General features: G+C 59.2%; 79 protein-coding genes and 3 pseudogenes (1 of these 82 running past the window's edge). 34 read left to right on the top strand and 48 right to left on the bottom strand.

Annotated features, from left to right (window positions below; genetic code table 11):
- From ASG35_RS18920 to ASG35_RS32755, 9 genes and pseudogenes are all read right to left on the bottom strand, one after another.
- A partial coding sequence (locus tag ASG35_RS18920; RefSeq protein ID WP_056360694.1) for an ImcF-related family protein occupies nucleotides 1–2,734 on the bottom strand: 2,734 nt, incomplete at its 3' end.
- A 90-nt stretch (nucleotides 2,735–2,824) separates the two neighbouring features.
- Nucleotides 2,825–3,094, bottom strand: a complete 270-nt coding sequence (locus tag ASG35_RS30850; protein WP_235527608.1) for a PAAR domain-containing protein — start codon at nucleotides 3,092–3,094, stop codon at nucleotides 2,825–2,827.
- 1,491 nt (nucleotides 3,095–4,585) lie between these two features.
- Nucleotides 4,586–5,668 carry a T6SS immunity protein Tli4 family protein gene (locus ASG35_RS18910; protein WP_156393239.1) on the bottom strand — a complete coding sequence of 361 codons (1,083 nt, stop codon included), beginning with the start codon at nucleotides 5,666–5,668 and terminating at the stop codon, nucleotides 4,586–4,588.
- Nucleotides 5,662–7,122 carry a lipase family alpha/beta hydrolase gene (locus tag ASG35_RS18905; protein ID WP_235527594.1) on the bottom strand — a complete coding sequence of 487 codons (1,461 nt, stop codon included), beginning with the start codon at nucleotides 7,120–7,122 and terminating at the stop codon, nucleotides 5,662–5,664. Before ASG35_RS18905 ends, ASG35_RS18910 begins: the two co-directional genes overlap by 7 nt.
- Nucleotides 7,123–7,329: 207 nt before the next feature.
- Nucleotides 7,330–7,791 (bottom strand): DUF2345 domain-containing protein, encoded by a 462-nt coding sequence (locus ASG35_RS32170; RefSeq protein ID WP_268761131.1) that lies wholly within the window; start codon nucleotides 7,789–7,791, stop codon nucleotides 7,330–7,332.
- 12 nt (nucleotides 7,792–7,803) lie between these two features.
- A partial coding sequence (locus tag ASG35_RS32165) for a DUF2345 domain-containing protein (protein ID WP_235527606.1) occupies nucleotides 7,804–8,170 on the bottom strand: 367 nt, incomplete at its 3' end.
- Between the two features lie 73 nt (nucleotides 8,171–8,243).
- Nucleotides 8,244–8,956 (bottom strand): annotated as a pseudogene (locus ASG35_RS32765) (type VI secretion system Vgr family protein); the annotation flags it as partial.
- A 26-nt stretch (nucleotides 8,957–8,982) separates the two neighbouring features.
- Nucleotides 8,983–9,806, bottom strand: a pseudogene (locus ASG35_RS32760) (type VI secretion system Vgr family protein); the annotation flags it as partial.
- Between the two features lie 85 nt (nucleotides 9,807–9,891).
- Nucleotides 9,892–10,227 (bottom strand): contractile injection system protein, VgrG/Pvc8 family, encoded by a 336-nt coding sequence (locus ASG35_RS32755; protein WP_442854849.1) that lies wholly within the window; start codon nucleotides 10,225–10,227, stop codon nucleotides 9,892–9,894.
- Nucleotides 10,228–10,839: 612 nt separating this feature from the next.
- Here ASG35_RS32755 and tssB point away from each other — a divergent pair.
- From tssB to tssE, 8 genes are all read left to right on the top strand, one after another.
- Nucleotides 10,840–11,343, top strand: coding sequence for a type VI secretion system contractile sheath small subunit (gene tssB, locus ASG35_RS18880; RefSeq protein ID WP_056360670.1), 504 nt, complete (start codon nucleotides 10,840–10,842; stop codon nucleotides 11,341–11,343).
- Nucleotides 11,344–11,402: 59 nt separating this feature from the next.
- Entirely contained in the window at nucleotides 11,403–12,971 is a 1,569-nt protein-coding gene (gene tssC, locus ASG35_RS18875; RefSeq protein ID WP_056360666.1) for a type VI secretion system contractile sheath large subunit, read from the top strand.
- Between the two features lie 90 nt (nucleotides 12,972–13,061).
- Nucleotides 13,062–14,408, top strand: a complete 1,347-nt coding sequence (gene tssK, locus ASG35_RS18870; protein ID WP_082508447.1) for a type VI secretion system baseplate subunit TssK — start codon at nucleotides 13,062–13,064, stop codon at nucleotides 14,406–14,408.
- Nucleotides 14,405–15,052, top strand: coding sequence for a DotU/TssL family secretion system protein (locus ASG35_RS18865; RefSeq protein ID WP_056360661.1), 648 nt, complete (start codon nucleotides 14,405–14,407; stop codon nucleotides 15,050–15,052). Before tssK ends, ASG35_RS18865 begins: the two co-directional genes overlap by 4 nt.
- An 11-nt stretch (nucleotides 15,053–15,063) precedes the next feature.
- Nucleotides 15,064–16,809: an OmpA family protein gene (locus tag ASG35_RS18860; protein ID WP_056360658.1), complete on the top strand. Its 1,746-nt coding sequence runs from the start codon at nucleotides 15,064–15,066 to the stop codon at nucleotides 16,807–16,809.
- A gap of 15 nt (nucleotides 16,810–16,824) precedes the next feature.
- A complete protein-coding gene (locus tag ASG35_RS18855) occupies nucleotides 16,825–17,310 on the top strand; it encodes an Hcp family type VI secretion system effector (protein WP_056360655.1) in 486 nt (161 codons plus the stop codon).
- Between the two features lie 116 nt (nucleotides 17,311–17,426).
- The gene (tssH, locus tag ASG35_RS18850) at nucleotides 17,427–20,135 is read left to right on the top strand and encodes a type VI secretion system ATPase TssH (RefSeq protein ID WP_056360652.1); all 2,709 of its coding nucleotides are present in this window, start codon (nucleotides 17,427–17,429) and stop codon (nucleotides 20,133–20,135) included.
- Nucleotides 20,136–20,155: 20 nt separating this feature from the next.
- On the top strand, nucleotides 20,156–20,557 hold the full coding sequence (gene tssE, locus ASG35_RS18845; protein ID WP_235527593.1) for a type VI secretion system baseplate subunit TssE: 402 nt from the start codon (nucleotides 20,156–20,158) through the stop codon (nucleotides 20,555–20,557).
- Here tssE and ASG35_RS18840 read toward each other — a convergent pair.
- From ASG35_RS18840 to ASG35_RS18815, 6 genes and pseudogenes are all read right to left on the bottom strand, one after another.
- Nucleotides 20,554–21,387, bottom strand: a complete 834-nt coding sequence (locus tag ASG35_RS18840; RefSeq protein WP_056360647.1) for a phosphodiesterase — start codon at nucleotides 21,385–21,387, stop codon at nucleotides 20,554–20,556. The genes tssE and ASG35_RS18840 overlap by 4 nt on opposite strands.
- A gap of 21 nt (nucleotides 21,388–21,408) precedes the next feature.
- Nucleotides 21,409–22,467 (bottom strand): ABC transporter ATP-binding protein, encoded by a 1,059-nt coding sequence (locus ASG35_RS18835; RefSeq protein ID WP_056360644.1) that lies wholly within the window; start codon nucleotides 22,465–22,467, stop codon nucleotides 21,409–21,411.
- A pseudogene (locus tag ASG35_RS18830) lies at nucleotides 22,464–23,324 on the bottom strand (ABC transporter permease); the annotation flags it as partial. The pseudogene ASG35_RS18830 and the gene ASG35_RS18835, both read right to left, overlap by 4 nt.
- A 51-nt stretch (nucleotides 23,325–23,375) precedes the next feature.
- On the bottom strand, nucleotides 23,376–24,200 hold the full coding sequence (locus tag ASG35_RS18825; protein WP_056360641.1) for an ABC transporter permease: 825 nt from the start codon (nucleotides 24,198–24,200) through the stop codon (nucleotides 23,376–23,378).
- Between the two features lie 9 nt (nucleotides 24,201–24,209).
- Nucleotides 24,210–25,223, bottom strand: coding sequence for an ABC transporter substrate-binding protein (locus tag ASG35_RS18820; RefSeq protein ID WP_056360637.1), 1,014 nt, complete (start codon nucleotides 25,221–25,223; stop codon nucleotides 24,210–24,212).
- Entirely contained in the window at nucleotides 25,220–26,299 is a 1,080-nt protein-coding gene (locus ASG35_RS18815) for a substrate-binding domain-containing protein (RefSeq protein WP_056360635.1), read from the bottom strand. Before ASG35_RS18815 ends, ASG35_RS18820 begins: the two co-directional genes overlap by 4 nt.
- A 298-nt stretch (nucleotides 26,300–26,597) precedes the next feature.
- On the opposite strand from ASG35_RS18815, the gene ASG35_RS18810 reads away from it, so the two are divergent.
- A complete protein-coding gene (locus ASG35_RS18810) occupies nucleotides 26,598–28,283 on the top strand; it encodes a phospholipase C (protein ID WP_056360632.1) in 1,686 nt (561 codons plus the stop codon).
- Nucleotides 28,284–28,407: 124 nt separating this feature from the next.
- Nucleotides 28,408–29,838: a cytochrome-c peroxidase gene (locus tag ASG35_RS18805; protein ID WP_056360631.1), complete on the top strand. Its 1,431-nt coding sequence runs from the start codon at nucleotides 28,408–28,410 to the stop codon at nucleotides 29,836–29,838.
- Here the strand turns inward: ASG35_RS18805 and ASG35_RS18800 are convergent.
- On the bottom strand, nucleotides 29,835–31,799 hold the full coding sequence (locus ASG35_RS18800) for a PhoX family protein (protein ID WP_056360630.1): 1,965 nt from the start codon (nucleotides 31,797–31,799) through the stop codon (nucleotides 29,835–29,837). The two genes, ASG35_RS18805 and ASG35_RS18800, sit on opposite strands and share 4 nt — an antisense overlap.
- Nucleotides 31,800–32,002: 203 nt before the next feature.
- On the opposite strand from ASG35_RS18800, the gene ASG35_RS18795 reads away from it, so the two are divergent.
- Both ASG35_RS18795 and ASG35_RS18790 read left to right on the top strand, forming a co-directional pair.
- Nucleotides 32,003–33,802, top strand: coding sequence for a RecQ family ATP-dependent DNA helicase (locus tag ASG35_RS18795; RefSeq protein WP_235527592.1), 1,800 nt, complete (start codon nucleotides 32,003–32,005; stop codon nucleotides 33,800–33,802).
- Nucleotides 33,799–34,335, top strand: coding sequence for a cupin domain-containing protein (locus ASG35_RS18790; protein ID WP_056360627.1), 537 nt, complete (start codon nucleotides 33,799–33,801; stop codon nucleotides 34,333–34,335). The genes ASG35_RS18795 and ASG35_RS18790 overlap by 4 nt, the downstream gene beginning before the upstream one ends.
- An 11-nt stretch (nucleotides 34,336–34,346) precedes the next feature.
- Here ASG35_RS18790 and ASG35_RS18785 read toward each other — a convergent pair whose 3' ends face one another.
- The 6 genes from ASG35_RS18785 to ASG35_RS18760 form a co-directional block, all read right to left on the bottom strand.
- On the bottom strand, nucleotides 34,347–35,381 hold the full coding sequence (locus tag ASG35_RS18785) for an NAD(P)-dependent alcohol dehydrogenase (protein ID WP_056360624.1): 1,035 nt from the start codon (nucleotides 35,379–35,381) through the stop codon (nucleotides 34,347–34,349).
- A gap of 36 nt (nucleotides 35,382–35,417) precedes the next feature.
- The gene (locus ASG35_RS18780; protein ID WP_056360984.1) at nucleotides 35,418–36,155 is read right to left on the bottom strand and encodes an SDR family oxidoreductase; all 738 of its coding nucleotides are present in this window, start codon (nucleotides 36,153–36,155) and stop codon (nucleotides 35,418–35,420) included.
- A gap of 13 nt (nucleotides 36,156–36,168) precedes the next feature.
- Nucleotides 36,169–37,149, bottom strand: coding sequence for a sugar-binding transcriptional regulator (locus ASG35_RS18775; protein WP_056360621.1), 981 nt, complete (start codon nucleotides 37,147–37,149; stop codon nucleotides 36,169–36,171).
- 61 nt (nucleotides 37,150–37,210) lie between these two features.
- The gene (locus tag ASG35_RS18770; protein ID WP_056360616.1) at nucleotides 37,211–38,095 is read right to left on the bottom strand and encodes a carbohydrate ABC transporter permease; all 885 of its coding nucleotides are present in this window, start codon (nucleotides 38,093–38,095) and stop codon (nucleotides 37,211–37,213) included.
- Nucleotides 38,092–39,030: a carbohydrate ABC transporter permease gene (locus ASG35_RS18765; RefSeq protein WP_056360613.1), complete on the bottom strand. Its 939-nt coding sequence runs from the start codon at nucleotides 39,028–39,030 to the stop codon at nucleotides 38,092–38,094. The genes ASG35_RS18770 and ASG35_RS18765 overlap by 4 nt, the downstream gene beginning before the upstream one ends.
- A 66-nt stretch (nucleotides 39,031–39,096) precedes the next feature.
- Nucleotides 39,097–40,449, bottom strand: a complete 1,353-nt coding sequence (locus ASG35_RS18760) for an ABC transporter substrate-binding protein (RefSeq protein ID WP_056360610.1) — start codon at nucleotides 40,447–40,449, stop codon at nucleotides 39,097–39,099.
- A 306-nt stretch (nucleotides 40,450–40,755) separates the two neighbouring features.
- On the opposite strand from ASG35_RS18760, the gene ASG35_RS18755 reads away from it, so the two are divergent.
- On the top strand, nucleotides 40,756–41,880 hold the full coding sequence (locus ASG35_RS18755; protein WP_056360607.1) for an ABC transporter ATP-binding protein: 1,125 nt from the start codon (nucleotides 40,756–40,758) through the stop codon (nucleotides 41,878–41,880).
- A gap of 101 nt (nucleotides 41,881–41,981) precedes the next feature.
- Here ASG35_RS18755 and ASG35_RS18750 read toward each other — a convergent pair whose 3' ends face one another.
- Nucleotides 41,982–43,997 carry a hypothetical protein gene (locus ASG35_RS18750; protein ID WP_156393237.1) on the bottom strand — a complete coding sequence of 672 codons (2,016 nt, stop codon included), beginning with the start codon at nucleotides 43,995–43,997 and terminating at the stop codon, nucleotides 41,982–41,984.
- Between ASG35_RS18750 and ASG35_RS31470 the strand changes: the two genes are divergently transcribed.
- Nucleotides 43,996–44,394 (top strand): hypothetical protein, encoded by a 399-nt coding sequence (locus ASG35_RS31470; protein WP_156393236.1) that lies wholly within the window; start codon nucleotides 43,996–43,998, stop codon nucleotides 44,392–44,394. The genes ASG35_RS18750 and ASG35_RS31470 overlap by 2 nt on opposite strands.
- 2,130 nt (nucleotides 44,395–46,524) lie before the next feature.
- Here ASG35_RS31470 and ASG35_RS18740 read toward each other — a convergent pair.
- Nucleotides 46,525–47,832 (bottom strand): MFS transporter, encoded by a 1,308-nt coding sequence (locus ASG35_RS18740; RefSeq protein ID WP_056360981.1) that lies wholly within the window; start codon nucleotides 47,830–47,832, stop codon nucleotides 46,525–46,527.
- A gap of 167 nt (nucleotides 47,833–47,999) precedes the next feature.
- Here ASG35_RS18740 and ASG35_RS18735 point away from each other — a divergent pair, with 167 nt between their 5' ends.
- The 9 genes from ASG35_RS18735 (at nucleotide 48,000) to ASG35_RS18695 (ending at nucleotide 55,664) form a co-directional block, all read left to right on the top strand.
- The gene (locus ASG35_RS18735; RefSeq protein WP_056360596.1) at nucleotides 48,000–48,743 is read left to right on the top strand and encodes a GntR family transcriptional regulator; all 744 of its coding nucleotides are present in this window, start codon (nucleotides 48,000–48,002) and stop codon (nucleotides 48,741–48,743) included.
- A 37-nt stretch (nucleotides 48,744–48,780) separates the two neighbouring features.
- A complete protein-coding gene (mdcA, locus tag ASG35_RS18730; RefSeq protein WP_056360593.1) occupies nucleotides 48,781–50,457 on the top strand; it encodes a malonate decarboxylase subunit alpha in 1,677 nt (558 codons plus the stop codon).
- 5 nt (nucleotides 50,458–50,462) lie between these two features.
- Nucleotides 50,463–51,320, top strand: coding sequence for a triphosphoribosyl-dephospho-CoA synthase (locus ASG35_RS18725; protein WP_082508443.1), 858 nt, complete (start codon nucleotides 50,463–50,465; stop codon nucleotides 51,318–51,320).
- Nucleotides 51,321–51,336: 16 nt separating this feature from the next.
- Nucleotides 51,337–51,639, top strand: a complete 303-nt coding sequence (locus tag ASG35_RS18720) for a malonate decarboxylase subunit delta (protein WP_056360974.1) — start codon at nucleotides 51,337–51,339, stop codon at nucleotides 51,637–51,639.
- Entirely contained in the window at nucleotides 51,636–52,481 is an 846-nt protein-coding gene (locus tag ASG35_RS18715) for a biotin-independent malonate decarboxylase subunit beta (protein WP_056360589.1), read from the top strand. The genes ASG35_RS18720 and ASG35_RS18715 overlap by 4 nt, the downstream gene beginning before the upstream one ends.
- Nucleotides 52,478–53,290 (top strand): biotin-independent malonate decarboxylase subunit gamma, encoded by an 813-nt coding sequence (mdcE, locus tag ASG35_RS18710; protein ID WP_235527591.1) that lies wholly within the window; start codon nucleotides 52,478–52,480, stop codon nucleotides 53,288–53,290. Before ASG35_RS18715 ends, mdcE begins: the two co-directional genes overlap by 4 nt.
- Entirely contained in the window at nucleotides 53,275–53,913 is a 639-nt protein-coding gene (locus ASG35_RS18705) for a malonate decarboxylase holo-ACP synthase (protein ID WP_056360587.1), read from the top strand. Before mdcE ends, ASG35_RS18705 begins: the two co-directional genes overlap by 16 nt.
- Nucleotides 53,910–54,839 (top strand): malonate decarboxylase subunit epsilon, encoded by a 930-nt coding sequence (gene mdcH / locus ASG35_RS18700; RefSeq protein WP_056360584.1) that lies wholly within the window; start codon nucleotides 53,910–53,912, stop codon nucleotides 54,837–54,839. Before ASG35_RS18705 ends, mdcH begins: the two co-directional genes overlap by 4 nt.
- 90 nt (nucleotides 54,840–54,929) lie before the next feature.
- Nucleotides 54,930–55,664, top strand: coding sequence for a DeoR family transcriptional regulator (locus ASG35_RS18695; protein WP_056360581.1), 735 nt, complete (start codon nucleotides 54,930–54,932; stop codon nucleotides 55,662–55,664).
- Here the strand turns inward: ASG35_RS18695 and ASG35_RS18690 are convergent.
- Nucleotides 55,647–56,537 carry a LysR family transcriptional regulator gene (locus ASG35_RS18690; RefSeq protein WP_056360576.1) on the bottom strand — a complete coding sequence of 297 codons (891 nt, stop codon included), beginning with the start codon at nucleotides 56,535–56,537 and terminating at the stop codon, nucleotides 55,647–55,649. The genes ASG35_RS18695 and ASG35_RS18690 overlap by 18 nt on opposite strands.
- Nucleotides 56,538–56,663: 126 nt before the next feature.
- Here ASG35_RS18690 and ASG35_RS18685 point away from each other — a divergent pair, with 126 nt between their 5' ends.
- Nucleotides 56,664–57,413, top strand: a complete 750-nt coding sequence (locus ASG35_RS18685; protein ID WP_056360572.1) for an SDR family NAD(P)-dependent oxidoreductase — start codon at nucleotides 56,664–56,666, stop codon at nucleotides 57,411–57,413.
- 28 nt (nucleotides 57,414–57,441) lie between these two features.
- Complete coding sequence (locus ASG35_RS18680) at nucleotides 57,442–58,035, top strand: NADPH-dependent F420 reductase (RefSeq protein ID WP_056360569.1); 594 nt, start codon at nucleotides 57,442–57,444, stop codon at nucleotides 58,033–58,035.
- Nucleotides 58,036–58,062: 27 nt separating this feature from the next.
- On the opposite strand, the gene ASG35_RS18675 is transcribed toward ASG35_RS18680, so the two are convergent.
- From ASG35_RS18675 to deoC, 8 genes are all read right to left on the bottom strand, one after another.
- Nucleotides 58,063–59,124 carry an ABC transporter permease gene (locus ASG35_RS18675; RefSeq protein ID WP_056360566.1) on the bottom strand — a complete coding sequence of 354 codons (1,062 nt, stop codon included), beginning with the start codon at nucleotides 59,122–59,124 and terminating at the stop codon, nucleotides 58,063–58,065.
- Nucleotides 59,121–60,647 carry a sugar ABC transporter ATP-binding protein gene (locus ASG35_RS18670; protein ID WP_056360563.1) on the bottom strand — a complete coding sequence of 509 codons (1,527 nt, stop codon included), beginning with the start codon at nucleotides 60,645–60,647 and terminating at the stop codon, nucleotides 59,121–59,123. The genes ASG35_RS18675 and ASG35_RS18670 overlap by 4 nt, the downstream gene beginning before the upstream one ends.
- Before the next feature lie 92 nt (nucleotides 60,648–60,739).
- On the bottom strand, nucleotides 60,740–61,744 hold the full coding sequence (locus ASG35_RS18665) for an autoinducer 2 ABC transporter substrate-binding protein (protein ID WP_056360560.1): 1,005 nt from the start codon (nucleotides 61,742–61,744) through the stop codon (nucleotides 60,740–60,742).
- Between the two features lie 54 nt (nucleotides 61,745–61,798).
- Nucleotides 61,799–62,833, bottom strand: a complete 1,035-nt coding sequence (locus ASG35_RS18660; RefSeq protein WP_056360557.1) for an ABC transporter permease — start codon at nucleotides 62,831–62,833, stop codon at nucleotides 61,799–61,801.
- A gap of 16 nt (nucleotides 62,834–62,849) precedes the next feature.
- On the bottom strand, nucleotides 62,850–63,785 hold the full coding sequence (gene rbsK / locus ASG35_RS18655) for a ribokinase (protein WP_056360554.1): 936 nt from the start codon (nucleotides 63,783–63,785) through the stop codon (nucleotides 62,850–62,852).
- Nucleotides 63,782–64,255: an RbsD/FucU family protein gene (locus ASG35_RS18650; RefSeq protein WP_056360551.1), complete on the bottom strand. Its 474-nt coding sequence runs from the start codon at nucleotides 64,253–64,255 to the stop codon at nucleotides 63,782–63,784. Before ASG35_RS18650 ends, rbsK begins: the two co-directional genes overlap by 4 nt.
- Nucleotides 64,256–64,334: 79 nt before the next feature.
- Nucleotides 64,335–66,725: an aldehyde dehydrogenase family protein gene (locus ASG35_RS18645; protein ID WP_056360547.1), complete on the bottom strand. Its 2,391-nt coding sequence runs from the start codon at nucleotides 66,723–66,725 to the stop codon at nucleotides 64,335–64,337.
- 33 nt (nucleotides 66,726–66,758) lie between these two features.
- Nucleotides 66,759–67,766 carry a deoxyribose-phosphate aldolase gene (gene deoC / locus ASG35_RS18640; protein ID WP_056360542.1) on the bottom strand — a complete coding sequence of 336 codons (1,008 nt, stop codon included), beginning with the start codon at nucleotides 67,764–67,766 and terminating at the stop codon, nucleotides 66,759–66,761.
- A gap of 266 nt (nucleotides 67,767–68,032) precedes the next feature.
- Between deoC and ASG35_RS18635 the strand changes: the two genes are divergently transcribed.
- Together ASG35_RS18635 and ASG35_RS18630 are read left to right on the top strand one after the other, a co-directional pair.
- Complete coding sequence (locus tag ASG35_RS18635) at nucleotides 68,033–69,586, top strand: sensor histidine kinase (protein WP_056360968.1); 1,554 nt, start codon at nucleotides 68,033–68,035, stop codon at nucleotides 69,584–69,586.
- Nucleotides 69,587–69,838: 252 nt separating this feature from the next.
- Complete coding sequence (locus tag ASG35_RS18630; RefSeq protein ID WP_056360538.1) at nucleotides 69,839–70,936, top strand: glycosyltransferase; 1,098 nt, start codon at nucleotides 69,839–69,841, stop codon at nucleotides 70,934–70,936.
- Between the two features lie 17 nt (nucleotides 70,937–70,953).
- Here ASG35_RS18630 and ASG35_RS18625 read toward each other — a convergent pair whose 3' ends face one another.
- Entirely contained in the window at nucleotides 70,954–72,102 is a 1,149-nt protein-coding gene (locus ASG35_RS18625) for a CaiB/BaiF CoA transferase family protein (protein ID WP_056360535.1), read from the bottom strand.
- 218 nt (nucleotides 72,103–72,320) lie between these two features.
- Here ASG35_RS18625 and ASG35_RS18620 point away from each other — a divergent pair, with 218 nt between their 5' ends.
- The gene (locus ASG35_RS18620; RefSeq protein ID WP_056360532.1) at nucleotides 72,321–73,121 is read left to right on the top strand and encodes a hypothetical protein; all 801 of its coding nucleotides are present in this window, start codon (nucleotides 72,321–72,323) and stop codon (nucleotides 73,119–73,121) included.
- On the opposite strand, the gene ASG35_RS18615 is transcribed toward ASG35_RS18620, so the two are convergent.
- Nucleotides 73,069–74,019: a LysR substrate-binding domain-containing protein gene (locus ASG35_RS18615; protein WP_056360528.1), complete on the bottom strand. Its 951-nt coding sequence runs from the start codon at nucleotides 74,017–74,019 to the stop codon at nucleotides 73,069–73,071. The two genes, ASG35_RS18620 and ASG35_RS18615, sit on opposite strands and share 53 nt — an antisense overlap.
- A gap of 142 nt (nucleotides 74,020–74,161) precedes the next feature.
- On the opposite strand from ASG35_RS18615, the gene ASG35_RS18610 reads away from it, so the two are divergent.
- The 3 genes from ASG35_RS18610 (at nucleotide 74,162) to ASG35_RS18600 (ending at nucleotide 77,427) form a co-directional block, all read left to right on the top strand.
- Nucleotides 74,162–75,343, top strand: a complete 1,182-nt coding sequence (locus ASG35_RS18610) for a M20 aminoacylase family protein (RefSeq protein WP_056360525.1) — start codon at nucleotides 74,162–74,164, stop codon at nucleotides 75,341–75,343.
- Between the two features lie 68 nt (nucleotides 75,344–75,411).
- Nucleotides 75,412–76,725, top strand: coding sequence for an MFS transporter (locus ASG35_RS18605; protein WP_056360522.1), 1,314 nt, complete (start codon nucleotides 75,412–75,414; stop codon nucleotides 76,723–76,725).
- A 96-nt stretch (nucleotides 76,726–76,821) separates the two neighbouring features.
- Nucleotides 76,822–77,427 carry a pyridoxamine 5'-phosphate oxidase family protein gene (locus ASG35_RS18600; RefSeq protein WP_056360519.1) on the top strand — a complete coding sequence of 202 codons (606 nt, stop codon included), beginning with the start codon at nucleotides 76,822–76,824 and terminating at the stop codon, nucleotides 77,425–77,427.
- Here the strand turns inward: ASG35_RS18600 and ASG35_RS18595 are convergent.
- Entirely contained in the window at nucleotides 77,421–78,488 is a 1,068-nt protein-coding gene (locus ASG35_RS18595; RefSeq protein ID WP_056360516.1) for an LLM class flavin-dependent oxidoreductase, read from the bottom strand. The two genes, ASG35_RS18600 and ASG35_RS18595, sit on opposite strands and share 7 nt — an antisense overlap.
- Before the next feature lie 215 nt (nucleotides 78,489–78,703).
- Here ASG35_RS18595 and ASG35_RS18590 point away from each other — a divergent pair, with 215 nt between their 5' ends.
- Together ASG35_RS18590 and ASG35_RS18585 are read left to right on the top strand one after the other, a co-directional pair.
- Nucleotides 78,704–79,357, top strand: a complete 654-nt coding sequence (locus ASG35_RS18590) for a 2OG-Fe(II) oxygenase (protein WP_235527590.1) — start codon at nucleotides 78,704–78,706, stop codon at nucleotides 79,355–79,357.
- Nucleotides 79,358–79,498: 141 nt separating this feature from the next.
- Complete coding sequence (locus ASG35_RS18585; RefSeq protein WP_056360514.1) at nucleotides 79,499–80,590, top strand: porin; 1,092 nt, start codon at nucleotides 79,499–79,501, stop codon at nucleotides 80,588–80,590.
- 30 nt (nucleotides 80,591–80,620) lie between these two features.
- On the opposite strand, the gene ASG35_RS18580 is transcribed toward ASG35_RS18585, so the two are convergent.
- The 10 genes from ASG35_RS18580 to ASG35_RS18540 form a co-directional block, all read right to left on the bottom strand.
- Nucleotides 80,621–82,150 carry a class I adenylate-forming enzyme family protein gene (locus ASG35_RS18580; protein ID WP_056360511.1) on the bottom strand — a complete coding sequence of 510 codons (1,530 nt, stop codon included), beginning with the start codon at nucleotides 82,148–82,150 and terminating at the stop codon, nucleotides 80,621–80,623.
- Nucleotides 82,147–82,911 (bottom strand): VOC family protein, encoded by a 765-nt coding sequence (locus tag ASG35_RS18575; RefSeq protein ID WP_056360508.1) that lies wholly within the window; start codon nucleotides 82,909–82,911, stop codon nucleotides 82,147–82,149. The genes ASG35_RS18580 and ASG35_RS18575 overlap by 4 nt, the downstream gene beginning before the upstream one ends.
- The gene (locus tag ASG35_RS18570; protein ID WP_056360505.1) at nucleotides 82,911–83,342 is read right to left on the bottom strand and encodes a PaaI family thioesterase; all 432 of its coding nucleotides are present in this window, start codon (nucleotides 83,340–83,342) and stop codon (nucleotides 82,911–82,913) included. The genes ASG35_RS18575 and ASG35_RS18570 overlap by 1 nt, the downstream gene beginning before the upstream one ends.
- Before the next feature lie 21 nt (nucleotides 83,343–83,363).
- Nucleotides 83,364–84,368: a quinone oxidoreductase family protein gene (locus ASG35_RS18565; RefSeq protein ID WP_200945754.1), complete on the bottom strand. Its 1,005-nt coding sequence runs from the start codon at nucleotides 84,366–84,368 to the stop codon at nucleotides 83,364–83,366.
- 39 nt (nucleotides 84,369–84,407) lie between these two features.
- Complete coding sequence (locus ASG35_RS18560; protein ID WP_235527588.1) at nucleotides 84,408–85,313, bottom strand: ABC transporter substrate-binding protein; 906 nt, start codon at nucleotides 85,311–85,313, stop codon at nucleotides 84,408–84,410.
- A 115-nt stretch (nucleotides 85,314–85,428) separates the two neighbouring features.
- Nucleotides 85,429–86,202: an ABC transporter permease gene (locus ASG35_RS18555; RefSeq protein ID WP_056360499.1), complete on the bottom strand. Its 774-nt coding sequence runs from the start codon at nucleotides 86,200–86,202 to the stop codon at nucleotides 85,429–85,431.
- Nucleotides 86,203–86,205: 3 nt separating this feature from the next.
- Complete coding sequence (locus tag ASG35_RS18550) at nucleotides 86,206–86,946, bottom strand: ABC transporter ATP-binding protein (protein WP_056360496.1); 741 nt, start codon at nucleotides 86,944–86,946, stop codon at nucleotides 86,206–86,208.
- Complete coding sequence (locus ASG35_RS18545; protein WP_268761128.1) at nucleotides 86,943–87,701, bottom strand: GntR family transcriptional regulator; 759 nt, start codon at nucleotides 87,699–87,701, stop codon at nucleotides 86,943–86,945. The genes ASG35_RS18550 and ASG35_RS18545 overlap by 4 nt, the downstream gene beginning before the upstream one ends.
- Nucleotides 87,702–88,048: 347 nt before the next feature.
- The gene (locus ASG35_RS31465; protein WP_156393235.1) at nucleotides 88,049–88,558 is read right to left on the bottom strand and encodes a hypothetical protein; all 510 of its coding nucleotides are present in this window, start codon (nucleotides 88,556–88,558) and stop codon (nucleotides 88,049–88,051) included.
- 180 nt (nucleotides 88,559–88,738) lie between these two features.
- A complete protein-coding gene (locus ASG35_RS18540; protein ID WP_056360493.1) occupies nucleotides 88,739–90,028 on the bottom strand; it encodes a hypothetical protein in 1,290 nt (429 codons plus the stop codon).
- Between the two features lie 38 nt (nucleotides 90,029–90,066).
- On the opposite strand from ASG35_RS18540, the gene ASG35_RS18535 reads away from it, so the two are divergent.
- On the top strand, nucleotides 90,067–90,246 hold the full coding sequence (locus ASG35_RS18535; protein ID WP_156393234.1) for a hypothetical protein: 180 nt from the start codon (nucleotides 90,067–90,069) through the stop codon (nucleotides 90,244–90,246).
- A 121-nt stretch (nucleotides 90,247–90,367) separates the two neighbouring features.
- Here the strand turns inward: ASG35_RS18535 and ASG35_RS18530 are convergent, their stop codons facing one another.
- The gene (locus ASG35_RS18530) at nucleotides 90,368–91,330 is read right to left on the bottom strand and encodes a ParB/RepB/Spo0J family partition protein (protein ID WP_056360484.1); all 963 of its coding nucleotides are present in this window, start codon (nucleotides 91,328–91,330) and stop codon (nucleotides 90,368–90,370) included.
- A 2-nt stretch (nucleotides 91,331–91,332) separates the two neighbouring features.
- Nucleotides 91,333–92,486, bottom strand: the 3' portion of a protein-coding gene (locus tag ASG35_RS18525; protein ID WP_056360481.1) for a ParA family protein. 43 nt of this gene lie beyond the right edge of the window; the window shows 1,154 of its 1,197 coding nt (coding positions 44–1,197); its start codon lies beyond the right edge, outside the window; the stop codon is at nucleotides 91,333–91,335.

Genomic DNA, 92,486 nt, shown 5'->3' with positions numbered 1-92,486 from the left:
CCGCGAAMGACTTGTTCCAGGTCGCGACGATGGTCTGGCGCCAAGCATCGTTCAGACTCGCCTGCGCGGGTTGCAGAACGATTTGCGTGGCCTGCGCGACGGGCCGCACGAAGAGCGCATCGCCCATGCCGGACCACTGCGCGCCGAGGCTTGCAGACACGAGCTGCGCGTAGGCTTGGGTATCGGCGAGTTCGGAGCCTTTGCCTTGAAATAACGCTTGAGCGAGTTGACGCGCTTGGGCGTCGGCATCGGTGCCGTTGCTGATTTGCTGGAGCTTTAAACGCAGCGCGGTGACGCGTTCGAGATAGCGTTGCAGGCTGACATCGCTGGTGGCGCTCGGCTTGCCCGCGGTCGCTTCTCCGACCTCTCCAATGAGCCGAAGCACCGGCCCAAACGATGCCGATAATGGTCCCGCATCTTTGGCGATTGCCGCGCCTTGCGGATCGTCTTTCTTGCCGAACATGTTCTGCGCCTTGGCGACCAATGTGTCGGAGAGCGACGCCTGATGCACGCCCGCGTTGCCCTGGTAATCAAGCGATTTCATCAACGCGATGATCGGCGATTGGCGTGCATCGGCAAGCAGTTTCATTTGCTCGATAGCGGCGGGAATGTTCGGCGCGGGTTGCCATTGCAGCGCGTTCATGAACGACTGCCAGTGTTCGGCGTAGTCGTTGAAATATTGCGTGGTCAGCGCGGCTTCGAGCGTATTGGTCGACGACGCTTGCGTTGAGTCGACAGGAGATGCGGACGAGTCGTTATTGGCGAGCACCCAATCACGCGTGACGTCGCGGCTTTTAGCGGCTTCGGTGATGGCTGCAGCCACGTAACCTTCGTACGCTTGACGCGTGTAGACGCCGGGTACGGTCCCGTTGCTTCGGACCAGCCCATGTGTGTCGGTGCCAGTCGTCAACGATGCCAGCGTTTGGTCAGGATACTTGTTGCCCACGCCCGCGAGCACGCTTTGATAGACCGTGTCTTCGGAGTTACGCACACCGATCACCGAGAGCAACGTCTGACGCGACGCGTTGACCAATTCCTCACGCGGCTGAATGCGCCATGCATCGTGTGCTTTGAGATGTTGAGCGTAAAACCCCAGCAGCTGTTCAGCGAGATCAAGCTTTGCGCCAGCGGAAACGTTTGCGCTCGTCGTCCAGTAGCGCACGAGTTGCGGCGTAAGGAAACTGGTATCGACGCGGCTTGGATTCGCAAGCATCAGATACGTTTTAAGCGCTTTGTGACCTTCGAGCGCGGCACTGTTCGCGTGGTCATCGAGTGAGCCCGTGGGCATCTGACTCAGATCGATCAACGTTGCTTCGAGGCTGTTCTGGATTGGCGTTACTAAAACCGATTTGCCGGCGGCGGAATAGGATGGCCACAAGGCGGAGAGGATCGCTTTGTCCTGGTTGAGACCGAAGCGGGTCCATAGTGGAGACTGGTGCGCGACACGCTGTTCATAGCCGCCGATTTGCTGCTGCAAGGCGAGTAACGCGTTCAGACGTGTTGCCGCGTCAGGCGATGAGTCGAGCGCCTGGACGGTTGCACGCGCGTTGAACAGGTTGCGTGCGTTGGTCATGCCGGAGATCAACATGCCCGCGGTCCAGATACCGATCACCGTAAGCGCGACGGTTGAAAACACAGTGACAGGATGCAAGCCCATGCGCTTGCCGTGCGCTTTGCGCGAGATCGTGGCGAGGTGAGCCCATAGCGGCAGATCAATTATGCTCGGCAATACCAACGCGGCTTTAGCTTCACGTGATACATAAGCGCGAGGGAATGGCGCAAAGAACGCGCCGGATACACCTTGGTGCCGATCTTTCCGGTTCATTAGCACTGCAATCAGCTGCGCAAGCAGCGCGCTACGGTCATCGAGTCGCTTCGACAACTCCGCCGAGTAGCGGTCTTTAACGCTTCGAATCAGTTGTTCGATGCTCGCATGTCCAATGCGGTTACGTAGCGCCAGTAGCGTCGATTCGATCGTTCGCGCGTTTGCGTCAGGCGCGAAGTCGCAGCCGATTAACGCCGTCCGGCCGTCGTTCCACTCGTCCGTTTTAGCGATGTCGAGGACATAGACGGGTGCGGACCAACGCAGTGCGGCTGCGATGCGCGCCAGACTCACGCTGTGAGAAGCAATGCCTTGGTGCTGAGGCAAGGCATCCACGGTTTCGCCGAGGGTGAGGATCACCGCGTCGATTGGACGACTGCGACGAAGCGAGCGGAGTTCGCGAAGCCAGCCTTCATCCGGTCGTCCGTCAGGCTGGGGCTTGTTCCATAACAACACCGCATCTTGAGTGACGAGCCAACCGTTTTGAGCCAGATCCGGAAGAGCGCGGGTAAAGGTTGCCTCGTTGCCAGTCAGCAAAAGCCAAGATTGGCGGTAGCGCCAATGCACGCCATTCTCCGCGCGCAAGTATTCGCGAAGCGCGCTCAGACCGGTTCCAGTCTGCTTTGTCGCGCTTGGCGACGTGGCCAGTGAACCTTGGGTTGTACCAACCATTTCGGGAGCACGGATATGCAACCATCTTGCGAGGTTACGCGCGGCACTACCTATTCTCGCTCGGTTGTCGAATGCGAATAAAAAAGCGAAAGCGAGCGCGCACAACGCAATCCCGGCGATCCAGTTGCTCCGCGCTTCGGGCGTCGTGATGCCAATCTCTTTGCCCCATACAAGGACAAAAAGAGCGACGACCAAAGCCAGCGCTGTGATACCGAGTACGTCTAGGGACAGCTTTTTCATAGCAATGCTTTCTTTAATGTTTGCGCGAACCTCCTGTGGGTAGGTGGTGCGGCGACCCAGATATCTGTGGATCACAAGTACACTTACCTGTCACACTTCCATGTACGAGGTGTACTGGGAGGGAAGGAAGTACGAGCTCGGGTTGCACAGACACAGGCAAATGTCATCACTGAGCGCGGCTTCGCGTCCATCCGGAGCAGTCATTGAATGACGAGGTCCGACGCATACGATTCGGCCGATCGTTTTACACACGGGACATGCCACAGGATCGCCTTCATAAGCTTGCTCCCGGTCGCCCAACATGTCTGTTGAATCGCCGTTCAATATCGTCGCCCCTGTCGTGGTCTTATCGCCCTGCATGAGGTCATAACGCTTTGCCATGGTGATGCGTTTCCTAAGGTTGCTAGATTTGGGTATCGACAATGCAGCCAGGTTTGTCGAGCGAGCCTCAAATTGACGTTTCGACCAAAGCCGATGATGACGGCGCATTCACGGTCGCAGATCGGACGAGCACGGCACAGTCGAACGTATGTTCCGAACCGGCAAATACCATCTGCCTCGGTGCAGTGTCAGACAAAGACTTCGCGGCGCACGCGAGCGCCAGCCAAGGTGCAGCAACGCCTGCAAAACCGATCGACTGGTCGATCTTGATTACGTTGTTCGGTAAACCGAGCAAGCTGCCTTCGGAAACGACTGGTCCCCACTGCGTCGCCGCGAAGCCTGTCTCCCAAACGCCGGCGATGTCTCGCGCTGCCGATTTGCCCCATTTCAACGCGGTCAGTAAAGCCTCATGTGCTTGTTCGAATCCTCCACGAACTGGTCGATGAAGATTTGCTTCAGACTTCATTGCGCGCCGTGTTGCCTCAACCTCCGGCAGCAAAAGTAGCGAAGCCGCTGCCTCCGCTGAACCGGGTGACGGCGAAGCGCTTTGTAAGACATTGAGTTGTATGGCTACGATTAACCGAGCTTTGGTGTCATCCATTTCTATTGTTCGATCCAACCATTGGTCAAGCATCGTGAAATCGACACCGGAATCCTTGATCGCAATGTCTGCTCGAGGTAATTCGAGCTTCCCCCATTGATCGTTCCAAATTTCGTTCCGCTCCGCGGCGGAAAGTAGACTGGACGTAACAAAATGAATTTCAAGCGCTGTCCTTTGATGCAGCGCTTTGATGGCCGGTGCAAGCTCGACAAGCAAACCTTCGAAAAGCCACTTCGCGACTTCAATGTGCCGCTTCTTGTCAGCCGTGAGTGAGCCGGGTGCAAGCTTGACCGACGGCACGACCAGCCACCGTGCGTGGACTGGAGGTGCATTCGCCGCGATTCCGATCTGCGAGACAAGCTTCATCGACTTATCACAAACTTTATCCAATGCGTTTTCTTTCGGGTCGCACGAGAAGCGGTACGCCGTAGCGAGTATGGCGAAGGGCTGACTAGCAGCGTCAAAAACGCGTTGGTTGTACGCGCGAACCACTTCATTTCCAGCCTGGATGTCTAACCTTRCTGCCTCGTATGCGCTAAACCGGCGCGAGACGACAAAACCAGCTAGCGCAGTCGGAAGAACGACRASCGTTGTCCAGAACCGCCAATCATTGGTCGGCATGTGTTTGGGCCATAGCAGCACCGTCGCCGCACTGCCTGCCACTAGCAGTATGACGAAGACAATGCTCCAAACGGGTTTCGACGGCGGAGTAGACGGTTCCGGTTNGGGCCATAGCAGCACCGTCGCCGCACTGCCTGCCACTAGCAGTATGACGAAGACAATGCTCCAAACGGGTTTCGACGGCGGAGTAGACGGTTCCGGTTGTTCCTTAGGTAATTGCCGAAAATCAACGGGCATAAGTGTTCACTTTAGAAGCCATTCGGTCGCGGACGTAATGTCCGCGAAACTGCGTCCCAGAGTGCGATGGCTTCGCTTTCGGATAGTGAAGAGTGACTTGGTCTTGCTTCTGGCGTTGCGTCCGGAGACGTTCCCCCGTTATGCAGATTCAACGTAATTAGTGGATTGAGAGCGCTTCCCGTCAGCGAGTTGCCCTCCAAATGGAAGATGTTTCCTAGAACACCGCTTGGCATAGTGCCCGAAATCAGCCATTCTTCTGCGATTAACTCATCTGGAAGTTCAACAACTCCTTTGCGCAGGGTTCGACCGCCAGGCGTTGCTTTAATCATCTGCTCGATCTCTTTAGCTCTCTGTAAAAGGGAGTCTGCCTCCTTAATTCCTGAATCAGTTGTGACGTTAATAGTGACGTCCGGGTGATCTTGTAGAACGAAGAAATTTTGTATGCGTTCCGAATTGGTAGCACTGCCCGGCAAAAATCCGCCTAAAAAACACACGCCTGGCCCAGATGGAACGTTGTTGTGGGCGCGACCTTGAACACGTGCCAATAAGGCGCCTACAACTCTAGTCTTTTCTTGTAGGTTGCTTTTTATTGGGTTATTTTTATACAAAGGGTGTTCTTTATAGACAGAGTCGGTCCAATCAAAAGCGTTGCTCCAAAGCTTAATCAAATACCCGCGATCCCATTTATACGCTTCTATGAGTCGAGTACCGTCGCTTAAAGAATTCGGATCTCCGAGGGTAATAAAATATCTTGTCCCTTTAGATCCTGCCTCACCGTCCGCGTATGAATACTTGTATTTGCTTTTAGTTTGCCTAATCGAGTTTGCTCGCTCGTCCAGAAATATTTCGAACCGCTCCTCTGGCATCAACTGAGCATCAAATTCAACACCCTGGATGCTCGCTCGCCCTGACATAGCTGCCATTGTGGGGAGCGAAAGCATAAATCGCCCAACACAACGCGGCGTCAGTTCGAAATTAATTGGATCGCTTATTTTCATTTCGGTTTGTACATTTGATTTGGGAAAACTCGTGCCGACCATAACGACGCTAAGGGCAAGACTTGGAAACCAGCGCTTTACTATTGTGTCTAACACTCTTGATACTCTAATGATGTGCCCCTGACACGATCTACCAATTTAGTAATTGCCCAAAGCGCGAACAGTTTCTGCGTTTCTTTTTTATAGGCACTTTCGTGGTCGACACCGGAAAAAGCGAGACACATTTGAACACCCGGCTTACCAAAAGGGGATCGCCCCGATCGGACTGGAACTGTTCCATCGCCGTTTTCGTTAGGCGCTTGCAAAACAAACTTTGCCGTCGAGGAGCTTTTGTTATACGGGTCAACGATAGTGTACGTACCGGTCCCCTTTCCCTTGCCCGGTGGCTGCTGCAAGAGGTCAGGGAACGTATTCTCCGAAGCTTTAGATTCAAAAAAACGACGCGCTTTTCGTTTCCAGATAACATCACCCCAAGTTGCGTGCTTCGGATCATCTCCGAAGAAGGCGAACGTCTGGTTGTGGTAGGCATTAGCGATCGAATTGTGAAATGGATATACTTCCTCTCTAATTAATTCAACAATTTTTCCCCAGTCTTTCGTAATAAAAACTTTCTCTGGGTCAAGTGGGTTAATTAAGGATTCGTCTACCAACGCCCACCATTTCTTTTCTTGTATATAAATTTCAGTGTACGGCTCGGAATGTGGGAGCGCTTGAATGGATTCTCCGTCTTGTATCTTTAACCATCCAGATCCGTATTCTGTACTTGGCAATAATTGCAGCGCGCCGGGTGCTTGAGCAAAAACGGCAGTTATCTCAGCAGCATCCGCTCCGAGTACATACCCCGCTATGCCTTCGGTCCCGGCCTTGACTCGTTTGTACGCGGTCGCAGATCCGGTTGCCGGCATTACGCCGTGCACGATCCCCAAAACATTATCGCGACACCCAGCAATCACTTGGTCTTCTTGATTATTGGATTTGTTATTCGGCAAAACCTCGGAATAGTAACGTGCTACGAGGCCACCCATCGAATGGGTAACTAGGATGACCTTTTCGCATACTTTCCCTTGAGCGCAATATTTCGCGACAAACTCGTCTATCTTTGATGCCAACCGTTCCGACGAAGCTTTGTTAGATTGGAGCCAGTTGTAACCGACAACATGAACAGGCAACTGATACATGTACGATAGCTCCACCTCTTCGATTTTAAGTAGCGTCGGGCCGTTCTCGTCTGAAATGAGTTTCTCAAGTAGTTGGGCGCGCAGTCCAGTTTTACAACTATCGACATCGTTAAGTGCGTTTTCAAGCCAAACTAGCCACTTACCGTAACTGCTTCTTGCAACCTCGCCCCATCCACGCCAACGCAGCTCGCTCTCGGTCTGGCCCGTTCCGCTGTATATTTTGCCCTCCGGAAAAACCTCTGTTAAGCGAGGATCCAGCAGAGTCTTGCGGGTCGCAGCACCGGCGAAAGCCCAATCCGTCGCTAGACCCAGCGCACTATCGATTAACCAAACGGGATCGCCCGACTCAGAAGATTTGAGGTTTGTTCCCATTATTCCGGGGACAAAAATCACGGGGATAACGCGATCTGGCACCATATGGCACACTGCAATGCTGTTATCAGATAGCGATGTGGTCGACGCGTAATGAACCGAACCATCGTCGAGTACTTGGGGCTTAAGAATTCGTTCTGTAGTGCACATATGCTATTCACTTGAGAATGTTAGTTGTAGAGTCCCGTTGAAGATTTTTAGTAGTTGCTACTTTGGGCCTATACGCAACTTAACGCCCTCCACGAATATGCTTTTTTGCAATCCGGTTGTTCCTGCTTTGTCGGTCATCCCTTTGATTACACTCCCATCTCCCATGATTATTGAGAATGCACGATTGGCTACAGGCTTATTGCTAAAAGGCCATTTCAAAGCAAACTGCTCGTCGAACTTTGCATGCGTCCACGTGTTCATTGATTCGCCAAGCGAGGCAGGCCCTTGCCTGCCAAATGAAGCGGACTTAAACGACCTATCCCCACGAGTACCATCTTCGATGCCCGTTGACGACATGCGGAAGTAGGAACCGCCGCACTTAAGAAGAAGCTCTTCTTTAGCTTCGATCGTCACCCGCCCATTTACGCTGATGATCGTCATGTTCTGGTCGGCCAGCAATCGCATCTCATCGCTTTGCGCTTGAATCTCAACTTTTCCTTTGGCTGCAAACAGCTTCATGCCAAGTCGCTNTGATCGTCATGTTCTGGTCGGCCAGCAATCGCATCTCATCGCTTTGCGCTTGAATCTCAACTTTTCCTTTGGCTGCAAACAGCTTCATGCCAAGTCGCTGCGCATAGAGGGAAATGGCCTCACCTGCTGCCACCGTGAACCGTTTAATGGTGCCGATATCCGCGTTACCGCCCGCCGTCGCAATCAAATTGSCCGCCGCACTGAGTTGCAAATGCTCGCCCGATGCGAGTGCAATACCCGCAGGCGCGCTAACYAAAATTCCGGCTTTTTTGAGGTCCTTCAACGTGCCTTCGAGCAACGCTTTTTGCTTTTCGTAATCGGCAGCAACGGCCTGTGCGGCATTCGCCGCTTCGGCAAGCGCTTGCATCTGTTGGAGCGCCTGCTCCAGCAGTCCTTGCGCGGCATTCATTTCAAGCTGCTGACCGCTAGCCGCAGGCTGNTTCGCCGCTTCGGCAAGCGCTTGCATCTGTTGGAGCGCCTGCTCCAGCAGTCCTTGCGCGGCATTCATTTCAAGCTGCTGACCGCTAGCCGCAGGCTGRTCGTCCGCCGAGATAAACATGCCCTTGCCAGCGCGAATCGCGCCATACCCGGACGTCCTCAGCTCATACCCCTCACCACGCTTTTGCCGCTTGCTATCGACCAAATGCCCGAGATTGAGCTGACTCTTGCCCGAATGCTCGGTGCTGATCTTGATGTGCTGTTCGTCCTCCCAGTCCTCCATCCGGATCTTGTTATTCGACTGCGTGCGAATAACGTTGCGCGACATCCATCGTTCCTGGTTGTGAACCAGGTCGGACTGAATGCTGTTGTGATGGAACTGCGAGATGAAGAGTTTGTTCGGATCACCATCGCGGGCCATGATGACCGCTTCGGTGCCATCGAGCACCGGGAAATGAAAGCCGGTTTGCAACGCGCCGGCGAACGGCTTGGCCATGCGCAAGGGCACACTTTCGCCACCCGGATTCCACTTATCGAAGTCGATATCCAATCGCACCGGATAGTGGCCCGCTTTCGTTAAATACGCATACGGGTATTTATTCGGCGACGTCACGCGTGCGCTTAGCGCTCCATGGATTTTCGGCCATTTGCTTTCGTCGATTTTCAGCCTGAAGCGGCGATCGGACGGAATCGCTTTATACGAGTTGCTGTAAGCCACTCATTCCGTTCGATGTAATCACNGGCGACGTCACGCGTGCGCTTAGCGCTCCATGGATTTTCGGCCATTTGCTTTCGTCGATTTTCAGCCTGAAGCGGCGATCGGACGGAATCGCTTTATACGAATTGCTGTAAGCCACGCCCCGGCCGCCCGAGTGCGTTACTTCGATAATCACCTGTCCACTAGGCGCATCGGGTAACGGTTCATCGATACGCAGAATGCGGCCCGGTCGGAACTCGAGCACATTGCTTGGTCCGTGATACACGACTTGCCATGCGATCGCCGCCTCGTGACGCAACTGCGCTTCCCAGCGCGCGCCGTCCTGGCTCAAATGATTCGTGCCGTAGATATAAGGCTGACCATACGTGGTCGTATCGTTAATCGCGACATTCGCTTCGTCCTTAAAGCGCTCCCATGCCACAAGCGGATTGTAGTCGGCGACCAGAACCGATTGCGGCACCACTTCGGTGTGCGTCTCGAGCGCGAACACGGCTTCAGTTCCAGCTTCAAGCCCCGCATTCTCGCGATACGGCACCTTCAATTCAGGCGTGTAGACGTAGTGATCGATATCGTCACCGAATACGACTACGTCGCCATGTTTTCCTTGTTCGGTATAAAAATAAATCCCTTCTTGCTCGCACAAAAGGCGGATGTAATCGAGATCCGATATCTGATACTGCAGGCGAAAATCGTGCACCGGGTATTCCCGGCGCAGTTTGAACTCGAACTGGTGATCCATGAACTTGTCGTTCAGCAGAATCGATTCAATGATTTGCTTCGCACTTTGCTGCTGAAACACGCGGCATCGGTGCAAAAGCGCAAGACGCGCCATCTGCGATGCAACGACNAGTTCAGCTCGACCAGAACGCCCACGCCGTCGGCTCTTTCGGCCACCGCTCGCGCACCGCGCAAATGGGCTATCACCCGTCCGACTACATGGGCAAACCCGTCATCGCCGTCGTGAACACGTGGAGCGAAATGTTCAGCAGAATCGATTCAATGATTTGCTTCGCACTTTGCTGCTGAAACACGCGGCATCGGTGCAAAAGCGCAAGACGCGCCATCTGCGATGCAACGACGATTGTGTATCGATAAAAATCTTTGGTCTTTTTAATCCGCTTGAACTGAGTCACGATGCCACGATAAACACGCGGCTCTATGCTGTCTTCGGCAGTGATCGTGAAGTGTCCGTCGCGTCCGAGATAATCGGCGCGCGAAAGCTGATCCGGATGCGTGAACTCAATCGTGATTTCGTAAGGCGATGCCATGCCCTCGCGCGCGTGATACGAAATCACCGAAATGTCTTTGGAATTCGACGCGCTGGGTACATCNGTGAACTCAATCGTGATTTCGTAAGGCGATGCCATGCCCTCGCGCGCGTGATACGAAATCACCGAAATGTCTTTGGAATTCGACGCGCTGGGTACATCGAGGTGATAGGCCTGTTGGCCGGTTACGCGTAACGCACGACCAATCGAATCCGCCATGTTTCGTCATCCTATTTTTTTCACATTTTGTGCGCGTGTGTGTCGAACGCCAAGATAAGGCTTCGCGCATCCGCTGGCGTCGGACGATAACCAGTTTTTCTCGGAATGTGAATAGCGCAGACGCAAACTAAAAATTTTATTTTGAACGCGTCTGTCTTTAGGAATTTACTGAGAAAAAACGAGGTATGAGCGTGCTAATGTTTAAAAAGAATTTTGGCGCTTGTGTGTGAACCTTCAACCGCAAATGGGGTTGGCAATCCACCGGCGTCAGCAAACTTATGATCCGGGCGTGGATGTTTTTTCTTTAGCGCACGCCCTGTCGCACGATGCTTTGAACCCATCTGGCGACCGCTGTGGTCGTCTGGACTACTGTCAAAAACAAGGAAAAATGAAATGGCGGAAAGTTTTCAGAATGAAGTGCCCAAGGCACGCGTCAATATCAAGCTGGACCTCCACACAGGCGGAGCTTCAAAGAAAGTTGAACTGCCCCTGAAGCTGCTGGTAATGGGCGACTACAGCAACGGACAGAACACTGACGCGCTGGGCGATCGCACCAAGGTATCGGTCAACAAGAACAACTTCAATTCCGTCCTATCGGAACTGAATCCCAAGGCTAAGATCGCGGTGACGAACACGCTTGTGGGCGATGGCTCGGAACTGCCTGTAGATCTCGACTTCAAGACCATGGAAGATTTCTCGCCGGAACGGGTGGCCGCGCGCGTGCCTGAACTTCGCGCACTGATGTCGGCGCGCAACCTCTTGCGCGATCTGAAATCGAACCTGCTGGACAACGCCACGTTCCGCCGCGAACTCGAAAAGATTCTCGTGGACCCGGCCATGTCGGCGAGCTTGCGCTCTGAACTTCAGGGCATCGCGCAAGCCGCACCATCGGCGTAGAGAACGCGCCCTAGCTGAATCGCTTTCAGTCCAAAACCCGCTTATCGAGACTCAACACCATGGCAAAGAATGAATCACGCGTCCACGAGGCTGCGGCGGAAACGCTCGTCCTGGATAAACCCTCTGCGACCGCGCCCGCTGCTAAGAAAGATGGCGTCTACGCGAATCTCTTCGACAAAATCTCGCTCGCTCCGGTGGCCTCGGCCCGCCCGGTCGACGCCTTTCATAATCCGGATTCGCTCTCGGAGTCGTCGACCGATGAACGCGTAACTCAAGCCTTACGCGTTTTCCTGGACATGATCGCTGATTCGTCGCAAAACGTTGAGCGTCTGGACAAGACGCTGATCGATCATCATATGGCGAGCATCGATCAGCGTATCAGTGCACAGCTCGACGCAATCATGCACAACGAGACGTTCCAGCAAATCGAGTCGGCATGGCGCGGTTTGAAGTTTCTCGTCGATGGCACGGACTTCCGGAAAAACGTCAAGATTGAAGTGCTCGATATTTCGAAGGATGCGCTTCGTCAGGACTTCGAGGACACGCCCGAGATTATCCAGAGCGGCTTGTATCTGCACACCTACGTCCAGGAATACGACACGCCTGGCGGCGAGCCGATTGGCTCGGTGATTTCGAACTACGAGTTCGACCGGAGCCCCCAGGACATCGCGCTTCTTCGCAATATATCGAAGGTTTCCGCAGCCGCGCATATGCCGTTCATTGGCTCCGTCGCACCAAAGTTCTTCGGCAAGGAATCCATGGAAGAAGTCGCGAGCATTCGCGACATCGGCAACTATTTTGATCGCGCCGAATACCTGAAGTGGAAGAGTTTTCGCGATTCCGATGACGCTCGTTATATTGGTTTGACCCTGCCACGCTTTCTCGCTCGCCTGCCATATGGTCCCGAAACGGTGCCGGTGCGCGCGTTCAACTACACGGAAGCGGTTAAAGGACCCGATCATGACCGGTATCTGTGGGCCAACGCTTCGTTCGCATTTGCCGCGAACATGGTGAAGAGTTTCATCAAGAACGGCTGGTGCGTGCAAATCCGTGGGCCGCAAGCAGGCGGTCTCGTTGCTGATTTGCCAATTCATCTTTATGACCTCGGTACGGGCAATCAGGCAAAAATTCCAACTGAAGTTCTTATTCCGGAAACGCGCGAATTCGAGTTTGCGAATCTGGGATTTATTCCGTTGTCGTATTACAAGAATCACGACCACGCGTGTTTCTTCTCCGCGCACTCAGCACAGAAACCCGCGATCTACGACACCAAAGATGCAACCGCGAACAGTCGCGTGAACGCGCGTCTACCGTACATCTTCCTGCTGTCGCGCATTGCGCATTATCTGAAACTCATCCAGCGTGAAAACATCGGTACGACCAAAGATCGGCGCGTGCTGGAACTCGAACTGAATACGTGGATCAAGACGCTCGTGACCGAGATGACCGATCCGGGCGATTCGCTGCAAGCGTCGCATCCGCTACGTGAAGCGCAAGTCACGGTCGAGGATATTGAAGACAACCCGGGATTTTTCCGCGTAAAGCTTTTTATCGTGCCGCACTTTCAGATTGAAGGAATGGATCTGAATTTGTCACTCGTCTCACAGATGCCGAAGGCCAAGAGCTAAATTAATCAAGGCTGCATCACGGTAAGAGGCCACTACCTCTGCACGGCGTAACAGCCGTGCAGCCTTCCCCTTTGCGCACAAAACAAACGAATGAAAATAACAAGACCGCTGTGGGCCAAGGGTATTTTTATGACGCCGCAGCATTTCCAGCAACAGGCGATGTGGAATCAGTTCGCCGACGAACGCCTCGCGCGCATGACAAGCCCCGATCCGTGGGGCTTGAGCCGCGTCGTGTTCGATCAGCAAGCGCTCGGCATCAACCGTTTGCAACTCAACGCAATCGACGTGCGTTTGCCGGACGGTACGTTTATCGATTCGGAAACTGCCGACCGTTTGCCAGCTCCGCGGCAACTCAGCGATATCCCGCTGCACGTCGCGGGCACGGTTGTATCCATTGGACTGGCATTGGTCGATGCGCAAGGTGGCAATTGCATAGAAGAAGGCGAACGTCATGCGCGCCCGCGCCGCTTCGTGCGCGAATATATGAATGTCGCCGATATCAACGGCGAAGGCGTTGAAGAAATCAGCGTCGAGCGCCATGCGCTCGCCTTGTTGTTCGACTTCGAGGAACCCGGCAGTTATGTTACTTGCGCGATCGGGCGCCTCATCCGCAATACGCAAGGTCTCTTCGAGCTGGATTCGGCATTTGTGCCGCCGTGCCTTTTTTTATCGGCTAACGCGCGGCTTGTTGAGCGGATGCAACGGCTTTCAGAAATTCTCGGCGCCAAAAGCGAGAGCCTTGCGGTACGTCGGCGCGAACGCTCCGATCAGATTGCGGATTACGCAGTGTCCGACGTGTCTCTGTTCTGGTTGCTGCATAGCGTGAACAGCACGTGGCCGGATCTTTCGCGCTTATGCGCGGCGCCTCAACAACATCCCGAACGACTTTATGGTGTGTTGGCCCGGCTGGCTGGATCGCTGCTTACTTTCTCCACGACCGAAACGCTGCACGCCATCCCTGCGTACGATCATCACGCGCCCGAACCGGTATTCGCCGAGCTCGAATCGCTGATTCGCGTGCTGCTCGATACCGTCATTCCATCGCGCGTTGTTCCAATTGCGCTAGATCGGGTGAAACAGACTGTGTGGGCGGGAAAGATCAACGACGAGCGTCTCGTGGACGGTGCCGAATACTACCTTTCGGTGCAGTCGTCGCTACCTGCGCACGCGTTGCTCGAGCAATTACCACGCTTGTGCAAAGCGGGCGCGCCCGATGACGTCGAGCAGATCGTGAATTCCGCGCTTCCGGGCATCCCGTTGCGAGCAATGTCGCGGCTGCCTGCGGCCATACCTATTCGTATCGAGAGCCAGTATTTTGCGCTCGACAGCGTGCATCCGGCGTTCAAGCGAATGATCGATGCACGTGCCTGCCAGTTCTATATCCCGTCATCCATTCCCGAGGTTGCACTCGAACTCTACGCGGTGCTGCCAGCATGACCGACAAACCGATCGTGCTTCTGCCGAATGCGTTCCGCGACACCGCCCTCACGGTGGCGACGCTCGCTGACAACGCAACGTCCACCACGTTCGCTGACTTCCGGAAGGATTGTTTGGAGCAAGTCGACGCCCTGCGCCGCGAGCTCACGGCGGCAGGCCATCCTTCTGACGTGGTAGCGGACGCAACCTACGCGCAGTGCGCGTTGCTCGACGAAACCGCGCTGATCCGCCTGAAAGACCATGAGCGCGATGCGTGGGAGCGCGAGCCGCTTCCGGTCCAGGAATTCAATACAAACGATGCCGGCGACGAGTTGATCGCAAGGATTCATCGGCGGCTGCAAGAACCTGCGCCCAAGCTCGTATTGCTGAGCATTTTCAACGCGGTGCTCGGCCTCGGTTTCACCGGCAAGTTCGCGCTCAACGGCGCGGACGCCCGGATCGATTTGATGCGCGCGCTTGATCAGCGTACGGGCCAGTCCCAAGATACGTCGGGCACGGTGCTGTTATCGAGCAGCGCGAACGCGCGCTGGCGCATGAGCATCTCGCCGCTTGGCTATGTTGTCGGCGGGATCATCGTCGCCGCGCTCGTGTACCTGGCGCTTGACCGGTGGCTCGCGGCATCCATCGCGCGCCTACCGGGTTGAGCGCACAAGTCATGACCTCCCCGACCGGATACCCGTATCGATCGATCTTCGCCTGGATCGCGGCGCTTGTCGTCGTGTGGCTCGCACTGTGCTCGCCGTGGACTATCGGGTGGAATATCTTCGCTGGCTTGCTGGCTGTGATCGGCGCGGCAGCGGCGATCTTTATTGCTACGCGGCGCGCGGTCGCCCGCACGCAGGCGACACAACAGGTACTGCGGAAAATCGATACCGCGCTCAGCGGTCTGCCCTCCGAAATCAGGCGCAATACGCCGCTTGTGATTGTCATCGCGTCAACGGATACGCTGCTTGCAGGCGTCTTTTCGGCCGATGCCGTGCGCGTGACCGATACCGCAATCTGGGTGCGCGTGAACGACCCGACGCGCCTGGCGCACTTCGCGGATGCGCTAAAGCGCTGGCGGGACGGACAGGGTCCGGACGCTGTCGCTTATTTGATCGATGCAGACGCGGCCACCGATCACGCAACGTTGGTCGGAGGTCTGCGACGCTGGCGCGCGGCTATTGGGGAGGCGAATCGCGCGGTCGGATATGCGCTGCCGGTGTGTGTCGCCATGTACGCGAACGAATCGGCGTCGACCGCGGATGAGTGTCCCTGGTTCGGCGTGTCCGGCGTAGACCAGATCGACGTTTCAACGCTTCACGATGCAATCGCGACGCGGCTCGGCCTCTATGCTGGAATGGCGATTCCGCAAGACCGCGAAGCGCGCGCTCATCGTGCGGCACGGCTCGACGTCCTCACGCAATGGACTGCCGCGGCCATATTGCCGGTCTTGCTCGACAGTCAGCGCACATCGCGCTCGCTCCAGATCCACGCATTCGGAGTCGTGGCCGTCGAAGGACATCCGGCGAAAGCGTCCCTGCTTGCGCGTTATGCGACGGATCGGACGAAGCTTGTGCTACCGGACCGCGGCACGAATCTCACTGGAACACCCGCACGGTACACGCTGCCTGCGCCGTTGATCCGCGGCATTGCAACTCAACACGCACATCGGCCAATGCCACGCGCCCTTGCTCACGGCTTTATCGCGCTGGTTGCGCTTTTCTGTGCGGCGGCCGCGTCGTCGGCGTGGCAAAACCGCAATCTGGTTGAACGCGTGCGGGCCGACATGGCGCAATACGCCGCCCTCGCGCCGGGCATGGACGAAGCACGGATCGACGCGCTGAGCATAGTCAAGCGTGATCGGGACCAACTCGCCGCGTATGCAAGCAATGGCTTGCCACCGCGACTCGGCCTTGGTTTCTATCGTGCGTCGGCTTTGCTGCCGGGCATCAACACATTGATCGCGAGCTATCAACCGCCCGCGCCGCCGCCATCGATGATCGAACTCGATAGCCTCTCGCTCTTCAAAAGCGGCTCGGCCGTGCTCAATCCCGGCTCGAATCGCGTACTCGTTGGCGCGGTTGAATTGATCAAGGCAAACGCGGCGAAGCGGGTGCTGATCGCAGGTCACACCGATAACGTCGGCAACGCGGCGAGCAACCGGACGCTCTCCGAAGCGCGCGCGGCGTCCGTGCGCGACTGGCTTGCCGATGCATCCGGCATCTCGCCAACACGATTTGCCATTCAGGGCTATGGCGATACACGTCCCAAAGCCAGCAACGAAACCGAGGCGGGGCGCGCTGCGAACCGCCGCGTGGAAATTACGCTCGTTCCCGACTGTCGTGACGATCGTAAAAACGGGGCATCTCCCGAGGGCCATGAGGAACATCGGGGCAATGTGGCCTGCTCATTCAATTAAAGAGAGGAAATAAAAATGGCAATTCCGTCATACATGTGGATCAAGGACGATGGCGGCGCAGACGTCAAGGGTTCCGTCACCGTCGCGGGCCGTGAAGGCAGCGTTGAAGTGGTTGCGTTCAATCACGGCATTCACATTCCGACCGATGGCAACACCGGCAAGCTGACCGGTACGCGCGTGCACAGCGCGGTCACGTTCACGAAGGAAACGGACGCGTCGACGCCGTATTTGTACAAGGCCGTGACGAGCGGCCAGACGCTCAAGTCGGTTGAAATCAAGTGGTACAAGATTGACGATGCAGGCAAGGAAAAAGAGTACTTCAACACTCAGCTCGATAACGTCAAGGTTGTAAGCGTCAAGCCGGAAATGCTCGACATCAAGAATCCGGCGTTTGAAAAGCACAACCATCTGGAAAAGATCGAGTTGCGCTACGAGAAGATCACGTGGGCGTACAAGGACGGCAACATCATCCACGCCGATAGCTGGAACGAGCGCTCATAACACAGTGCGCGTTTGAACGGCCGATCACCGGTTATTCGCCGGCGCCTGGCCTTGAGCGCACGAATTTGCAGACACGCAGGTTCGTGCGCTTTTTACATCTTATTCCTGGATCATCCATGACTGCTCGCGACCTCTCGCCCTTTCTGCGCCGCCTGAACGAACACTGCGCCCGCGCACTTTCCGACGCTGCAAGCCTGTGTGAAACGCGCGCGCATCGCGAGATCGAAATCGAGCATTGGCTGATCAAATTGCTTGAACTCGGCGACGGCGATCTGGTGGCAATCGCCAGGCGATACGAACTCGAGATGGACGGGATCTGGAACGGATTGCTGAAGAGCATCGAACGGTTACCGCACGATTTGCGAGGCAAGCCGGGTTTGTCGCAGCGTTTGGGGCAAATACTGGAAGCGGCATGGTTGCGCGCTTCGCTGGAAGAAGGGCAACCTGCGATTCGCTCCGCGCATTTGCTGGCGGTCCTGGCCGACACGCCGCATTTTTTGCGCGCGCCCGACGCGTGGCAGTTGCTGAGTGTATCGGCGGTGCAGATCGAGCGATTGATGCCTGAATTGGATCGGGTGTCGGTTGAAGCGCCGAAAGATGCATCGGTTAAAGACACGGCAGCGGCTGTCGGTCCGACTGAAGATCTAACGCCGAAGCTTCAGGCAAATTCTGATGCGCTCGACCGTTTCACCATCGATATCACGCAAAAAGCGCGTGACGGCAAGATCGATCCCGTGTTCGGGCGCGACATCGAAATTCGGCAAATGGTCGATATCCTCGCGCGTCGTCGAAAGAACAATCCAATTCTCGTGGGCGAACCGGGTGTTGGTAAAACGGCGCTCGTTGAGGGCCTCGCGCTGAAAATCGTTGAAGGCGACGTGCCCGCCATCATCCGCAACGTGTCTATCCTGACGCTCGACCTCGGTCTGCTTCAAGCGGGCGCCGGCGTTAAAGGCGAGTTCGAGCAACGGCTGAAGAACGTGATCGAAGCCGTTCAGGCGTCCGCAACGCCGATACTTTTGTTCATCGACGAAGCGCATACGTTGATTGGCGCAGGCAACACGGCTGGCGGCGCCGATGCAGCGAACCTGCTGAAACCCGCGCTCGCACGCGGCGAATTGCGCACGATCGCTGCAACCACGTGGTCGGAATACAAGCAATACTTTGAACGCGATGCAGCGTTGGAACGACGCTTCCAGATGGTCAAGGTGGACGAACCCGACGACGACAACGCCTGCCTCATGCTGCGCGGTTTGAAGGAACGCTACGCGCAACATCACGGCGTGCACATCACAGACGCGGCCGTGGGCGCGGCAGTGCGTTTATCGCGCAGATATCTCACCGGCCGCCAGTTGCCGGACAAAGCCGTCGATCTGCTCGATACCGCAGCCGCGCGCGTTCGCATGAGCATCGACGCTACGCCCGTCGCCATCTCGACACGTCGCGCGGAACATGCGGCGCTTGAAGTCGAGCGCACTGCGTTGACGCACGATCAAGGCGCGACATCGCAGGAATATGGCGACCGGCTTGCGGCTATCGAAACGCGGCTCGAAACGCTCACCCGCGAACTGGTGCAGCTTGAAGTCGAGTTGGCGCAGCAAAAGGATGCCATCCACACGTTGTTTGATTTGCGAACCCAGTGGCACGCTGCAACCGATGAAAGCGAGCGTCGCGACGTTCAAGCTGCGATCAGGCACGCGCACGATCAACTTTCGCAGCACGGCAGCGACGCGTTGGTCTACGCCGAAGTCGATGAAGCGGCGATTGCACGCGTGATCGCGGACTGGACGGGCGTCCCGGTTGGCAGCCTTCTCTCCGATGAACTCGCGACGCTGCTCGAACTCGAAAGCCGGCTCGGACAAGTCGTTGTCGGTCAGGACGACGCGCTCGACGCGCTGGGAAAAAGTCTTCGCGCCGCCAAAGCGGGACTGAAGTCTGAAGAGGCACCGCTGGGTGTGTTTCTGCTCGCGGGACCATCGGGCGTCGGGAAAACGGAAACGGCCCGGGCGTTGGCGGATCTGATGTTCGGCGGTGAACGTGCACTCGTCACCATCAATCTTTCGGAGTATCAAGAGGCGCATACGGTGTCTCAGCTCAAGGGCTCGCCACCGGGATACGTCGGTTATGGACAAGGTGGTGTGCTCACCGAAGCCGTGCGTCGCCGGCCCTACAGCGTGATCCTTCTGGACGAAGTCGAGAAGGCGCATCGCGATGTGCTGAACGTGTTCTATCAGGTCTTTGATCGCGGTTTCATGCGCGACGGCGAAGGACGCATCATCGACTTTCGCAACACCGTGATTGTGATGACATCGAATCTGGGCAGCGAACAGATCATGGCCGCGCACGATGCCGTGACGGAAGCCGTTGGCGATGTCACTGAGGTCACCGAGATCACCGAGATCACCACGAGCATGTTGATGGAAGCAATCCGGCCCGAGTTGATCGCGCATTTCCAACCCGCGCTCCTCGCGCGCTTCCAGACGGTTGTCTATCGGCCGTTGTCCGCTGAAGCGATGACCACAATCGTACGCATGAAACTCGCCAAAGTGGCACAGCGCATCGAACGCAAATTCGGCTTGCCGCTGCTTTGCGACGACGCACTCATTGCAGAACTCGTGCGCGCATGCCATTTGCCGGATTCCGGCGCGCGCAATATCGACAGCTTGCTCGATCAGCAGATACTGCCCGTGCTCTCGCGCGAACTGCTTTTACGGGCTGCGCAGGAAGCCAAGCCTGACGCGGTCAGACTTTCGTATTCGGATGGAGACGGAATTGGCGTCGAGTTTGAAATGCCCACGCAAAGCATGGTCGAGGCCGCCAAGTGACGACCCGCGGCAGCCCCGGATTGTTCGAAGTTTTAACGGGTCATTTTGCTAACGGCGATCCCATTCACCTGCACAAACCCAACGACCAAACCTTCCTGTCAGTGCGTGACAACATCCAGCGAATCTTGAACAGCCGCCGCGATTCCATCGCGCATTTGCCGGACTATGGGCTGGGTGATCTGTCGACGATTTATCGGCACATGCCCGCGTCAGCGCATACGCTGCAGCGCGAGATCGAAAATACTCTGCTGAAATACGAGCCGCGTTTGAAGGCCATCGAAATTGAAGCGGCCGAAAAACAGGACGACATGCTGCTCAGTTTCACGATGACCTGTCACTTGCATAAATCGGGGCTCGTGCGTTTCGGCACGCATTTCGCGCCCGATGGCAGAGCGCGGCTCACCACGCATGAAGAAGGCTAGTCCACCAACGCGCCGTCGTCATCGAAGAACGGATACGGCCCATCAAACTGCTCGACATACGCGTGATGTGAAACCAGCCCGACCTCCGCGTTCCAGTAATGCAGCGCGAACGCGCCGGGCTCCAGCACGAATCGCGATGGCGCATGGGCGTGCAGATCGAGCACGACCTGATGCGCGGTTGATGGCGCAATAGACGCAATCGTTCCGCCAAAGCGTCGATGCACCGGCCGATGCACATGACCGCACACCATACGCTCCACGTTCGGATGCTTTGCAATCAGCGCTTCGAGTTTCGCGGCAGCTTCGGCGTCGAGCGCCATATCGTCCATATGTCCGATCCCTGTCGCAAACGGCGGATGATGCAACGCGACAATAACCGGTCGCCCGCGCGCCTCGTCCAGTTGCCGTTCGAGCCATTGCAGCCGGGCGTCGCACAAGGTGCCAGGACTCGAATGGGGAATCTGCGAATCCAGTGCGATGACACGCAACTCGCCGAGGTCGAAGGCAAACTGCACAAAGTCGGTACCTGTACCCGCTTTTCGCAAATAATCGGCATGGAATACTTCGCGCAACGCAGCCCGATCGTCGTGATTACCAACCATCAAATATACGGGCATGGTCAGCGGCTTCAGGCAATCAGCGACATGCCGGTATTCCTCCACCGTTCCAAAGTCCGTCAAGTCCCCGGTTACCAAAACCGCATCAGGTCGCGGACTCATGGTGTTGAGGCGCTCGACACACAGGCGCAAGCACGCAGCGGTATCGACTTTGCGATAAGCAAGCGCGCCAGGAACCTTGATATGCAGATCAGAAATTTGAGCTAACAGCATGACAACATTCTCCTGATGTTTTTAGTGCAGCGCGACCCAACCTTCGTCGCGTACTGAGATCCCTACAATAGTCCCTTGCGCCAGTTCAACGCGCCCGGGGACATCAACGATCAACGCATCGGCAGCGGCGTCCTTGATTTTCAGGCGCGTGCGTTCGCCGAGGAACATCGCAGACTCGACCGCGCCACGCAACTGCGCGGACTCGGGATTGACGAGTTCAGCGTCTTCCGGCCGGAAAAATACTTCTGTGCGCGCGCCATTCTGGACACGCAATCGCGCGACGAGTCCCTGCACATTGATCGTGCCGCCCGGCGCAATGAACGTTTCATCGCGGCGCTCGCCCGCAACGCGATTCAATGTGCCGATAAACTGCGCGACCGCGCGCGTCGCCGGTTGATAGTAGATCTCGCGCGGCGTGCCGCACTGCTCGATCCGCCCAGCGCTCATCACCACGATACGATCGGCAAGCGCCATTGCCTCGGACTGATCGTGCGTGACGTAGATGCTCGTCACGCGAAGCTCGCGCAAGAGCGCATTCATCTCGGCGCGCAACGTTTCGCGCAAACGTGCGTCGAGTGCGGTCAGGGGTTCATCGAGTAACAATACGCGCGGTCTCGGCGCTAACGCACGTGCAAGCGCAACGCGTTGCCGCTGGCCGCCGGACAGCTCGGTGATTGGCTTGTCGGCGTGCGCGGTGAGCTCGGTCATGTCGAGCAATTCATCGACTCTGCGACGCGCCGCCGACGCTTCCACTTTCTGAATCCGCAGGCCATAACCCACGTTGCCGCGCACCGTCAGGTTCGGGAACAACGCGTAGTTCTGAAAGACCATGCCGACCTGACGACGTTCGATGGGCAGCGCGGTGACATCGTCGGCGCCGAACCGGACCTGTCCGCCGGCGTCGGGCTTTTCGAGCCCGGCGATCAGGCGCAATGTCGTGGTTTTACCGCAGCCGGACGGCCCGAGGAGCACGAGCGTTTCGCCGGGTTCTATCGATAAATCCACGGGTTCGAGCACGCGTTGTCCGCGGAACGTTTTCGCGCATCGGCTGAGGGTGACGGGAACGGGTTCGAGTCTCATCGTGCGGTTTTCGCGGTTGGGGTTTGGACAAATTTCGCGTCGGCAACTTCAGGCGCACGTTTCAACGCACGTCTGCGCTTCGCCGCCGCGCGGGCGCTTTGCGTGCCGGCTGGATCGACGCCGAGCCACTGCATCGCGATCAACAAGGGAAGCGTCATCAACAGGAAAAGTATCGTGTACGCGCTGCCGATTTCAAGGCGCATCGACGCATACGCATCGGCGAGTCCGACCGGCAGCGTCTTGGTATCGGGCGTATGCAGCATCCACGTCAGATTGAATTCGCCGATAGACAACGTCAGCACCGCCAAAGCGCCGGCAACGATCCCGGGCCGTGCATTGGGCAACACGATGGTAAAAAACCGCTGCGTGAACGACGCGCCCAGACTCGCCGCGCCTTCTTCCATCGTGCGCAAATCGGTGCCGGCGCACACCGCCGCGACCGAGCGCACCATGAACGGCAGCGTGAAAACCACGTGCCCCGCCACGATGAACCACATGCTCGACCGAAAGGCGCTCCAGCCGCCATATACCGATAGCAACGCGAGTGCAGTGGCGAGTCCCGGCAACGCGATCGGCAAGACCAGCAGTTCTTCTATCCACCTTGCCGAGCGGCTGTTGCTGCGCGCGAGCGCGTAGGCCGCGGGCACGCCGATCGCAAGCGTGATGGCGAGCGTGGCGAGCGCGATTTCTATCGATAACCAGACAGAGCCCTGATACATCGCCCACACTTGTTCGAGCCACCTGAGCGTAAGTCCGCTCGATACACCGCGGAAATAGTTGACGGTCAAACCGGCCATCACCGACATCACCACCGGCACGACCATGAACGCAACGAGCGCGAGCGTGACCACCGTTTGCGCCGCCACGAGCAGACCGCGCGGCTTCATGAATTCAGGCATCGCATGACCTCAGGCAGTGGCCGCGACCGTCGCGCCCGTGAGACTGCGCGCGAGGGCCAGCACGGCCCATGTCACGAGTCCGAGAACGATCGACAAGGCCGCCGCCGTCGCCAGATTCGCGTTGAGCGTGAACTCGGTGTAGATGGTCATCGGCAGGACGTCGAGGTCGGTGGCAAGCGTGAACGCGGTGCCGAATGCGCCCATCGCGGTGGCGAAACACACGGCGCCGGCCGCGATCATCGCGGGCATCAGCGCGGGCAGGACGACATCGGCGAAAATCCGCCACGGCGATGCACCCAACGAACGCGCTGCCTCTTCCAGCGATGCATCGAGCTTGGTTGCAGCAGCCATGACGGTCACGATGACGCGCGGTATCGAGAAATACAGGTAGCCGAGAAACAGGCCGCTGAGCGAATACGCGAACACCCAGCGGTCGCCCGTCAGCCGCGTGGAGATGGCGCCAATCAGACCCTGGCGCCCCGCGAGCATGATCACCATGAACCCCACCACCACGCCTGGAAACGCGAGCGGAAACGTCAGCAGCGCGACCAGCAAGCGCTTGGCGGGGACATCGCGGCGAGCGAGGAACAAACCCGCCACCGTCGATAACACCAGCGTCGCCGCCGTGACAGCGACCGACAACGCTATCGTCGCAAACAGGCTATGCAAATAGCGCGCGTTCGTCAGCACCTCGCGATACGCAGTGAACGCATTGGGCACGGCGCTCGCCTGCAGCAACGCAACGAGCGGCAGCAACCAGAACGCGATGAACACGGCGAGCGCGGGCGCGAGCAAGGCGACGCGTGCGCGCGTGGAGAAGGTGGAATCTTGCATGGCTGAAAATCAGTGCATCACTCGAAGATATTCTTCGCCGAACGCGCTTTGCTTGGCCGCCATCTTCGCGAAATCGACGTCCTTCGCACGTGCATAGTCGGACGCCGGCAGGAATTTTGCGGCGACATCGGGCGGCAGCGTTCCACCTCGAACCGGGCGCAGGAATGCGTTGGCCCAGAGACGCTGACCGGCATCGGACAGCACGAAATCAAGCACTTTCTCGCCGTTCGCCTGATGCGGCGCGCCCTTCACGAGGCTCATCACATACGGCACGACAATGGTCCCTTCTGCCGGGATCACGAACTCCACGTTCGCGTGATCCTTGTACTTGGCACGATAAGCATCGAAGTCATAGTCGAGCAGGATTGGAATCTCGCCGGACATCACGCGCGCGTATGCAGTCTGCTTCGGCACGATCGGCGCATTGGCTTTCATCTTCGCGAACCAGTCGAGGCCGGGCTTGAAATTATCGAGCGTGCCGCCGAGCGCCTGGTTGACCGCAACGGCGCCCGCGTACCCCACGAATGCCGACGACGGATCCAGGTATCCGACCATGCCCTTGTATTCGGGCTTCAGCAAATCGGCCCATGAACGCGGCACCGGTTTGCCATCGAGCGCGTCCTTGTTCACGAAAAAGCCCAGCGTGCCCGAGTGGATAGCGAACCAGTAACCGTTCGGGTCCTTCATGCCGGCGGGGATATCGTTCCAGTGCGCGGGTTTGTAAGGCTGCACGAGATCCTTGTCCTTCGCCTGGAACGCCGACGACACGCCCAGATACACCACGTCCGCGATCGGGCTCTTCTGCTCGGCCATCATTTGCGCGATGGCCTGTCCTGAATTCTTGTTGTCGAAGGGAACGCGAATGCTCGTTTGCTTCTGGATCGCTTCAATCTGGCTCGCCCAGTCCGCCCATTCCGGCGGGCAGTTGTAGCAGATCGCGGTGCCGTCGGCATAGGCCGCGCCGGCCGCGCAAAAAGTAGCCGTCGCTGCAAGCAACGTGGCGAGGATCTGACGGACTTTCATGCAGGATTCTCCGGTTCGAGAGCGGCCATCCGGGCCGCGGGTTCGATGTATGGCGCGATGGTCGCGCCGGTTCGCACGCTATGAGGCAACTTGAAGGAAATGGGTTCGTCGGCCTGGTTGGCGGTTTCGCTAACTGGCTCGCCATCGGGCAACTCGAGTTGCTTCGCCAGATGACGCCACGCATGCCGGCCAATCTCGCGATTGGGCGTGGCGACGCTCGAAAGCGCGGTCGATAACCATTCGCCAAGCGGAATGCCATCGAAACCGAGCACCGAGATATCGCCGGGCACCGACAAACCTGCATGACGCAGACCGCGAATCACGATCATCGCGAGACGGTCGTTGCTGCAAAAAAGCGCGGTCGGACGGCGCAACGGGTCCGAGAGATGCGCGAGCAACGCCGGTGGCAGCTCTTCCGCGTTGAAGTCCATCTCGAGCGGCGCGTAGGGCGTGAGGCCGGCATCGAGCATCGCGTTCTCATAACCGCGATACCGCAAGCGCGCCCGGTCGGATGCGGCGAACGATCCGGCCAGCATCAGCACGCGTTTGTGGCCGCGCTGCAAGAGCGCGTTGACGCCGTCGCGCGCCGCCCGCCGGTTATCCACCGATACCGCCGCACGGCGAGCCGTGTCGTTATGCGCGAGCACGTACGGCAGCCGGATGCGGTCGAGTTCGTCGAGCAGCGGATTGGATTCGGCGTCGGCGACGGTCGCGATCAGGCCATCCACGCGTTGCTCGCGCAAGGTCTCGATGGCGCGGCGCTCACGCGCGCTGTCGTACGCGGTCGTCATCAGCATCAGCCGATAACCGCTTGCGCACGCGGCTTCATCGATACCTTGCAACGACTCGGCGAACACTGGGTTCGCGAGCGTCGGCACGACCACGCCGACCAGCCGCGTACGCACGCCGCGAAGCTGCCGGCCGCGCGCGCTCGGCATGAAATCCAGCGCTTCGATGGACTCGCGCACCTTCGCAAGCGTCTCGGCATTGAGCAGCTCCGGCGTGTTGAGTGCGCGCGATACGGTGGCAATGGACACGCCGGAATGCGCGGCGACGTCCCTGATAGTGGAGTGCATGAGCCTGTGGTTGCCAAGAAATGAAAACGGTTACAGCGAACGAATTATCTGAGCGCCGTGTGACGCTGGCATGACTGGCCGACGTGTCCGATGTCATCTTTTTGGAACCTGTCCTTACCGACTCTTTCTGCCTGTTATGTGCAAGTAACCATGGCGAAAGCGGAGCGCCTTTTGCGCTTCATGTGCAGGTGTTCCAATGCGCTCGGAAACGAAAAATGGCCTTCAAGTCCGGACTCGTCCCCCAAAGGCCTCGCGGCCGCATGCTTCACACACAACAAACGACATCGGAGCTTCACACATGTTTCGTCGAGCCTTATTGGTTGGCGTACCCACTGCAGCAATGGCCATCGGCCTGTATGCATGCGGTGGCGGCAACGACAGCAACCCCGACTCGTCACAGTCGATCCAGAACCGTCTCGCGACGGCCACCCCGATCAAGCACGTGGTCGTGATCTATAACGAGAACGTTTCGTTCGATCATTACTTCGCGACCTACCCGAACGCAGCGAACCCGGCCGGCGAGCCGGTGTTCACGGCCGCCGCTGGCACGCCGACGGTGAACGGACTTTCCGGCGCGCTGCTGACGGCGAACCCGAACTTCACGAACACGGCGAACGGCGCAGCGGCTGCAAACCCGTTCCGTCTCGACCGTACGCAAGCGGCATCGGCCGACCAGAACCACGCATATCGTGCGGAACAACAGGCTTATGACAACGGCCTGGCCGATCTTTTTCCGAAGTTCACGGGTAAAGGCACGGCGGGCGGCGCCGGATCGTTCGGTACGGCAGGCCAGGTCATGGGTTACTACGACGGCAATACGGTCGGCGCCTTGTGGAACTACGCACAGCACTTCGCGATGAGCGACAACGCGTACACGGACACCTACGGTCCGTCCACGCCGGGCGCACTGGAAGTGGTCTCGGGCCAGACCAACGGCATGCAGGTCGTCAAGGCGAGCCAGGGTCCGGTCAGCGCGACGAACACCGGCGGCTACTACGTCAACGACGGCCAGGGCGGCTTCACGATGATCAACGACGTCGACCCGGCGAACGACGTGTGCTCGAGCACGACGGACACCGCGCTGATGGCCGGCAAGAACATCGGCGATCTGCTGAATGCCGCGAACATCTCGTGGGGCGGTTTCATGGGCGGCTTTAATCTCGCGACCACGAACAGCAACGGCACGACGTCCTGCAAGCGCAGCACGCTGTCGCCGGTGGTCGGTCAGGCAACGGCCGACTACGTGCCGCATCACAACTGGTTCCAGTACTTCGCTTCGACGGCCAACCCGACGCACGCACGTCCGAGCTCGCAGGCGGCGATCGGCTTGTCGCTCGAAGCCGATGGCAAGACGCCGGAACCCGCCAACCACCAGTACGACACCGATGACTTCTTTGCATCGGTCAAGGCTGGCAACTATCCGTCCGTCAGCTTCATCAAGGCGCCGGCGTTCCAGGACGGCCACGCTGGCTACTCGGATCCGCTCGACGAACAGGCGTTCACCTCGAAGGTCGTCAACTTCCTGCAGCAGCAGCCGGATTGGGCGAGCACCGCTGTGATCGTGGCGTGGGATGACTCGGACGGCTGGTACGACCACGCGTATGCAACGCCGACGTCGGCTTCGTTCGACGCCATTGCGGATCAGGTGAACGGCGCCGGCAAGTGCGGCACGGGCACGGCTCCGCTGGGCGTGAAAGGCGCGCCGGTCAATGGCCGCTGCGGTCCGGGCACGCGTACGCCGTTCATCGTGATCTCGCCGTGGGCGAAGGTGAATTTCGTGGATCACACGCAGATCAGCCAGGCATCGGTCACGCGCTTCATTGAAGACAACTGGCTCAATGGCAATCGCCTGGGCGGCGGTTCGTTCGACGCAACTGCCGGCAGCATCATGAGCATGTTCAACTTCAGCGGCGCGGGCAACAACCCGAAGGTGTTCATCGATCAGAACCTGGGGACGCCGGTCGCATCGGTTCCGGCAATCTGATTGTTAGTCAAGGCTCGCGTCGCGGTCTGACGCGAGCTTGAGCATTTAGCCAAGTTCGTGCCTCGTCGCCGTCCCTTCAAGGGCGGCGACTTTTTCACTACTGCTTCACGTATTCTCAGGTCCCATGTCGCACACCGCCACACCTTCCATGTCGCCGAATGCCGGGCAGAAACCCCGTCTGCCGCGAGCAAAAACCGTCCTGCTCTGGTGCATCGCCGCGGCGCTCGCCGCCGCAATCGCGTTCTGTATCTGGGCTGTGCTTTATCCGGCGACCGTGCCCGCGCGGGTTGGCGATATCGTGGAAGACCTGACAGGCGCCAATCCCAATCCGGTGATGCTGAGCCGTCCGCCGGTCGCGCCGCTATCCGCCGTCGCGCTCCTCGGCCAGAAGATTTTCTTCGATAAATCCTTGTCGGCATCCGGCACGCAATCGTGCGCTTCCTGCCACAGCCCGGATCATGCGTTCGGACCGCCCAATAACCTGTCCGTGCAGCTCGGCGGACCGCATATGACGCTGCAGGGTTATCGGCCTCCGCCTTCGCTGATGTACCTGTATTTGCAGCCTAATTTCAGCATCGGTCCGGATGCCGGCGAAGCCGAAGCGCCGCCCGACTTCGCCGCCCTCGCCTCGCAAGCCGCCGGAACCGCGCGCGCCCAAAAGAACGCAGGCGCTGCGCCCGCCGCGCCCGCAATGGTGCCGCAAGGCGGTTTCTTCTGGGATGGCCGCGCCGATACGCTGCAGGTACAGGCGTCGGGCCCGATGCTCAACGCGGTTGAAATGGCCAACACGAGTCTCGACGAGGTCTCCGCCAAACTTCAGCGCACCGCCTACATGGGCGACTTCAAGACCCTGTTCGGTCCGAACATATTCAAGAGCACGGAACTGGCAACCGCCGAGGCCATGTTCGCGGTCGCGCGTTATCAGATCGAAGAGCAGGCGTTCCATCCGTATTCGAGCAAGTACGATTACTGGCTCGAAGGCAAGGCGCGTCTGACACAGGCTGAGTTGCACGGCTTGCGTCTTTTCAACGATCCCGACAAAGCCAACTGCGCCGGCTGCCATTTGTCGAAGCCGAGTTCCGACGGCACGCCACCGATGTTCACCGACTATCAATACGAGGCACTCGGTGTTCCGCGCAACACCAGGCTCGCAATCAACAACGATCCAAAGTTCTTCGACATGGGCGTGTGCGGCCCCTTCCGCAGCGACATCAAGGAACAGACTCAGTACTGCGGCATGTTCCTCACGCCCACGCTGCGCAACGCGGCGACGCGCCAGGTCTTCTTCCACAACGGCGTCTATCATTCGCTCGACGACGTCATGGCGTTCTACAACGAGCGCAACACCGCGCCGGAAAAGTTCTATCCGAAGGGCGCCGACGGCAAGGTCAACAAGTACGACGATCTTCCGGCGCAGTTCCACGCAAACGTCGACGTAGCCGATGCACCGTTCGATCGCAAGCTCGGCGACAAGCCCGCGATGACGGACCAGGAAATGAAGGACATCATCGCGTTCCTGCATACCCTCGACGACGGCTACAGAAAAGGCTCTTAACTTTTGCCGAGCTTGATGCTGGTCGTGTCCGCGGTGAGATACCCCACGGTGGCCCCGAAGCGGTCCTTGTAGTTGGCCCGCACGAGCGGGTCCAGCGTGGCCTTCACCTTGTCGTGGACCGGGCTTTCCCAGTCGCCGGCGTGCTGGAAGTTGGTCATGATGTAGGTCCAGCCGTTGATTTCATCGACGGCATGAAGGCCTGTCGATTCCGCGCCGGCCGGACACGACAGCACGCGCGACAAGGTCTTCGTATCGACGTTGTAGGCCCACAGGAAGTTGTTCACGTGCATGCTCGAATCTTCGCCGATGAAAAGCGTGCGCAGCTTCTCCGAGAATTTCACGTTGTCCGGATTCGCGATCTTCGCGGCGTTCGCCGTGTTGCCTAACGCATCGGGCGTTGCAAGGTCTTCGCCCACGAGCGCGGACGGCGCGGCCATATCGACCGGAACCCATTCGCTGTCGATCGCGGCGCCGCTCGTGTCCTTTTGCCCCGATTTCAGGTTCAGCGCATACACCGCGCCGGCGCTGATGGCGCGGTCCACGGCGACATCGGTCGATGCCGGGTTGCCCTTCACCATCGACTTCTCGACGCGCGACATTGCTGTGTAGACAATCTTGTCCTTCGCGTTGATGGTCGTGCCTTCCAGCTTCGTGAAACCGAGACTGCCGCCAATAAACGCCGCATAGCGATGCGTCTCCAGATACGCGGCCGCCTTCTCCATGCCCGGCTTGATGCGAATCCAGTTGAACGTGCCGTTGTAGTTGATTTTCTTGAAGCTGGTATCGAGCGGATCCTTGGTCGCGACATCCATGATGTCCGATGCCTTCAGGCGCGAGGCCATCGACTCGATCTCCGCGCTCGTCGCGCTGCCGATCTTGATCCACGTAAGGTTCGCCGCTCCCGCTCCCGCCGATGACGTCTGCGCCCACTTCGCGACATACAAGGTGCCGGAAGACAAATCTTCCGCACGATCCGCGATGAACATGAACAAGCCGCCGTTGGTGGCGTCGTCGCCCATCATGACCGTGCGCTTGTCCGGCATCACCTGAACCAGTTCGTGCGAGATGCGCCCGAGGCAGTAATGCTTCTTGATCGTGCCCGTGCCGTCCGGGTTCACCGTGACTTCAGGCAAGTGGCCGTAGTTGTACGGATTGGCGCGGGTTGCATCGCCGTAAAGCGCCGTGCTGTACGCCTTGAATTGCGCGTTGCTCGAAATGGTCGTTGCGTCCGGTTCGTACTCTTCGCTCGACAAATGCGTGTTCCACGGCGAAAGGCTCGCGCCGCACGTGATCCACAAACCGTTCGCCTTCGACGTATCCACGTTGTGATACTTCACGAGCGTGAGCTTGCCGGTGGTCTGGTCCTGATCGAGCGTCAATACCGCGATGGGCGAAGGCAGTTGTCCGTATGCCGATACAAGGCTTTGGTCGCGCGTTGCGTATTCGAACTGGACGACGGCGAACACCGCTCGGCCCTTGATGCCGGCGACCGTGGGTTTATCGAGGGAAAGCAGCGAGCTGCCGTCCGGACAATCCGAAAAGAACTGGCGCTCCTTGCCCGGCACCGACCGGTCGATGATCGGCTGATTGTTGATATCGAAATAACCGCCGGAGAGGATCGTGCCGCCGTTGCCGTTGGGAACCATGTCGCCCGTCACGAAGAACGGCTGATACGCGAGCTTGAAGTCCTGCGTGCTGCCGTCGCTCAAGGAAACGGTCAGCGTGGATGCAACCGTGGTGGTCGCCATGGCCGCGGGATTGGTGAGAGAAGGCGCTGCCATCGACGAAAACGCCGCCGATTTGAACGATGCCGACGTGCCGGCAACCGCGTCGTCACCGCCGCCGCAACCTGCCAGCAACGTGGAGACGGAGAAGGCGCCCAGGGGCAGCATGGGCGCGCCCACCAGAAGTTTCAGGGCTTTACGGCGCGACAGATTGGCTTCGTTGGGCTGCTCTTGCATGTCTTCTTGTCCGGTTTTGTGGGTAGGTCGCGTCCGGTTTTTGCATTCACCGGCACGGGATGAAGGCGAAGTGTAAGTTTTGTGCGTGAAAGCAATATGACAGTTAGTGGTATCGAATTTGGAAGGGTCGATGTCGCGGCACCGCGTTTGCTAAATGCTGTGGGAAGACACGCCCTCCTTTCCCCACCAGCGCAGGCACGCATGTGACGACCGAAACGAAACTCGACAAACCCATCGCGGAACTGCTTCAGGGAACGCGGAAGGGCACGCTGAAAAATCGCCTGAAGGCGTCCTTGCGCGATGTCTTTGGCATCGACGCACTGCGGCCCGGTCAGGAAGAGGTGATCCGAAGCGTGCTCGATGGCCGGGACACGCTCGCCGTCATGCCAACGGGCGCTGGCAAGTCGCTGTGTTATCAGCTGCCAGCGCTGGAGCTTGGCGGCCTGACGGTGGTGGTGTCGCCGCTGATATCGCTGATGAAAGACCAGTCGGACAAGCTGCGCGAATCCGGCATTGCGGCGGTCGCGCTGCACAGCGGGCTTTCGGCGGCGGACGAACGGCAGGCGATCCGCGATATCGATTCAGGCGACAGCCGCTTTTTGTTCCTGACGCCCGAGCGGCTCGCGAAGGCGGATTTCGCCGAGATGCTGAGTGAGCATGGCAAGCCCGAGGTCCAGTTGATCGTGATCGATGAAGCGCATTGCATTTCGCAATGGGGACACGACTTCCGGCCGGCTTTCGTGGAAATGCTGCAATCCATCAAGGCGCTCGGAAGGCCGCCTGTTCTCGCGCTGACCGCAACGGCAACGCCCGCGGTCGTGAAAGATATCTTGCGCGAACTCGACATGAAGGACGCGAAGGTCATCAATACAGGGGTGTATCGCGATAATTTGGTGTTTGCGGTCGAACAACTGACCAATCCGAAAGAGAAACGCGCGCGATTGCTCGAACGGATTCAAACGCTCGAAGGAACGGGCATTGTCTATTGTTCGACCGTTGCCGAGTGCAACGCGGTGCACGCGGAACTCGTGGAAGCGGGAATTCAGGCCGAGCGATACAACGGCAAGATGGCCGGCTCGGAGCGCACCGCTGCGCAAGACGCGTTCATGCATAACCGATGCCGCGTGATGGTCGCGACCAACGCGTTTGGCATGGGTATCGACAAGCCGGATATCCGGTTTGTGATTCACCACCAGATGCCCGGAAGCCTCGAAGCTTATTATCAGGAAGCCGGTCGCGCAGGACGCGATGGCGGCGAAGCGCATTGCATCCTGCTATTCGAGTTGAAAGACAAGCAGGTGCAGCAGTTTTTTCTCAGCGGCCGGTATCCGAGCGTCGAGACGCTTACGCGCTGCGCCGAAGCATTGCGCAAACTCTCGCATGAAAATGACCGCAAGCTGATCGATGCACCCATCGAAGCGTTGCATGAAGCGTTGCCTGATATAGGCGTCAACAAGCTTCGGACGGTACTGTCCGTGCTGCACGACATGCGGATGCTTCGACGCACCAGCAAAGGCAGCGTGACCGTGCTCGACAAGGGTGCGCCGCCCGACATGGAGGAAGCAGCGCAACGCTTCACGGAAATGGCCGCGCATGATCGCGATGTGCTCGAACGGATGATCGGTTACGCGCAAAGCGGCCAATGCCGATGGCGCACCCTGCTCGACTATTTTCATGCGCACCTGGACGCCGCACGCTTGCACAAGGATGTCTCGAGCATGCCGGATGAGCTCGATGGCGGCACCTGCTGCAAATGCGACAACTGCGTTTCCCCGCCCACAGTCACGCCAACCGAGCGTGAATTGCATGAACCCGTTTCGAAGCCGAAGCGACTCGCTAAATCGTGGAATCCCGGCGATCCGGTCCAGGTCCGCAAATACGGCAGCGGCCGCGTGGAAATGGTGAGTGGCGACCGCGTCGCGGTGTCGTTTCCGGACGGCGAGACGAGGACGTTCATTGCACGCTATGTAAAGGCAGCTACTTCTCGGAGAGCTCGATCATGAGACACGAACTCGACCCGGCATTTAATCCGGCGGATATCGCGTTTGAAACGCTAAGGCTTGCGCCGCACGCCTGGGTGCCGAACAACAGGCGCTTGCCAGTGCTGATCTACAGACGAGCGCTCGATCCATCTGCGAAGGATCTTGGCAAGACGTTCGAAGCATTGTTCGAACGCAATGAATGGCCGCCGCAATGGCGCGACAGCATCTTCGATTACCATCACTTTCATTCGACAGCGCATGAAGCGCTCGCGGTGATATCGGGAAAAGCGGACGTGATTGTGGGCGGGCCGGGCGGCGAAGTGGTGTTCATCGAGGCCGGGGACGTGGTGCTGCTTCCAGCCGGAACGGGACACTGCCTGCAATCTACTGAAGGGCGTTTTCAGGTTGTCGGCGCATATCCCAAAGGGCAGCAATGGGATATCCGGCGCGATGCTTTATCGAAGGAAGAACTCGCTGCCATGGAAGCGTTGCCGTTTCCACGCAGCGATCCTGTGTCCGGGCACGATGGTCCGTTGCTCAAGGAATGGACCTGAAAGTCATTCCGTCATTCCATGACGATCTGAACCTTGACGTCGGTTGGATTGCCGCTCGCGGCTTCCTCGAAGGCCTGGATGCCATCGGCGAAAGCGAACGAACGCGAGATGAACGGCTTGACGTCGAGTCTTCCAGACGCGATCAACTGTATCGCGCGCGGGAACATGTTGGCGTAGCGGAACACCGATTCCATACGCACCTCCTTGATCTGCACGGCGACTATGTCGATAGGCACCGGATTCTGCGGCATGCCGACGAGCACGATACAACCGCCAGGACACAGCAAGTCGACGATACCGTCGAACGCCTTCTCGTTGCCGCTCGCTTCGAAGACGATGTTCGCGCCCCAGCCATCGGTGAGCTCGGCGACCACGTCCTTCACTTTGCGATCGCGGATATTCACAGCCGTCACGCCCTGCACGCCGCCAATCAGTTCGAGCTTCTCAGGCACGAGATCACAAACGATCGCGCGGCTGCAACCGCCGGCGAGCGCCGCCAGCGCGCACATCATGCCGATGGTTCCGGCACCGAGAATGACCGCCACGTCCCCCGGTTTTATCTTCGCTTTCGTCGCTGCCTGCATGCCGATAGCCAACGGTTCGACAATCGCGCCTTCGCCGAACGTGACGTTGTCGGGCAGCTTGAACGTGAACGCGGCCGGATGCACGACAAACGGCGTCAGGCATCCGTGAACCGGCGGCGTTGCCCAGAAACGCACGCTCGGGTCGAGGTTGTACAACCCCTCGCGCGACGCGCGTGATTCCATGTCCGGCACGCCCGGTTCCATGCAAACACGGTCGCCCACTTTCAGATGCGTGACTTCATCGCCGATCTGGATCACCGTGCCGGCCGCTTCGTGACCGAGCACCATGGGCTCGTTGACGACAAACGGGCCAATGCGGCCGTGCTGATAATAGTGGATGTCGCTGCCGCAAATGCCGACCGTGTTGATGCGAATGCGTACATCGCGCGGACCGACGACTTGCGGCAACGTGAACGGCCGCAAGCTGATGCGGCGCGCTTCTTCAAGAACCAGTGCTTCCATGATTGAAGCCCTCTGCAAAGGATTACGTGGATAAAATCAGCCGGCCTGAAAACCGCCGTCCAAGGCAAGGCTTACGCCGTTGACCATGCTCGAATCGTCGCCGAGAAGATAGGCAATCGTGCGCGCCGCTTCATCAGGCTGCACGAACCGGCGCAATGGAATGCGCGCCAGCATGGGGTCGGACTTGGCGGGTTCGCTCCAGACCTTTTCCGCCATTGGCGTGAGCGTGATAACCGGATTGACCGTGTTCACGCGGATGCCATGCTCGCCGAGTTCGACGGCCATCACGCGGCTCAGTGCATCGAGCGCGGCCTTCGAAGCGCAATACGACGCATGCAAGGGCGTGCCGACTTGCGCCGCGATACTCGATACATTGACGATCGCGCCGCCCTTGCCTTTCGCGATCATGCTGCGTGCGCACGCTTGCGCGACGATCATCGCGGCGCGAACGTTCACTGCCATTGTGAGATCGAACGCGTCCGTGGTGGCATCGAGGAAAGCGCCTAGCTCGGCGATTCCCGCGCAGTTCACGAGCAAGTCGACCGGCTGCGCTTCTTGCGCGGCCTTCAACGTGGCCGCTGCGTCCGCAAGATCGACCGCTATGGTCCGGCATCCGATCAACGCATTCAGCGCATCGAGATCCGCTTGCGAGCGGCTCAACGCAATTACGCTTGCGCCGCGCTCGGCCATCAGCAACGCGGTCGCGTAGCCAATGCCTTTTCCAGCGCCGGTGATGAGCACCGTCTTGCCATCGAACTCACGATTACGATCCATGTTCATTGCCTTCTCAAGGTTCGTCGCAGAGACGGCGCGCGGTTTCTTCATCTGTCACCAGCACCGACGGATACCGCCCGCGCAGAGCCGCGCGCGTCACGACGAACTTCTTCGCGCCGCCGCTTACCAGCACGACGCGTTTGATCTTGCGCAGATCGTCGAGCGTGATCGCAACCGTGCGGCGATTCAGCGGATGATCGATCGCCTCGCCATCGGCGTCCATGAAATGCCCGAGCATGTCGCCCACCGCGCCCGCTTTCTCGAGCGTGCGAACCTGCTCGGGATCGTTGATGCCGTATGTCACCACGAGCGACTCCGTCAGGTCGCCGCACGTCAGCAGAGCGAGATCGGATTGACGCGCGCGATCGTAGGTCTCGCGCACGGCATCTTCCTGCAGCACCATGTCGCGCACCTTCTGGCTGCTCACGTAAATTGGCGCCGCGAACAGGAAACCATCGGCCTGACACAAATTCGCGAAGTCCGAAACAATATCGAACGTATTGATGCTCGGGCAATGCGACAACCCGCCTTGCAGCGATACCGCCGATACCGGCCCGTAAGCGCGCTGCGGCAACGCCCTGAGCACCGCGCGGATCGTGCGGCCCCAACCGAGCCCGATGGTCTGCCCCGCCTCGATCTGACGCGCCAGATAATTCGCGCCGCCAATGCCGATTGCGGCCATGTTCGCTTCGGTATTCGCGCCGGCCGGGACCACGACCGCGGCCTCCAGACCGAAGCGTTTGGTCAGCGCCTCTTCCAGCGCGACGCACGGCGCAATCCGGCTGTTGATGGTGATCTGCACCATGCCGGATTCGCGGCTCGCGGCGAGCAACCGGTTCACGCGCACGCGATTGCTGCCAATGCGCTGCGCGATCTCCTGCTGCGTCAGATTGCCGACGTAGTAATGCCACGCTACACGCGCCTGCAACTCCTCTTCGGTATCGGCTAAAGGTTCGGCTGACGCGGTCACGGCGGACGGTGCGGAATTATTCATATGCGTGATGGGTTTCGATGAGGGCGGCGCGATAGTAATACACGGTCCCTCACGTCACCTTTCATTTCACCGCGCCCATGGTGAGCCCCTGCACGAGCCTGCCCGAAACCGCCAGAGCGAACACGACCATGGGCAACACGATCAGCGTACCTGTCGCCATGATTTCGCCCCACGGCAACTCGTAGCCGCTCATATAACTGGTTGCAGCGACCGGCGACGTAATGGCGTCCGTGCGCGTCAGGACCAGCGCGTACAACAGGTCGTTCCACGAAAAGATGAACGCGAAGATGGCGGACACCACAATGCCCGGCATCGCCAGCGGCAGGTTGATGCGCCAGAAAATGCGCCATGGAGACGCGCCATCCAGACGCGCGGCCTCGTCGAGTTCGACCGGAATGTTGCGGAACTGATCGGTGCAAATCCACACGACGATCGGCAACGAAAAGGTCAGATACAGCAGGATCAGCACGATGTGTGTATCGACGAGACCGAGCTTCGTCGCGATCAGGAAAAACGGCACGGCGAGCACCACGGGACTCACCATGCGGTTCGAAATGAACCAGAACCACAGGTCTTCCTTGCCACGAAATTCAAAGCGCGCAAGCGCGTATGCGGCGGGCGTGCCGAGCAGGATAGAGAGGAAGGTCGCGCTGCTCGCCACGATCAGCGAGTTCAACAAGCTCGCCGCGACATCGTGTTCGAAAAGCGCGTCGGTGTAATGCGCGAGCGTGGGCGTAAAGACCCAGACAGGCGGAACCGCGAGGGCGTCGGCCTGGCTTTTGAGGCTCGTCGTGACCATCCAGTAGAACGGAAACACGGACGTGAGGAACACGATCAACAATCCGATCACATGCCAGACCGTTGCACGGCGACGCGCGTTTCTTGCACGCCGTGCACGCGAGGAAAGCGGCGCGACGGCCACGTTGGTAGCAGTAGAAGTGCTCACACGGCCTCCCGATAAACAAAACGAATATAGAGCCGCGACAGCACGATTGTCAGGATCAGCAGCAAGACCGCCTGGGCGGATGCCATGCCTTGATCGAAGAGACGGAACGCGACGCGCTGGATGTAAATGCTGATGAATTCGGTCGCCGTGCCCGGTCCGCCGCGGGTCATGGTGAAGACGGCATCGAACATCTTGAGCATGTCGGCGGAACGCAGGATCAGGATGGCGGTGAGGCCCGGCAACAAGTAAGGACGTTGCAGATGCCAGAGGATCTTGCTCCACTTGGGCGTTTCCAGGCGCGCTGCTTCTTCCGCTTCTTTTGGAACCATCGCGAGGCCAGCCAGCAGGATCAGCGCGCAAAACGGCGTCCATTGCCAGATGTCCATGATCATCACGGAGACGAACGCAAGCGTGGGATCGGCGAGCCAGTCGAGCGGCGGAATTCCGAAGAAACTCAACAGATAGTTGACCACACCAAACTGCCGGTTGAAGATCAGACGGCCGATCAATCCAACCACTGCATAAGTAGTTGCCATCGGGATCACGAGACCAACACGGGCCGCCACGCGCAGCCACGGCAACGCCGTACGATGCAGCATCAATGCGGCGAATAGTCCGAACGCAATCTCCACAGGCAAGGTCAGGCACAGGAACAGCACCGTGCGGCCGAGCGCGCCCCAGAAGGACGGATCGGTCAGCGTGGCAATGTAATTATCGATACCGACAAACGGCGTTCCGGACGCCAGATCCGCCAGCTTGTACTGGTGAAACGAGTTGTAGACCGCGAGCAGCAGCGGATAGATGCCGATGATCGCCAGCGCCGCGACAGCGGGAAACAAAAACCAGAACGCGGGCGAACGCGGCACGAACCGGAAACGCGCGCGCGGACGCGGACGCATTGCGCCGGTCGCTGGTGGAACCGTGGTCTTGAGCATGAACTTCTCCGCAGGTTGGCTCTGTGAGCAGGAGGCATTGCACACGCAATGCCTCTCTCACCGGCTTTACTTGAGCAAGGGCTTCTTGCCGTCGTAATAACCCGCCTTCTTCAGGATGTCTTCCGTCTTCGTGCCGATAGTCTGCGCACCGTCTTTCACCGATACCTGACCGAGCATGATCTTGCTGCCCCACTCGCCGATCACTTCCGACACAGCCGGCCATTCCGGGAAACGCGGCCGGTAGTCAGGCACGCCGCCCTGCCACGATTCGACCATCGGCTTCACGAACGGATACTTGCTCTGTACATCCGCTTCTTTGTAGACCGCCGTGCGTCCGCTGACACCGCCTGCATCGAGATAAGGCTTCGCCATTTCCTCGGACGTGATCCACTGGATGAACAGCCACGACGCCGCCTGCTTTTTCGCATTCGACTTCGCATTCACGGCCAGCGAGAAACCGCCGAGCGCAGGCTTGAGACCGGCCGGACCTTTAGGTTCAGTCGTGATTGCAAGGCAATCGCCGATCTTCGACTTGCTTGGATCGGTGAGGGTGGGATAAAACGCGGACCACTCGGTGATCATTGCAACCTGTCCTTGCGCGAGCGCGTTCACGGCTTCCGCATGGTCATAATCGACAATGCCCGGCGGCATGTACTTCATCAGCTTTTGCCGATACTCCAGTCCCGCCTGCGATTGCGGCGACATCAGATTCGACTTGAACTTGGCGTCGAGCAAGGAGCCGCCGTTGGGCCACAGCATGCGCATGAAGCTGTCAGCGGACTGCGTTTCACCGCGGCGCGATTGCAGCGCATAGGCGAACTGATTCTTTTCGGGTTTGGTCAGCTTCGGCGCATAGACGTTCAGCAACTCGTCCCACGTCTTCGGCGGTTCGTTGAAACCCGCGTCCTTCAACATGCACTTGTTATAGAACATCAGGCCCGAGTAGTTATCGAACGGCAGGCCGTACGTGGTCTTGTCCCAGGTGCCGAACGAGTCCAGCAGAATAGGGAAGAAGCCCGGCAGGTTCAGTTTGGGATCGGCGAGCTTGGGGTTGTCGGTGAAGGTCTTGATCGGTACGAGCCACTTGTTGCTCGCGAATTCACCAATCCACACCACGTCCACGAGCACCACATCCTGATCGCCGCCGCCAACGAAATTAAGGACCTGCTTTTCGCGGGTATTTTCGTAAGGGATAACCTCCGTACGCACCTTGATGCCGGTCTCTTTCTCGAACTGCGGAATCAGTTTCGATGCGGCCTTGTAGCCCGGCCGGTCGAGAAACACGGCCTTGATGGTCGTGCCGGAATAAGGCTCGGCTGCTTCCTTGAGCGTCCAGGCGGACGCGTTCGATACCGATATCAAGGACGCCGTAACGCCCAGCAGCGCGAACGCCGCAGCCTGTGTGCAATGCTTCTTCATGCCTGTCTCCTGGGTAGTTCTTTTTAAAATGCCCAAAGCGGTCGAGGCCGGTTGAGCCGTTCAAGCGTGCTGAAGGTCCGACTTGTGATTCCACTCGCGTTGCAAGTTTCCCGGCAGTCTTTGCTATCGACTCCGCTGCCGTTTCACTTGTAATTTCAGTTTTACAATTGTATATTTGGACGCGAACAGGTTGTCAAGAACAAAATCGAAAAGCACCGCTTGCTGCGTTGCAAGGCAAACCGCATGCACAGCAACTTACCTTGCTCGAACCCTGACCCAGGGCGCGGGCATCTGCAGGAGACACGCATGAGTGCAGTCCAGTTGCATCAGATCCGCAAGGCGTTTGCCGGAACGGAAGTGTTGAAGAGCGTCGACATTGCCGTGACCGATCGCGAATTCATGGTTTTCGTCGGGCCTTCCGGTTGCGGCAAGTCCACGTTGCTGCGCACCATCGCTGGCCTTGAACGCAGCGACTCGGGGCAAGTACTGATCGGCGGCGAAGACGTCACCGACCTGGAACCCTCCCAGCGCGGCGTGGCCATGGTGTTCCAGTCGTATGCGCTTTATCCGCATATGTCGGTGTACGAGAACATTGCCTTCGGGCTGCGCATGATCAAGCTGCCTGAAGCGCAGATCAAGGAGCGCGTGCAACGCGCCGCGCAAATCCTGCAGATCGAACAATTGCTCGAACGCAAGCCGCGCGCGTTATCGGGCGGGCAACGTCAGCGCGTTGCGATAGGACGATCGATCGTGCGCGAACCGAAGGTGTTTCTCTTCGATGAACCGTTGTCCAATCTTGACGCCGCATTGCGCGTGCAAATGCGCCTTGAGCTGATCAAGCTGCACAAGCAGCTCAATGCGACCATGATCTACGTGACGCACGACCAGACCGAAGCCATGACCATGGCGGACCGGATCGTGGTGCTGAACCACGGCAAGGTCGAGCAGATCGGCTCGCCGCTCGAACTTTACAGAACGCCGGTGAACCGTTTCGTTGCGGGGTTTATCGGGTCGCCGAAGATGAATTTCCTGCCCGCGAAAGTTCAGAAGGCAGACGCAACAGGCGTCATGATCGGCTTGCCGGGAGGCGCATCCATTACTTTGCCCTTCATGGCCAATGACGTAAAAGCGGGCGATACGCTGAGCTTCGGCATTCGCCCCGAGCATCTGATGGAAACCACCGCGAGCGGTGCGGAAGGAAAGCTGTCCGGCACGGTAATGGTGGTCGAGCACCTTGGCGGCGAGACCTTGCTGCACGTGAACCTGGACGGCGATATTGTGATCCAGGTAAAAGGCTCAGGGGAATCGACGGCAGTCGATGGACAATCCATCGATGCAGGTTTCAACCTGCGTCACACACATCTCTTCCGCGAGAACGGCGACGCGCTCAAGCGGCTTCAACCGGTGACGGCGAACGCGGCGACGGCCTGATCGAGCGTTCATTGAAATACGCGCAGGCATAAAAAAACGCGAGGCCCCGAACATCTCGGGCGCCTCGCGTTCTCTCATGCACTTCAGTTATACCTTGCCGCCTACTTGATCAGGCTCAGGTAATTGCCGCTCGGGTACGCGGTGTTCAGCCACGTCGACAACCGATTCACCTGCGTCTTGTCAATCCCGTCCGCCTGCATCTGCGGAATCTGGTTCCACGTCCACGTCGGGAAGTTCTCGACCGTGCCGCCCGATACCGTCCCGTGAACATAGCCAATGTCGCACAGGCTTCGCATGCTCCAGCCGCAGGTCGTCTCGCCGGCTACCGCATTGGCCTGACCTTCGCGCTGCCACGTGTTGATGTTGAAGCTGGTCGTGGTGTCCATCCAGTTCGACAAGAACGCGTTGACGACCGCTTGCTCCGTCGCGGGGCTCGTGCCCTTCCAGACGCCAGCTTGACCGCCATTCCAGACATCCAGCGGGCTGCTGTCGCGAATGGTCCAGCCGCGAGTGACATCCGTTACGCCCACGCCGTTGTCCATTTCCTGCGCGCCCTTCAACACGTACAGGAAGTTGCGGATCGGCTCGGGACGGCCGCTGGTTTGCGACAGGTTGTTGAGCAGGCCATACGCGTATTGCCAGTCGGTCGGCAAATGCACGTTATGCGCGCCCGAACCCGGGTTCAGCAGGATTTGCAGGTAATACCACTGGTTGGCCTTCACGTAATGCGCCACCGGGCTGCCGAACATGCTGTTGTCGACGGGGAAACCCTGGATATGCGGCGACACGTTGAAGACGAACCGCCAGTATCCGCACCAGCCGCGCTTTTCAGCCTTGGGCGCTTTCTGCGTGTTGACCCACGCGGTCGGGCAACTCGTTTCCAGCGAGAAGTCCTGCGCAAGCTCCCACGATTTCATCAATTGCCATTGCGCCGTGCCGTACAAGTTCTTCTGCTGCGCGATCGTGTAGCTGCCGCTTACGCCTTCGTTCGGCGGTGCAAACCGTTCACCGAATTCAACGCCCCAGTAATACAGGTCGCCGAAGATATCGCCGGCCTTGCCTTGCGCGTAGTTCGTGCCGCCATTCGCAAGCTGGCTTCGCATGTTGTATGTAGCCGTGCCCGAACCCTCGCCCGCATATTCCTTGTTCAGGTTGCTATTCGTGAAGTAGTCGCCCCATGCGTCTTTCGGATGAATGCGCGGAACCCAATGATTCCAGTCCGGCAATTGAAAGCCGATCGGGATCTCGCGAAGGTTGATTTGTCCCTTCGTCGATATCGCTGCTTTATTGACGCCGCTCGGGAATACGGTGGCGAGCGTATCGAGGTCGTTCTCCGATACCGCGTCGATACCCGCGCCGCACGTCCAGTCGCTTACCGGTGCGCTATCGAGACCCGGACCCGGCTGATACGGCGGATTCCACGGACGGCACTTGGGTCCTGGCACGGGATTCGTGCTCGCCAGGCTGCGGATATAACTGGCGATCTGCATGCCCTGATTTTGCGACAAGCCGTGATATTCGCTTCGGACGACGATCGAATTATTCGAGTAGTTGAACTTGAACAAGTCGTTGCCGCTTGCGCTGTGGCAGTCCATGCAATGCGCTTTCAACTGCTTGCCCGAATTGATCGGCGAGTCGATCAGCGTTGCGGTTTGCCACAACTTCTGACCAGCGGAAATGTCCGCGGTATTTGCGAGCGGCGCGGTCCATTTGGTCGGATCGTCCTGCGTGAAACTGCTGCTGGCGATCAGCGCGTTACCCGACGCATCGAGAAGATTGAACGACAGCACACGATAACCCGAGCTCACACCGTCAGTGGTATTGAAACGGAAGTTGATGGTGTTGCTGCCGTTGATACCGCCCGTCACGGGAACGTTGAGCTTGATGGTGTCGTAACCGCCGCCGATGCCGCCGTAAGCCTTTGCATTGCCCAGCACGGTCACGTTCGCATTCGTCAGATCGATCCACTTGCCGCCGTTGATCTGGATTGAGCCCTTCGCGTCGTACGAAAGATTGTTGACCTGCATGGTCAAAGTCGTGGCCGACGCGCCTGCGGGAACCGTCAGTGTAGCCGGGACCACGACGCCACTGCCTGCGCCCATCACTTCGAGCGGCATGACCAAGGCGCCTGCAACCGGAGTAGTAGGCGTGGCAGGCGTGGTTGTGGGCGTGGTGGGCGTTGCGGGAGTTGTGGATGTAACCGGCGTAGTGGTCGCGGGTGGAGTTGTCGTGGCCGGGGTCGTGGACGTCGTGCTCGACGGCCTGCGCCTGCGTGCAGCGGCCGCCACGCTGCTGTCGTTGACAGTCGCGTTGCTGGCGGAATCAGGCGATGCACTGGCTACAGTTGCAGTTGTATTGGTTACTGCGGCGGTATCGGCGCTGTCACCACCGCCACAGGCGCTCAACACCGCGCTGGATGCGAAACAAATTAACAATGCCTTGTTGAGTTTTATCATTATTTATGTTTTGCGGAAAAGATTAGAAACCTCACGAAAAAAACGCTATGAGGCTTGATGTCTTCGGAAGAAGCATGATTTCCGCGGAAGCGAACACTTGCATGCTGCCAAGAGCGGCGAACGTGATTAACGCGATGAAAGCCGTGCGTTAATAATCCATTCAACTTATTCGTCAGATAAATTGGGAAAGCTGGCTGCTTTACGACGTGTCGTCTCAAGGCCGGCTGGTTTCGGCATAGGCTCTACCTCCACGCAAAAGTGGTCTGGATTCAATGCGGATTAGACGGGAAACCACGCCCTGCAAGGCTGGGCGATCGACGCGAAATAGTCAGACCAGAATACGCTACTAAACCATAAATGCTTGTTCAATCGATGAAAAAATATTTTCGATACCGTCGATTTGAAGTAAAAATTGCGCAATCGAAAGCCAATAATAACGTTGCACGATTTGCACGAATCAAATTCGACATTGCGCGATATGTCGGATCGTGCAAATTCCGAGGATATACATGTATTGCGCGTGACAATGGCAGAGATGCTTTAATGCACCGCCATTTCACGTTAAATTCAAAAAGCGATATAACGTCTTTGCGCCGGGATTCTAAACGTATCGAATTGATTACTCGAACCCAAGAGTGTGACATTTTGTGAGATTTGGATTTCGCGGCTAATCTTCTGATTAATAGTTATTTAGGGTCGCAGTGGGATGCGCTTGATTCGCGCAATGCGGGGCGTGGCGGATAAAGACTGTTCGTTGGCCGCCGAAGCGTTGCCGGATGGTGCTTTACGTTTTGTCTTAACTATCGGTTAAATGTTCTTAAGGTTTGATACTTCAGACATTTCAAATAGCCTAAAATGCCGATGTATGACGAGACAAAAACAAAATTTGATTGTTGGACATCGGCCACAGGTTTTTTTTGACGCACCGCGTCTGGGTTGAGATTTTTGGTTTTGATGGTGGCTGATAGCTGTCGCGGGCGGACTAGGGTGGCGCGTGGTGGCAGGGTTGATGCTGGGGTGTTGCTTAGGCTTTCGCGGGTTCTGGCTTGGCTGATCGCTTTAGCACTTTTAGCCACTGTCCGTGGCGGGACTTCATTTCACAAGGTTTGACGCTGGCGCGTGGACGGTTGTTCGTAGCGGTTGGGGGTGATGCCGGGTTGTTGCTGCTTAGGTCTTCGCGAGTTCTGTGTTAGCTGACTTCTTTATCACTGTTAGCCACTGTCCGTGGCGGGACTTCATTTCTTTGTCCAACGGCGACAAAGAAACGAAGCAAAGAAAACGCCTCTCCCCGTGGCGGGACTTCATTTCTTTGTCCAACGGCGACAAAGAAACGAAGCAAAGAAAACGCCTCTCCACCGCTAATTCTTAAGTGTCCACAGCGTGCAGGGAGAACTGTGTGGCACGCAAGAAGCTCCCTCAGCGCATAACCGCGTCCTCCTGAAACCCTCCCCCTCCGGCAACAGATACCCACACGCTTCGCCACCAGTGTTGGAATCCGTTAATACGGAAACCCGTCCAACGCATAACGACGGGTTGAGCCCACAACCAGTTCAAAGCATCTTGAACTGCGAACTTCGCCGCCAGTACCGCGATTTGTTCCGTTTGGGCGCTAGCGCGCGCAGCGCGGAGGCCTGGTTAGTGGATTCCTACTCAGGTGGCGAAGCGTGTGGGTATCCGCGAACGGAGGGGGAGGGTTTCAACAGGACGGGGTTATGCGCTAAGGGTGCTTCTTGCGTGCCATACAGTTCTCACTGCACGCTGTGGACACTTAAGAATTAGCGGTGGAGAGGCGTTTTCTTTGCTTCGTTTCTTTGTCGCCGTTGGACAAAGAAATGAAGTCCCGCCACTTAAGAATTAGCGGTGGAGAGGCGTTTTCTTTGCTTCGTTTCTTTGTCGCCGTTGGACAAAGAAATGAAGTCCCGCCACGGACAGTGGCTAATAGTGATTAAGAAGTCAGCCAGCATGAAACCCGCGAAGACCTGAAAAGCAGCAACCCGGCACCCACCCCGACCGCTACAAAACACTCGCCCGAGCGCCAGCGTCAAACCTCGTGAAAATGAAGTCCCGCCACGGACAGTGGCCAATAGTGCTAAAGAAATCAGATAGCAAGAAAACCCGCGTAGGCCCTAACAGTAGCAACCCAAGACCACCCCCGCCCACTACAAACGCCCGCGCCAGCGCCCCCGCCCTAGTGCGGCAAATCCTGCCCCTTAGTTTCCGGCGCAAACGGAATCACGATCAACCCGATGACAAACGCGATCGCCGTCAGCGCAATCGGCACACCGAGCGTCTTCATATGCAACACCATCGCGCCGATACCAAAATTCACGATAGCCCCAAAAAAGCGCCCTATCGATGTACAGAACGCAAACGCCGTCGCCCGCACCCGAGTTTCAAACTGCTCCGGCAACCAAAGGCTGAACAGTGCAAAATTGCCGCCAAAAAACCCCAACACGACCAGCAACGCAATAAACGGCACCAACCCGTTCTCAAGATAAAACGCCCACCCGAACGCCAGCACAATCGACGCAGCCATCCCGATGAAATAAACCGCCAGCGTCAGCCTGCGCCCAATCTTCTCGGCCATCGGCGGTAAGGCAAGACATCCGACGATCGTGCCAATCGATAACAATCCCGTCGCTATCGATGCCATCCGCGCCGCTTCCGGCTTAGTCATCCCCGCCTTCGTAGCAAGCTGAATCACAGCCGAAGGTTCATAGACCGCGCCGGCCCACAAGCCGATGATCGCCACCGTCAGCAACACAGTCGCAACAATCGTCCGCTGCCGGTATTGCGCCGAGAAAATCGAACGCAGAGAACTCGCCTGCTTGACGGCCGTTGCCTCGACCTTCTGCCACTTTTCGGTTTCCTTCACGCGCAGCAACACGATGATCGATACCACCACCGGCACCACACCGACGAGGAACATCGCGCGCCATCCAAATGTTGCGCCAATGGTGTAGTTCAGCGCTGCAGCAATGAAGAATCCCGCGTAGTAGCCGGTCTGCAAATAACCAGCGCCCATCTTGCGTCGATCTTCCGGCCACGCCTCGGCCACATACGTGCCGGCCAACGCCCACTCCCCGCCGATACCCACGCCTGCGAGAAACCGGTAAATGCCCAGTTCCCAAACGGTATGCGATGTCGCCGCAAGCCCGGTGAAAATCGCGAACGTGAAGATGGTGGCGGCGAGCACCTTGGTGCGCCCGAACCGGTCGGCAAGCGGCCCCCAGATGAACGACAGCCCCCAACCCACCAGGAACAACGCGAACAGGATCGATCCCGCAAGACCCACGTTCGCGGGCGTCGCTTGGTATCCGGATCGGGGCAGCAATTCGGTCAGCGCCGGCGCCAGCACCAGCGCGTAGATGAACGAGTCCATTCCGTCGAGCGTCCACCCCGCCCAGGCGCCCCAAAAGCCGACTATCTGCGTCCGGTTCAAAGGCGTTCGTGTCCGCCGGGCGGCGGCTATCGATGGTTCCAGCGTGCGTGGCATGAATGTCATCCTGGTTGAGAGCGACGCGCTCTGTTCAGTGGATCGGGCGTCTGCGGGTAAGCACCGGGTCTTCTTCAAAATCCTCAAAGGTGCAGTTTCATATATAATATTTGAAATTGCGCGGTTGACCACTCCGCACTTCTACCTAGCAACGGCGAATCAAGCGTATGAAAAATGAGTTGAATCAGACCTTCCGCGAGGCGCAGTTCGAACCGCGCCAGAGCACGTCCCGCTATATTGCGGACGCGCTGCGTTCGGCCATTGTCGAAGGAACGTTGTTGCCTGGCGAGCCGCTGCGTCAGGACGCTATTGCCAAGCAGTTCTCGGTGAGCGCCATTCCCGTGCGCGAAGCGTTCCGGCAACTGGACACCGAGGGCTGGGTCACAATCGAACAGAATCGCGGGGCTTCGGTTAGCCTTCAATCTCCTGACGAGGCACGCGAAATCTACGAGATCCGTGCGTCGCTGGAGAGCCTTGCAATTGGTATCGCGATTGAACGTCATACTGATGCAACGCTTGCGGAAGCCCGCGAATTGCTCGAAGCCGCTGCGAACGAGCCCGACCCTGCGCTGTATGTAGTGCGCAATGAGCAGTTTCATATGAGTTTGTATGCGCCAGCCGACCGTCCGCACCTGATGGAACTGATCGGCACCATGCACCGCCGCGGCGAACGATATTTGCGCCTGAAATTCGGCATGCCGACGTTCAAGGGCCGGTCCGACGCCGAACATGAAGCCATCCTTCAGGCGTTGCATGCCCGCGATACCGAAGCGGCGCAAACGCTCGTTGCACGTCATCTGCTTGCGACGGGCGAACTGGTTTATCGTTTCCTTCACGACGCGCAAATGCAGGCACAAGCCTCGCAGCCGAAGAAGCGCCGCCGCTCTACCACCGCTTCGAAATCCGCCTGAACGCGGATCTTCGAGAGACAGACACCGAGGCCATCGCATGAATTCTCCCGCACACGCCGATACCGCTCCAGCACCGCGCCAATGGAACACGCGGGCGCTCGAAAAAGCGCGGCGACTCAAAGCAATCGAAGGCTGGCTCGATAACGGCGTGCTGAAGTCAGAGCGCATTGTCGATGCACTGGAAACGCTGATTCAATCCGGCGACCGCGTCGCGCTCGAAGGCAACAATCAGAAGCAGGCGGATTTTCTTTCGCGTGCGTTTGCGAAGCTCGATCCTTCGCGTGTGCATGACGTGCATCTGCTGATCTCCAGTATCAGCCGGCCCGAGCACTTGACGTTGTTCGAACGCGGGATCGCGCGCAAGGTGGACTTCTCGTTTGCCGGACCGCAGAGCTTGCGCGTCGCGCAACTGCTCGAGGACGGTCAGCTGGAAATCGGCGCGATCTATACGTACATCGAACTATATGCGCGCATGTTTATCGACCTGACGCCGCAAGTGGCGCTCGTCTGCGCGGTGCAAGCCGACCGGCATGGCAATCTTTATACGGGACCGAATACGGAAGACACGCCGACCATCGTGGAAGCCACGGCGTTTCGGCATGGCATCGTGGTGGCGCAAGTGAACGAGATTGTCGATGAACTCCCGCGCGTCGATATCCCCGGTTCATGGGTCGATGTCGTCGTGCAGGCGGACCGGCCATTTGCGGTCGAGCCGCTGTTCACGCGCGATCCGCGTCACATCGGCGAGCTGCAGATCCTCATGGCGATGATGACCATACGCGGCATCTACGAACGTTACGGCGTGCGGGCGTTGAATCACGGCATCGGCTTCGACACCGCCGCCATCGAATTGCTGCTGCCGACCTATGGCGCGGCACACGGCCTGAAGGGCAAGATCTGCACGCACTGGGCGCTCAACCCGCATCCCACCTTGATTCCCGCAATCGAAAGCGGATGGGTGGAAAGCGTGCATTGCTTCGGCAGCGAAGTCGGAATGGAAGACTACATTGAAGCGCGCTCGGACGTGTTTTTTACCGGACGCGATGGCAGCCTGCGTTCGAACCGCGTGCTGTGTCAGCTTGCGGGGCAATATGGCGTCGATCTCTTCATCGGTTCGACGTTGCAGATGGACGCCGATGCCAATTCATCGACCGTGACGCTCGGGCGTCTCGCGGGTTTTGGCGGCGCGCCGAACATGGGACACGATCCGCGAGGACGCCGGCATTCGAGCGAAGCGTGGTTATCGTTGATGAAAAACGATGGACCCAATAGCGAGATCAGCCGGGGTCATAAACTGGTTGTGCAAACGGCGGAGACGTTCAAGAAAGGCGGCGAGCCGACCATTGTCGATGCACTCGATGCCATCGCGGTCGGCAAGCAAAGCAACATGCCGATCGCGCCTGTGATGATCTACGGCGACGACGTCAGCCATGTCGTCACTGAGGAAGGCATCGCTTATCTGCATGCCGCAGAAGGCGTTGAAGAGCGCCGCGCGGCGTTGCGCGCGGTTGCGGGCGTGACACCTATCGGCATGCGCGCGGATCCTGCCAAGACCGCCGAGTTGCGTCGTCGTGGCGTGGTCGCGTACCCGGAAGACCTCGGCATCCGGCGTGGCGAAGCAAAGCGGTCGTTGCTCGCGGCGCGCAGTATCGACGATCTGGTGGCGTGGTCCGGCGGTCTATATCAGCCGCCTGCAAAATTTCGCGGCTGGTGAGCGCCATGCGTTGCGCTCAGGCTTTAATCAAAGACCTTGTTTGCGATCCGGCGGCGCTCGCCGATCGCGCAGTGAACGCGTTGATCGATGAAGCGTGCCTCACGCCGAAACCCGCATTGGTGGATCGGCGTGGCAGCGGCGCACATCGCGATCTCGACCTCAGTATCATGCTGCGCTCCGCGCGCTCGCTGCAACCCGCGTTCGTTGCGTTGGCTCGCGCGTCTTCGAACGCTCAACCTTCGCAGCGCTTGCGCGAGCAACTTGCACGCATCGGCCGCGAGGGTGAGATCGCGATGATGCGCGCAACCGGAGGAAGCAACGCGCATCGCGGGGCAATATGGATTGTCGGCTTGCTCGTCGCCGGAGCCGCAATGAACCCGTCCGCCAATCTGGCGACGATCTGTTCGCAAGCCGCCGCAATCTCGCGTTTCGAAGATCGCTGTGCACCTTCCGCAGTGACGCAAACACACGGCGCCCGCGTGATTCAGAAATTCGGCGTTGCCGGTGCGCGTGGTCAGGCAGCCGAAGGTTTTCCCCACGTGCTCGAAATCGGCTTGCCCGCGTTGCGTGAATCCCGCGCCAAAGGTGCGCCGGAAAACGCTGCACGCCTCGACGCATTGCTCGCGATCATCGCAACACTCGACGACACCTGTCTCCTGCATCGCGGCGGCCGCATCGCACTCGAGACCGCGCAATCCGGCGCGCGCGAAGCGCTGCAAGCAGGCGGCGCATCGCAAGCTGAAGGTTATGCCGCACTCTTGCGCCTCGATCAAAAGTTATTGCAATTGAACGCATCGCCCGGTGGCGCAGCGGACCTGCTCGCCGCGACGCTTTTTCTCGATACCCTGCCCTGCGTCGGCTGACGCTATGAGATCCGCCATGGAAAACCTGCGCTACGAATACCCCGCCACACGCCCCGTGCCGCAACGCGCGCATGTGGGTGTCGTAGGCTCGGGAGATCTGGAAATACTGCTGTCGCCATCGGAGAAAGATCACGCGGAAGTCGTGATCCGCACGAGCGTCGATGGCTACGAAACCGTCTGGAAAAGCGTGCTCGACCGCTTCTTCTCGCGATACGACGGCGCCGCGAAGCTCGAGCTGAACGACTTCGGCGCGACGCCGGGAGTCGTGATGCTGCGGCTTGCCGAAGCCGTGGAAGCCAGCGAAGGAGAGACGCCATGAACGCTCACGACAGTTTCATCGCGCGGCATAGTTTCATCGAATTGACGGCGCGCGAACGTGCTCGCGCGTTACTCGATTCGGGCACGTTCCGCGAATTGCTCGGACCGTTCGACCGGCTAGAATCCCCGTGGCTCGGCATGCAAAACGTGGTCTGCCAATCCGACGATGGCGCGGTGATCGCGCGCGGCACGCTTGGCGGCGAGCCTGCTGTGATCGCTGCAATCGAGCCTGCGTTCCAGGGTGGCAGCATTGGCGAAGTGTCGGGCGCGAAGATCGCGGCATCGCTCGAATTTGCGCTGCGCGAGTTCGAAGCGGGCCGCACCATCCGTCCCGTGATCCTGTTCGAAACCGGTGGCGTGCGCCTTCAGGAAGCGAATCTCGGGCTGGCCGTTATCGCGGAGATCCAGGCGGCAATTGTCGCGTTGCGCCGATACGTGCCGGTGGTCGGTGTTATCGGCGGAATGGTTGGATGCTTCGGCGGCATGTCGCTGGCTGCGGCCTTGTGCAGCTATCTCGTGATGACGCGTCAGGCTCGGCTCGGCATGAACGGACCGGAAGTGATCGAGCAGGAAGCGGGCGTCGAGGAACTCGATTCGCGCGACCGCAAGCTCATCTGGTCGATGATCGGCGGCGAGGAACGCGCGGCGGTCGGTCTGGTCGATACCCTCGTTGAAGACGACACGGAACAGGTCCTGAACGCCGTGCTCGACGCCTTCAAAAGCGGTGTGCCGGCGAGTCATCGGACGGAACAAATCGATAAACAACTGGCGCGTCTTTCGCGTGTCGATCCAGCGGCGATCGACCCGGCGGTTCTGCGCACGCTTTGGCAAGGAGACGCATGATGAGCGCAACACGTGGACAGATCTGGATCGACGCATTGAGCTCACGCGAAGTACCCGGCGAGGGACCGATTCGCAGCGCAGACGCACAGCTCGGCACTGCAAGCGCGCGGTTCATCGCCGTGGTTCCGGACCCGCACAACCGCTTCCCGCGCGCCACCGATAACGTCGTGGGCCTCGAACAAGGATGGCTGCTCGCGCGTGCCGTGCGCGAAGTGCTGGACGCGGATCGCGCTGCAACCATGAAGCGCCCGATTGTTGCCATCGTCGATGTAAAGAGTCAGGCGTATGGCCGTCGCGAGGAATTGCTCGGCGTTCATCTCGCTTGCGCCGCGGGCGTCGATGCCTACGCAAGCGCGCGTCTCGCCGGGCATCCGGTGATCGCGCTGATCGTCGGTCCGGCCATGTCCGGCGCGTTTCTCGCGCACGGTTATCAGGCGAACCGCATTGTCGCGCTGGACGCGAGCGGCATCAGCGTGCACGCAATGGGCAAGGAAGCGGCCGCGCGCGTCACGCGGCGCAGCGTGGAAGGACTCGATGAGCTCGGCGATCGCGTGCTGCCCATGTCCTACAAGATGAGTTCCTACGCGAAGCTCGGGCTGCTGCATGAACTCATCGAAGGAATCAACGCCGATACACCCGGACGCGAAGACGTGGAACGTGTAAAGGCTTCGTTGATCGCGGCTATCGACGACGCGCGTCAAGGCCCGAACGATCTCTCGTCGCGCCTGCAATCGGCGGATGCGAAGCGCAATCGCGCGGCGTCGATAGAAGTGCGCAAGCGCATGGCGGAGCAATGGGAAGTCTCGTGAATCCCCACGACTTGCTGCGGCTGAAGGCAGACGCGTGTGTTTTCGCAGATGCACCCGCGTGGGTCGCGGCTTCGCTGGAACGCGCGCCGTTCGTGGTGGTTCGCCGTGCGCGCGCGATCGACGGACGCGTCGCCATTGGAATTCGCGGCGCGGTACGCAGCGAGCGTTTTGGTTCGTGGATCGGCTTGCAGCATGTCGAAGCCGTGCTTACGCCAGAGATGTTGAAATCGGCAAAGCCGCATCAAAACCGCGCAGACTTGCCGGCGTTCAATTTGCTGCAGGCCATAACGTCCATCTGCGATGCGTCGGAACTCGCATGGGGACCTGCGGGCAGCGTGGGTTTCGAGCTGGCGAGCGAGCGCGCGACCGTAACTGACCAAAGCGATCTCGACCTTCTGATGCGTGCGCCGGAACCGCTCGATCGCCCAGAAGCAAAACTTTTATTCGATGCCCTTTCGGCCGCTGCTTTCGAACGCGCCATACGCATCGATGTTCAAATCGAAACGCACGAAGGCGCGTTCTCGCTCGCTGAATTCGTTCATCCCGGCGCGCGAGTGATGCTCCGATCCGCCGATGGCCCGAAGCTCATCGCCGATCCGTGGCAAACGAGCCGCGCCGCATGATCGCGTTCCTGTTCCCCGGTCAAGGCTCGCAATTCACGGGCTTTCTGCACACGCTCGGCGGTACGTCGCCCCATGCGCGGATCGTAGCGACTTTCGAGGAAGCGTCGGACGTATTGCATATGAACGTGCTCGACCTCGATCACGCCCATGCCTTGAAGTCGACCGTTGCCGTGCAACTCGCCTTGTTTATCGCGGGCGTTGCGACCATGCGTGCGTTGCGCGATGAAGGCATTGCGCCCGATGCGGTTGCGGGATTATCGGTGGGCGCATATGGCGCGGCAGTGGCGGCCGACGCAATCCATTTCGACGACGCGCTGAAACTCCTGCAACTGCGCGCGCAGCTGATGGAACGCGCTTATCCGCACGGCTTCGGCATGCTTGCAGTTTCGGGCTTGAGCGAACGTGAAGTCGATGCCGTTATCGCCCATGCACATGCAAAGGCCGCGTTTATCGCGAACCTGAATGCGCCGCGGCAGATCGTGGTCGCCGGCGCCAACGCCGATCTCGATCTCGTGCGGCAACACGCGCTGCAAGCAGGCGCACGCAAGGCCGAATTGCTTGCGGTGAGCGTGCCCTCGCACTGCATCCTTCTCGACGATGCCGCCCGCGAACTCACCGAAGCCGCGTCGAAAGTCGAGTTCAGGACGCCATCGGTTCCGTACATCGGCAATCGCGGAGCGCGTCCGTTGCGTCAGGCCGACGCAATTCGCCTCGATCTCGCTACGAACCTGCGTTATCCCGTCCGATGGCACGACTCGAGCGTCGTGCTGAGCGAACTCGGCGCGCGGGTGTTCGTGGAAATGCCGCCCGGACGCACGCTGACCCAGCTCGCCGACGAAGCGTTGCCCGGCATCGCAAAAGTGGCGGTCGAACAGATGTCGATCACATCGGCTGCGGCGTTGATCAACGCGCGCGCCGCCGATTGAACGAGACCAGCGCGGCGCGCTGCTTGTTATAATCGTCTCATCAGGCGAACAAAAACTAACAAGAATCACAACCGCGCCCCTGTATTTCCCATGACCAAAAACGATCGTCTGCGTGTCCTTGCCGAAGCTTTGCGCGAGCAGAGCGTCATGCGTCTTCGCGACGCCGCGACCTTGCTCGATGTATCGGAGATGACGGTTCGCCGCGACATCTCGTCGAATCCCGGAACCTTCACTTACCTCGGCGGCTACATTGTCCGCGCGTCGGACGTGCCCAACGGTTCGGGCTATACCATCGACGAAGAAAAGGATCACTTCGCGCAGGCCAAGGCGGAGGCGTCGGCGTTCGCCGCACGTTTGCTCGTGGACAGCGAGACGGTTTTCATCGATTGCGGCACGACGCTGACCACGCTCGCGCGGCTGACTCCCGCCGACATGCATCTGACAGTCGTGTGTTATTCGCTGAACGTGGCCGAGATTTTGCGGCGCAAGCCCAACGTGCGGATGATTTTGCTGGGCGGCGTTTATGCGCCGTCATCGGATTCATTTTCCAGCGATGAAAGCATCGAAACGCTCAAGCGCATGGGTATCAACAAGGCGTTCATATCGGCTGGCGGCGTGGATGAAACGCGCGGCGTGACGTGCTGGAATTTCCACGAGGTGGCGATCAAACAGGCGGCCATGGACAGCGCCGTTGAACGTCACCTGGTAGTCGATGCCAGCAAGCTGGGTAAAGTCAAAGCCCTGCGGTTTTCCCAACTCGACAAGTTCGATTCCGTGATCACGGAGAAAGGTATGAGCCGCGGCGAATCAAAGACGCTCCAGTAAGGCCGCGGCAAAGAAGTCGGTCGCACGGCGCACGCGCGCGGGGACAAACCGGCGTTTTGGCCAGATGAGGCTCACGTCTCTCGCATCGCCAATGAACTCCTCGAGAATCGCGATCACGTCCGGATGATCGAGTTCATCGGCTAGGGAAACCTTCGCGAACAAGCCAATTCCAACGCCGTTCAGCACGCCGGAGCGGATCGTCTCCACACTATTCGACGAAAGGTTGCCGCGAACGGCCACGCTGAAGCGGCCTTGTGGTCCAACGAACGGCCAATTCGCCGACTCCACGAGGCCGCCATATAGAAGGCAATTGTGATCGGCGAGTTCAGCCGGGGTTTTCGGTATCCCGCGTTGCTCGAAGTAACGCCGCGATCCTACGCACACGAGCGGCGTGGTGGTCACACGCTTGACCACTGCGTCGGGTTCATCGACAGGACCTACGCGGATTGCCAGGTCGATCCGGTCTTCCACCATATCCCGCACGAAATCCGAAAGCACGAGATCGACCTGAAGGCCGGGGTTGAGCGCCAATAGCTCGGGGATCAACGGAAGAATGTGCAGCCGTCCGAAAGTCGAGGACGTCGCGATCCTGATCGTGCCCGAGACCTTGAACGTGCTGCTTTTCAGTTCGCTATCGGCCTCATCCATCTCTTCCACGAGCGGTTTTGTCCGGTCGTAGTATCGCTGGCCCTGGTCAGTCAGCGTGACGCTGCGGGTGCTGCGGTTGAACAGCATCACGCCCAGACGCTTCTCCAGCGCGCCGACGGCCTTGCTGACGCCGGACTGCGAATCGCCCGTTCTGCGCGCCGCCGCGGAGAACCCGCCCGCTTCCACCACGGCGATAAACGCGTTCACTTCGTGAAACCTGTCCATACCATTCCTTTTGGCAGTTCCATTCGTTCGGAGAATAGATCTTATGAAAATTCTGCGGATTATCATTCACAGCGAAGGGAATTATGCTGGTTCTGTCGATTACGCACAGCACCAGGAGGTCCTTAAATGTCCAGTCTCGAAGGGAAGATCGCCGTTATCAGCGGCGGAACGACCGGTATCGGATTAGCTATCGCCCAGCGGTTCGTCGCTGAAGGCGCTCACGTATTTATCTTCGGCCGCCGTCAAGCACAGCTCGACGAAGCCGCCAAACTCATTGGACGCAACGTCACCGCCATCCAGGCCGATGTCACGAGCGTCGACGATCTCGACCGTGTCGCCGCAGCGGTAAAGGAGGAAAAGGGCGTGGTGGATATCGTCGTGTCGAATGCGGGACTGACGGAGCAGGCTTCCATTGATACCCTCACGCCCGAACACTTCGACAAGACCTTCAACCTCAACGCCCGCGCGCCGGTTTTTCTCGTGCAAAAACTGTTGCCGTTGATGACCGGCGGCGGCTCGATCGTGCTGGTTTCATCGGCGATGCACGTCATGGGCATTCCGGGGCACACCACGTATGCGGCGACCAAGGCCGCGTTGCGTTCCTATGCACGCACATGGGCCGCGGAATTCAAGGATCGCGGCATTCGCGTCAACACGCTCAGCCCGGGCGTCACCGATACGCCGATTCTCGATTCCCAGGCGGCGTCGCCGGAAGAGCGCGAGGCTTTGGTGAACATGTACCTGGGCATGATCCCGCTCGGCAGGCTCGCTCGTGCCGACGAGATGGCCAGCGCGGCGCTGTTTCTCGCGTCGGACCAGAGTTCCTACATGACCGGCGCGGATTTGATGGACGACGGCGGTGTTGGCCAGGTCTGAGAAACCTACGCAATCAAAGGAGAGTTACATGAACTATGCAATCGTCGGGCTTGGCAAGATTGGAACTGCTATCGCTCAAGCATTTGCCGCCAAGAGCATCGAAGTGGCCGTGGCGGGCAGGCGACCGCTGGACACGCTCGCGGCAAAGATTGGTCCGTCGCTCGTTGCGCAGTCGATCGAGGACGCCGCGCTAGCCGACGTTATCGTTCTAGCCGTGCCATTTGCCACGCATCGGGAGATCGGACGTGCGGCGAAAAGCTGGGAAGGGAAGATCGTGATCGATGCAACCAATGCATACGATGTCCCGCCGGAAGATCTGGGCGGGCTGCCTTCGACCGCGGTGGTTGCGAAGGCGTTTCCGGGTGCGAAACTGGTGAAGGCGTTCAATCATCTGCCGGCGGCTGTCCTCGCGCAAGGGCCGACGACGCTTCAAGGCGGCCGGCGCGTCGTGTTCGTTTCCAGCGATGACGACGCGGCCAGCACGTCAGTGGCAACGCTCGTCGACCGGTTGGGGTTTGCACCGGTCGAGCTCGGGAAGATCGGCGAAGGCGGACTGCTCGTCCAGGCAAGGGGCCGCACCTGGGGACATCTGATTTTTCAGGATCTGGCCAAGGTCGAATAGTGAAGGGTTATCGAGGGGCGCGAGGTCTTACCTCGCCCTTCTCCCCAAAGCGAACAAGGTTCCGGCCACCAGAATAAACGCGCCGATGATCACCTTCTGCCAGGTACTCGGCACGCCGACCAGAATCAGCACGCTGTTGATAAGCGTCACCAGCACCACGCCCAGCAACGTCCCGACAACCGTTCCCGTCCCGCCGGTGATCCGGGCGCCGCCCAGAATTACCGCCGCGATCACATCCAGTTCGGTCCCGACCAGATCGAAGGGATTCGCCAATCGATTCGTCGATACATGCAGAATCCCGGCAATCCCGGCAAGCATCCCGGTGTAGCCGAACACGAACAAATGGATCGCGCGCAGGTTGTAGCCGAGTCGCTCGGCGATCGGCAGGCTTCCGCCCATTGCATAGACGCCGCGTCCCATCATCGTTCGATTCAGCAGCCACCACGTCACGCCCGCCGCCAGAAACAGCGCAATCACCGACACCGGCAACACTGCCCGAAGCCCGTCGTTCGTGTGATAGAAGAAAAGCGGCAAGCGCCCGAAGCTGTCCATGCTGTGCGGAATGTTCATGAAGAACTGCGTGCCCACGAACGTCAGCAACAGCCCGCGATACAAATACTGCGTGCCGATCGTCACGATCAGCGAAGGCGCTTTCAACCGATGCACCAGCACGCCATTGATCAATCCGAGCAACACGCCGCCCAACGCGCCGCATAAAAGAATCAACGCAAACGGCGCATCGGGCCACCACGCAAACACGGCCTTGGTGATGGAGTACATGGTGAAAGCGGCGATCGCGGTGAACGATACATCGATCCCGCCCGACGCCAGCACCACCAGCGTTCCAAGCGCAAAAAGCGATACCGTCGTGCCTGAATGCAGCAAATCGAAGATCGTCGCGAACTGGAAAAAACGCGGGTTGAGCGTGCCCACTACAAGACACGTGACAATGATCAGCCCGAGCGTGAACCACTCCGGATTGCGCACCAGCCGCGCGGTAAAGCCCAACTTCCGCACTTGCGGCGCGACTTCGGCCAACGGCGCCTTGACCTGCGATGTCTGAGCAACGCGATGAATTGACTCGCTCATGCTGCCTCTGAAAGTAGTGCGTGATAAAGATCGGCCTCGGTCAGGTCTTCGGCTCTGTACTCATCCGATACCCGGCCTTTCTTCATCATCAAGATCCGGTCGGAATTCTGCAGCAGTTCGGGCAGGTCGTCGCTGATCAGGATGATGCCAATGCCCTGCTCCGCCAGGCGCTGCATGATGCGATAAATGATGTCTTTCGATCCCACGTCCACGCCAACGGTTGGTCCATGCAGGATCAACACGCGCGGATCGATGGCAAGCCACCGGCCGATCAACACGCGTTGCTGGTTGCCACCCGAAAGCGATTGCACGGGTTTATCGACGTCGGGCGTGGCGATCTGCAAGTCCTTCACGGTGCGCTCGGCAAGTTCGCGCGCGCGCTTTTTATCGACTTGTCCAAAGCGGTCGCGCAAGCTCGAAATCAACGCGGTGATGACGTTGTCGCGGATGGATTTATCGAGGAAAAGGCCTTCATTCAGGCGGTCTTCGGGCACGTAGCCAATGCGTTGCCACTTGGCATCGGACGGCGTTTTAAGCCGCACGATGGAACCATCCAGCGTCACCGTTCCGCTGTCCGCCGGCGCGACGCCAGCAAGCGCGCGCGCAAGTTCGTTGCGCCCGGAATTTAGCAATCCGGTCACGCCGAGAATTTCTCCGCGATGCAGCGAGAACGTGACATCGGCGAACTGGCGCGAACGCGACAAACCCTTCACGTCGAGCACGATCTCGCGCCCTTCCGAGACCTCGGCCTTCCTGTAACGTTCGTTCGACAGCTGCTTGCCGGTCATCAATTCGCCGATCTGCGCCTTCGTATAATTTTCGATAGGACCCTGCGCCATCTTCTGACCATCGCGCAGCACGATCACTTCACCGCCGATCGCATAACACTCATCGAGCTTGTGGCTCACGAACAGCACCGCAACGCCATCGGCACGCAGTTTCGCGAGCACCGCGATCAGGTTGTCGACTTCCTTTTGCGTAAGAGACGTTGTGGGTTCATCCATGATGACGAACTTCGCCTCGCTCGCAATCGCACGCGCGATAGCCACGAGCTGGCGCGTCGCGAGCGGCAACTGCTCGACGAGCGTCGCCTGAAAATCGGCATCGCCGGGAAGACCCACGGCTTCCAGCGCGCGCGCCGCCGTGCGCGCCAATGCCTTGCGATCGAACGTCCGCGCGAGCCGGCCGCCATGTTCGGCGAGCTCCGAAGTCAGGCCCACGTTTTCCGCCACGCTCATGTTCGGCAGCAGCGAGAGATCCTGGTAAACCGTTTCGATACCCGCCGACAACGCTTCGAGCGGCGCAAGCCGCGCATGCCGCACGCCTTCAATAACAAGCTCGCCCTGGTCGGGCGGTTGCGCGCCCGAGATGATCTTGATCAGCGTGCTCTTGCCGCAGCCGTTCTCGCCGAGCAGGTGATAAATCTGCCCGCGCTCGAACGACAGGCTCACGCCACGCAGCGCGTATACGCCCGTGAAACGCTTGTGGATATCGACGACTTCGAGAAGCGGCACTGTACTCATCACTGAACCTTCTACCCTTTCAAGCTTCCTGATGACAGCGCGCATGGCGCCCTTCGGGACACCATGCACGCCTTGCGTCCTGCCAGCCAAGATCAGAACGGATACTGCTTGTAGTTGGTCTTGTCGACGTCGACCCAACCGGTGCCGCGCACGATGATGCCCTTGCCCGGACCCTTGCTCACGGTCACCTTGTTATAGCCGACAATACCCAGATCCGCGCCGTTCTCGACCGTCTTGCCATCTACGAGCATTTTCGCGACCTTGTTCATCGCAATACCCGCAAGCTTCGGATCCCAGAACGCAATGCCGTTGACCGCGCCGCTTTCGAGGAACTTGCCGGCTTCCGTTGGCAGGCCCGTGCCGTACACGCAGATCTTGCCGACCTTGCCGGCCTCTTCCACCGCGCGGCCGATGCCGATCACATCCAGCGACGACGATCCTTGAAAGCCCGTCAGATCCGGGTGCTTGCGCAACACTTCCTTCGCGACCTGATAAGCGCGTTCGCCGTCGTTATTGGTCTCGAGTTTCGGCTCGACCAGATCCATCTTCGGGTACTTCTGCTTCGCATTGCCGATACCGCCATCCGCCCACTGAACTTGCGAACGGCTGCCGAGCGAGCCGACCAGCACCGCCCATTTGCCTTGCGAACCCATGCACTTCGCGAGACGTTCGTTCAGGCCCGCGCCATACGCGGTGTTATCGAATGCTTCGATATCGACCATCGTGTTCTTGGCGTTGTCGGCTTCATGCGTGACGACCTTGATGCCGCGATCCATCGCCTTTTTCAGCGCGGGTTCGAGCGTCGGCGGATCGTAGGGAACGACCGCAATGGCCGTGACCTTCTTCGCGATCAAGTCTTCGATGATCTTTAGTTGCTGCGCCGCGTCCGCGCGTCCCGGACCCGTTTGATACGCGTTCACGCCGGGGTTGTCCTTGGCGAATTCCTTCACGCCGTCGTCCATGCGGTTAAACCAGTTGATGCCCGTGACCTTCACCACCGTGACGATGGTTTCGTTCGTCGCGGCTTGCGCGGCGGCAATGATTCCGCCCGTCAGCGTGAGCCCGGCGAGTGCGATGGCAATTCGATTGAGTTTCATGCGTTTGTCTCCGTTATGGTTTGTATGTACAGCACATGAGATGAAGCGAAAAATTTATGCAGCCGGTGGCTTCGGCACTTTGGCGACGGGCGCGGCGCCGCCCAATCCGAAGATTGCGCGCACGCGTTCTCCACCGGCCAAAGCCAGCGACGCCAGCAGCAAAAAGCCCCAGGCGCAATCGCCGAAGAACTGCGAAACGCCCAGCAGGTTAAAAAGACTAGACAAAAACTGCAGCACGGTCGCGGCGAGAAACACGCATACGATCCGGCCGTAACCGCCCGCAGGATTCACGCCGCCCATGACCGCAATCAGGATCGCGATCAACAAATACGAGTTGCCGTAATCCCACTTCGCGCTCGACGTATGCGTCGCGCTGATCAATCCCGCCAGCGACGCCAGCACGCCGCACATGCCGTAGGTGAGAATCAGCATGCGGTCGCGCGGGATGCCCGCATAAAACGCGGCTTTCGGATTCGTGCCCATCAAATAGAGCCGCAAGCCGAACGGCGTGCGCTTGAGCAACCAGCCGAGCAGCAACACGGTCGCGATGAAAATCCAGAGCGAGATAGGCACTTGCAGGAACGTGCCATTGCCGATGGCGGAAAGTGCATCGAGATATTCCACGCGCACCGACGCGCCGTTGCTCAGCACCACGGCAATGCCGGTAAATAACAGCGACGTGCCCAGCGTGCAAAGAATAGGCGTGAGTTTCAGCCTCGCGATGATCACGCCGTTCATCAAGCCGCCAATCAAACCGAGCGCCACCGTGATCGCGCAGAACACGGCGGTGTAAAGCACGGGCGAGTTGTCGGCGGAAATGAACATGGGCAGCAACAGCGCCGCGACCATGCCCGACAGATTGGCGAGCGCGACGCCCGACAAGTCGATGCCGCCATTGCCCGATACCATCGAAAGCATGATGCCGAGCGCGAGCAGGCCGAGCTCGGGCAACTGGCTTCCCATCGACTGGAGGTTGTCGATATCGACGAACTGTCCGTGCGATAAAAACGTCGCAACGATCACGACCAGCAGGTTCACCGCGACCAGGAAGTTGAGCTGCCGGTCAGCGAGCAATTTCGATGCAAACATCCAGGCGCTCCTCCGTTCAGGAATGTTGAGCTGGTTCGCCGAGCACGGCATGGATCTCGGCGAGCTTCGGCATGGACGGCGCCGTGCCCGCGCGCGTGACCGACAAGCTTGCAAGCGCGCAGCCGAAACGCACGGCGTCGAGCGCGTTGTCGCCGCGTGCGAGTGCTGCGGCAAAACCACCGGTGAAACCATCGCCGGCGCCGGCCGTTTCGACTACACGACCGCAATTGAATGCCGGCACCAACACCGATTCCTTCGATGTATGCAGCAATGCGCCCGCCTCGCCCAGCGTCACGATCACGGCTTTCACGCCTTTGCCGAGCAGGACATCGGCGGCTTTGCGGGCATCGTCCACCAAAGCGATTGCCACGCCCGTCAGCGCTGTCGCTTCCGTTTCATTCGGCGTGATGTAATCGCAGAGCGGGAAGATGTCGTCATCGAGCGGAAACGCCGGGGCCGGATTGAACACGGTCGTCACGCCATGCCGATGCGCGATTTCAAGCCCACGCTTCGCCGCCGCAACCGGTTGTTCGAGCTGCGTGACGAAGACGGCAGCGGACGCAATATCCGCCTCGATGGCGTCAACGTCTTCCGGGCACAAATGCGCCGCCGCGCCGGACGCCACGATGATCGCGTTGCCGCCCGTGACGTCGTCCACGAAGATATGCGCCGCGCCCGTGGCCACGCCGTCAGTCGATGTCGCGCGCGCCGTGATGCCTTCCGCGGCCCACGTCGAGCGGGCGATTTCCCCGAACGCATCCGCGCCTAGCCGCGTGCAGAAAATGACGTCGGCGCCCGCGCGCGCAGCGGCCACCGCCTGGTTCGAGCCCTTGCCGCCGGGCCCCATTGCGAAAGCCGTTCCCGCGATGGTCTCGCCCAGGAGCGGCATGCGCGCCGCGCGAAAGGTCAGGTCCGTGACGTAGATGCCGAGGATGACGACGCTGCGGCTCATTTGTCATTCCCTGAAGGCGCATCGGGCGCGAGGTTCACGCCCTTCTTGAAGATGAAGCAGCCATAACCGCGTCCTTCGCCGGTCGCGATCACGCAATACGCATTTTTCGCGCGCTCGTAGAACGCGAATCGTTCGACGGAAGCAAATGGCGTCGACTTGCCTTCGGCGGCATCGACTTCAGTTTGTGCTTCGCGTTGCACGGCGGGAAGCGCGTTTGCGTCGCCGACGACTTCCATGCGTTCGGCCGGATGATCGACAAAACTATCCAGCGGGAATACCGATAAAACCGCGCGGATCGCACGCGGCGCATTGACGCCGTCGAGCCGCAGCACATGGCCGAGGACGGTCTGGCGCGCGACGGAATCGGCGGGAAAATTGGCATCGCAGATCACGACTTCGTCGCCGTGACCCATGGCGCAAAGCGCGTGCAGGATGTCGGCGTTCAGCAGCGGATCGAGGTTCTTGAGCATTGTGTCTCCTTCAGTTGAGCGGCCCCGCTTCATGCGAGGTCAAGCGCTCAGATTCTATTTCTTCTGCTTCTGCCGCGTTTTAATCGCCGTACGGAATCCAGATGTTCTTCACTTGCACGGCGTGCCTGAGGAATGGCAGACCTTCGGACACGTCCGCGTCGAACCAGTCGAACACGCGGCCGTGATCCACGAACGTGCGCTTCAGGTTGCCGACGGATTCACGTTCCACCATCGCCGATAAATCCGCGCCGCCGAAGGACCAGATTGCATCGACATCGTCGTGTTTTGCAAGCGTCGATGCCAACGGCTTGCGCTCGCCGGTGATGATATTCAGCGCGCCGGCCGGCACGTCGGACGTCTCGACGACCTGATAGAAATCCGTCGCCATCAACGGGCAGGTTTCGCTCGGCACCGCGACCACGCGATTGCCCAACGCGAGCGCCGGCGCGATCAACGAAATCAGGCCCAGCAACGGCGCTTCGTCCGGACACACCACGCCGATCACGCCGAGCGGTTCGTGCATCGCGAGCGCCACGCCTTTCAGCGGCGGCGAATGCACCGCGCCGTCGAACTTGTCGGCCCACGCGCCATACGTGAACAAACGCGTGATCGATGCCTCGACTTCGCGCTCGGCCTGCGCGGAAGAAACGCCGGTCCGCGCAACGAGTTGTCGCGCGAATTCATCCGCGCGCGCCGACAGGTTTTCCGCGAGGTAATACAGCACTTGTGCGCGATTATGCGTGCTGGCTTGCGACCACTTTCCCGCGCCGCGCGCCGCCGCGACCGCATTGCGCACGTCCTTGCGGCTGCCTTCGCCAACCTCGCCGACAATGTTGCCCGACGGCGCATGCACGAGCCGCGTATAACCGCTGTCGGGCCGAACCTGCTTCCCGCCGATAAACAATTTGGCGGTGCGATCGAGCGCGCTGACGTTGGATTCAGCCACTGAAGTGGAAGCTGCAGGCGCGACAGAAGCCGAAGAGCGAACGGCCAGTTTTGACCACGCACGCGGCTTCAGATATTCGTAGATTCCTTCGCGCCCGCCTTCGCGGCCGAAGCCCGATTCGCGATATCCGCCGAAGCCAACGCCGGCATCGAAGAGATTGGTTGCGTTGATCCAGACCACGCCACATTCAAGTCTCGGCGCAATATCGAGCGCACGGCCAATGGTCTCGCTCCACACGCTCGCGGCAAGGCCGTAGCGCGAATGATTCGCCAGCGCGACGGCTTCGTCGGGCGTGCGAAAGCTCATGGTCACGAGCACCGGTCCGAAGATTTCATCTTGTGCAAGCGTGGATGCCGGCGCGACATTCGTCACCAGCGTCGGCGGATAAAACGCGCCTCCGCCCGGCATCTCGAGCGCTTTGGGCTGATGAATCACGCAGCCCTCTTCAACGCCGCGCGCCACGAGCGACTGAATGCGTTCGAGCTGAACCGTATCGACGATCGCGCCCATGTCGATGCCCTTGTCCAGCGACGGCCCGACGCGCAGCGTGTCCATGCGCCGCTTGAGTTTATCGATAAAGCGCTTCTCCACGCCTTCCTGCACGAGCAGCCGTGAACCCGCGCAGCACACCTGGCCTTGATTGAACCAGATTGCGTCGACCACGCCTTCGACCGCGCTGTCGAGATCGGCGTCATCGAAGACGATGAACGGCGACTTGCCACCCAACTCCAACGTCAACGACTTGCCCGAACCAGCGGTCGCCACGCGAATCTGCTTGCCGACTTCCGTTGAACCCGTGAACGCAATCTTCGCGATACGCGGATGATCGACCAGCGCGGCGCCCGTGCGGCCGTCGCCGGTCACGACATTCAGCACGCCCGCCGGCAAACCCGCGCGCGCCGCCAGTTCGGCGAACAGCAACGCGGTCAGCGGCGTGTATTCAGCCGGCTTCAGCACCACGCAATTGCCGAGCGCGAGCGCCGGCGCGATCTTCCACGAAAGCATCAGCAGCGGAAAATTCCACGGCACGATCTGCCCGATCACGCCCAGCGAAGCCCAGTCCGCGAACTCGCGATCCTGCAATTGCGCCCAACCTGCGTGATGCAGGAAATGCCTTGCCACGAGAGGGATATCGATGTCGCGCGATTCGCGGATCGGCTTGCCGTTATCGAGCGATTCCAGCACGGAAAAAAGGCGCGCGTTGCGCTGGACCATGCGCGACAACGCATACAGATGACGCGCGCGACCTGCGCCGCCAAGCGCTTGCCACGCGGGCAACGCACGATGCGCGGCGTCGACCGCTGCGTCCACATCGGCCTGATCGCCTTGCGCGATGCTCGCAAGCAAACGCCCGGTGGCGGGCTCGGAGGAATCGAAACGCTCGCCGGCCGAAGGCTCGCGATAAGCGCCATCGATGAAATGACCAAAACCGTTCGTGTGTTGATCCAGCCAGGCGCGCGCGGCGCCGTCGTCTTCCGGTGCAGGTCCGTAATCCATCGAGGAGAAGTAGTCGGCTACGCTCATTGGGAGCTCGTGTAAGAGAGTGATGCGAAAAATTCAGGCGACAGGATGCCGATGAAAAGCGGAATAACGGCCGGTGACGTGATGTTCGAGTTGCCGCTCGATATCGGCGAGCAAACTCGATGCGCCAATCCGAAACAGCTCCGGCTCGAGCCATTCGCGGCCGAGTTCTTCCTTCATCAGGATCTGGTATTCGAGCACTGACTTGGCCGTGGACACGCCGCCCGCTGGCTTGAAGCCGATCATCACGCCCGTGCGTTCAAGGTAATCGCGGATCATGCGGACCATCACGAGCGACACGTCGAGCGTGGCGTTCACGCCTTCCTTGCCCGTCGATGTCTTGATGAAATCGGCGCCGGCCATCATGCAGACCATCGAAGCCTTGGCGATATTCGACAGCGTGCGGATATCGCCCGTCGCGAGAATCGCCTTGATATGCGACGGGCCGCACGCCGCGCGGAAGTCGCGCATTTCATCGTAGAGCGCTTGCCAGTTGCCGGTCAGCACGTGCTCGCGCGTGACGACAATATCGATCTCCGCCGCGCCGTCTTTCACCGACGCCTCGATTTCCTTCAGCTTCAGCGGATGCGGGATCAGGCCGGCTGGAAATCCTGTCGATACAGCCGCGACCGGAATGCCGCTACCGGCGAGCGCCGCGACCGCGGTTGCGACAAAACGGTGATACACGCAAACCGCGCCCGTCTTGATGGAACCCGGCGGCATGCCGAGCGATTCGAGCAAATCGTCGCGCACCGGACGGCGCGCTTTTGCGCACAGGCGTTCGACGCGTGATGCCGTATCGTCGCCATTGAGCGTTGTCAGGTCGATGCACGTGATCGCCTTCAGGAGCCACGCGGCTTGCGCGTCCTTCTTCACAGCGCGGCGGGTGCCGAGCGTGCCGACACGGCGGCCGACCGCCGATTGATTCACGCGCAAGGCGTCGATCCACGATAAATCCAGTGGCACGCCGGGATTACGTTCGGCGTGAACGACGGGTGCCTTGCCGCGCAAGGGGACGACGGATTGAGAAGCGACATCGAGCATGAGTAGGGCCGGTTGTGCAATGCACAACATTTTCCGGTTAATCGATACAGCATTCTAACATTCCCTTGTTACGATCGTAACATCCGGGAATACGCGTACAGACGTCGCTCCCCGTGTTGAACTGCTCAACATTCCGCGCCAGGCAATCCCGTAAATCCGCCAAAGTCCTTCAGAATTAATCTCGCGGTTAGAATCGCGTTCTAAGCCGAAGTTGTCATAAGTTGATGCACACTGACAACCGCGCCGCTGCCGCCGAGGAGGAGTTGATGGACGCATTGCCACCCGAAGAAACCATTCGCAGCGCCGTCGACCGTTCGGTGAGCCGGTTGCGCCTGCAACACGAGATCGCCGTGCAATTCGCGACCTCGGTCTTGCGGCTGCATAACGCCGATGCGCTGCTCGACGAAGCGTGCAAGGCGGTATCGGCGGGATTGCATTCGCGTTTCGCCAAAGTGCTGCGTTATCAGCCGGAAAGCCAGACCTTCGTGCTGGAAGCCGGTGTGGGCTGGGATCCGGCGGATATCGGCACGACAGAACTCGGCGCCGACGACGCCAGCCCGGCCGGTCACGCGTTTACGAGCGGCCAGCCGGTGTTGTCGAATCATCTGGGTGCCGAACACCGGTTCCGCACGCCGGAACTGCTGACGCGCCACGGCATCAAGCGCGCGATCAACGTGCCCATTCGCGGTATTCCGGAAACCTTTGGCGTGCTCGAAGCCGACAGTTCCGACGACGAAGACTTCAGCGAAACCGATATCGTTTTCCTGGAAGGCATTGCAAACGTGATTTCGATGAGCCGCGAGCGGCTCATGGCGGAATCGCAGACCGATGCCAACGAGCTGTTCTCGACCAGCGTGCTGAATGCGAGCGTCGACTGTATTCAGGTGTTGTCGCTGGATGGCGGTATCGAGTTCATGAACGACAACGGGCTCGCCGCGCTGAAGATCGATGACTTTGCGGAAATCGGCGGCACGCAATGCGTCGACTTGTGGCCGGACGGCCAACGCATGAAAGTCCTGCACGCGCTGGAAACGGCAGTGCACGGCGAACCCACGCGCTTCGAAGGCCCTTGTCCGACGTGCGCCGGCGACGCGCGCTGGTGGGATGTATCGGTCGCGCCCGTTCGCGATTCCGACGATCGCGTCAAGCGCGTTGTGCTTACCATGCGCGACGTGACCGAGCGGCATGAGAACGAGGAAAAGCTTGCCGCGCTGGTATCGAGCCAGGAAATCCAGCTTGGCAACTCCGCGCTGATGATGAAGGAAGTCCACCACCGCGTGCGCAACAGCTTGCAACTCGTGCAGACGCTGCTCGCGCTCCAGGCGAACCTTGCCGGCGACAAGTCCGTCGCGACGCATTTGCAGGCCGCCGCCACGCGCGTGCGGACGGTTGGATCGGTGCATCACCGGCTTTATCAGGACGATGGTGCCGAAGCCACGGATGCAACCAGCTACTTGCGCGGCCTGACCGCCGACCTGGCCGAGCTTGCGGCCGGGCGGGAGGTCACGCTGGAAGGAGAAGCCATCGTGCTGCCAGCCGCGCGGCTCGCGCCGCTCGGGCTCGTCACGGCGGAACTCGTGACCAATGCGCTCAAGTACGGCCGTGGCAAGGTGCGCGTTAGGCTGGAGCGCGCGAGCGATGCGCTGCTGCTGGCAGTCGAAGACGAAGGCAATGGTTTTCCGAACGACTTTCCGAAACCTCAGGGCACGGGTCTCGGCATGCGGCTGGTGACGACTTATGCGGGCAAGGGAGCAGGATCGGTAACCGTGGATCGCGATGTGCCTTATAGCCGGATCGTGGTGAAATTCGCGCCGGGCTGAAGCCGCGTGTTAATCAACATAATCGGCCACCATAATCGGCCATTAATTGATTCGACTTAATCGGACATACAAACTGATACAGCGCGCGGGTTTTCCCGATGTTAAGCTAAAGCCAATTCAAAATAGTTGCGTCGCCGTTGCGCCTTCCCAAGAAGATTGTTTTACCGATCCGCAGCCCCGAACGGCGAGCCTTACCGTTCAGCGGACGCTCGCGACAATCCCCTTCGAATCAGTCCAACCGGATACGTGCACATGCCAGAGATCAATAACCAGGACAGCAAACCGTCGGGTGCATCGCGGACAAAAATCCTGATGTGTCCTTTCACGAATTACACCAATCGCTATATCGAGATTCAGAAGAGTCTATTCACCGAGATCGGTTACGACGTTTTGCCGCTTTCCATTAAAGGATTGCTACAAGGCGGATTCGTTCAGCTTTTTAAACCGGAGAACGTTCTCGTGTTTCACTGGCTTGAATATCGGCCATTCAAGCGCGAGAAAGGCCGCGCTCAGTTCAGCATTTCAGGCAGCCTGCTTTTCGCTTTCTATTGCACGCTGATCATGATCGCCAGAGCGAAGACCGTGTATTTCGTGCACGACCACATCGTTCACGATACAACCGGCTTCAACCGGCGGCTCGCCGGCCGGGTGATGTCGTTCATTCGCCGCCTGGCGGATTTCCGCGTGGTCCACGCGCCGAACTTCGAAGAAAAGTACAACGCCACGTATTTGCCTCATCCGCTCTATTGGGATTCGCCGGGGCAATCTCCGACTGCGCCGAAGAACGCCAGTGACAAGCCGATGTTCTCGCTGCTCGGCGTGATCCGCCCTTATAAGCAGATCGACGCCGTTCTCGAGAACTGGCCGAGCGAATGCAATCTGCAGATCGCGGGTCAGGGCACCGAGGCCTATCTCGCGACGCTCAACGAGATACTCGACCGGCGCTTGCTGCGGGGCGCGGTGAATCTGGACGCCAAGTTCCTTTCGGACGCCGAGTTTGCGCAATACGTCGCGAATACGGACGTGATCATCCTGCCGCACGCCGCCGATTCCATGCTGGTGAGTGGCGCATTCTTCGAGGCGATCGGACGCGTCCCGCTGGTGATCTCGCGCTCGACGCCATTCATGAAATGGGCGGCGAACAAGTTCGACAACGTCCATCTCTTCGATGACATTAGCGAGCTTCCAGGTATCGTGCGTTCGATCAGCGAATCGTGGCCAGCGGCAAGTTCGGCCAACACGCTCGCCACCGATGAATTCGGTTGGCGCGCATGCCGACGTCGTTATGAGCAATTCTTCGAGTCGGTCGTGGGACGGCGGAAGGTGGTCGAGGAAGCTGTGGTGGAGTGAAGGGCTTTTGGCTGAAGCTAAATAACCCCCTTCCGCCGCAAACCCTCAATCATCTCCTTCGGCACATTCCAGTTCTGAAGAATCTCCTCCGTATGCTGCCCCGGACTCGCCGGCGCCGCAGTTACCTCCGGCGCGGTCCGGCTGAAGCGCGGTGCGGGCGCCGGCTGCGTCACGCCATCGAGTTCAATGAACGTCCCGCGCGCCCGGTTATGCGCGTGTGAAGGCGCGTCGTCCATGTCGAGAACGGGCGCGAAACACACATCCGTGCCCTCCATCAACTCGCACCACGCCTGCCGCGATTTCGTCGCGAAGATGGTCGCGATCTTCGTCTTCAGCGCCGGCCATTTGCTGCGGTCCATGTGGTTATCGAAGTCGGGATCGTGGATATCGCAGAGCTCGAGCAACAGCGCGTAGAACTGCGGCTCTATCGATCCAACCGATACGAACTTGCCATCCGCGCACGCGTACGTGTTGTAGAAGTGCGCGCCGCCGGAAAGCATGGCCGCGCCGCGTTCGGGCGTCCACGCGCCGAATGCCTTGTAGCCGTAGACCATCGCGCCGAGGAGCGCGGAGCCTTCGACCATGGCGGCATCGATGACTTGCCCCTTGCCCGACCCGCGCGCTTCCAGCAGCGCGCACACCACGCCGAACGCGAGCATCATTCCGCCGCCGCCAAAGTCGCCGACCAGATTCAGGGGCGGCACGGGAGGTGCATCGCCGCCGCCGATCTCGTGCAACATGCCGCTCATCGCGATGTAATTCAGATCGTGGCCGGCGGCGTTCGCAAGCGGTCCGTCCTGCCCCCAGCCGGTCACGCGGCCATAAACCAGCTTCGGATTTCGTTCGATGCAAACATCCGGTCCGAGCCCGAGCCGCTCCATCACGCCGGGACGAAAACCTTCGATCACCGCATCGGCTCGGTCGATGAGATGCAGCGCCAGATCGCGACCTTCCGGCTGCTTCAGATCGAGCGCCAGCGAACGGCGGCCACGCGCCATCACATCGAAACGCGTGCCCTGCATGGGATACGGCGTCGGACCGCCTGTGGGTTTGCGGTCGATGCGGATCACTTCGGCGCCCATGTCGGCGAGCATCATCGCGGCGAACGGGCACGGTCCGAGCCCGACCATTTCGACTATCCGGATTCCCTTCAGCGGTCCGCTCATTTGCCGGACCCACGGACCAGCACGTAAATGACTAGCGATTTCATATCGATTTATCCTTGAGCGTCCGGCGCACTCGCGCGGCATTTAAATAAACTCTACACCGCAAGCGGCCGATTTATTTGCGCCACGCACCATCGAATAGAATTGCAAGCTCATGTGCCGCACTTGCAGCACGAAGACAGCCAGCGGTCCGCGTTCATGTCCATGGGAGTCTGCTAATGCGTCTTCAGCCATTCAGGCAAGCGAGCTTGTACGCCGCCTGCGTGCTTTTGTGTTTATCGGCGGGAGCGCGCGGGCAGCCCGCCAGCGGCGTAACGCCGACCTCGGCCTCGGCGGCAACCGTCGATGTAACCATCACGCCAGGTTTTACCGGCGACGATCCCGTGTCCGTCAGGGACGCGCTTGCCCACAAGCTCACGCCCGGAAAAACGCGCACGTTTGCTCATCGCGTGGAAGACCTGATTGGCACGGCGCTGCCCAAGACGCTTCACGATCCCGCTATAAACGACGCAAAGCTCAGCCGCGACCTCGCATTCGTGGTCCCGGCGCCGTATGGCATCAGGTACCGCTCGAAGATCCACGTCATGACCGTCGACGTGGACCTCTCCGACAGCGATCACCCGGACGCCGTCGTGCTGAAGAAAACAATCATGGGCCCGCGCGGGCGCAAGCTCGTCGTCGCGGCGGAAGCGAAGGCGAAGGGGTATATCCAGAATGTCGATGTGATCGAACTCGATACGACCGCCGGCAAACACAACAAGACCAGCGTGCGCGGGCGCTTCGGGTTATCGGAGGCGGCGTTCGAAGCTGCGGGCGATGGCGATCTCGCGCTCGTCCTGATCTGCCGCGTGGTGCCGCCTTACCTCACCGAAACCATCGAACATAGCGATCCGACCAACGAAGAACCCACGGACATCACCACGCGCACCGCGACACTTCACGCGAATGTAGGCGATGTCTGGCTCATCAATCGCGAGAAAGGTGTCGTGCTGGCAAAGGGCCTGCATCTCGTGAAATAAGCGTGCGGCGCAGCGCAACCACGTCCTGCAGGCATTCGACCAGGAGCGATGCCGCTGGCGTCAGCGGACTGTCGCGGCGCGTCACCACGCCAATCGCAATGGCCGGCGGCAGATCGTTTATTGGCAGCACGGCGAGACCATCGCCCACCCACGGGTGATCCAGCAGCGGCGCGGGCAAAGCCGCGATGGTGTCCGAGCCGCGCAAAAGCCCGTGCGCGATCACGAAGCTCGGACACTCGATCACCCGCTTCGGCTCCGGCAATCCGCGCTGGGCAAAAAAATCGAGCAGTTCGCGCGTCGAGCTTTCGGGCGACGGATTGAGCAGCCATTCGGCATCGATAAGTCCGTCGAGCGTCGTACAGCGCGCAAGCGGATGACCTTCGCGGGCGACGATCACCGACGTGCTCTCGTACATTTCGATGTAATCGAACTCCGGACCAAGACGTTCCGGCTTGACGACGGCCACGACGAAATCCAGCGAGCCATCGCGCAAACGCGGCAGCGCCACGCCCGGAAATCCTTCTATAAAACTCACGCGCGCGTTGGGCATCTTCTCGCGGAAGATCTGGAACGCTTTCGGCAGTATCGATAACGCCGCGCTCGGCGTGATGGCCGCGGCGACGCTTCCGGTCAGCTCGCCTTTCATGTGCGCGATGTCGTCTTCCGCGCGACGCATTTCGCTCGTCACCATCTGCCCGCGAATTCGCAGCCGCTGCCCGAACGCGGTGAGTTGCACGCCGCGCGCGGTGCGCAGGACAAGCGGGACGCCGAGGTCCTGTTCGAGTTCTTTCAACGCCTTGGTCAACGCGGCTTGCGAAAGATGCAGGCTGCGCGCCGCCGCGCGAATGCTGCCCTGTTCGGCGACCGTCAGGAATGCTCGCAATTGATGGTATTTCATCTGCGTCGGATCTCTTTAGCGACAAATCCGGGTTTCTACCGACAACCCAAGGTAGTCGCAAATTTAATTAGCTGTCTTCTGGTTTGCTCCCGGACTTTATATGCTTGACCGGTGTTAGTCACCCGTCTTCAAGGAGCGTGTCATGTTGTCAGTCGATCCCGTCATTCCCGGCATTGCCGCCATTGCGCCAGAGTTCATCGCCGTTCGCAGGAAGATTCACGCGCATCCCGAACTCGCTTTCGAGGAACAGGCAACGAGCGATCTCGTCGCTGGCCTGCTCGCCGATTGGGGCTATGAAGTCACGCGCGGCGTCGGCAAAACAGGCGTGGTCGGCGTGCTTAAGCATGGCGCCGGCAAGATGCGTATTGGCTTGCGTGCCGACATGGACGCGCTGCCTATCGAGGAAGCGACCGGCCTTCCTTATACAAGCGCGGTGCCGAAAACCATGCACGCGTGCGGTCACGACGGCCACACGGCCATGCTGCTGTGCGCGGCACGGTATCTGGCGGAGAGCCGGCAATTCTCGGGGACGCTCACGGTGATTTTCCAGCCGGCTGAGGAAAGCTACGGCGGCGCGCGCGTGATGATCGAAGACGGGCTGTTCGAGCGATTTCCCTGCGACGCCATCTTCGGCCTGCACAACATGCCGGGCTTTGAAGCAGGCGGCATGAACTTTTGCGCCGGTCCCGCGATGGCGTCGGCGGATCGCGCGACCATCGTCTTGCGCGGCCTTGGCGGCCACGGCGCGTTGCCGCATCTCGCGCGCGATCCCATGCCGGCGGTCGGCGCGATCATCCTGGCGTTGCAGAGCATCGTGGCGCGAGAAGTGGATTCACAGAAGTCGGCGGTGATATCGGTTGGCAGCGTGAAGGCCGGCGACACCTTCAACGTGATTCCGCAGACCGCCGAGATGAAACTTTCGATCCGCGCGCTTGATCCCGCCGTGCGCGAACTCTTGCGCGATCGCATCGCAACGCTCGTGCGCGCCCAGGCCACGGCGTTCGGCGTGGAGGCGGATATCGACTACGAATGGGGTTATCCGGTGTTGTTCAATCACGCCGACCCAACGGCATTTGCCGCCGATGTCGCCACGAAAATGCTCGGCGCGCAACGCGTCGATACCAACGCCACGCCGTTGATGGGCAGCGAGGATTTTGCCTACATGCTGCAGGTTGTGCCGGGTTCGTATGCGTGGATTGGCAACGGAATGGAAGGCAAAGGCAGTTGCATGGTCCACAACCCGGGCTACGACTTCAACGACGACGTGCTGGCCATTGGCGCGAGCTACTGGGTACGGCTGGCCGAAGCGTATTTAGCCGACTAAGTTGCCGACCAAGTAGCCGACCAAGGCGTACGACATCCCTATTCGCAGCACCGCGCATCGAGAAAATCATGGGCATTCCTTCATTACGCGATATCGACGTGGCAACGGGCGTCATTCCGGCGCGCAAGCAGAGCCGGGCGCGGATTGTCACCGCGGCGGCCGTGGGCAACGCGCTGGAGTTCTACGACTTCACCGTCTACGGATTCTTCGCGCTCGTAATCGGCAAGCTGTTTTTCCCGGTGCACGATCCGGTCGGACAATTGCTGCTCGCGGTCGCAAGCTTCGGTGTCGGCTTTTTCACGCGGCCGGTCGGCGGATTGTTGATCGGCATGTATGCGGACCGTGCGGGACGCAAGAAAGCGATGATCCTCACGCTCGGCCTGATGGCTCTGGGCACCGCGATGATCGCGGTCGCGCCGACCTACGCGCAAGCGGGCGTCGCGGGGCCGATGATCCTGGTGATCGCGCGGCTGATACAGGGATTCTCGGCGGGCGGCGAAGTGGGAGCGTCGACTACATTGTTGATCGAGCAGGCGCCGCCCAACCGGCGCGGCTTTTATGCAGCGTGGCAGTTCGCGAGCCAGGGATTGGCAGCGCTTGCCGGTGCACTGACCGGCGTCGCGCTGACGGCCAGCCTCACGCCCGCGCAACTCGAAAACTGGGGATGGCGCGTGCCGTTCGTCATCGGCACCTTGATCGTGCCGGTCGGCTGGTGGTTGCGTCATACGCTCGAAGAAGAACCGCCGCGCACGCTCTTGCCAAAGCCGCCAAAACTTCCTCTCATCGATGTAATCCGCAACCATCGCCGCGCGCTTTTAACGGGGCTCGGCCTGACGATCGCCGGGACGGCGGCGCATTTCATCATCGTGTTTTATCTGTCTATTTACGGCGTGAAGACGCTCGGTCTGCCGCCGGCAACAGCCATGCTTTCGGGATGTTTGTCGGGCGCGATCATCTTCGTGCTGGCGCCGTTCGGTGGTTACCTGACCGACAGGTTTGGACGCAAACCGCTTGCGCAAATAACGCGAATCATCCTCATGCTCGCAATCTATCCGGCGTTTGTCGCGCTGAACAAGTGGCCAACGGCCAGCACACTGATCACCGTGGTCGCGCTGCTGTCGGCGGTTCACGCGATCAACATCGGCGGCGTGGGCGCCATGCTCGGCGAACTCTTTCCACGATCCGTCCGCGCGACGGGCGGCGCCGTGGTGTATAGCTTCGGCGTAGCGGTTTTCGGCGGCTTTGCGCAGTTCTTCGTGACGTCGTTGATCATCGTGACGGGCAGCGTGCTCGCGCCGGCGTGGTATGTGATCGGCTGCGGTGCGCTCGGCCTGATCGCGGTTGCATGCATGGACGAAACGTTCCAGAAAGCGCTGGATTGACAGCGCAGGTTGCCTGCGAGGCGTGAACCCGTGGTGTCGCGTTGATGCCGTATTCGAGTGCTAATCTACGCGGATAAGCACTCACGGACCACGGCCATGCTGACGAACGTCGAAGAGCTGGAAAACATCTACGGAAAACCGAACGAGCGATCCGTGCGCAAGGAAATCTCGTACATCAGCGAAGACTACGCCGCGTTCATTCTTGCATCGCCCTTCGTCATGCTGGCTTCGGCGGGGGAAGACGGACTCGATTGTTCGCCCAAAGGCGACGCCACCGGCTTCGTGCGTATTCTCGATCCACACACGCTCGCCATTCCGGATCGCCCGGGCAATAACCGCATCGATACACTCAGGAATCTCGTGCACGACCCGCGCATTGCGTTGCTGTTCCTCGTGCCGGGAGCGGGAGAAATGATGCGGGTGAACGGGCGCGCATCGATTGCCGACGACAGCGATCTGCTTGCTTCATTCAGCGTGAACGGCAAGCCGCCGCGCACGGTGATCCTGGTGCACGTGGAGTCGGTTTATTTCCATTGCTCGAAGGCGGTCGTGCGATCGGACTTGTGGAATGCGGACAAGCACGTGGATCGGGCGAGCTTGCCGAGCGCCGGCGCAATGCTCAAGAACGTGAGCGACAGCGGTTTCGATGCCGATGCCTACGATCGCGCCCTTCCCGGCCGTCTGAAGACTGACCTTTACTGAGATTTCCGCGCTGCCGAAAGCTCGCGCACGCGCGGAATGACCTCTTCGGCGAAGCGGCGCATATCGGATTCGAAAGGCTGGAATTGCAGCATGAACAATTCGATCCCCGCCCGATGAAACTCCACGATGCGCTCAGCGACCGTCGCGTAACTTCCGACCAGACCCGCGGCCGTGCCGCCGTTCGTTCCCACTCGCGCCGACTTGCTGAAGGTCTGGTGCATCACCGTTTTCGGATCGCTATTCTGCTTCACGATGGCGCGCAACGGCGCATCTTTCGCAGCGAGTTCGAAGAGGTGATCAAGATGATCCTGCGCTTCGGCTTCCGTCTCGCGCGCGATCACGAACGCCGATAACCCGAACCGTAGCGCGGCGCCTTGACGTTGGCGAGCGGCGACATCGGCGATCAGATGCTTCACGTCATCTAGCGGCTGGCCGTTGATGAACCAGACATCGCCTTTGTCCGCGACCAGCGCGCGCGCCGGCTCGGATTCGCCGCCCACATAGATTCGCGGACGCTCGCGATACGCGCTTGCCGGCCGCAGCAGGTAGTCTTCGACATTGAAATGACGGCCCTTGAAGGTCGTGCGTTCGCCGCGCAAAAGCGCGCTCACCACGCTGATCCATTCGTGGCCGTAGGCGTAACGTTCGTCGTGTTCCGCGAAGCCGATACCGGCCTTCGCCAGTTCCGGCCGGTTCCATGCGTTGACGAGATTGAGCGCGAAACGCCCGCCGCTGATTTCCTCGATCTGCAGCGCCATTTTCGCGAGCACGACCGGATGATAGAGATAAGGCTTGATTGCCGTGATGATCTCGATGCGCGTGGTCAGCGCCGCGATCGCCGCCGATGCCGTCCACGCTTCGAGCTGGTCGAGATTTTCATCGTGGGGATTGATCGTGTGCTGCGCAATCAGCGTGGCATCGAAGCCGAGACGTTCGGCTTCAAGGATCAGGTTGCGATTGCGAGCCCAGGAAGCATCGTAAGGCTCGTCGGGATCTTGAAGCGCTGCACGGCTGCCGTGGACGAGCGCCCAGATGCCGAAGCGGGGAGGTTTCGCGGACATTTGAAGCCGAAATGGAAAGTGTCGAGGCATGATGCGTGGCGCGACGGGCGCGGGTCAACGAAGCGCTTTTACTTTTTTCTTCTATGCATTGCGCGCAGGGAAATAAGGCCGCGGTGTTAATATCTTTCGCTCGGTTTCAAGCCGCATCCCGCCGATTTTCGCTTTGCACGAGACGTCCGAATTTCCACCCGCAACTTCGTTCCATGGAACACGCAGTGACCCGTTTGCTCTCCCCGGCGCATTCCGAAATGCACGCAGACGATGTGCATCGACAGATTGCCGATGCCGTTCATCAACATGGCTGGGCAGAGCACGACGCCTTTTTGCCGCCGGAACTCGTTGTGGCGCTCGCGCAGGAATGCGCGGCGCTGGCGGCGGCAGGATCGCTCACGCGCGCCGGCGTGGGTCACGGCGCAGCGCGCACGCTGCAACCCGAGATTCGCGGCGATCAGATCCAGTGGCTGCAAGCGGGTCAATCCGAAGCCTGCGACCAGTATCTGGCGATCATAGAAACACTGCGGACGGGGTTGAATCGCGAACTCTTTCTCGGACTCGATGAATACGAAAGCCACTTTGCGTTCTATCCGCCGGGAGCGTCGTACAAACAGCATCGCGATCGTTTCCGCGATGACGACACGCGTGTGGTATCGGTCATCGTCTATTTGAATGCGGACTGGCAACCTCAGCACGGCGGCGCACTGCGTCTGCATCTGGACGACGCCCACGCGATGGGCGGCACCAGCGTTCGGGACATCTTGCCCGTCGCCAACCGGATCGCCGTGTTTTTATCGACCGACATGCTGCACGAAGTGCTGCCTGCGACGCGCGAGAGGTTATCGCTTACGGGCTGGTTCAGACGGCGCGCCTGATTTGTCCGCGCTTGTCCGCGCCGGCCTCAATCGGTCGAAAATGCAGGTTTTCGTTTGCGCGTGTATCCTTCGCTCCGTTTGAAGCGGTCGCTACAAAGTGATTCCATAGACGGCGAGCGCTTCCGAAATCCGGAGGGGACGATGAAAAAATTGTGGATCGCAGCCGTTGTCGGTTGCGCGGGCGTCAGCAGCGTGCAAGCGCAATCGAGTGTCACGCTGTACGGGCGTATCGACAACGGCGTGGAATACATGAGCAACGTCGGCGGTCATAGCCGCTGGCGGCTTGCAAGCGGCGAATGGGGCACGGGATTGTTCGGCCTGAAAGGTTCCGAAGACCTCGGCGGCGGCAACAAGGCTATCTTCAAGCTGGAATCCGGCATCAACACGAGCGACGGGACTGCCGGCGACACCAACGGCCGTCTGTACCAACGTTACGCCTTCGTGGGACTTGCCAACGATACATACGGCACATTTACGCTCGGCCGCATGCTCGCGATATCGAACGGCGTGTGGGACTTCGATCCGTTCGTGCAGCAAGCGTGGTCATCGGCGTCACTCGTGCGCAGCCGCAACTGGAACAAGACGAGCAACAACATCCAGTATCAATCGCCGAACTGGTATGGCGTCGATGTACTCGGCCAATACTCGCTTGGCAATACCACAAGTTTCAACCAGGGACAGAAGAACGCCGACGGCACCTTTGCCGACTACGGCCGCTCCGACGGCATCCAGCTCACTTACACGCGGCAGTATTTCCAGGTCCGCGGCATCTTCGATGAAATGCGCGACGCGAATGGCCGGTTCTCCGACCTGTTCCTGTACTCGCGGGAATACATTGCGATGGTGAACGCGTACGTGGGCAAGTTCAAGTTGCAGGCGGCGTACACGCACATGCACGCGGACGCCACCGTGGCGGGCGCGCCGACGTCCGGCGATCACGAATGGGGCGGCGTGACCTATCAATGGACGCCGGTGTTCGCGACGACGGCTGCCGTGTTCCATATCAACACGAATGGCGATGCATTGCAGGGCGGCGGTCGCGCGACCATGTTCGAGATCGGCACCACATATAACTTCTCGAAGCGCACCTTTTTGTATGCAACGACCGCGACCGTACGCAACAGCAACGGTGCGAACTTTTCGCTGGAAGCAAACAGCCAGACGAGCGCCGACAATCCCACGCCAGGTGGAAACCAGTCGGGCGTTTATGTGGGTATTAACCACTCGTTTTGAGGGATTAGAGCGGGGTTCGGGCTAGGCGCCCTAGCCCTCTTCCGCCAATCGCTTCGCCGCGTCCCGCTTCAGTGCCGCCCGGTCGATCTTGTTGGTCGATGCAAGCGGAAACCCATCGACAAACCAGACCTGGCGCGGATGCTGGTACGCAGGCGCGTGTTCGAGCGCAAACTTTTTCACCGCTTCCGCGCTCAATTCCGCACCCGGTTTTCGCACGATAAACGCAACAGGCTTCGTGCCCTTGATGGCGTCGTCAACAGGAATGACGCTCGCTTGCTGAATCAGCGGATGCCGCTCCAGCATCTTCTCCACATCGCCGGGAAAGATGTTTTCACCGCCCGAAACGAACATATCGTCGCGTCGTCCGATGAACGTATAGAAGCCGTTTTCATCGCGTCGAAAAACATCGCCCGTTCGATAAAAACCGTCCGGCGTGATCGGCGGCACTAGATCCGCGCGATTGTGATAACCGTTCATCAGCCCTGGGCTGCGCATCTCCAGTTCGCCTTCGTCAACCGGCTGCCCGGTTGTATCGACAAGACGAAGCTGCACCAGCGGATGAGCTGCGCCGATGGCAAGCGGCGGCGTGGGCAAACCGCCCGGGTGCGGTCCGAACACGACCGGCCCACCCTCGGTCGTACCGTATGCGTTGATCACTTTGGCGTTCGGCAACAACGTGCGAATCTGGTCGAGCAACGCGCCGCTGACCGGCGCGGAACCCATGCGCACGAAACGCACCGACGAAAGATCCGTCTGCGCAAGCAGATCGCGCTCCTGCATCATCATCGCGATCATCGGGGGCACGGAGGTGAGCCATGTGCAGCGATATGTATCGATAGCGCGAATGTAATTGCGCGCGTTGAAGGCAGGCATCAGCACGGTTGTGGCGCGCGCGGCAAGCGCCAGGAACGCGAGCGCAAGCGCGTTCATGTGATAGAGCGGCGCGGCGATCAACACGCGCTCGCGTGTCAGAGGCTGGGCCGAAAGGCGCGTCTCGACGACCCACAAATGACTTGCATGGGAGAGCACGACGCCTTTGGGCCGCCCCGTCGAACCGGATGTATAGAGGAACAGCGCGGCTTCGTTTTCATTCGGAACGATCGGCTTGAAGGGATCGCCATGCGATTTTTCCTCGGCGATAAAAGCATCGAAACCGTGCGTGCTATCCGCGCTATTGAATACGACTCGCGGTAGCGCAATAGGTGCGTCGGGGAATCGTTTCGGATCACTGAATACCAACCGGGCACCGCTATCGGCGATGACGTCCGCAATCAACGCCCGGGGGAACTTGTAATTGACAGGCACGGCAACAAGTCCCGCGCGCATGATGCCGAGCACAGTGGCAACGTATTCCGCGGAGTTGGCCGCGAGGACCGCAATGCGATCACCACGCGCATATTGCTGGTGAAGCGTATGCGCGACGGCGTTCGCGGTGGCATCGAGTTCCGCGAAAGTGTATTGACGCGCGTTGAACGCATCGTCGAGCCCGATGATCGCAACGGCGTCCTGGTCGGCGCCGTCCCGGGATATCAGCGCGCCGAGATTGGTAGGCAACGTCATGGCTTGAATTCCAGCAAGGTATCGAAGCGCGGCAGGGCAACGAGTACGCGATCGGCATCGGCGTGAGCGGGCAAGCCGGCCGCATTCGCTTTCTGTTCCATGGATCGCCAGGCCGGCGTACGCGCCGTGATTGCGGCGTAACGCGGTCCGCGCGCCGCGACGTGCGCAGCCATTGCGCCGAAATGCGCGTCGAAGGTTTCACGCGTCCAGTACACCAGCCCGAATCCCGGCGCGATCTCTCCAAGCTGCACGTACGGTTCGGGCGCTACATCGATCAGATGCAGCGCACTCAAGCTCGTAACACCGTTCGCATGCCGCTGCCATTCGTCGCGGAACACGAGTTCGGGCGTCAGATGCTGGCAAAAATATACCCGGCCGCCATCAAGTTGACCGGGCTTCATGCGCACGGTCGTGAAGCGTGCAACGCCCAAGGGTTCGACCGGCCGCGAAAAAGTTTGCGGCGGTGTGGCATCGAAGCCGGATTGCTGCAAGTTCATAAAGGTCGCGTCAGGATCATCCGTGCGAAAGACGAGACCGTCGGCGCCGAGCGGACTGTTCAGGATCTCCTCGCGCACAGTCTTGCCATCGGCGGGCAAGCCGATAAGTTCAAGGTAGTGGTCGCCGAGCACGATCGCGTGGTTGATCGAGCCGAGCGTGTGGTACCCGCGCGGCGCGACCGTGAAACCGAGTTGCTCGAAGATGGCCTGAGCAGCGTCGGTATCGAAGCGCGTGTTGATGACCAGATGATCGAGCGCGAGCATCACGTTGCCGGCGACGCCGTCACTGTGGAATACGCGCCGCGTCCGCTTGCTACGAGCTTGCCGTCTTTATCGAACACTTGCGCTTCCGCCACGGACACTTGCGATCCAAACTTGATCACCTTGCCCTTTACGGTCAGGTCACCCTTGAACGCCGCGCGATGATAATCGACGCGCAAGTCGATGGTCGGCACGCCGCGTCCGGTCTTCGATACCAGCGCCCAGTCCGCCGCGAGATCCACGAGCGCGGCGAGCACGCCGCCATGCGTATAACCCTTGTCGGGATTCACGACCCATTCTTCGCGCCACGTCGCGGTGAGCTCGATCTCGCCCTCGCCTACCGATACCACTTTCAACCCGAGCCATTCATGGAACGGACCACGCCGAAGGCGTGCCTCGATTTCCTGCGCGCCCGGCAAAGTTGCTTCACTCATGATGTTCCTTTCAGCATTGAATTACGGATTGACGACGACCTTGCCCAGCACTTCGCGATCGCGGATCAGTCGCAATCCTTCGGCGGCTTCTTCGAGCGGCAACGTCCGGTCGATGGCAGGCACGAGTTCGCCCGTCGCGATCTGGTCGAGCAGCGCGCGCAGGTTTTCATCGTAGAAACTGTTCGAGCCGATGATCTTCAGCTCGAAGCTCCAGATGTATCGCAGGTCTTCGGCCGGCGCATGTCCGGCCGTCGCGCCGCAAACCAGCAGCGTGCCGCCGCGCTTGAGGCACTTCAAAGACGGTACCCACGTATCGCCGCCGGTGAAGTTCACGACGACATCCACGCCGCCGTCATACGTCCGGCGCTGCGGTTTGCCGTACTGTCCGATCGCCCACTTCGAGAAATCGGTGGTCTTGTAGTTCACGGTCTGATCGGCGCCGAGCGCTTTTAGCTGCTCGCATTTTTCGTCGCTGCCGGCGCACGCGATCACTTCGGCGCCCAATTGCTTCGCGAGCAAAATGCACGCCGTTCCCACTCCGCCGCTTGCGCCGAGAATCAGCACGCGGTCGCCGGCTTTCACGGTCTTGTGCGTGACGAGCATGCGGTGCGCCGTGCCGTAGGCGACCGGCAACGCGGATGCAGCATCGTAGCTCACGGCATCGGGCAAATTAATCAGTTGTCCGACAGACACGAGGCAATATTGCGCCATGCCGCCATCGAGCATTTCACCCATCAAGCCTTTCTCGGGATAAAGCGGATTCACGAGCACACGATCGCCCGCCTTCCAGCCTTCGACGCCCTCGCCCACTTCTGCAATCTCGCCGGCCATGTCCAGACCGATCACAACCGGAAAAGGCACCTTGATTCCGGGCATGCCCTTCACGGTGAATACATCGTGATAGTTGAACGACGATGCGCGCACGCGGATCACGACATGTCCGGGCGTTGCTTTGGGTACGGGTTTGTCGCTGACCACATGCAGTTGATCGAGATCGCCATGCTCGTTCAATACGAGCGCTTTCATGGTCGACGGTATCGCGTTTGTCACAGTGTCTTCTCCACGTTATTGAATTGATTTCGATGCGGCGTACGGCGCTGTATCGAAGAGATCGGCGGGTAATGCACCTTTGATCACGCCACCGTCCACGAAGATTTGATGCTCGCGTTTAAGCGTTTCCAGATCGATCGGCTCGAACGTCACGCGGTTGATATCCGACCAGCGCGCGGCATAAGCCTGCGCGTCTTCGGCCGGCAAGTTCGCGCTTTTCTGCAGGATCGCGGCGACGTCGTTCTGATGCGCGGCACCCCACTGCAAAGCGGTACGCATGCCCGCAATCAGCTTCGCCACGTCTTGCGGATGCTTCGCCAGATAGTCCGCACGAATCGCGCTCACGCCGATGTACGGCGTTGCGTCCGACTTCGTAAGCTTCTTCCATTCGCCGCCGAAACTGCCGAGGCGCTTCACCTTCAGTTCCTTCAATTGCGCGATGGTCACGGAGCGCAACGCGGCGGCATCGACCTGTTTTTGCACGAGGAACTGCGCGAGGCGTCCTTCATTTCCCGGAACGATGGAAAAGTCAGTTGGCTTGATACCGTAGTTGCCCTGCAGGACCGCTGTTGCTATCGATGCAACCGAGCTGCCCGGCGGCGACATGCCAACTTTTTTGCCACGCAGGTCGGCGAGCGACTTGATGGGCGAGTCTTCAGGCGCGACGAACTCGACGTCCGCGGGTTGTGTTGCGAGCACGATCTTGAGCGGCACGCCATCGGCCGCGGTGCTGAACACTGCCGACGCCGGCGCCGCGAACGCAAAGTCGATCGCATTCGCCGCAAGCGCCCGATTGGGCGCGTTGACATCGGAGAAATGCACGAAAGTCACGTCCAGGCCGCGTTGCTGCAGAAATTTCTGCGCTTCCAGAACGGCGCCGAAACCCAAACTCACGCCGCTTGTCCAATAGCCGATGCGCATCGGTTCTGCGTGCGCCGTCTGCACAGCGCCTAACGTCGCGCCAGCAGTAATAGCCGCAAAAAGCACTGCTCTCCTGAATAAATACAGACTCTTCATTTTTTCATTCCCCGTTGGTTCAGTCGGTTTTTTTCCATCGGAACAAGCGCCGTTCGAGCGGCTTCAGCACGCCGGCTTCGAGTGCAAGCATCAAGACGACCAGCGTCACGGTCCACGCGAAAACCTGATCGGTCTGCACGAGATCTGCAGCTTGCCGCAAGCGATAACCAATCCCGTTCGACGACCCAATGGTCTCCGCGACCAGCGACACGCGCCAGCCGAACCCGAACGCGAGCCGTGCGCCCGCAAAGAAATGCGGCAGGATGGTCGGCAGGAAAATCTTGCGCATGATCTGCGTCTGCGACATGCGAAAACTGCGGGCTAGTTCGACCAGATTGTTATCGACGGTCAACGCGCCTTGCCATACATTGGTCAGGATCAGCGGCATGGCCGTCATGAACACGACGAAGATGGTCGTTGCATTCGAGATGCCGAACCAGATGATTGCGAATACCGCCCAGATCGCCGACGAAACCGTATTCACAATCGACAGCAGCGGCTCGAAAAAATGCGCCACGCGCGGATTCGAACCGAGGGCGATTCCAAGCGGCGCGCCCACGATTGCAGCCAGCAAAAATCCCCCGACCACGCGATACAGCGTGACGCCCAAGTCATCGAAAAACGTACCGCTTTGCACGAGCGCGGCAAACGCGTGCGCGACTCTTTGCGGCCCGGGCAGCACGAACTGCGGCATGCGCAGCGACGCGAGCCACCAGGCCGCCAGCAGCAACACGACGAGCGTGACGCGTTGCGCGACCGTCGAGGCAAACGAACTTCGTGGGACAGTGGACATAGGTCAGATCATGAGACGCAATTGGCGGATCGCTTCGGCGACGGCGGGCTCTGTGGCACTGCGTGGACGCGGCAAATCGACGTTGACGATCTCGCGCACGCGTCCAGGACGCGGCGCGAGCACCACCACTCGGTCGGCAAGCGCGATCGCTTCCTCCACGTCGTGCGTGACAAACAGCACGGTCATGTTCTGCATTGCGTGGATGCGCAGCAGTTCCTCGTGCATCTGCGTGCGCATTTGCGGATCGAGCTTGGAGAACGGTTCGTCCATCAACAGGATGCGCGGAGCCGTGACCAGACTCCGGGCCAATGCGACACGGCTGCGCATGCCGCCGGATAACTGATGCGGATGGGCATCGGCGAAACCTTTCAGGCCGACGAGATCGAGCACCGCGTCCGCGCGAGCATGCCGTTCGTTCGCGGGTATGGCGGGGACAGCGGCTTCGAGGCCGAACTCCGCGTTTGCGCGAGCCGTGCGCCATGGCAGCAAGCGGTCTTCCTGGAACATATAAGACAGCGCGTTGCGGTCTTTTATTCCTTCGGTTTCCTTACCATCTATCCACAGCTCGCCATCGCCCGGCTCGATCAATCCCGCGATGATATTAAGCAACGTACTTTTCCCGCACCCGGAAGTGCCGAGCAGCGCCACGATCTCGCTCTGGCCGACATCGAAGGAAACCCCGTCCAGTACTTGCAGCGATCCGAAATGCTTGCCTACGCCGCGAAGGGAAATCGCAGCGCTCATCGGCGCAACTCCGCGACCGTGTAAAGCGGCAGCGATGCCCCGGCGCTCGAAAGGCTGGCGTAGACTTTTTCCATTGTCATGCTCTGGAACGTCTCGATGTGACGGCGCGCGATGGTCTCGGCACGGCGTTCATCGCCAGCGACAAATGCATCGATCATTGCGTTATGGTCGTGCTTGATCTCGGGCTTCGTGCCTTGCACGCCGAAACCTAAAGCCACGAGACGCGACATTTCATCGAGCAGGCTTGCGAGCGTCTTATGCAAACGTTCGTTGCCGCTCGCCGCCGCGATTGCAAGGTGAAACTCGCGATTGGCATCGAGGAATGTGTCGATCTGTGCTGACAATGCGCGCTCGGGATGTGGCACGCGGCACGCAGCTTCCAGGCGTCTGAGCAAATCCACATCTACACGACCGCACGCGAGTCGAGCCGCTAGCGGCTCGAGCTGAACGCGTAACGCGAATACTTCTTCGACGTCCTTCAGTGTGATCGGCGCAATACGGTAGCCCTGCCGGGGCAACGAGCGCACGAACCCTTCATGCGCGAGGCGTACGAGCGCGATACGGCAACTCGTCTTGCCGATCTGATACTCCGACATCAGCTGGCTTTCCGTAACTGTGGAGCCGGGCATCAGCTTGCAAGAAAGTACGTCGCGACGAATCCGCTCATAGGCGTCGTCGCCGCGAGCGATCGGCGTTGAAGGCTTAGATGAGCCGAGTGGCATGGATACGCTGATTTCAAGAGCGTCGAAGGACATGACCATCTAGGACCGTCAGGTTGTGAGCTGCTCACGACATCGAATTGATGCGTTCAAGGATTCATCGTAGGCGCTTGCGGCCACTTTCAAAAACAAGTTATAGAAATAAAGATGTGGCGCAGGGATATATCGTGGGCGGCTCAGGGGTTAGGCGGGATTTTGCAGTGGCTGTGTAAAACGAGGTGGTGTTGTTTATGCGGAGGAAATTTGTGGTTGCTGACTTTGTAAAGGCGCCGTGGTTTGGAGGATATTTTTAGAGAAATTGTTGCGTCACCCGTTCGAATCGCAGGAATTTTTAAGTGAATACTGAGCTGGCCTGCTGTTTGCATATACGTCTGCTACAACATTCAAGGAGGTTCGATCACGTTCAAGGCGTTGATTCCAGCTGTCGTGATTGCTTCGGCTTTGGCCGCACCATCGTTTGCATTTGTGTCTCTGGCTAGCCAAGTAATAGAGTTAGGGCTGTTTTGTTGTCGGGCGACAGCCCTGTCATTTGAAGAACTACCGTCATTAGTTTCCGCCAGATTTGCCTGTTTCAGGCACGTTGTCGCGGGTTCTTGATGCGTCGCGGATTTGGTCTTCGCTTCACGCGATACGAATGGATTTGCAACACGATTTAACTCCGCGGGCACCGCTAGGATTTTTTGCATGCGTGAGTTGTTAAATGCTTTCGATATATATCCCGTGCCAGGTAAGCTGGTATGCAGAGCACGTCTCTCCACTGGATAGAGCGCGGTTTGCAACGGGTAACGTCGCCGTTGTTCTTCCGGGGCGTGCTGCGGATAAGCTTTCAATGGCAACACCGATTCGACCGTTAGTTGCAATAGCTCCCCTGGTGCCGTTTTTGCCCAGCTCATTTTTTCCTTTCCCAAGAAGTCTGTTCAGTGTGCAGGAGCGGTACAAATTCAGATATCGGCTGTAAATTTTGTTCGCAGTCGATAACAGTCCTGCATTGAAAAACGTCGCCGGTTTCGCAATCACACATCAGCGTGCACGCGTCAGGATTCATGTCCATGACTCGATGGACATGTCGGTCATCATAGGTTGGCATGCAACAAAACACGATCTTGCAACGGGGCGTTATCGGCATTTGCGGACTTGCTCACGCGAGCGACTCCGGCGCACGCTGCCCTTAGCGTGCGTTTCATTTCACTAAGCCTGCCGCTGATATCGGCCGTACGGTTTCGCGGTTGGTCGAAGGTGAATTTTGCTGCGTGTGCAGCGTTAGGATGAACTGCGCCCTGGGGGCACTTATCCTTGAAGCCAATGATTTGTTGCGGCGTTGCCTGCTTCAGGACATTTCCTTTAATCGCAGCCGCAAAGGATTCATTCCACTGCACCGCCGCGACACGCGGCGATACTTCCCGGTGACTGTGGACGGTGATTGATTGGCCATCGCAAGAAACCTCGACGAGTCTAGTTTCGTCTGCATCGATAAAAACCTGGCCAACGCATTGGCGCACCGTGGCTTCGATCTGCGCACGCCGCGCGTTCTCGCGCGCCTTCTTATCCTCGACGGTACGTTTTGCGCGGATCTGATGCCCAAAATCCACGGAAGAACGCAGCAGCGCTCGCAAGTAACTTATTGGATGCTTGGCCTGTTTCAGATGTACCCAGGTTGCCTCGACCACATCTGAAAGCAGCTTCGCATGCATCTTTGCTTCACGCATGAGTTTGAAAATCAAAAATTCACGAAACCCCAGACTTAGCAAGCGTTCAAGGTCGGCAGGGAGGCGTCCTGGTTGTCTCTTTTGATTCTTAGGGAATAGATCCTTATATATAGCTCCGTCTGCCACGCTGGCACACGGAGTTCCAAAAGTCGAAGCAGAGGTGTTGTGATCGTTGCCACTCGAATGATCGATCTCAGTCGTTTCGATTTCGTTAGCCGTCGCGATATAACCCAGGACGATTGCAGAGCGTTCGGTTAAGTGGAGATAGGCACGTCCAAACAACCCGGCAGTGCCGTATCGTTTTTGTGGTGCGCGCTCAATCAGACCAGCAGCTTCGAGGTCGTCCAGGCTTCTGTAAAACGTCCGCATCGACTGCATCGCGCGGCCGGTGAGAAGCTCGCGGCGGGCGAATATGGATGCGTACGGATTGTTGGCGTCGACGGTGCGTGCGAGCGCTGCCAACACGGCGCGAGCTCGTGCCGGGAGAGTTGGAAAGTTCGCTGCGCGGTGTGCTGCCCGAAATACGACCCAAGGCAAATTTGATTGACCTGCTAGAAATTCATCCAGCGCGGTCTGATCGGTGTCGACGGAATCGTCGTGAACTGGAAGAGGGTGCAGGACCCCCTCGCCAGCAACGGAATGTTGCGCGATAAGCATGTCACACGTCCATTTCTTAGAAAATGGAAGAGAAACGCTTGACTGCCGATCGCTATCCGATACACTTCGAGGTGTTGGGCCTTTATCCGATTCCCGTCGGAGAAGTGCAGCAGTGGGCAAGCGACAGCGAAGCCCGGTTAAATCAAAAGCCTTCGGTTCCTGCCGAAGGCTTTTGTCTTTCTGCGTTAGATCAAGTCATCTTTGTTCTCGGTCGTTGAGCCAAATCCATGATTTATAAGGCTTCCCTAGTAGGGAGAATTCAAGGCATGCTCAAATTTCTGTGAGTCAATTACCGCTTTCTATCTAAGTCGTTGATTTCAATGAGTTCCCTACTAGGGATCATTGTTTCTCAAGTTCCATTTCGATGAATGTCCGGATTTTCTCGGCCCAGTGGTCTGCTTCCTCTGCAGCACTGCCCGAGAAGGAAACACCGACTACACCATTGCGAGCGGAAATCTGGCATATCTTTTTGTTGCCGCGACGAACCACCAAGGGTTCAGCGTGTTCACGCTGTACGCGGTCTGCTTTCGTTGCGGCAATCGCTTGCGCTTGGGTAAAGGCGTCATCGCTTATCAATCTTTCGATAGCTGCCTTCACCTTGGCTTCCCTGCCTTCTGCGACGGCCTTTGCCATCTGTTCCGCAGCGTTGCTTCCGAGGCGTTCAGGACGGGTTGCTAGCAGTTCTTTGCTTTCGTCGGGCAGAAGATCGAATTTCATGATCCGGCCAACGTGCGAGTCGCTAATGCCGGCCGCCCGTGCGAGTTCCTCTTTCGTAATGCCAGTCGAATCCTGAAGCGACTTGAATCCCCAAAATTTCTCGAAATCCGATAGCGTCGGAGAGAGCAAATTCGAGAAGAAAGCGGCGTACTCAACCATCGAGGCATCAATGTCTAGAACAATGCCGTCGATCTCAGTCCGTCCTAATTCCCGATAAACCGACGCGCGATTGTGGCCGGCGACGATGTCGTACTCACCGTCGGGACGCTCACGGACCGTGATGGGCTGCGCGAGCGGGTAGGTCGTCAGGTTGGCTTTAAGTTCGGCGTACTCCGCAGCCGTAAGCCTCCGTCGGCGGCCGGGGATCTCGTGAAGCTTATCGAGTGGAAGCTTGCCGGGCGCGCGCTGTTCAAGCGCACGTTTCAGCTTTTCAATCTCCGCCTGCTGACTGTGTACGCGACCCTGCAGTCCGATCAACTGCCCCGGCGCCGTGCGCGGAGCGAGTGGCTCAGACGGTGTATCCAGAGTGTCGTCATCGAGTCGGATACCTGCGGCCTTGGCCTTTTGTTTCGCTGCTGTAGACATGCTTACTCCTTGTCCCAGAGGTAACAAACCTTGCTGTCGATCAAATCCACAACTTGGTCATACGGCACACGGATTCGCCGTAGCGTCGCCGCGTTCCCGTCATAGTTCGGGAAGTCGTACACCGTCGAAAAATCGTTCGTTGTCGTGCGCGCGAGATCCGTTTCCGGAATCTCCACCGGCAGGACACGTTCCCCGTACGTGGTGATTACCCAGTCTCGAACGATGGATGCGTTAGCCTTGTTCGGCATGCGCGTCACCAAAATATCGATGAAATCAAACACCTTGGCTTCATCGGCGGATTCTCCGAACTGCTTCATGCCGGAGACCATGTCGGAGAAAAGCGACCAGAACTGGACCATCGATGCAAACGAAAGCGTGTCCGGCATTACCGGGACAATGACGCCGTCTGCGGCAAACAGCGCATTGATGGTGAGGTAGCTAAGCGTCGGCGCTGTATCGATGATGATGTAGTCGTACTCGTCCTTGAGGTCTTCCAATCCGTCGTTCAGAACGTTCCAGAATTTCGCGCTCGGCGACGCGTGAACGCGTGCCGGAAGCATGAATTCGGCATTGAAAAGATCTGTCGAAGAAGGAATCAGGTCGAGGTTTTTCCAATACGTCTTCATTGGAAGATCCTTCATACTGAACGGCTCGCCATTTACGTACGCTTCGACCAGCGGCAAAATGGTCTGGTCGCCATTGATCTCCGCGTGGGGGTTGATCCCGTACAGCGTCGTAGCACTGCCCTGCGGGTCCATGTCGATATGCAACACGCGCCGTCCGTGCCGCAACGACAAGCCTTGTGCAAGAACCATGGACGTTGTAGTTTTAGTTACGCCGCCCTTGAAGTTGCCAATGGCGATGACCTTGCCTTTTTTACCTTCCGGACGCTGTCTGGGTTTGCGTTCTGCCCGTACCCACTCGATGGTTTCCGCCAACGTGAATTGCCGGGCGGCCCCCGGCTTTTCCTGCGTCCCTTGCGGAAGTTCGCCTTTCTTAATCAGATAGGAGAAGCGAGCTTTATCGATGCCGCACAGTTCCTGGAGTTTGCCGCTCGGAAACACCGGGGCAACCTTCCGCGGAAACGGTTGGAGCATTTGCGTGCGAATGCGCTCGAGCATCTTGGCAGAGCGCGCCGCCAAATTGACGAGATCGT

The sequence above is a fragment of the Burkholderia sp. Leaf177 genome, assembly GCF_001424345.1.
GTDB lineage: Bacteria > Pseudomonadota > Gammaproteobacteria > Burkholderiales > Burkholderiaceae > Caballeronia.
The sequence above is the reverse complement of the archived record's forward strand: the minus strand, read 5'-3'. Positions and strand labels throughout refer to the sequence as shown.

Bases quoted from the DNA above. Each gene is read 5' to 3' on its own strand.
- ASG35_RS18840 (WP_056360647.1), bottom strand. From the start codon at position 21,387: ATGCTGTTAGCTCAAATTTCTGATCTGCATATCAAGGTTCCTGGCGCG.
- mdcE (WP_235527591.1), top strand. From the start codon at position 52,478: ATGATGAGCGCAACACGTGGACAGATCTGGATCGACGCATTGAGCTCA.
- ASG35_RS30850 (WP_235527608.1), bottom strand. From the start codon at position 3,094: ATGCAGGGCGATAAGACCACGACAGGGGCGACGATATTGAACGGCGAT.
- ASG35_RS18740 (WP_056360981.1), bottom strand. From the start codon at position 47,832: ATGCCACGCACGCTGGAACCATCGATAGCCGCCGCCCGGCGGACACGA.
- tssK (WP_082508447.1), top strand. From the start codon at position 13,062: ATGAAAATAACAAGACCGCTGTGGGCCAAGGGTATTTTTATGACGCCG.
- ASG35_RS18800 (WP_056360630.1), bottom strand. From the start codon at position 31,799: ATGCAAGAGCAGCCCAACGAAGCCAATCTGTCGCGCCGTAAAGCCCTG.
- ASG35_RS32170 (WP_268761131.1), bottom strand. From the start codon at position 7,791: ATGAAGCTGTTTGCAGCCAAAGGAAAAGTTGAGATTCAAGCGCAAAGC.
- ASG35_RS18825 (WP_056360641.1), bottom strand. From the start codon at position 24,200: ATGCAAGATTCCACCTTCTCCACGCGCGCACGCGTCGCCTTGCTCGCG.
- ASG35_RS18865 (WP_056360661.1), top strand. From the start codon at position 14,405: ATGACCGACAAACCGATCGTGCTTCTGCCGAATGCGTTCCGCGACACC.
- ASG35_RS18715 (WP_056360589.1), top strand. From the start codon at position 51,636: ATGAACGCTCACGACAGTTTCATCGCGCGGCATAGTTTCATCGAATTG.
- ASG35_RS18725 (WP_082508443.1), top strand. From the start codon at position 50,463: ATGCGTTGCGCTCAGGCTTTAATCAAAGACCTTGTTTGCGATCCGGCG.
- ASG35_RS18855 (WP_056360655.1), top strand. From the start codon at position 16,825: ATGGCAATTCCGTCATACATGTGGATCAAGGACGATGGCGGCGCAGAC.
- ASG35_RS18790 (WP_056360627.1), top strand. From the start codon at position 33,799: ATGAGACACGAACTCGACCCGGCATTTAATCCGGCGGATATCGCGTTT.
- tssB (WP_056360670.1), top strand. From the start codon at position 10,840: ATGGCGGAAAGTTTTCAGAATGAAGTGCCCAAGGCACGCGTCAATATC.
- ASG35_RS18780 (WP_056360984.1), bottom strand. From the start codon at position 36,155: ATGGATCGTAATCGTGAGTTCGATGGCAAGACGGTGCTCATCACCGGC.
- ASG35_RS18905 (WP_235527594.1), bottom strand. From the start codon at position 7,122: ATGGGAACAAACCTCAAATCTTCTGAGTCGGGCGATCCCGTTTGGTTA.
- ASG35_RS18565 (WP_200945754.1), bottom strand. From the start codon at position 84,368: ATGAAAGCGCTCGTATTGAACGAGCATGGCGATCTCGATCAACTGCAT.
- ASG35_RS18690 (WP_056360576.1), bottom strand. From the start codon at position 56,537: ATGGACAGGTTTCACGAAGTGAACGCGTTTATCGCCGTGGTGGAAGCG.
- ASG35_RS18550 (WP_056360496.1), bottom strand. From the start codon at position 86,946: ATGAGCGCTGCGATTTCCCTTCGCGGCGTAGGCAAGCATTTCGGATCG.
- ASG35_RS18705 (WP_056360587.1), top strand. From the start codon at position 53,275: ATGGGAAGTCTCGTGAATCCCCACGACTTGCTGCGGCTGAAGGCAGAC.
- ASG35_RS18675 (WP_056360566.1), bottom strand. From the start codon at position 59,124: ATGAGCGAGTCAATTCATCGCGTTGCTCAGACATCGCAGGTCAAGGCG.
- ASG35_RS18695 (WP_056360581.1), top strand. From the start codon at position 54,930: ATGACCAAAAACGATCGTCTGCGTGTCCTTGCCGAAGCTTTGCGCGAG.
- ASG35_RS31470 (WP_156393236.1), top strand. From the start codon at position 43,996: ATGACCAAGGCGCCTGCAACCGGAGTAGTAGGCGTGGCAGGCGTGGTT.
- ASG35_RS18785 (WP_056360624.1), bottom strand. From the start codon at position 35,381: ATGGAAGCACTGGTTCTTGAAGAAGCGCGCCGCATCAGCTTGCGGCCG.
- mdcA (WP_056360593.1), top strand. From the start codon at position 48,781: ATGAATTCTCCCGCACACGCCGATACCGCTCCAGCACCGCGCCAATGG.
- ASG35_RS18600 (WP_056360519.1), top strand. From the start codon at position 76,822: ATGCTGACGAACGTCGAAGAGCTGGAAAACATCTACGGAAAACCGAAC.
- ASG35_RS18545 (WP_268761128.1), bottom strand. From the start codon at position 87,701: ATGTCCTTCGACGCTCTTGAAATCAGCGTATCCATGCCACTCGGCTCA.
- ASG35_RS18755 (WP_056360607.1), top strand. From the start codon at position 40,756: ATGAGTGCAGTCCAGTTGCATCAGATCCGCAAGGCGTTTGCCGGAACG.
- deoC (WP_056360542.1), bottom strand. From the start codon at position 67,766: ATGCTCGATGTCGCTTCTCAATCCGTCGTCCCCTTGCGCGGCAAGGCA.
- ASG35_RS18765 (WP_056360613.1), bottom strand. From the start codon at position 39,030: ATGCTCAAGACCACGGTTCCACCAGCGACCGGCGCAATGCGTCCGCGT.
- ASG35_RS18805 (WP_056360631.1), top strand. From the start codon at position 28,408: ATGTCGCACACCGCCACACCTTCCATGTCGCCGAATGCCGGGCAGAAA.
- ASG35_RS18720 (WP_056360974.1), top strand. From the start codon at position 51,337: ATGGAAAACCTGCGCTACGAATACCCCGCCACACGCCCCGTGCCGCAA.
- ASG35_RS18750 (WP_156393237.1), bottom strand. From the start codon at position 43,997: ATGCCGCTCGAAGTGATGGGCGCAGGCAGTGGCGTCGTGGTCCCGGCT.
- ASG35_RS18810 (WP_056360632.1), top strand. From the start codon at position 26,598: ATGTTTCGTCGAGCCTTATTGGTTGGCGTACCCACTGCAGCAATGGCC.
- ASG35_RS18860 (WP_056360658.1), top strand. From the start codon at position 15,064: ATGACCTCCCCGACCGGATACCCGTATCGATCGATCTTCGCCTGGATC.
- ASG35_RS18645 (WP_056360547.1), bottom strand. From the start codon at position 66,725: ATGAGCGTAGCCGACTACTTCTCCTCGATGGATTACGGACCTGCACCG.
- tssH (WP_056360652.1), top strand. From the start codon at position 17,427: ATGACTGCTCGCGACCTCTCGCCCTTTCTGCGCCGCCTGAACGAACAC.
- ASG35_RS18665 (WP_056360560.1), bottom strand. From the start codon at position 61,744: ATGAAACTCAATCGAATTGCCATCGCACTCGCCGGGCTCACGCTGACG.
- ASG35_RS18680 (WP_056360569.1), top strand. From the start codon at position 57,442: ATGAACTATGCAATCGTCGGGCTTGGCAAGATTGGAACTGCTATCGCT.
- ASG35_RS18735 (WP_056360596.1), top strand. From the start codon at position 48,000: ATGAAAAATGAGTTGAATCAGACCTTCCGCGAGGCGCAGTTCGAACCG.
- ASG35_RS18815 (WP_056360635.1), bottom strand. From the start codon at position 26,299: ATGCACTCCACTATCAGGGACGTCGCCGCGCATTCCGGCGTGTCCATT.
- ASG35_RS18530 (WP_056360484.1), bottom strand. From the start codon at position 91,330: ATGTCTACAGCAGCGAAACAAAAGGCCAAGGCCGCAGGTATCCGACTC.
- ASG35_RS18595 (WP_056360516.1), bottom strand. From the start codon at position 78,488: ATGTCCGCGAAACCTCCCCGCTTCGGCATCTGGGCGCTCGTCCACGGC.
- ASG35_RS18570 (WP_056360505.1), bottom strand. From the start codon at position 83,342: ATGAGTGAAGCAACTTTGCCGGGCGCGCAGGAAATCGAGGCACGCCTT.
- ASG35_RS18605 (WP_056360522.1), top strand. From the start codon at position 75,412: ATGGGCATTCCTTCATTACGCGATATCGACGTGGCAACGGGCGTCATT.
- ASG35_RS18610 (WP_056360525.1), top strand. From the start codon at position 74,162: ATGTTGTCAGTCGATCCCGTCATTCCCGGCATTGCCGCCATTGCGCCA.
- ASG35_RS18775 (WP_056360621.1), bottom strand. From the start codon at position 37,149: ATGAATAATTCCGCACCGTCCGCCGTGACCGCGTCAGCCGAACCTTTA.
- ASG35_RS18685 (WP_056360572.1), top strand. From the start codon at position 56,664: ATGTCCAGTCTCGAAGGGAAGATCGCCGTTATCAGCGGCGGAACGACC.
- ASG35_RS18585 (WP_056360514.1), top strand. From the start codon at position 79,499: ATGAAAAAATTGTGGATCGCAGCCGTTGTCGGTTGCGCGGGCGTCAGC.
- mdcH (WP_056360584.1), top strand. From the start codon at position 53,910: ATGATCGCGTTCCTGTTCCCCGGTCAAGGCTCGCAATTCACGGGCTTT.
- ASG35_RS18615 (WP_056360528.1), bottom strand. From the start codon at position 74,019: ATGAAATACCATCAATTGCGAGCATTCCTGACGGTCGCCGAACAGGGC.
- ASG35_RS18580 (WP_056360511.1), bottom strand. From the start codon at position 82,150: ATGACGTTGCCTACCAATCTCGGCGCGCTGATATCCCGGGACGGCGCC.
- ASG35_RS18635 (WP_056360968.1), top strand. From the start codon at position 68,033: ATGGACGCATTGCCACCCGAAGAAACCATTCGCAGCGCCGTCGACCGT.
- ASG35_RS18620 (WP_056360532.1), top strand. From the start codon at position 72,321: ATGCGTCTTCAGCCATTCAGGCAAGCGAGCTTGTACGCCGCCTGCGTG.
- ASG35_RS18555 (WP_056360499.1), bottom strand. From the start codon at position 86,202: ATGTCCACTGTCCCACGAAGTTCGTTTGCCTCGACGGTCGCGCAACGC.
- ASG35_RS18575 (WP_056360508.1), bottom strand. From the start codon at position 82,911: ATGCTCGCGCTCGATCATCTGGTCATCAACACGCGCTTCGATACCGAC.
- ASG35_RS18760 (WP_056360610.1), bottom strand. From the start codon at position 40,449: ATGAAGAAGCATTGCACACAGGCTGCGGCGTTCGCGCTGCTGGGCGTT.
- ASG35_RS18835 (WP_056360644.1), bottom strand. From the start codon at position 22,467: ATGAGACTCGAACCCGTTCCCGTCACCCTCAGCCGATGCGCGAAAACG.
- ASG35_RS18540 (WP_056360493.1), bottom strand. From the start codon at position 90,028: ATGCTTATCGCGCAACATTCCGTTGCTGGCGAGGGGGTCCTGCACCCT.
- ASG35_RS18670 (WP_056360563.1), bottom strand. From the start codon at position 60,647: ATGAGTACAGTGCCGCTTCTCGAAGTCGTCGATATCCACAAGCGTTTC.
- ASG35_RS18820 (WP_056360637.1), bottom strand. From the start codon at position 25,223: ATGAAAGTCCGTCAGATCCTCGCCACGTTGCTTGCAGCGACGGCTACT.
- ASG35_RS18660 (WP_056360557.1), bottom strand. From the start codon at position 62,833: ATGTTTGCATCGAAATTGCTCGCTGACCGGCAGCTCAACTTCCTGGTC.
- tssC (WP_056360666.1), top strand. From the start codon at position 11,403: ATGGCAAAGAATGAATCACGCGTCCACGAGGCTGCGGCGGAAACGCTC.
- ASG35_RS18625 (WP_056360535.1), bottom strand. From the start codon at position 72,102: ATGAGCGGACCGCTGAAGGGAATCCGGATAGTCGAAATGGTCGGGCTC.
- ASG35_RS31465 (WP_156393235.1), bottom strand. From the start codon at position 88,558: ATGAGCTGGGCAAAAACGGCACCAGGGGAGCTATTGCAACTAACGGTC.
- ASG35_RS18650 (WP_056360551.1), bottom strand. From the start codon at position 64,255: ATGCTCAAGAACCTCGATCCGCTGCTGAACGCCGACATCCTGCACGCG.
- ASG35_RS32755 (WP_442854849.1), bottom strand. From the start codon at position 10,227: ATGGCATCGCCTTACGAAATCACGATTGAGTTCACGCATCCGGATCAG.
- rbsK (WP_056360554.1), bottom strand. From the start codon at position 63,785: ATGAGCCGCAGCGTCGTCATCCTCGGCATCTACGTCACGGACCTGACC.
- ASG35_RS18630 (WP_056360538.1), top strand. From the start codon at position 69,839: ATGCCAGAGATCAATAACCAGGACAGCAAACCGTCGGGTGCATCGCGG.
- ASG35_RS18560 (WP_235527588.1), bottom strand. From the start codon at position 85,313: ATGCGCATCGGCTATTGGACAAGCGGCGTGAGTTTGGGTTTCGGCGCC.